At 63.6% G+C, this 115,343-nt stretch carries 93 protein-coding genes, 1 pseudogene and 1 riboswitch (2 of these 95 cut by a window edge); of the genes and pseudogenes, 50 read left to right on the top strand and 44 right to left on the bottom strand.

From position 1 onward, the window contains the following. From G522_RS25460 to G522_RS0103740, 5 genes are all read left to right on the top strand, one after another. Positions 1-656 carry the 3' portion of an RNA-binding protein gene (locus tag G522_RS25460; RefSeq protein ID WP_342663866.1) on the top strand. The gene continues 85 nt to the left of window position 1, outside the view, so 656 of the gene's 741 nt are visible here — the last part of the coding sequence; its start codon lies off the left edge, out of view; its stop codon occupies positions 654-656. Positions 657-729: 73 nt separating this feature from the next. Then, positions 730-3,393 carry a translation initiation factor IF-2 gene (infB, locus tag G522_RS0103755; RefSeq protein WP_026789891.1) on the top strand — a complete coding sequence of 888 codons (2,664 nt, stop codon included), beginning with the start codon at positions 730-732 and terminating at the stop codon, positions 3,391-3,393. A 53-nt stretch (positions 3,394-3,446) separates the two neighbouring features. Then, positions 3,447-3,989, top strand: coding sequence for a hypothetical protein (locus tag G522_RS0103750; RefSeq protein WP_026789890.1), 543 nt, complete (start codon positions 3,447-3,449; stop codon positions 3,987-3,989). 105 nt (positions 3,990-4,094) lie between these two features. After that, positions 4,095-4,517, top strand: a complete 423-nt coding sequence (gene rbfA / locus G522_RS0103745) for a 30S ribosome-binding factor RbfA (RefSeq protein WP_026789889.1) — start codon at positions 4,095-4,097, stop codon at positions 4,515-4,517. 95 nt (positions 4,518-4,612) lie between these two features. Then, positions 4,613-5,257 carry a glutathione S-transferase family protein gene (locus tag G522_RS0103740; RefSeq protein WP_026789888.1) on the top strand — a complete coding sequence of 215 codons (645 nt, stop codon included), beginning with the start codon at positions 4,613-4,615 and terminating at the stop codon, positions 5,255-5,257. A gap of 2 nt (positions 5,258-5,259) precedes the next feature. Here G522_RS0103740 and G522_RS0103735 read toward each other — a convergent pair whose 3' ends face one another. Further along, a complete protein-coding gene (locus G522_RS0103735; protein WP_026789887.1) occupies positions 5,260-6,096 on the bottom strand; it encodes an EamA family transporter in 837 nt (278 codons plus the stop codon). Between the two features lie 185 nt (positions 6,097-6,281). On the opposite strand from G522_RS0103735, the gene truB reads away from it, so the two are divergent. The 5 genes from truB to G522_RS0103710 all read left to right on the top strand — a co-directional run bounded on the left by truB (position 6,282) and on the right by G522_RS0103710 (position 11,156). Beyond that, a complete protein-coding gene (gene truB, locus G522_RS0103730) occupies positions 6,282-7,193 on the top strand; it encodes a tRNA pseudouridine(55) synthase TruB (protein WP_026789886.1) in 912 nt (303 codons plus the stop codon). Between the two features lie 147 nt (positions 7,194-7,340). Then, the gene (gene rpsO, locus G522_RS0103725; RefSeq protein ID WP_026789885.1) at positions 7,341-7,610 is read left to right on the top strand and encodes a 30S ribosomal protein S15; all 270 of its coding nucleotides are present in this window, start codon (positions 7,341-7,343) and stop codon (positions 7,608-7,610) included. Between the two features lie 284 nt (positions 7,611-7,894). After that, complete coding sequence (gene pnp, locus G522_RS0103720; protein WP_026789884.1) at positions 7,895-10,027, top strand: polyribonucleotide nucleotidyltransferase; 2,133 nt, start codon at positions 7,895-7,897, stop codon at positions 10,025-10,027. 256 nt (positions 10,028-10,283) lie between these two features. After that, positions 10,284-10,559, top strand: a complete 276-nt coding sequence (locus G522_RS0103715; RefSeq protein ID WP_026789883.1) for a hypothetical protein — start codon at positions 10,284-10,286, stop codon at positions 10,557-10,559. 306 nt (positions 10,560-10,865) lie between these two features. Beyond that, the gene (locus G522_RS0103710) at positions 10,866-11,156 is read left to right on the top strand and encodes a hypothetical protein (protein ID WP_156886811.1); all 291 of its coding nucleotides are present in this window, start codon (positions 10,866-10,868) and stop codon (positions 11,154-11,156) included. Positions 11,157-11,181: 25 nt separating this feature from the next. Here the strand turns inward: G522_RS0103710 and G522_RS25455 are convergent, their stop codons facing one another. Both G522_RS25455 and G522_RS0103700 read right to left on the bottom strand, forming a co-directional pair. Further along, a complete protein-coding gene (locus tag G522_RS25455) occupies positions 11,182-13,587 on the bottom strand; it encodes an MGH1-like glycoside hydrolase domain-containing protein (protein ID WP_051228263.1) in 2,406 nt (801 codons plus the stop codon). Between the two features lie 91 nt (positions 13,588-13,678). Further along, positions 13,679-14,710, bottom strand: a complete 1,032-nt coding sequence (locus G522_RS0103700) for a LacI family DNA-binding transcriptional regulator (protein ID WP_026789881.1) — start codon at positions 14,708-14,710, stop codon at positions 13,679-13,681. Positions 14,711-14,978: 268 nt separating this feature from the next. On the opposite strand from G522_RS0103700, the gene yicI reads away from it, so the two are divergent. Beyond that, the gene (gene yicI, locus G522_RS0103695; RefSeq protein WP_026789880.1) at positions 14,979-17,297 is read left to right on the top strand and encodes an alpha-xylosidase; all 2,319 of its coding nucleotides are present in this window, start codon (positions 14,979-14,981) and stop codon (positions 17,295-17,297) included. A 99-nt stretch (positions 17,298-17,396) separates the two neighbouring features. Here yicI and G522_RS0103690 read toward each other — a convergent pair whose 3' ends face one another. The 5 genes from G522_RS0103690 to G522_RS0103670 all read right to left on the bottom strand — a co-directional run bounded on the left by G522_RS0103690 (position 17,397) and on the right by G522_RS0103670 (position 22,570). After that, positions 17,397-18,464, bottom strand: coding sequence for an ABC transporter ATP-binding protein (locus tag G522_RS0103690; protein WP_026789879.1), 1,068 nt, complete (start codon positions 18,462-18,464; stop codon positions 17,397-17,399). Continuing rightward, complete coding sequence (locus G522_RS0103685) at positions 18,461-19,288, bottom strand: carbohydrate ABC transporter permease (protein ID WP_026789878.1); 828 nt, start codon at positions 19,286-19,288, stop codon at positions 18,461-18,463. Before G522_RS0103685 ends, G522_RS0103690 begins: the two co-directional genes overlap by 4 nt. Further along, the gene (locus G522_RS0103680; protein ID WP_026789877.1) at positions 19,285-20,187 is read right to left on the bottom strand and encodes a carbohydrate ABC transporter permease; all 903 of its coding nucleotides are present in this window, start codon (positions 20,185-20,187) and stop codon (positions 19,285-19,287) included. The genes G522_RS0103685 and G522_RS0103680 overlap by 4 nt, the downstream gene beginning before the upstream one ends. A gap of 121 nt (positions 20,188-20,308) precedes the next feature. Then, a complete protein-coding gene (locus G522_RS0103675) occupies positions 20,309-21,538 on the bottom strand; it encodes an ABC transporter substrate-binding protein (protein ID WP_026789876.1) in 1,230 nt (409 codons plus the stop codon). Positions 21,539-21,892: 354 nt separating this feature from the next. Next, the gene (locus G522_RS0103670; protein ID WP_026789875.1) at positions 21,893-22,570 is read right to left on the bottom strand and encodes an energy-coupling factor ABC transporter permease; all 678 of its coding nucleotides are present in this window, start codon (positions 22,568-22,570) and stop codon (positions 21,893-21,895) included. A gap of 32 nt (positions 22,571-22,602) precedes the next feature. Continuing rightward, positions 22,603-22,804: riboswitch (cobalamin riboswitch) on the bottom strand. A 285-nt stretch (positions 22,805-23,089) separates the two neighbouring features. On the opposite strand from G522_RS0103670, the gene G522_RS0103665 reads away from it, so the two are divergent. Continuing rightward, positions 23,090-24,385: a solute carrier family 23 protein gene (locus tag G522_RS0103665; RefSeq protein ID WP_026789874.1), complete on the top strand. Its 1,296-nt coding sequence runs from the start codon at positions 23,090-23,092 to the stop codon at positions 24,383-24,385. Here G522_RS0103665 and G522_RS25450 read toward each other — a convergent pair whose 3' ends face one another. Further along, the gene (locus tag G522_RS25450; protein ID WP_084632699.1) at positions 24,386-24,832 is read right to left on the bottom strand and encodes a winged helix-turn-helix transcriptional regulator; all 447 of its coding nucleotides are present in this window, start codon (positions 24,830-24,832) and stop codon (positions 24,386-24,388) included. It abuts the gene before it with no gap. Positions 24,833-24,932: 100 nt separating this feature from the next. Here G522_RS25450 and G522_RS0103655 point away from each other — a divergent pair, with 100 nt between their 5' ends. Both G522_RS0103655 and G522_RS29910 read left to right on the top strand, forming a co-directional pair. Continuing rightward, entirely contained in the window at positions 24,933-25,946 is a 1,014-nt protein-coding gene (locus tag G522_RS0103655; RefSeq protein ID WP_026789873.1) for a zinc-binding alcohol dehydrogenase family protein, read from the top strand. A gap of 157 nt (positions 25,947-26,103) precedes the next feature. Further along, positions 26,104-26,259 (top strand): hypothetical protein, encoded by a 156-nt coding sequence (locus tag G522_RS29910; RefSeq protein ID WP_156886810.1) that lies wholly within the window; start codon positions 26,104-26,106, stop codon positions 26,257-26,259. A 101-nt stretch (positions 26,260-26,360) separates the two neighbouring features. On the opposite strand, the gene G522_RS25445 is transcribed toward G522_RS29910, so the two are convergent. After that, a complete protein-coding gene (locus tag G522_RS25445; protein WP_084632698.1) occupies positions 26,361-27,440 on the bottom strand; it encodes a LacI family transcriptional regulator in 1,080 nt (359 codons plus the stop codon). Positions 27,441-27,884: 444 nt separating this feature from the next. Between G522_RS25445 and G522_RS0103640 the strand changes: the two genes are divergently transcribed. The 6 genes from G522_RS0103640 to G522_RS0103615 all read left to right on the top strand — a co-directional run bounded on the left by G522_RS0103640 (position 27,885) and on the right by G522_RS0103615 (position 34,917). Next, entirely contained in the window at positions 27,885-29,603 is a 1,719-nt protein-coding gene (locus G522_RS0103640) for an ABC transporter substrate-binding protein (protein WP_036838003.1), read from the top strand. Between the two features lie 144 nt (positions 29,604-29,747). Then, a complete protein-coding gene (locus tag G522_RS0103635; RefSeq protein WP_026789871.1) occupies positions 29,748-30,740 on the top strand; it encodes an ABC transporter permease in 993 nt (330 codons plus the stop codon). Beyond that, positions 30,737-31,627, top strand: a complete 891-nt coding sequence (locus G522_RS0103630; RefSeq protein WP_026789870.1) for an ABC transporter permease — start codon at positions 30,737-30,739, stop codon at positions 31,625-31,627. The genes G522_RS0103635 and G522_RS0103630 overlap by 4 nt, the downstream gene beginning before the upstream one ends. Before the next feature lies 1 nt (position 31,628). Then, positions 31,629-32,591: an ABC transporter ATP-binding protein gene (locus G522_RS0103625; RefSeq protein ID WP_026789869.1), complete on the top strand. Its 963-nt coding sequence runs from the start codon at positions 31,629-31,631 to the stop codon at positions 32,589-32,591. After that, on the top strand, positions 32,578-33,456 hold the full coding sequence (locus tag G522_RS0103620; RefSeq protein ID WP_026789868.1) for an ABC transporter ATP-binding protein: 879 nt from the start codon (positions 32,578-32,580) through the stop codon (positions 33,454-33,456). Before G522_RS0103625 ends, G522_RS0103620 begins: the two co-directional genes overlap by 14 nt. Positions 33,457-33,531: 75 nt before the next feature. Next, positions 33,532-34,917: an FAD-binding oxidoreductase gene (locus tag G522_RS0103615; protein WP_026789867.1), complete on the top strand. Its 1,386-nt coding sequence runs from the start codon at positions 33,532-33,534 to the stop codon at positions 34,915-34,917. Positions 34,918-34,978: 61 nt separating this feature from the next. Here G522_RS0103615 and G522_RS0103610 read toward each other — a convergent pair whose 3' ends face one another. The 5 genes from G522_RS0103610 to speB all read right to left on the bottom strand — a co-directional run bounded on the left by G522_RS0103610 (position 34,979) and on the right by speB (position 39,930). Beyond that, positions 34,979-35,776, bottom strand: a complete 798-nt coding sequence (locus G522_RS0103610) for an ABC transporter permease (RefSeq protein ID WP_026789866.1) — start codon at positions 35,774-35,776, stop codon at positions 34,979-34,981. A gap of 1 nt (position 35,777) precedes the next feature. Then, positions 35,778-36,629 (bottom strand): ABC transporter permease, encoded by an 852-nt coding sequence (locus tag G522_RS0103605; RefSeq protein WP_026789865.1) that lies wholly within the window; start codon positions 36,627-36,629, stop codon positions 35,778-35,780. Beyond that, positions 36,626-37,657, bottom strand: coding sequence for an ABC transporter ATP-binding protein (locus G522_RS0103600; RefSeq protein ID WP_026789864.1), 1,032 nt, complete (start codon positions 37,655-37,657; stop codon positions 36,626-36,628). Before G522_RS0103600 ends, G522_RS0103605 begins: the two co-directional genes overlap by 4 nt. Before the next feature lie 66 nt (positions 37,658-37,723). Then, positions 37,724-38,812: an ABC transporter substrate-binding protein gene (locus G522_RS0103595; protein WP_026789863.1), complete on the bottom strand. Its 1,089-nt coding sequence runs from the start codon at positions 38,810-38,812 to the stop codon at positions 37,724-37,726. A 65-nt stretch (positions 38,813-38,877) separates the two neighbouring features. Then, a complete protein-coding gene (gene speB, locus G522_RS0103590) occupies positions 38,878-39,930 on the bottom strand; it encodes an agmatinase (RefSeq protein ID WP_026789862.1) in 1,053 nt (350 codons plus the stop codon). Positions 39,931-40,150: 220 nt separating this feature from the next. On the opposite strand from speB, the gene G522_RS25440 reads away from it, so the two are divergent. Both G522_RS25440 and G522_RS0103580 read left to right on the top strand, forming a co-directional pair. Continuing rightward, positions 40,151-41,104: a LysR substrate-binding domain-containing protein gene (locus G522_RS25440; RefSeq protein WP_084632782.1), complete on the top strand. Its 954-nt coding sequence runs from the start codon at positions 40,151-40,153 to the stop codon at positions 41,102-41,104. A gap of 24 nt (positions 41,105-41,128) precedes the next feature. After that, complete coding sequence (locus tag G522_RS0103580) at positions 41,129-42,310, top strand: aminotransferase (RefSeq protein ID WP_026789861.1); 1,182 nt, start codon at positions 41,129-41,131, stop codon at positions 42,308-42,310. Positions 42,311-42,314: 4 nt separating this feature from the next. On the opposite strand, the gene G522_RS25435 is transcribed toward G522_RS0103580, so the two are convergent. The 14 genes from G522_RS25435 to G522_RS0103510 all read right to left on the bottom strand — a co-directional run bounded on the left by G522_RS25435 (position 42,315) and on the right by G522_RS0103510 (position 58,206). Continuing rightward, complete coding sequence (locus tag G522_RS25435; RefSeq protein WP_036838000.1) at positions 42,315-43,322, bottom strand: MBL fold metallo-hydrolase; 1,008 nt, start codon at positions 43,320-43,322, stop codon at positions 42,315-42,317. A 108-nt stretch (positions 43,323-43,430) separates the two neighbouring features. Further along, complete coding sequence (locus G522_RS25430) at positions 43,431-44,108, bottom strand: DUF2161 domain-containing phosphodiesterase (protein ID WP_036838120.1); 678 nt, start codon at positions 44,106-44,108, stop codon at positions 43,431-43,433. A gap of 125 nt (positions 44,109-44,233) precedes the next feature. Then, entirely contained in the window at positions 44,234-44,989 is a 756-nt protein-coding gene (locus G522_RS0103565) for an ABC transporter ATP-binding protein (protein ID WP_036838118.1), read from the bottom strand. Next, positions 44,986-45,819 (bottom strand): ABC transporter ATP-binding protein, encoded by an 834-nt coding sequence (locus tag G522_RS0103560; RefSeq protein WP_026789859.1) that lies wholly within the window; start codon positions 45,817-45,819, stop codon positions 44,986-44,988. Before G522_RS0103560 ends, G522_RS0103565 begins: the two co-directional genes overlap by 4 nt. Further along, complete coding sequence (locus G522_RS0103555) at positions 45,816-46,763, bottom strand: ABC transporter permease (RefSeq protein WP_051228259.1); 948 nt, start codon at positions 46,761-46,763, stop codon at positions 45,816-45,818. The genes G522_RS0103560 and G522_RS0103555 overlap by 4 nt, the downstream gene beginning before the upstream one ends. After that, entirely contained in the window at positions 46,760-47,821 is a 1,062-nt protein-coding gene (locus G522_RS0103550) for an ABC transporter permease (protein WP_026789857.1), read from the bottom strand. Before G522_RS0103550 ends, G522_RS0103555 begins: the two co-directional genes overlap by 4 nt. A gap of 6 nt (positions 47,822-47,827) precedes the next feature. Next, a complete protein-coding gene (locus G522_RS0103545) occupies positions 47,828-49,471 on the bottom strand; it encodes an ABC transporter substrate-binding protein (RefSeq protein WP_026789856.1) in 1,644 nt (547 codons plus the stop codon). Positions 49,472-49,556: 85 nt separating this feature from the next. After that, positions 49,557-51,191, bottom strand: a complete 1,635-nt coding sequence (locus tag G522_RS0103540) for an ABC transporter substrate-binding protein (RefSeq protein WP_425414044.1) — start codon at positions 51,189-51,191, stop codon at positions 49,557-49,559. 271 nt (positions 51,192-51,462) lie between these two features. Then, positions 51,463-52,281: a pyridoxal phosphatase gene (locus tag G522_RS0103535; RefSeq protein WP_026789854.1), complete on the bottom strand. Its 819-nt coding sequence runs from the start codon at positions 52,279-52,281 to the stop codon at positions 51,463-51,465. A gap of 233 nt (positions 52,282-52,514) precedes the next feature. After that, positions 52,515-53,462 carry a D-ribose ABC transporter substrate-binding protein gene (locus G522_RS0103530; RefSeq protein WP_036837997.1) on the bottom strand — a complete coding sequence of 316 codons (948 nt, stop codon included), beginning with the start codon at positions 53,460-53,462 and terminating at the stop codon, positions 52,515-52,517. Between the two features lie 124 nt (positions 53,463-53,586). Further along, complete coding sequence (locus G522_RS0103525; protein ID WP_026789852.1) at positions 53,587-54,639, bottom strand: ABC transporter permease; 1,053 nt, start codon at positions 54,637-54,639, stop codon at positions 53,587-53,589. A 2-nt stretch (positions 54,640-54,641) separates the two neighbouring features. Beyond that, positions 54,642-56,201: a sugar ABC transporter ATP-binding protein gene (locus tag G522_RS0103520; RefSeq protein WP_026789851.1), complete on the bottom strand. Its 1,560-nt coding sequence runs from the start codon at positions 56,199-56,201 to the stop codon at positions 54,642-54,644. Further along, the gene (locus G522_RS0103515) at positions 56,198-56,923 is read right to left on the bottom strand and encodes a DUF2291 family protein (protein ID WP_026789850.1); all 726 of its coding nucleotides are present in this window, start codon (positions 56,921-56,923) and stop codon (positions 56,198-56,200) included. Before G522_RS0103515 ends, G522_RS0103520 begins: the two co-directional genes overlap by 4 nt. A gap of 425 nt (positions 56,924-57,348) precedes the next feature. Beyond that, on the bottom strand, positions 57,349-58,206 hold the full coding sequence (locus G522_RS0103510) for a DeoR/GlpR family DNA-binding transcription regulator (RefSeq protein ID WP_208395989.1): 858 nt from the start codon (positions 58,204-58,206) through the stop codon (positions 57,349-57,351). Positions 58,207-58,440: 234 nt separating this feature from the next. On the opposite strand from G522_RS0103510, the gene G522_RS0103505 reads away from it, so the two are divergent. The 16 genes from G522_RS0103505 (at position 58,441) to G522_RS0103430 (ending at position 82,752) form a co-directional block, all read left to right on the top strand. Continuing rightward, positions 58,441-59,907: an L-fucose/L-arabinose isomerase family protein gene (locus G522_RS0103505; protein WP_026789848.1), complete on the top strand. Its 1,467-nt coding sequence runs from the start codon at positions 58,441-58,443 to the stop codon at positions 59,905-59,907. Positions 59,908-59,938: 31 nt separating this feature from the next. Next, positions 59,939-60,787 (top strand): transketolase, encoded by an 849-nt coding sequence (locus G522_RS0103500; protein WP_084632694.1) that lies wholly within the window; start codon positions 59,939-59,941, stop codon positions 60,785-60,787. Next, the gene (locus tag G522_RS0103495) at positions 60,787-61,743 is read left to right on the top strand and encodes a transketolase family protein (RefSeq protein WP_026789846.1); all 957 of its coding nucleotides are present in this window, start codon (positions 60,787-60,789) and stop codon (positions 61,741-61,743) included. Before G522_RS0103500 ends, G522_RS0103495 begins: the two co-directional genes overlap by 1 nt. Further along, positions 61,743-63,209: an FGGY family carbohydrate kinase gene (locus G522_RS0103490; protein ID WP_036837994.1), complete on the top strand. Its 1,467-nt coding sequence runs from the start codon at positions 61,743-61,745 to the stop codon at positions 63,207-63,209. Before G522_RS0103495 ends, G522_RS0103490 begins: the two co-directional genes overlap by 1 nt. Positions 63,210-63,586: 377 nt before the next feature. Then, positions 63,587-64,564, top strand: coding sequence for a LacI family DNA-binding transcriptional regulator (locus tag G522_RS0103485; RefSeq protein ID WP_026789844.1), 978 nt, complete (start codon positions 63,587-63,589; stop codon positions 64,562-64,564). 47 nt (positions 64,565-64,611) lie between these two features. Then, entirely contained in the window at positions 64,612-65,853 is a 1,242-nt protein-coding gene (locus G522_RS0103480) for an ABC transporter substrate-binding protein (protein ID WP_036837992.1), read from the top strand. Positions 65,854-66,008: 155 nt separating this feature from the next. Then, complete coding sequence (locus G522_RS0103475; protein ID WP_026789842.1) at positions 66,009-66,929, top strand: carbohydrate ABC transporter permease; 921 nt, start codon at positions 66,009-66,011, stop codon at positions 66,927-66,929. Next, positions 66,926-67,789, top strand: a complete 864-nt coding sequence (locus G522_RS0103470) for a carbohydrate ABC transporter permease (protein ID WP_026789841.1) — start codon at positions 66,926-66,928, stop codon at positions 67,787-67,789. The genes G522_RS0103475 and G522_RS0103470 overlap by 4 nt, the downstream gene beginning before the upstream one ends. Positions 67,790-67,814: 25 nt before the next feature. Continuing rightward, positions 67,815-69,749, top strand: a complete 1,935-nt coding sequence (locus G522_RS0103465) for a glycoside hydrolase family 127 protein (RefSeq protein ID WP_026789840.1) — start codon at positions 67,815-67,817, stop codon at positions 69,747-69,749. Positions 69,750-69,754: 5 nt separating this feature from the next. Next, positions 69,755-70,822, top strand: a complete 1,068-nt coding sequence (locus G522_RS0103460; protein WP_026789839.1) for an ABC transporter ATP-binding protein — start codon at positions 69,755-69,757, stop codon at positions 70,820-70,822. Positions 70,823-71,022: 200 nt separating this feature from the next. After that, complete coding sequence (locus G522_RS0103455; RefSeq protein WP_051228257.1) at positions 71,023-72,951, top strand: autotransporter assembly complex protein TamA; 1,929 nt, start codon at positions 71,023-71,025, stop codon at positions 72,949-72,951. Positions 72,952-72,963: 12 nt separating this feature from the next. Further along, entirely contained in the window at positions 72,964-76,887 is a 3,924-nt protein-coding gene (locus G522_RS0103450; protein WP_026789837.1) for a translocation/assembly module TamB domain-containing protein, read from the top strand. Positions 76,888-77,083: 196 nt separating this feature from the next. Next, positions 77,084-78,013, top strand: a complete 930-nt coding sequence (locus G522_RS0103445) for an aldo/keto reductase (protein WP_026789836.1) — start codon at positions 77,084-77,086, stop codon at positions 78,011-78,013. 66 nt (positions 78,014-78,079) lie between these two features. Next, the gene (locus G522_RS0103440; RefSeq protein ID WP_026789835.1) at positions 78,080-78,934 is read left to right on the top strand and encodes an aldo/keto reductase; all 855 of its coding nucleotides are present in this window, start codon (positions 78,080-78,082) and stop codon (positions 78,932-78,934) included. A 109-nt stretch (positions 78,935-79,043) separates the two neighbouring features. After that, complete coding sequence (locus G522_RS0103435) at positions 79,044-80,753, top strand: ABC transporter ATP-binding protein (RefSeq protein ID WP_026789834.1); 1,710 nt, start codon at positions 79,044-79,046, stop codon at positions 80,751-80,753. Positions 80,754-81,045: 292 nt separating this feature from the next. After that, on the top strand, positions 81,046-82,752 hold the full coding sequence (locus G522_RS0103430) for a tannase/feruloyl esterase family alpha/beta hydrolase (RefSeq protein WP_026789833.1): 1,707 nt from the start codon (positions 81,046-81,048) through the stop codon (positions 82,750-82,752). A gap of 141 nt (positions 82,753-82,893) precedes the next feature. Here G522_RS0103430 and G522_RS0103425 read toward each other — a convergent pair whose 3' ends face one another. The 3 genes from G522_RS0103425 to G522_RS0103415 form a co-directional block, all read right to left on the bottom strand. Further along, positions 82,894-83,949: a substrate-binding domain-containing protein gene (locus G522_RS0103425; RefSeq protein ID WP_026789832.1), complete on the bottom strand. Its 1,056-nt coding sequence runs from the start codon at positions 83,947-83,949 to the stop codon at positions 82,894-82,896. A 100-nt stretch (positions 83,950-84,049) separates the two neighbouring features. Further along, on the bottom strand, positions 84,050-85,102 hold the full coding sequence (locus G522_RS0103420; protein ID WP_026789831.1) for an ABC transporter permease: 1,053 nt from the start codon (positions 85,100-85,102) through the stop codon (positions 84,050-84,052). A 27-nt stretch (positions 85,103-85,129) separates the two neighbouring features. Then, positions 85,130-86,647 carry a sugar ABC transporter ATP-binding protein gene (locus G522_RS0103415; RefSeq protein ID WP_026789830.1) on the bottom strand — a complete coding sequence of 506 codons (1,518 nt, stop codon included), beginning with the start codon at positions 86,645-86,647 and terminating at the stop codon, positions 85,130-85,132. Positions 86,648-86,855: 208 nt separating this feature from the next. Here G522_RS0103415 and mtnK point away from each other — a divergent pair, with 208 nt between their 5' ends. Together mtnK and mtnA are read left to right on the top strand one after the other, a co-directional pair. Further along, a complete protein-coding gene (gene mtnK, locus G522_RS25425) occupies positions 86,856-88,145 on the top strand; it encodes an S-methyl-5-thioribose kinase (RefSeq protein WP_051228255.1) in 1,290 nt (429 codons plus the stop codon). 104 nt (positions 88,146-88,249) lie between these two features. Further along, positions 88,250-89,350 carry an S-methyl-5-thioribose-1-phosphate isomerase gene (gene mtnA, locus G522_RS0103405; protein WP_026789829.1) on the top strand — a complete coding sequence of 367 codons (1,101 nt, stop codon included), beginning with the start codon at positions 88,250-88,252 and terminating at the stop codon, positions 89,348-89,350. Between the two features lie 110 nt (positions 89,351-89,460). Here the strand turns inward: mtnA and G522_RS0103400 are convergent. Continuing rightward, positions 89,461-90,303, bottom strand: a pseudogene (locus G522_RS0103400) (sugar-binding transcriptional regulator); the annotation flags it as partial. Positions 90,304-90,620: 317 nt separating this feature from the next. On the opposite strand from G522_RS0103400, the gene G522_RS25420 reads away from it, so the two are divergent. Further along, positions 90,621-91,331, top strand: a complete 711-nt coding sequence (locus G522_RS25420; protein WP_051228253.1) for a class II aldolase/adducin family protein — start codon at positions 90,621-90,623, stop codon at positions 91,329-91,331. Positions 91,332-91,343: 12 nt separating this feature from the next. Here the strand turns inward: G522_RS25420 and G522_RS25415 are convergent, their stop codons facing one another. From G522_RS25415 to G522_RS0103350, 9 genes are all read right to left on the bottom strand, one after another. Beyond that, positions 91,344-92,309: an FAD:protein FMN transferase gene (locus tag G522_RS25415; protein ID WP_036837989.1), complete on the bottom strand. Its 966-nt coding sequence runs from the start codon at positions 92,307-92,309 to the stop codon at positions 91,344-91,346. Positions 92,310-92,317: 8 nt separating this feature from the next. Beyond that, positions 92,318-92,860, bottom strand: coding sequence for a nitrous oxide reductase accessory protein NosL (locus G522_RS25410; RefSeq protein WP_245586585.1), 543 nt, complete (start codon positions 92,858-92,860; stop codon positions 92,318-92,320). Next, the gene (locus G522_RS0103380; RefSeq protein ID WP_036837987.1) at positions 92,857-93,693 is read right to left on the bottom strand and encodes an ABC transporter permease; all 837 of its coding nucleotides are present in this window, start codon (positions 93,691-93,693) and stop codon (positions 92,857-92,859) included. Before G522_RS0103380 ends, G522_RS25410 begins: the two co-directional genes overlap by 4 nt. Then, positions 93,690-94,604, bottom strand: coding sequence for an ABC transporter ATP-binding protein (locus G522_RS0103375; protein WP_026789826.1), 915 nt, complete (start codon positions 94,602-94,604; stop codon positions 93,690-93,692). The genes G522_RS0103380 and G522_RS0103375 overlap by 4 nt, the downstream gene beginning before the upstream one ends. A gap of 1 nt (position 94,605) precedes the next feature. Continuing rightward, complete coding sequence (locus G522_RS25405) at positions 94,606-95,928, bottom strand: nitrous oxide reductase family maturation protein NosD (RefSeq protein WP_051228251.1); 1,323 nt, start codon at positions 95,926-95,928, stop codon at positions 94,606-94,608. Between the two features lie 2 nt (positions 95,929-95,930). Then, on the bottom strand, positions 95,931-97,838 hold the full coding sequence (gene nosZ, locus G522_RS0103365) for a TAT-dependent nitrous-oxide reductase (RefSeq protein ID WP_026789825.1): 1,908 nt from the start codon (positions 97,836-97,838) through the stop codon (positions 95,931-95,933). 23 nt (positions 97,839-97,861) lie between these two features. Next, entirely contained in the window at positions 97,862-100,105 is a 2,244-nt protein-coding gene (locus tag G522_RS25400; protein WP_210162882.1) for a NosR/NirI family protein, read from the bottom strand. A 99-nt stretch (positions 100,106-100,204) separates the two neighbouring features. Beyond that, entirely contained in the window at positions 100,205-101,383 is a 1,179-nt protein-coding gene (locus G522_RS0103355) for an NnrS family protein (protein WP_026789824.1), read from the bottom strand. Between the two features lies 1 nt (position 101,384). After that, positions 101,385-101,813, bottom strand: coding sequence for a pseudoazurin (locus tag G522_RS0103350; RefSeq protein WP_026789823.1), 429 nt, complete (start codon positions 101,811-101,813; stop codon positions 101,385-101,387). 337 nt (positions 101,814-102,150) lie between these two features. Here G522_RS0103350 and G522_RS25395 point away from each other — a divergent pair, with 337 nt between their 5' ends. Together G522_RS25395 and G522_RS0103340 are read left to right on the top strand one after the other, a co-directional pair. Then, positions 102,151-103,134 (top strand): helix-turn-helix transcriptional regulator, encoded by a 984-nt coding sequence (locus G522_RS25395; RefSeq protein ID WP_051228247.1) that lies wholly within the window; start codon positions 102,151-102,153, stop codon positions 103,132-103,134. An 88-nt stretch (positions 103,135-103,222) separates the two neighbouring features. Next, the gene (locus G522_RS0103340) at positions 103,223-105,355 is read left to right on the top strand and encodes a TonB-dependent siderophore receptor (RefSeq protein ID WP_036837985.1); all 2,133 of its coding nucleotides are present in this window, start codon (positions 103,223-103,225) and stop codon (positions 105,353-105,355) included. Positions 105,356-105,438: 83 nt separating this feature from the next. On the opposite strand, the gene G522_RS0103335 is transcribed toward G522_RS0103340, so the two are convergent. Both G522_RS0103335 and G522_RS0103330 read right to left on the bottom strand, forming a co-directional pair. Further along, positions 105,439-105,897 (bottom strand): YbaK/EbsC family protein, encoded by a 459-nt coding sequence (locus G522_RS0103335; RefSeq protein ID WP_026789821.1) that lies wholly within the window; start codon positions 105,895-105,897, stop codon positions 105,439-105,441. Between the two features lie 6 nt (positions 105,898-105,903). Then, on the bottom strand, positions 105,904-106,110 hold the full coding sequence (locus G522_RS0103330) for a DUF1737 domain-containing protein (RefSeq protein WP_026789820.1): 207 nt from the start codon (positions 106,108-106,110) through the stop codon (positions 105,904-105,906). 213 nt (positions 106,111-106,323) lie between these two features. Between G522_RS0103330 and G522_RS25390 the strand changes: the two genes are divergently transcribed. The 7 genes from G522_RS25390 to sdhA all read left to right on the top strand — a co-directional run. Then, complete coding sequence (locus G522_RS25390; protein ID WP_245586584.1) at positions 106,324-108,222, top strand: ABC transporter ATP-binding protein/permease; 1,899 nt, start codon at positions 106,324-106,326, stop codon at positions 108,220-108,222. Positions 108,223-108,257: 35 nt separating this feature from the next. After that, positions 108,258-110,543 carry a beta-glucosidase BglX gene (gene bglX, locus G522_RS25385; protein ID WP_036837982.1) on the top strand — a complete coding sequence of 762 codons (2,286 nt, stop codon included), beginning with the start codon at positions 108,258-108,260 and terminating at the stop codon, positions 110,541-110,543. Beyond that, positions 110,540-111,808 carry a glucoamylase family protein gene (locus G522_RS25380; RefSeq protein ID WP_036837980.1) on the top strand — a complete coding sequence of 423 codons (1,269 nt, stop codon included), beginning with the start codon at positions 110,540-110,542 and terminating at the stop codon, positions 111,806-111,808. The genes bglX and G522_RS25380 overlap by 4 nt, the downstream gene beginning before the upstream one ends. Next, positions 111,805-112,578, top strand: coding sequence for an alpha/beta hydrolase (locus tag G522_RS0103310; protein WP_026789819.1), 774 nt, complete (start codon positions 111,805-111,807; stop codon positions 112,576-112,578). Before G522_RS25380 ends, G522_RS0103310 begins: the two co-directional genes overlap by 4 nt. Positions 112,579-112,816: 238 nt before the next feature. Beyond that, positions 112,817-113,215, top strand: coding sequence for a succinate dehydrogenase, cytochrome b556 subunit (gene sdhC, locus G522_RS0103305; RefSeq protein ID WP_026789818.1), 399 nt, complete (start codon positions 112,817-112,819; stop codon positions 113,213-113,215). A gap of 8 nt (positions 113,216-113,223) precedes the next feature. After that, positions 113,224-113,616, top strand: coding sequence for a succinate dehydrogenase, hydrophobic membrane anchor protein (gene sdhD / locus G522_RS0103300; protein WP_036837978.1), 393 nt, complete (start codon positions 113,224-113,226; stop codon positions 113,614-113,616). Between the two features lie 2 nt (positions 113,617-113,618). Beyond that, on the top strand, positions 113,619-115,343 hold the 5' portion of the coding sequence (gene sdhA / locus G522_RS0103295) for a succinate dehydrogenase flavoprotein subunit (protein ID WP_026789816.1). It continues 117 nt past the right edge of the window; the window shows 1,725 of its 1,842 coding nt (coding positions 1-1,725); its start codon is at positions 113,619-113,621; its stop codon lies off the right edge, out of view.

Raw genomic sequence — 115,343 nt, 5'->3', positions numbered from 1 at the left:
CACGCGTCGCGCAGCCGCCCGAGGGCCTCATCCGCTTCGTTTGCGGACCTGACGGCACGGTGGTGCCGGACGTTCGCGGCAACCTGCCGGGTCGTGGCGTCTGGGTGACCTGTCGCCAGGACGTGGTTACCGAGGCAGTGCGTAAGCGAGCGTTTTCGCGCGGTCTCAAGGCGGAGGCCAAAGCCGGCGATGATCTGCCGGTTCAGGTCGAGGCGTTGCTTCTCAAGGCGGCATTGTCCGCCCTGTCGATGGCACGCAAAGCTGGCCTCGTGGTCACCGGCTTTGGTCAGGTGAGTGACGCGGTGAGCAAAGGTAATGTGGTCGCCGTCTTGCATGCTCGCGAGGCGGCCGACGACGGCCGACGTAAGGTCGGACAGGTGATAAGACGGCGTCTTCGCGCCATCGGGGTTGGCGGAGACGAAAACGAAATGCCCGGAAATGCGGCATTATGGCAACAACCAGCGCATTCCGGACCAAAGGTGATCGCCGGAATCTTCGCCTCGAGCGAAATGGATTTGGCATTGGGCGGCGCAAATGTGATACATGCTGCTCTGCTTGCCGGTGGGGCGAGCACCAGCTTCCTGAAATGCGCTGCAGCGCTGGCCCGTTACAGGGGTGAAGCGCCGGACACGGACTGGACAGCGGACCTTTCCTGAGGTTTGCGAATACGATTGGTCATTGCGCCGCCCTCCGAGGGTGCCGCGACGGCCCGCGAGGATAGAGCACGGTATGAGCGATACGAAGAACACCGACGACAAAAGCACGTCCATGGCGCCCAAGAAGACGCTGACCCTATCCCGGCGCACCGTTGAGCAGGGAACGGTCAAGCAGAGCTTCAGCCATGGCCGGACAAAAGCCGTCGTGGTGGAGACCAAGAAGTCGCGCAAGCACGGCGAAGGCGGCCCTCTCGAGGGCGCGCAAGCGACGCAGACTGTGCAGCTTCAGAAGTCGATCGCCGAGAGCCTGAAGCCTCGCCGCGACGCCGCCCCCGCCGCGCCGCGCGAGCAGCGCCGCCCGGCGCCGGGTGGCATGGTGCTGCGCACACTCAGCCAGGACGAGATCGGAGCCCGCCAGGCCGCCCTTGCGGAAGCCATCGCCCGCGAGGCTGAGGCACGCAAGCGTGCCGAAGAAGAGGCGAAGCGCCGCGCCGAGGAAGAGGCTCGTCGTAAGATCGAGGAAGAAGAGCGCGCCAAGCGTGAGGCCGAAGAGGCCGCCGCTCGCGCCATCGAGGAAGCTCGCCTCAAGGCAGAGGAAGAGGCCCGCATCAAGGCGAATCCCGCCGAAGCCGCACCGCCGAAGCCGGCTGAGCCGGCCGTTGCGAAAGCTCCCGTCGCTGAGAAGAAGCCGGCGCCAACCAGCGCGCCGCGTCCCGCTGTCGAGGCACCGCGCGGTAAGCTTGCGGGCGACGACGACGAAGAGAACCCGCGCGGCAAGCTGCTCGCTGCCAAGAAGGCACGCGTGCCGGCGCCGGCGCCTGTCAAGAAGGCAGGCGAGGATGATCGCCGCAAGGGCCGCCTGACCATTTCTGCTGCCCTCTCCGACGATGAGGGTGAACGCTCTCGCTCGCTCGCCGCGCTGAAGCGCAAGCGCGAGAAGGAGCGTCGCGGCCAGCAGACCGGCCCGCGCGAGAAGGTGCTTCGCGAGGTGGTCCTGCCCGAGGCGATCACCATCCAGGAACTGGCCAACCGCATGGCCGAGCGCGCCGTCGACGTCATCCGCCTGCTGATGAAGCAGGGCCAGATGCTGAAGATCAACGACGTGATCGACGCCGACACTGCCGAGCTGATTGCCACCGAAATGGGGCATACGGTGAAGCGCGTCTCCGAGTCCGACGTCGAGGAAGGCCTGTTTGACGCGCCCGACGACGCGGTGGATACGCAGCCGCGTCCGCCGGTGGTCACCATCATGGGCCACGTCGACCACGGCAAGACGTCGCTGCTCGACGCACTGCGTCATGCCAACGTGGTGGCTGGCGAAGCGGGTGGCATCACCCAGCACATCGGCGCCTATCAGGTCGAACAAAACGGCCAGAAGATCACCTTCATCGACACCCCGGGCCACGCTGCCTTCTCGGCGATGCGTGCTCGCGGCGCCAAGGTGACCGATATCGTCATTCTCGTTGTGGCAGCCGACGACGGCGTCATGCCCCAGACGATTGAAGCCATCAGCCATGCCAAGGCAGCTGGCGTGCCGATCATCGTCGCCATCAACAAGATCGACAAGCCCGACGCCAACCCTGAGCGTGTGCGCACTGAACTGCTGCGCCATGAAATTCAGGTGGAATCGATGGGCGGCGACACGCTCGAAGTGGAAGTGTCGGCCAAGGCCAAGACCAACCTCGACAAGCTGCTGGAGATCATCCTGCTGCAGTCGGAAGTGCTGGAACTCCGGGCCAACCCCGATCGTGCCGCCGAAGGCATCGTCATCGAAGCCAAGCTCGACAAGGGCCGTGGCCCGGTGGCCACCGTGCTGGTCGATCGCGGTACGCTCAAGGTGGGCGACATCGTCGTGGCCGGCTCCGAGTGGGGTCGCGTTCGCGCGCTGCTCGACGATCATGGCGCCAACGTCAACGCCGCCGGCCCGGCCATGCCGGTCGAGGTGCTCGGCTTCCAGGGTACGCCTGACGCCGGCGACCGCGTCGCCGTGGTCGAGAACGAGGCACGCGCTCGCGAGATCACCGAATACCGCGTCCGTCAGAAGCGCGAGAATGTTGCCAAGCGGGCCTCCGGTTCGCGCGGCTCGCTCGAGCAGATGATGAACAAGCTGCAGACTGCGGGCAAGAAAGAGTTCCCGCTGGTCGTCAAGACCGACGTGCAGGGTTCGCTCGAAGCCATCATTGCCTCGCTGGAGAAGCTCGGCAACGAAGAAGTGGCAGCGCGGATCATCCACGGCGGCGTCGGTGGCGTCACCGAATCCGACGTCACGCTAGCCTCGGCCTCCGACGCGGCGATCATCGGCTTCAACGTTCGCGCCAACAAACAGGCGCGTGACGCAGCCGACCGCGACGGGATCGAAATCCGCTACTACAACATCATCTACAACCTCGTGGATGACGTGAAGGCGGCCATGAGTGGCATGCTCACCCCCGAGCGGCGCGAAACCTTCCTCGGCAACGCCGAGATCCTGGAAGTGTTCAACATTTCCAAGGTTGGCAAGGTGGCGGGTTGCCGGGTTACCGAGGGCACAGTGGAACGCGGCGCTTCGGTGCGCCTCATCCGCGACAACGTGGTTATCCACGAGGGCAAGCTCGGCACGCTCAAGCGCTTCAAGGACGACGTCAAGGAAGTCCACGCCGGTCAGGAATGCGGCATGAACTTCGAGGCCTATCAGGATATGCGGGCCGGCGACGTCATCGAGTGCTTCCGCGTCGAAGAAATCGCCCGTACGCTGTAACGGTTCGTCCGGCATCCTGACGGGGTGCCGGACGTCCTTTTCGACGGTATGCCATGACCGACGCCGCCGAATCTGCCGCCATGCCATTGCGCCGCTTCGTCTTCACGACCAAGCAGGAAGATGCGTTGGCTCTCGAGGCAATTCTGAAACCTGCTGATCGCGGCTGGCGTTCGCTTCTGGGTTATGCCTTTGCCTTGCCGCCGCTCGTCGTTCTGTCCTGGCTGACGCGCAATGCGGAGTGGCCGGTATGGTTCGCCTCCTTCGGCCTGATCGGGCTTGCTGCCTGGCAGGGAGCGCGCTTCGTGCTCAGGACCGAACGAATCCGGGCGGCCCGCCACCATCCAGTCGGAGCCGCTGAGATCGAGTTTTCGGCCGACGGCTTCAAGGGTACGGTTGGCGGCATCGTCATCGACATTCCGGCGCTTATTGGCATTCGCATCGAAACGGATGACCGTCGTCTCTATGTCCTTGCGAGTGGCCGGCCGGCGCTCATCTTGCCGCTTTCCGCCTTTTCCGGCCGGGCCGACATGGTCGCATTCGCGGCGGCGTTCGAAGGCGCCGGCAGGCATTCCCGGAGTGGGGCCGGTGCGGACTGAAGCAGTCCACGCCATGACGCTCTCTCCACCACTTGAATTCGATGCATTTCCTTTTGGCTCAGATGGGTCCATCGTTCGGGAGATGCTGCAACTGAGGTTTTGATGATGGTCCAACACGGCCAAAGCCAGGGGCAGGCTCGTCCCCCCTCCCAGCGCCAGCTTCGTGTCGGCGAACTGATCCGCCATGCGCTTGCCGAAATTCTTTCGCGCGGCGAGCTGATGGACGATGAGGTGACGCGCATGATGATCACCGTGCCGGAGGTGCGCGTCAGCCCCGATCTCCGCAATGCAACGGTGTATATTACGCCGCTCGGCGGTGGGGAACCGAAGCAGGCCGAGAAAGCGATGGCCCGCAACGCGCGTTGGCTGCGCGGCCAAGTGGCCCATCGGATCGACTTGAAATTCGCGCCTGAACTCACCTTCCGCTACGACGATCGCTTTGACGAGACCGCCCATATCGACGCGCTGCTGCACTCACCCGACGTGGCGCGCGACCTCGACCAGCCCGCTAGCGACAAGAATGAGTGACAGATTCCGGCAGCAGTGAAGCTGCCAGATCCTGACACCCTTCGAGGTGAAGCTTCCTTCGAACCGCCACTGGCGCGGCCATCAGGAGGAAGCTCATGACCGACGATCGCATCACGTTTCACTATGCGCCGCAAACCCGCGCCTTCGGCACACGGTTCCTCCTGGAGGAGCTCGGCGTGCCCTATGATCTCAACGTGATGGATATGCGGACCGGTGATCAGTTGAAGCCGGACTACCTCTCCGTCAATCCGATGGGGAAGGTACCGGCCATCAGTCACCGGGGCGTTGTGGTGACGGAACAGGCGGCTGTCGCCCTCTATCTCGGCGACCTCTTCCCCGAGGTGGGGATGGCGCCGGCGATCGGTGATCCTCGTCGCGGTTCCTATCTGCGATGGATGGTGTTCTACGGTTCAAGTTTCGAGCCGGCGCTGGTCGATCACGCCATGAAGCGACCGCCGCTGCCGCGTTCCACGGCCCCCTATGCCGATTACGAAACCGTCGTGGCCGTCGTCAACGAGCAGGTGAAGCGCGCGACGCCCTTCTGGCTCGGCGAGCGCTTCTCGGTGGCCGACGCGCTGTGGGGCTCGGCCCTGTTCTGGGTGACCAACTTCGGCATCTTCGAGAAGACCCCCGAGGTTGCAGCCTATCTCGAGCGGATCACCAGCCGCCCCGCGTTCCAGAAGGCGCAGGCTGATGAGGCGGCATTGATTGCGGCGCGCGACACTGCCGCTGCGAGCTGACGTCAGAAAAGACGCAGGGCCGCCACTCCGGCCATGACGAGACAGGCGGCGGCAAAGCGCCGCCCGCCGACCTTCTCGCCAAACACCAGCTTTGACAATATCAGCGCGAAGACGATCGAAGTCTCGCGTAGCGCGGCGACCGGCGCCACCGGCGCCCGCGTCATCGCCCAAAGGGCAACGCCATAGGACGTCGTCGTTGCGGCGCCACCCACCAGGCCAAGGCCTAGCATTCGCCCATTGGGTCGTGGTCGAGCCCCTCCAGCAAGCGCCATGACCACGGTCACCACGCCCGTCAGCACGGCAAGCAGTAAGGAATAAGCGACGGGCGAACCGGAGAGGCGCACGCCGCTCGCATCGACCAGCGTGTAGGCAGCGATGACCATGGCATTGCCAAGGGCCGCGATCATGCCGGCGGTGGCCAGCGGCTGCTGTCGGAAGGCCCCGAGGGCAAGGGCGATGACGCCGACGGAAATCAGGCCGACCGCCAGCCACTGTCCGCCGCCAAGGACCTCGCCGAAGATGGCGGCTCCGCACAACGCCACGACGACCGGCGCCGCGCCACGCATCAGCGGATAGGCAAGGCTCATATCGGCGATGCGATAGGCACGGGCGATCAACAGGTAGTAGATGCTTTGAAGCAGCACCGAAACGCCGATAAACGGCCAGCTTTCCGCTGCCGGTAGCGGCAAGAATGGCAGAACCACCGCAGCAACCACTCCGGCGCCGATCGCCACCGATATGGTCATGGCGAGCTTGTCGGCGGCACCCTTGACGAGGACATTCCAGCCAGCGTGGACAAGGGCGGCCGCAAGCACCGCGGCAAAGACGCCAAAAGACATCTGAACTCCAGAAGATTCGCTGACAGTCTGCAAGCTACCTTTTCATGGTGGCGACAGTCCCGCAATCTTCCGGGCCTTGCCTTCCTTGCGGCCCCAGTGTAGGAGCGGCGCCTTCCGGACGCATTGTCCGCCGTTATTTCGTCACGCCGGGTTCCATCCCCGGCCGGCGTACGCAGGATTCAGGTATGGCACGCAAGAAAAAAGGCACGGTCCACGGCTGGGTGGTGCTCGACAAGCCCTATGGCATGACATCGACGCAGGCGGTGGGTGCCATGAAGCGTATCTTCGGCACTCCCAAGGCGGGACATGCCGGCACGCTGGACCCGCTGGCCTCGGGCATGCTGCCGATCGCCTTGGGCGAAGCGACCAAGACCGTGCCTTACGTGATGGACGGCGACAAGCTCTACCGCTTCACCGTGCGCTGGGGTGCGGAAACAACGACCGACGACGCCGAGGGTGAGGTGGTGCGCGCCTCCGATCGGCGGCCGACGGCCGAGGAGATCGACGCCGTGCTCGGCGAGTTCGAAGGCGAGATCATGCAGACCCCACCGGCCTTCTCGGCGATCAAGGTCGACGGGGAACGCGCCTATGATCTGGCCCGCGCCGGTGAGACCGTCGAGCTCGAAGCGCGGCCGGTCAACGTTCATCGTCTTGATCTGATCGACTGCCCGGATGCCGATACCGCCGTGTTTGAGGCCGAATGCGGCAAGGGAACCTATGTGCGGGCGATTGCCCGCGACATGGGGCGACGGCTCGGGACGGCCGGCCATGTCATCGAGCTTCGCCGGCTCATCGTCGGCCCGTTCGGCGAGGAAGATATGGTCACCCTCGACGCGCTGCAGGCGGCCCTCGAAGCGGACGGCGACGCGCTGTCGCTGTTGACGCCGATCGAAGCGGCGCTTGCCGAGCTGCGGCAGCTCGATGTCACCTCCGATCAGGCCGTCCGGCTCAGGAACGGTAATCCCGTGCTGTTGCGCGGTCGCGATGCACCGATCGAAGAGGAAGCGGTTGGGGTGTTCGAGCGTGGCCGGTTGATGGCCATCGCCAAAGTCGAGCACGGCGAACTGAAGCCGGTCCGGCTGATATTGCCGGACTGAGGTCCCTTTTCCGGCTCCGGATTGCCGCTGGCTTTCGCAAGCATTTTCCTGTAGAGAAACCGCAACCTGATGACACAGGTTGCACCGACCCGGCTGGACGACATCCCGGCCGGGCCATTTTTGTTACCCAACGACAAGGAGTCACCGATGTCGATCACTGCCGAGCGCAAGGCCGCTCTGATCAAGGAATATGCCACTCTCGAGGGCGATACCGGTTCGCCGGAAGTTCAGGTGGCAATCCTTTCGGAGCGCATCGCCAATCTCACCGAGCACTTCAAGAGCCACGTCAAGGATAACCATTCCCGCCGCGGCCTTCTGAAGCTGGTGAGCCAGCGTCGCCAGCTTCTCGACTACCTGAAGCGCAAGGACGCCGAGCGTTACACTGCGCTGATCGGCCGCCTCGGCCTGCGCCGCTGACGGACCTTTCCGGGGGACGGGCGGCTCGCTGCCCTCCCCTTTTCGCCGCTCCGGTCCGCCGGGGTGGCTCCAGTTTCCCGCCGCCCTGAGACGAGGGCGTTGGGTCCGCCCGCAGAAGCGGGCAAGAACGACAGGCGCTGTCGCCCCGCCGGGGTGAGCGCCGCTCCGGCGTGTTCCGCACCCTGGGGCAGGATTGCCAGACGCTCGCCCCAGAATTCGGGAGGAGCGTCTCGTCGTCTTGCCCGTGGGCCGCGCGCCGGATCAGACAAGAACGGAACAAACGCATGTTCGATATCCAGAAAGTCGAGATCGACTGGGCCGGCCAGAAGCTGACCCTCGAGACGGGCCGTGTCGCTCGCCAGGCCGATGGCGCGGTGCTCGCGACGCTCGGCGAAACGTCGGTCCTCGCCACGGTGGTCTCCGCCAAGCAGCCCAAGCCCGGCCAGGACTTCTTCCCGCTGACCGTCAACTACGAAGAAAAGGCCTTCGCGGCCGGCAAGATCCCCGGCGGCTATTTCAAGCGTGAAGGCCGTCCGGCCGAGCACGAAGTGCTGATCTCGCGCCTGATCGACCGCCCGATCCGCCCGCTGTTCCCTGATGGCTACAAGTGCGACACCCAGGTGATCGTCACCGTTCTCAGCCACGACATGGAGAACGCCCCCGACATTCTCGCTCTGGTCGCCGCTTCGGCTGCGCTGACCATCTCCGGCGTTCCTTTCATGGGCCCGGTCGGCGCTGCCCGCGTTGGCCTGATCGAAGGCGCCTATGTGCTCAATCCGCCGGTTGACAAGATGGTCGACAGCAAGCTCGACCTGGTGGTTGCCGGTACCGGCGATGCCGTGCTGATGGTCGAGTCCGAAGCTCAGGAGCTCGACGAAGACACCATGCTCGGCGCCGTGATGTTCGGTCATCGTGGCTTCCAGCCGGTGATCGACGCTATCATCCGTCTGGCCGAGCGCGCCGCCAAGGAGCCGCGCGAATTCGCTGCTCCGGACGTGTCGGAGATCGAGGCCGCCGTTCTCGCCATCGTTGAGGCCGACCTCCGCGCCGCCTACAAGATCACCGCCAAGCAGGAGCGCTACGCCGCCGTCGACGCTGCCCGCGCCAAGGTAATGGCCGAGCTGTTCCCCGAGGGCGCAGAGCCGAAGTTCGACAAGGAAAAGGTCGCCAACGTTTTCCACGATCTGCAGGCCAAGATCGTCCGCTGGAACGTGCTCGATACCGGTCTGCGCATCGATGGTCGCGATCTCAAGACGGTTCGTCCGATCGTGGCCGAGGTCGGCGTGCTGCCGCGTGCCCATGGCTCGGCGCTGTTCACCCGCGGCGAGACGCAGGCCCTCGTGGTTGCCACCCTCGGCACCGGCGAGGACGAGCAGTATATCGAAACGCTGGAAGGCACCCGCAAGGAACGCTTCCTGCTGCACTACAACTTCCCGCCCTTCTCGGTCGGCGAGACCGGCCGCATGGGCTCGCCCGGCCGCCGCGAAATCGGCCACGGCAAGCTTGCCTGGCGCGCCATCCATCCGGAGCTGCCGGCTCATCACGAGTTCCCCTACACCATCCGCGTGGTGTCGGAGATCACCGAGTCGAACGGCTCGTCGTCGATGGCTACCGTCTGCGGTTCGTCGCTGGCCCTGATGGACGCCGGCGTGCCGCTGAAGGCGCCGACCGCCGGCATCGCCATGGGCCTCATCAAGGAAGGCGAGCGCTTCGCGGTGCTCTCCGACATCCTGGGTGACGAGGATCATCTCGGCGACATGGATTTCAAGGTCGCCGGTACGGCGGCGGGCATCACCTCGCTGCAGATGGACATCAAGATCACTGGTATCACCGAGGAGATCATGAAGGTCGCCCTGGCCCAGGCCAAGGGTGGTCGCGAGCACATTCTCGGCGAGATGTCCAAGGCGCTGACCGGCGCCCGCTCTTCGATCGGCGAGCATGCCCCGCGTATCGAAGTGATGAAGATCAACCCCGACAAGATCCGCGAAGTGATCGGTTCGGGCGGCAAAGTCATCCGCGAGATCGTGGAGAAGACCGGCGCCAAGATCGACATCCAGGACGACGGCACCGTCAAGTTCGCTTCGTCCGACCTCAAGGCGATCCAGGCCGCCATGAACTGGGTGAAGGGTATCGCCGCCGAGCCGGAAATCGGTGCCATCTATGAGGGTACCGTTGTGAAGTGCGTCGACTTCGGCGCCTTCGTCAACTTCTTCGGCACCCGTGACGGCCTCGTCCATGTGTCCCAGCTCGCCCCGCAGCGCGTCCAGAACGTCAAGGACGTCGTCAAGGAAGGCGACAAGGTGTGGGTCAAGCTGATGGGCTTCGACGAGCGCGGCAAGGTCCGCCTGTCGATGAAGGTGGTCGACCAGGCTACCGGCCAGGAGATCAAGCAGGAAGCCGAGCCCAAGGCCGAGTGACCTCTTCTCCGTAAACACTTTAGCGGCCGGCGTGGGATATCCTGCGCCGGCCGTTTCTTTCGGCCTCAGTCGCCGGTCGGCCTCCGGCCCTTGGCTTTCGCGCTCCGCGCGAGCGCCGCTTGGCGCTGGAAGCCGCTTCGCGGCTTCGGACGATGTCCAGTTTGGGGCGGTCCGCACTTGACAGCAGGCCCCCTCTGGCTCTTGATGCGCGCCAACGAACGCGCTGCCGAGACGGCTGCATCCAGGATCAAATTACATGCTGGTCAAGACCGACGATTTGCCCCACGAGGTCCGCTACACCAAGACTGACGCCGTCATTTCGGCGGTTGGAGCAACGCTGCTCATCGTCTCGGAGATGCTCGGCGCCATCGTCGCCTTTGCCTGGGCGATCGGCAGCATGCTCGGCCTCGGCGAGACATCGATCCTGATCTTCGTTGGTGTGATGGCAATCCCTGGCCTGGCGCTGTCGGCGACGCTCACCCGTCGCATCCTGCGCGTGGAACACTCCCTGCGTGACAGCGGCAGCTTCTGATATCAGCGAGCCATCAATTTCGATTGGGGCGTGGCGATTGCCGCGCCCTTTTTCATTTGTCTATGTCGGTTTGCCCGGGCCTGCTCCGGTCAAGCCGAGGATCGATCCATAGGCTGGATAACGATCACTTTGGGAGTGGGAAGTTCCGCCTAGGTCGGCAACCTTTCGGTTACCGAAGGCGGCGCTTTGGTCGAATCGGCCAAATGTCCACGTTGTCATAACGCAAAGTCGTGATATTGGCAGGGATGTAAGGTGGCTTTGCGAAAGGGAAGATCGATGAAATTTCCGAGGGAACTCATCGCTCGAGTGGACGCGAGCCTCGTCAGGATTCAAAAAACCCAAGCTCCTGTCGATGGCCTCGATGAGATAGCCACCGTGGCGCTTGGCTTGGCCAAAGGCGATCGAGACGTGGCGCGGGGACTGATCCTCAACGACTTCGAGGATTGGCTTTCGCGGACGGGGCGTCTGAACACCAGCTACAGCTTTTCCAGCTATCCGCAGTTCCGGAAGGGTGGGCGCCGGACGAGCCTGTTCGAAGCCCTTGCCTGGACCTATCTGCTGCCCAGACACAGCCTGTCCATCCCTCAATATGCGTGAGTCCTAAGGCGCGCCACGGTGCGGGTCATCCGACACAGATGAGATCCAGGGCGCGGATATCGGCCTGGTTACGCGGACCGCTCATGCCACCAGGGCTGATGTAGGTTGCATTGGATGCCAGATAACTCATGTTGAAGAAGTCATCGACCTCGACGTGGTAACGCCCCGCCGGGAGGCGTAGCGGTAGCGCTGTCGAGCGGCGGAGCGGATTGACCGGCGTCATATGCGGCATCTGGACGACGCCGGAGGCGACCAGCAGCCCCTCGGCGTCGAGTACTTTTACCCGCTTCACCGCATTGGTCACGCCGGTTTGGATGTGGAAGCTGTGGTTCCGGTAAAGGAATGCCAGCCGATAGTCGCCGGCCTCTTGCACCACAACATCGGTGAAAACCAACCGATCGTCCTGCCGCGTTACGTCGGCGTCATTGATGCCGATGGTCAGCACGGCATCCGCTTCGATCGCCGCCTCCAGCGAGGGATGCGAAGCGTTGCCACTTTCGGCAAAGCGGGCGACGACGCGATAGGCGCGCCGTATGCCGGGACGAAGCGGGAGCGGATCGCGCCACTCCGTGGCGGGGATGTCAGTCGCGGCCGCTTCCCCATCGCGCAAAACAGTGAAGAGAAGAGCGTCGCCCCGGCCGGAGCGTGGCAATTGCCCCTCGAAATTGAGCCGTACCTGCCTGTCCTCGATGACGAGATCAGTGATCACCGGTTCGCGCGGCGAGAAGATACGCGGATCATCATGTGTGACGGCGTCGACGACGGGGACCACCGAAAGGCCTGCGTTGTCGGCAATCAGATCACCGAAGACGACCTCGACAAGGTTGTAGTCGAGAAGCTGTGCATCAGCGATGAGGCCAGTTACCGGCGCTCCATTGAGACGTACCTCGCGCAGAGCATAATGCCCCTGCCCGGCAGCACGGGCCGGCAGATGCAGGGCGATGGCGATCCGTTGGCCATGATGAGAGAGGTGGCGGAGCTCCGCCCGGTCAATGCCAAGCCGATCACGCACATGGGCGGTGAGGAAGGGCGCAATGCGGAAGCCGCCTGCCTCCGGTCGATAGCCGAAGATGGCCGTGGTCACCATGCTAAGATAGCCGCCCACCGACCAGAGCTGGCGCGCTGATGAAATACGCGGACCGTCATCGAACCAGGTACGGCCGGTCAGCCACTCCTGGTTCTCGACGTTGTCGAGATTGAGCGCAGCGGCACGGACCAGCGCATCGAAGGCGTGGTCAAAGGCGGCCACTGCTTCGACCTCGACCGCAGCCAGCAATTCATAGGCAGTCACAAACGGCCAGATGGCCCGGTTGTGGTAGCAGACAATGTCCGGCTGGGCCGGATAGTAGACCGGTACGCCGAAAGGCACATGCGGATAGGTTGAGAGAATTCGTCGTGCCCGGTCGCGACCGGCGACGCCCGTCAGGATTGCCAGCGAAAGACCCAGCATATCGAATTTCTCGATCGGCTGGGCGGGACTGTCGGGCGTGGTGATCGATGCGTAGAGCCCTTTTGTCTCCACCCAGAAACCGCGATCTATCGCCGTCCGGAGATCGGTGGCCCAAGCGGCATAGCGATCAGCGATCGCTCTATCGCCACGTTCGGCTGCAAGGCGAGAGGCGAGGCTGAGTGCCTTGAAGTGGCAGACGTTGGTGGAGAGTGCCTTGGACGTGGCGATGGCGGTGAGATCATCCGTGGCCCAGGGGGCATAGGTCTGGTCGCGCCAATCGAGGAAGGACTGCTCACCGCGATAGAGACCGTCGGCGGGATCGAAGGCAGCCAGACGATCGGCCTCGATGGTTCCTGAGAGAGCGCGGAAGGCAGCATCAGCAAAGGCGGCACGGGCCTCTCCGCGCAGGGTGTTGAGCAGGGCCTCGGCCCCGAAAGCCCAGGAGACGCGATCGGTGCTGACCGGCCAGCTGCCACCCGACCCAGTATCCTGAACGATCTGCAGGCTGCCGGCCGGCTGCCCCTCGGGCAGCGCAATGCCGTCGCGAAACGGACTTACCTTGTAGAGAAGTGTGGTTGCCGCCCGCTCGGGATCGAGCGTGGCAAGGCCGAGATGAGTGGCGTAGGACACATCGCGCGTCCAGACATAGGTCCACTTTTCGCCGGTTTGGAAGCAGTCGCAGGGAATGGGTTCGCCATGGCGATAGGCGCCGTCGCGGATCGAAGAGACGGCATTGAGCCGGGCGTCGTCGATTGCCTGGGCAAAGAGCGCATCGAACAGCGGTGAGCCCGTCATGATACGCGGGTCGGTGGGCCGTTCCTCGACCCGCCTGGACTGCGACGGGTTGTCGCGTCGAGCGGCCGTGGTGGTGAGCTCGAAAACCCGATTGCCATCGGACGCGCCAACCCTGACCTCGACCGTCTCGTCGCGGCCGTTCGGTTCGGTCGGATAGGGCGGGAAGGACAGGCTTTCCTCGCGCATGGTCGTCTCCGGAAAAAGGCGAATCGGCTGCCGACGCTCTTTGCCAAGATTTACGCTTATCCATGGTCATCCGGAATGGCACCTGCCAGCGTCAGCCGACGTGAAAGCCATCACTGTCGCGCCCCACCAGCTCCCAGGGCCAGATCTCCTGGATCAAGGCGTTGCCATAGCTTTCGGCAAAGCGCGGCATCGAGGCGAGCAAAGCCTGGGCAAGGCGACGGCCGAGGCCATAAAGGTCGAGCCGGAAGCAGGTGAGCGGTGGCGCCATGAACTGGGCGATGGCTGTGTCGGCCGAGCAACTGAGGATCGCCACGTCGCGACCGGGTTGGCGGCCGGTTTCGGAGAGGTAGGAATAGGCGCCGACCACAGCCCGGTAGTGAGGAAAGATCACCGCCGTCGGCGGTTCGGCCATGGCGAGGAAATCGGTCATCGCCTTGTAGCCGCCCTCTTCATGGGTGTCGGTCTTGATCATCAGGGCTTCGTCCAGGGGCATGCCATGCTCGGCGAGTTCGCGCCGGAAAGCATCCTGCAGCATGCTGTCCAGCCGGTAGCCGGGATCACCGGTGACCAGGGCGACGCGGCGATGGCCGAAGCCGGCGAGACGGTCGATGGCGGCGCGCATGGCGAAATCGAAGTCGAGGTCCATCCAGGGATGGGTGCCACCCGACCAGGACCGGCCCATGGTGGCGAAGGGAAAATTGCGACCGGCGAGATAGTCGAGGCGCGGATCGTTGTCGCGCGTTTCGGCAAGTATCAGTGCATCGGCCTGCCGGCGCTCGACGATGCGTTTGACGCGGTCGAGCATGTCGAGGTCCGGCTTGTTCAGATGAATGACGAGATCAAGCCCGTGCTCGGCGAACTGATCCTGAATGCCGCGCGACAGCTCCATGAAGAACATGGTGTCGGTCTTGGAGGTGAGGTCGGTGGAAAGGAGCAGCGCCACGACGTTGAGCGTGCCCTGGCGAAGGCTGCGCCCGGCCTGGTCCGGCGCGTAGCCGAGTTCCGCAGCGGCCTCCAGCACGCGCTTGCGCGTCTCGGCATTGACCTCGGGATGGCCGTTGAGCGCGCGCGATACGGTGCCGATGGAAATGTTGAGATGGCGCGCCAGCTCCTTGATGCCCAATGCCCCGTCCTCCCCGTTCTCAGCAAAAATCCGGCGAGCGATCAATAGACGGAACGCCCGGTTTCGTCGAGGAAATCCACCTGTTGACGGCCTGCGGCGGAGACATTCCTCCGATACAAAAGCCCTTTGACAGGAGACGCCTTCGCCGTTATCGTCGTAAACGTTTACGGAATAGAGGAAGGCCGTGGAATCGCAAGCCCCACGAAGGTCTTGGCGATGAACGGCAGGTGCATGCTCGCTTTGGCTAGAGCATTCCGGGAGGACGACGATGAAGTTCAGCGACGGCAACTGGATGCTGCCGGCAGGGATGAGTATCCTCAATCCGCACCACGTCCATACGGTGCGGACGGACGCTCGGAAGGCGGAGATTCTGGCGCTCGCCGTGCGTGGTCGTGGCCGTGCCGACCAGATCAATGCGCCAACCCTGACGCTGACCCTCAGCGCACCGATGGAAGGCGTCATCGGTGTGCGTATCGAGCATCACAAGGGGACTGCGAAGCGCGGCCCGGCTTTCGAGCTGTTTCCCGACGAGTCCTTCCAGCCGACCATCGTCGACAACGAGAGCACGCTGTCCTTCACCTCCGGCGGGCTGACGCTGACTATCTCCAAGGATGGCGATTGGCGAACCGAGGTGACACGCGGCGGCAAGCGGCTCACCGGCACCGGCTTCCGGGAGACCGGTCATGCCAGCGTCGAGGGCGAACCACCGCATGTGTTCGAGCGGCTCGACCTGGAGGTCGGCACGCTGGTCTATGGCCTTGGCGAGCGCTTCTCCTCCTTCGTCAAGAACGGCCAGAGCATCGACATCTGGAACCAGGACGGCGGTACCTCCACCACGCAGGCCTACAAGAACATCCCCTTTTTCCTGACCAATCGCGGCTGGGGCGTGCTGGTCAACGATCCCGGTCGCGTCGGTTTCGAGGTGGCCTCGGAAAAGGTGTCGAAGGTGCAGTTCGCCGTCGAGGGCGAGGCACTCGAATATTACCTGATCGACGGACCGACGCCCAAGGCGGTGCTGGAGCGCTACACGCGCCTCACCGGCAGGCCGTCGCTGCCGCCCGCCTGGTCGTTCGGCCTGTGGCTGACGACGTCGTTCACCACCGACTATGACGAGGAAACCGTCAATTCCTTCGTCGACGGCATGTTCCAGCGCGACATTCCGCTGCACGTCTTCCACTTCGACTGCTTCTGGATGCGCGGCGTCCACTGGTGCGACTTCGAGTGGGACCCGCAAGTGTTTCCCGACCCCCAGGGCATGCTGAACCGCCTCAGGGAAAAGGGGCTGAAGATCTGTCTCTGGATCAATCCCTACATCGCGCAGGCCTCGAAGCTGTTCGATGAGGCGGCCGACAAGGGCTATCTCCTGAAGCGGGCGGACGGCAGCGTCTGGCAGTGGGATCTCTGGCAGGCCGGTCAGGGCATCGTCGACTTCACCAATCCGGAAGCCGTCGCCTGGTATGCCGGGCATCTGAAGCGCCTCGCCGCTATGGGCGTCGATGCCTTCAAGACCGACTTTGGCGAGCGCATCCCGACCGACGTCGTCTGGCACGACGGTTCGGACCCGGTGAAGATGCACAACTACTACCCGTTCCTCTACAACAAGGTGGTGCACGACGCGCTGATCGAGGCCTGCGGCGAGAGCGTTCTGTTTGCCCGCTCGGCCACCGTCGGCGGCCAGCGTTTCCCGGTGCACTGGGGCGGCGACTGCTATTCCGACTATCCGGCCATGGCCGAGACGCTGCGCGGCGGCCTGTCGCTCGGGCTTTCAGGCTTCGGCTTCTGGAGCCATGACATCGGCGGTTTCGAGAATACCGCCGAGGCCGACGTCTACAAGCGCTGGTGCGCTTTCGGGCTGCTGTCCAGCCACAGCCGCCTGCATGGCTCGAAATCCTACCGGGTGCCGTGGCTGTTCGACCAGGAAGCCGAGGCGGTGCTGCGTGATTTCGCCCGGCTCAAGTGCTCGCTGATGCCCTACCTCTATGGCGCTGCCGTCGAGGCGGCGGTTACCGGCGTTCCGATGCTGCGGGCCATGCTGCTCGAGTTCCCCGACGATCCGGCCACTGAGACGCTCGACCGCCAGTTCATGCTGGGGTCATCGCTGCTCGTTGCGCCGGTGTTCGACAAGGACGGTGAAGTGGCGGTCTATCTGCCAGCCGGTCGCTGGACACAGCTGCTCACCGGCGAGGTGGTGGAGGGGCCGGCCTGGCGGCGCGAGACGCATGGCGTCATGAGCCTGCCGCTCTATGTGCGGCCGGGCAGCCTGATCGCCTTCGGCAGCAACAACCAACGGCCCGACTACGACTATACCGACGGCGTCACCTTCGCTCTCTATGAGCTTGCCGACGGCGCCAGCGCCACGGCACCGGTACCGGACTATCGCACCGGCGCGCCGGCCCTGTCGCTCACGGTGCGTCGCGATGGTGGCGTTCTCACCGTAACGCCCAACCGCGATCTTCCCTACGCCCTTCGCCTCATCGGCATCGGGCACGTTGCCACCGTTGATGGCAGCGACACCTTCGACCAGCGTTCCGGCAGCGTCACCCTCCGCGCCGCCGGCCCGCTTCGGATCACCCTCCCACCAGCCTGACGGCTGCGCCCTCTCCACGGCGACGATCCGAAGCAGAAACCCCGGAAGCTCGGCTTCCGGGGTTTTTCTCTGGGGTCGCGACGTGGATGAGATTGTTTTTCAGAGGCGCTGTTCCGTCTCCGCGTCGAAAACGTGCACGCTTGCATCGGAAAACGCTAGGCCGGCACGGTCGCCAGTGGCGACCAGCCGGCGCCCCGTTTCCACCACCATCAACTCCGGTGTCGTCGCCGTGGTGACGAAGGTGGTCGAGCCGGTCGACTCGGCGAAGGAAACGACGGCGTCAAAACGGCCCTCTCCCGAGGCGGTCAACGTCAGGTGCTCGGGCCGGATACCGATCAGCACCTTGGCGCCAACCGGCGCGGCAACTGGGATTGTCAGAGAGAATGGTCCATTGCCGAGGTCAACCGTGACGGAGCCGCCTTCAACGACGGTCGCCGGCAGGAAGTTCATGGCCGGCGAACCGATGAAGCCGGCGACGAATTTGTTCGCCGGCTTATCATAGAGATCGAGCGGTCGCCCCTGCTGCTCGATGACCCCTGCCCTGAGCACCACGACGTGGTCGGCCATGGTCATCGCTTCGATCTGGTCGTGCGTCACATAGACCGAGGTGGCACCAAGCCGGTCGTGAAGGGCGCGGATTTCCTTGCGCATGTGGACGCGCAGAGCGGCGTCGAGGTTGCTGAGCGGCTCGTCGAACAGGAAGGCCTTGGGGTTGCGGATGATGGCCCGGCTCATGGCGACGCGCTGACGCTGGCCACCCGAGAGCTCACGCGGATAGCGGTGGAGCAGGCCGGTGAGGCCGGTGGTGACGGCCACCTCGGCGGCCGCCTTCTTCCGCTCGGCCTTGGAAACGCCATGCACCCTCAGCGAATAGGTGAGGTTTTCCTCCACCGTCATATGCGGATAGAGGGCATAGGACTGGAAGACCATGGCGACGTCGCGCCTGCGCGGCGGCAGGGTGGTCACCACCTCGCCGGCAATGGAGATGTCGCCGCCGGTGATCTTCTCGAGGCCGGCCAGCGAGCGCAGCAGCGTCGACTTGCCGCAGCCGGATGGGCCAACCAGAGCAACGAAGCTGCCCTTGTCGATGGAGAGGTTGATATCCTTCAGGGCGTGGTAGGCACCGTAGTGTTTGTTGACGCCGGAAAATTCGATCTGCTTGGTCATTTCAGGGCTCCGGAGGTCAGGCCAGAGACGATGCGCCGCTGCAGCAGCACGAAGGTCGCCAGAATGGGGGTCACGTAGATCGAGGCAAAGGCCATGATCCGGTTCCATTCGTTGGTATTCGGGCCCATGAATGCGTTGAGGCCGACCGAGCTGGGTTGCAGCTCGATTTCCTGGATCAGCGACTTCGAATAGACGAACTCGCCGAAGGCCTGCATGAAGATCAGGATAGCGGCTACCAGGATGCCGTTGCGGGCGAGCGGCAGCACGATTGACCAGAAGGCGCCGGCGCGTGAGTTGCCATCAACCAGCGCCGCCTCCTCGAGCTCCATCGGCACGCTCATGAAGGTGGCGCGCACCAGCACGATGAAGAAGGGCATGCTCTTGGCCGCGATGGCCAGGATCACCGCCGTGCGCGGGAAGTCGAGAATGCCGGTCAGTGTGAACAGCACGAAGATCGGCGTGATCATCAGCGAGGCCGGCAGCACCTGCAGCATCAAAACCAGAAACAAGCCGACATCGATCCAGACATTGCGATAACGGGCCAGCACATAGGAGGCGCCGGTGCCGAGGACGGCGATCAGCGCCACCGAGCCGGAGGCGATCACCGTCGAGTTCCACAGGAACTGGTTCATGCCCTTCAGCTGGAAGACGAAGGGGAAGATCGACCACTGGGGTTCGTCCGGCCAGAAGGAGGGCGGTGTTCTGAACATCTCCGAGCCGGTCTTCAGGGCGGTGATGTACATCCAGTAAAGTGGGAAGAGGTAGACGGCGGCGAGCAGCAACGCGAAGACGAGCAGCAGCCGGTTCTTGGTGGTCTCGCTCATCCTCTCACCTCATGACGGGTCGACCGGACGTAGTAGACGGAGGCCAGCATGACCACGACGATCATGATCACCGAAATGGCGGCGCCCTTGGCGAAGTCGTACTGCTTGAAGGAGAGATCCCAGGCCCAGTATTGCGCGACGTTGGAGGAGTTGTTCGGCCCACCCGAGGTGATGGCGGCGAACAGGTCGAACTGTTGCAGCGTGAAGATCAGGCCGAGCGAGATCAGCGCGCCGATGCTCGAGCGCATCATCGGTAGGGTAATCGTCCAGAAGCGGGTGAGTGCGCCCGCGCCATCGAGTTCGGCCGCCTCGTAGAGATCGTCAGGGATCGACGACAGACCGACCGACAGCATGATCATGTTGAAGGACGTACCGAGCCAGATATTGGCGATGATCACGCTCCAAAGGGCGAATGCCGGATCGGAACGCCAGAAGACGTTACCGGAGATGATGTGCAGCTGGTGCAGCACGAAGTTGAAGACGCCGAAGTCGCCCGACAGCAGCCAGTTCCAGACGGCGCCAACCACCAGACCCGGCATGACCCAGGACACCAGGAACAGGCCGCGCAGCCAGGAGGCGCCGGGGAAATTGAGCCAGAAAAGCAGGGCGAGTGCGAAGCCGAACAGGAACTGGCCGGCAATCGAGGCGGCGAGAAAGGTCGCCGTATGGCCCATGATCGGCCAGAATTCCGGCTGGGAGATCAGCTGGCGATAGTTGTCAAAGCCGACCCAGGGGCGAATGAAGCTGCCGAGGCTGAACATGTCCACAGCCTGGAAGCTCATCACCACGTTGTAGACGAGCGGCACACCCGACAGCACGATGAGAAAGACAAGTGGGATGCCGATCAGGCAGAGGTCGAATCCTCGGCCATCGACGAGGCTGGAATAGAGGCGTCGCATCGGTCCTCCCCGCATCCGTGCCGGCGGTCGGCCACCGGTACGGAGCATCACCCTTGCCGGGCGGTGCGGTCAACAGAACGGTTGGCGCTCCCGCCGAAGCGAGAGCGCTTTTTCGAAGGGATCAGCCGAGAATGCCCTTGATGGTGGCGGCAGCCTGATCGAGTGCGTCCTTGGGCGTCGCCTGGCCGGTCAGCGCTGCCTGGATGGCATCCTGGATGGCCTTGGAAATCTTCATCCACTCGGGGTGCGGACCGCGCGGCTGGGCGTATTTCAGCTGTTCCATGAACACCTTGACAGCCGCGTCCTTCTTGGCGTCGCCGGTGGCCGGTATCTCGACGTTGGCGCGGGCAGCGAGCTGGCCCCAGACGGGGAAGACGCGCGGGTCCTGCGACACGAAATACTCAAGTGCCTTGAAAGCTTCGTCGGGATGCTTGGAGCTCTTGAAGATAGCCCAGTTGAAGTCGCCCATGGCCGACGAGCGCGGCGCGCCGACTTCCGGAACTGGCATCAGCGTCACACGCCAGTCGAACTTGGCTTCCTGCGACATGCGATTGAGCTCCCACGGTCCGGAGATGACCATGGCGGCGTTGCCGGAGTTGAAGGTGCCGGTGGAATCCCACTGGCCACGGGTCAGCGTGTCGGGGGAGGCGAGCTTGTCGTCGAGCAGCGTCTTCCAGATGGTCAGCGCGCGGACGGCCCCATCGGTGTTGATCTTGTCGTAGCCGCCGCCGGTCATCTGCGCCCAGGGCAGGAACTGGAAGGTACCTTCTTCCGAAGCCTTGGCCGAGAAGGCGATGCCATAGACGTTCTTGGCCGGGTCATTGAGCTTGCGGGCAGCATCGACCATCTCGTCCCAGGTCTGCGGCGGCTTGTCGGGATCGAGGCCCTTCGCCTTGAACATGTCGGCATTGTAGTAGAGGGCGATGGTGTTGGTGGCCTTCGGCACGCCATAGAGCTTACCGTCCCAGGTGACGGAAGCAAGCGGGCCGGGGAAATAGTCCTCCTTGTGAATGACAGCCGACTTGGCGATGCGGTCCGTCAGGTCAAGGAAGACGCCATGCGAGGCGAAGAGAGCGTGCTCGGGATTGTCGATGGCGATGATGTCGGGCGCCTGACCGGTCGAGTAGGCGCGCATCGCTTCCGATGTTACGTCGTCGAAATGGATCTGACGGTAGACGACCTTGATGTCGGGGTTCTTCTCGCCGAATTCCTTGGCGAGGTTGAGGCCCGGTTGCCGTTCATCATCCTGGCACCAGATGGTAATGGTGACGGGATCGGCAGCATGTGCCGCCATGCCGAGCGTCGCGGCGCCGGCATAGAGCACCGCTCCGAGGATTGCCGATGTCTTCATGCTCCCTACTCCTCCAGTTGGCCGACCGGTTCCGGCTCGATGGCGACCGGTGGGATCGGAAGCGATGGACGGCGGTCCGGCAGATTGCCCGGCCTCGAAGGGTATGACCCAGCGTTCGCCATCCCGGCCTGCCGGCAGGGCAATGACGTTCGAAGGTCTCCATTCGGACAGGATTTCCTCCCTGCCTGTTCGCTCCCGTAAACGTTTACGACGTTATGCGGAAAGGCTCGCAACTGTCAAGACCGCCTGAGGTCGAGCGGCGGCGGTGGCAACGACACCCCCGCTTGATCGCCAAATGCAAACCGCGCCGCTTCGGTCTCAGAAGCGACGCGGCAAGAGCAGCGTTATGCGATATCAGGCGGCTTCGTAGAGACGCCGCTCAACCAGGAAGCTTCCGCGCAGACCGTGGAGCAGCTTGGCGCCGGCAAGCACCGCCAGATCGACCAGCGGCTCGACGAGGATCACCAGCATATAGGCGCCACCGAACGAGCTGATGGCGGCGAAATTGCCGACCGTGAAGCCCTGACCATAGAAAGCCCAGAAGCCGACCCAGGCGACGATACCAGCCTGATAGGCGGTGGAGAGAGCCAGCGCCTGACCATATTTCAACTCAACATAAGGCGTGGCCGGCGCAATCACGCGGCGAGCGAGCGCGGTCAGCCCGAAGAGGGGCAGGAGCAGCGTCGTGACGTTCATGCCATATTGCGGCAGGTCGAAGGGAGCGAAGAACAGCCCCTGGATCAACAGGCCCAACGCGAGGCCGATGGCGGCCGGTGCCGCGCCGAACAACAGGAACAGCGTCGAGCCAAGGATGAGGTGCACCTCGGAGACGCCGACCGGATAGTGCGGCAGGATCTCGAAAAACGAGAAGACGAGCGCCGTGGTGGCAGCACTCCGGAGGCCAAGCGATAGGACACCGCTTTGGCGCGCCGTCTGCCAGGCGAGCTTCAGGCCATAACCGGCCGCGCCCGTCGCTGTCAGATAGCTGAGCCACAGCTTACCATCGGCCACCAGGCCGGGTTCGATATGCATGTTCATCTCCTTTTCCGTCTCACCCGACGGAATCCGATTGCCTGCGCAAGGCCGGTCTCCTGGCTCGTGGATCGCTGCCTGTCGCCCGCCTTCCCGGGAAATCCCAGTGGCGTTTTGGACGGAGGCTCACCACGCACAGTCGCGGGGGCGGCCGGGTTGCGGATCGTAATCCTTCCCGTTCCCGTTTCATCCCGGCAGCCGCATGCTGCCGGAACACCTTGCACGCCTTCACGTGCCGGCAAGCTAGCATCCCTGTCAAGACGATTCGGCTACGCCATCACCGTGGTCACGACGGTCTCGGAATGCATTTTTCTGTGGATTACCAATGGGTTGAATTCTGACCATATGGTCAAAATGTTCGATTTCATGTTCAAAAACAGCGTCTCATGCACCGAGCCATCGGCAGGACCGTAAAAGGCTGCTCTTTCGCCAGCTTAGGTCTTGGGGATAGTGACCATCTCGCCTTTCCCAAACGGTCGCCCACGGGGGGACGGACCAGGGACAACAGACGAGACAATCATGACGACAAGCCCAACCGAAGGCTGGTTTCCGCGCTGGAAGCTGACCACCGCCGATCGCGTCGCGCCCGAAGAGCGCCTGCCCTGGCCGCAGACCCTGATCGCCGGCTTCCAGCACGTGGTCGCCATGTTCGGCTCGACGGTGCTGGCGCCGATCATCATGGGCTTCGATCCCAACGTCGCCGTGCTGTTCTCTGGCATCGGCACACTGATCTTCTTCCTGATCGTCGGTGGGCGTGTGCCATCCTACCTCGGCTCGAGCTTCGCGTTCATCGCCGTGGTAATGGCCGCCTCCGGCTATGCGGGAACCGGGGCCAACGTCAATATTTCGGTAGCGCTGGGTGGCATCATCGCCGCCGGCGCCGTCTACGCGCTGATCGGTCTCATCGTCATCAAGATCGGCTACGGCTGGGTCGAGAAGCTGATGCCGCCGGTCGTCACCGGCGCCATCGTCGCCGCCATCGGCCTCAACTTGGCGCCGATTGCCGTGAAGGGCATTTCGGCGACCGGCTTCGACCGGACCGTCGGCCTCATCACCATCGTCGCCGTCGGTGCCGCAGCCGTCTACGCGCCGGGCATGCTGCGCCGCATTCCGGTGCTGATCGGCGGTCTCGTCGGCTATCTCGTCTACTGGCTGGGCGCTGCCTCGTTCGGTGATGCGCCGATCGACTTCTCCAAGCTCGATGCCGCGCCCTGGTTCGGCCTGCCGACCTTTACCGCCCCGACCTTCTCGACCAGCGCCATGGCGTTGATCGCGCCGGTGGCGATCATTCTGGTTGCCGAAAACCTGGGGCATATCAAGGCGATCGGCGCCATGACCGGTCGCAGCCTGGACGCCTATGTCGGCCGGGCCTTCCTCGGTGACGGCATCGCCACCATGCTGTCGGGCGCCTTTGGCGGCACCGGTGTCACCACCTATGCCGAGAACATGGGCGTGATGGCGGTCACCAGGATCTACTCGACGCTGATCTTCGTGGTGGCGGCGGTGATTGCCATCCTGCTCGGCTTCTCGCCGAAGTTCGGTGCGCTGATCGGCACCATCCCCGGCCCGGTGATCGGCGGCCTTTCCATCGTCATCTTCGGTCTAATCACCGCGACAGCCGGCCGGATCTGGGTGGAGAACAAGGTCGACTTCTCTGAGACCAAGAACCTGATCACCACGGCGGCTGCGGTGATTGCCGGTGCCGGCGACCTCACGCTCAACATCGGCGGCTTCACGCTGGGTGGCATCGGCACGGCAACCTTCGGCGCCATCCTTCTTTACGCGCTGCTCGATCGCGGCCCGAAGCGGGCCTGATCACTCGATCGGAACAGGATCGAACTTCGCCCACTGGTGCCCGCTGGCCGTCTGGCCGGCCGGCGCCAGTGGGTTTTGCTTTTCGCGCGGGTCGATGCCCTTCGGCTTGCCGAAGCGGCTGATATTGGCGTCGCCCCAAGCCTTCAATGCCATCAGCACCGGCTCCATCGAGCGGCCGAGCGGCGACAGCGAGTATTCCACCTTCGGCGGCACCTGCGGATAAACGGTGCGGACAAGAAGGCCATCCTCTTCGAGCTCACGGAGCTGGTTGGTCAGCATGCGCGGCGTGACCGAGGCGAGGATGCGGCTCAACTCGCCAAAGCGCAACGTGCGGTCCAGAAGGTGAAACAGGATCACCGATTTCCACTTCCCGTCGATGAGGCCGATGGCCGCCTCGACCGAGCAACCGGGCGTGCAGTCGAAGCGGGAATGCCGGACCTTGGCCATGACACTATCCTTTTTTACAGTACCTGTGCTCGTTGTGCGTATTGGCTAGATGCGATCATAGGCGCAACTATGGCCTATATCCATAGGAAAGGAAGTTTCCATGAAAGCCATTGCCTATCGCCAGGCTGGTCCCATTGACCGTCCGGATTCTCTCATCGACGTCGATTTGCCAACGCCAGTTGCCGCCGGCCGCAACCTGCTGGTCGAGGTTGCCGCCATCTCCGTCAATCCTGTCGACACCAAGGTGCGCGCCAGCTCCAACCCGCCATCCGGCGACCTGAAGGTGCTGGGCTGGGATGCCGTCGGCCGTGTCGTCTCCACCGGTGCCGATGTGACCGGGTTTCAGCCCAGTGACGAGGTCTGGTATGCTGGATCCATCGCCCGCGCCGGCGCCAACAGCCAGTTCCACCTCGTTGACGAGCGCCTTGTCGGCCGCAAGCCTGTGACGCTGACCAATGCCGAGGCAGCGGCTCTGCCGCTCACCGCCATCACCGCCTGGGAAATGCTGTTCGACCGTCTCGACGTGCGGCGGAACGTGCCGGGCGCCGCCAACGCCATTCTCATCATCGGCGGGGCTGGCGGCGTCGGCTCGATCGCCATCCAGCTCGCCCGAGCCCTCACCGATCTCACCGTCATTGCTACGGCGTCACGACCGGAAACGGCGGCCTGGGCGCGCGAGCTTGGCGCCCATCACGTCGTCAACCACGCGCGCCCGCTGGCCGAAGAGGTGGCGGCCCTCAAGATCGGCGTCCCCGCCTTCGTCTTCTCGACCACCCAGACGCACCAGCACCTCGGCGAGATCGCCAAGCTGATCGCGCCCCAGGGACGGTTCGGCCTGATCGACGATCCCGAGAGCCTCGACATCACCGGCTTCAAGCGCAAGGCAGTGTCGGTGCACTGGGAGTTGATGTTCACCCGTTCCCTGTTCGAGACACCGGATATGGAAGAGCAGGGCAAGCTCCTCAACGAAGTCGCCCATCTTCTCGATGCCGGCAAGCTGCGCACGACTGTCACCGAGGTGCTGCGGCCTATCAATGCCGACAATTTACGGCGAGCCCATTCAATCATCGAGAGCGGCAAGGCGCGCGGCAAGATCGTGCTGGAAGGTTTCTAAGGAACTCAGGAAAACTGAAGCATCCCCAAAGAAAATACGACTCGCAGTGGCGGCCTTGAGCCATTGGAGAGAGACGGCGACAGCGTTATATTCAGGGTGCAAAGAAGAGAACAAAATGGGTTCCGGGATCCGCCCGGAACGGAAAAGGAAGAAGATCATGTTCGGCACCCTGACGCACCTCACCAAGACCTTTCGTGCCCCCGCCGCTGCGAAGCGCGAGTTCATCTACATCGCTGCAACCAATCGCTACGATCTCGATGCTTGCCAACGCCAGGTCGCGCGCAGTCTCTGCCGCGAGCGGGCGTTCGGCTAAACGGCCCCGCCTTACCAGATTCAGGCCGCCCACCCCCGGCCGACGCCGAGCGCTCGATTTCCCTGACCGGATCGGGCGCTTTGCCGTATCTGGCGCAGCCGTCAATAGCCGTCGGCAGTCACCTTCTCCTCCGACTGTCTGAGAGGCGCCAGCCGGGGCACGTCGAGGAAATGGGCACCAACGCCGACAGTGCCCTCGACACGGCCGACGATCGTCTGGGCCAACCAGCGGCCGGCGGCGCGAAAATCCTCGTGCGCCGTCTCGATGGCCGGCCGAAACTTCCGGAAGAGGTTGGAGGACTCCTTGACCACCACGTCGAAGTCGCAGCCGAGCATGAGCCCCGCGGCCTCGGCGCCGGCGGTTACGGCCAAAGCCGCCACCGCACTGCCGCAGACAAAGCCATCGGGCCGTTCTCCCTGATTGATGAGACGCGACACCTCGGCCTGAATGAGCTCGTGAGGACTATCGGTGTTGATGGTACCCATAGGTATCTGGGCAAGACCCAAGGCTAGGACACCGCGATTGAAGCCTGCCGTCATGTGCCGGGCATAGGAAAGATGCAAAGGCGGCGCGACCAACGTCAGGCGACGGCGACCGAGACTGGCAAGCCGACGCACTGCGCTCTCCGCATAGGCGTCGTTGTCGAAGTCAAAATAGGGGTGCTCAATGCCCATGTTGGTACGGCCATGCGTCACAAATGGCACGCCGCGCTCGATCAAAAAGCGAACCCGTGCGTCGTCAGGTTCTATGCGAGCGAACAGAATACCGTCGGCGGCTCCGGCCTCGACGATATTGCGGACCGGCCCCAGCGGATCCCCCGCCGGGTCATGCAGCATGACCACCAGTTGATAGGACGAGGCCGATAGCACTTCGGAAATGCCGTAGATCAGCTGCGAGTTGATGCCCAGTTCTTCCGACTCGGTAGCGAGCACCAAGGCAATGACGTGACTGCGGCCGGTCCGAAGACGGACGCCGGCCCTGTTCGGCTGATAACCCAGACTCTCGGCCAAAAGACGGACGCGCGCCTTGGTCTCCTCGCCGATATCCGGCGCATCGTGCAAGGCACGTGATACCGTCGTCACACCGAGACCGGCAAGACGGGCAATGGTTTTCAGCGTCGGCCGGCCAACCGAACGTGGCTCGGCAGCCGGGCTTTCAGCGGTTGTCTCGTCGGGCCTCATGTTGCTTCCGCAGCGCGAATTTCCGGTCGTTGCCGGCGGCGCTGCGCCTCCCAATCGCTCACCCTACATCCTTTGGGTGAGAAACAGAACAGAGGCTTGCGTCGTGTTGCATGTTTAGGTAAGCCTACTGTAACGTTACAGGTATGAATGCCGCAGGCAACTGCGGAAGGCGCGTCGGCAGGCCGCCAACTGTGATTTCGCGCGTAACTGAGGAGATATCCGCGATATTTCAGCGACTTGCCGTTTGGGATGGAGCGAGAGGAACCAGCAGTCGCCGCTGTTCCGTCATCGGCCGTTCGGTCGGATCGTCTGGGTACTCCCCTTTTCCTGACTGTCATCGTCCATGACCCTCTCGCAAGCTGCGCAACCCACGGCTGAGGCCGTCTGGGGGCGTTTTTGGTCGCGGCGGGGAGGTTGTCGCCGCTCACGAAAGGGAGGAACGAGATGTCATTCGGTATCAATCGTCGCACCTTTACGGTCATATCGGCCGCCGCTCTGATGGCGACGGTCGCTGGCTCGGCATTTGCTCAATCGAGCGAGTATCCCCGCAACGAAACGCTCTACATGAGCGGCGCGCAGTGGGGCAACATCGTTGGCTTCAACCCCTATTTCGGCAATTTCGCCAATGGCCTGATCGGTCTCGTCAACGAGACGCTGTTCCGCTACGACCCGATCGCCGACAAATACATCGACTGGCTGGCCGAGAAGGGCGAATGGACAAGCCCGACCGTCTATAAGCTGACCATCCGCTCCGGCATCAAGTGGAGCGACGGCAGCGATTTTACGGCCGACGACGTGAAATGGAACATCGACCTCGGCAAGCTGCCGACCATCTGGTGGACCGACCTCTACAAGAGCATCAAGAGCGTCGAGGCCTCCGGCAACACGGTGACGGTGACCTTCGACGGCACGCCCAACTACCAGGCCTGGTCGAACGCCACCTGGAATATTCCGATGATGAAGCCTTCCCAGTGGAAGGATCACGCCAACGAAAAGGACATCACGTCCTGGACGCCGGATGAGCCGATCGGTACCGGCCCCTATGTGTTCGACAAGGCTGGCTATGATCCGACCACGCGCGTCGTCTGGAAGAAGACGCCGGACGGCTGGTGGGCCTCGAAGGCCGGCATCTCGCCCGATCCGAAGCCCAAGTACATCATCGATATCGTCAACTCGTCGAACAACGTTGCCCTCGGGCTGCTGCTCTCCGGCAAGCAGGACCTCAACAACAACTTCCTGCCGGGCGTGGCGACGCTGATCAGCGGCGGTTACGGCCTGCACACTTATTACGACAAGCCGCCCTACATGCTGCCGGCGGTCACCTCCTGGCTGCTGCCGAACACCAAAAAGGCGCCGCTTGACGACGCGGCCTTCCGGCGCGCCCTGGCCTTCTCCATCAACACCGACCAGATCGCCAAGGTCGACTACGGCAACGTCGTGCTGCCCGCCAGCCCGACGGGTCTGCTGCCGGCCTGGGACAAGTATATCGACAAGGAAGCGGTGAAGAAGCACGGCTTCAGCTACGATCCGAAGAAGGCGGCCGAGATCCTCAAAAAGGCCGGCTACAAGAAGGGCGCCGACGGCTTCTACCAGACGCCGAAGGGCGAGCCGATCGACCTCAAGATCGAGGTTCCCTCGGGCTGGTCGGACTGGATGCAGGCGGTGCAGATGATCTCGGCCGACGCCAAGGCGGTGGGCATCAAGATCACGCCGAAGTATCCGGACTTCAATACCTATCAGTCGGAGCGCAATACCGGCAATTTCGATCTGATGATCGAGAATTCCCAACCGCTCAGCGACACGCCCTACACCTACTATCGCTACCTCTACCAGCTACCGATCCTGTCGTCGCAGACCAACTACAACTTTGCGCGCTTCGAGGACAAGGAAGCCTGGGATCTCACCGTGCAGTTGGCCAAGACGCCGCGTACCGACATCGACAAGATGAAGGAAATCACCGGCAAGCTGCAGGTCACCTTCATGGAAGAGCTGCCGATGATCCCGCTCTGGTACAACGGTGCCTGGGCGCAGATGAGCACCACCACCTGGAAGAACTGGCCGGCCGACGGCACGGACCGCCAGTTCATCCCGATCTCCTGGCGCGGCTGGCTGCAGATGACCGGCCTCGACACGATCACCCATCTCGAGCCGGCCGGCCAGTAAGCTGCTGCTTCAGCGTCTCGGTGGCTCTCCACCGAGACGCTTTCATTTGACCGGACAAACGACACGCTTGCGAAGACCCGGACGACGCCCGTCGCCGTCCGGGGACCGCCAGGGATCTTTTGTTCCTATTCCGGAGCCTCGATCGTGCTGCGCTACCTCGCCCGGAAGCTATTCATCTATCTTCTGACCTTCATCGTCGCGGTGACCATCGACTGGGCCATTCCGCGCTTCATGCCGGGCAATCCGGTCGACGCGCTGGTGTCGCGCATCGCGCTGATGCCGGACGCCAATGCGGCGCTGACCTCCTATTTCATGGCGGCCTTCAATCTCGATCAGCCGCTTTGGCAGCAATATCTCAATTTCTGGTCGGCGCTGTTCCACGGCGATCTCGGCCGCTCGATCATGCTGTTCCCGACGCCGGTGACGACCCTGATCGGCCGCGCCCTGCCCTACACGCTGGGCCTGCTGCTGCCGTCGATCCTGTTGTCCTGGTACGTCGGCAATGTCGTCGGTGCGCTGGCGGCGCGACGCAAGCTGCTGGACAATTCGGTGCTGCCGCTCGGCTACCTGCTGACCGCCACGCCTTACATGTGGCTTGGTATCCTGCTCGCCTGGGTCCTGGGCTCGACGCTCGGCTGGTTCCCGCTGGCCTTCGGCTACGATCAGTCGCTCAAGGTCGAATGGTCCTGGCAGTTCCTCGGCAGCCTGCTCTACCACTGGGTTCTGCCATTTGCCTCGCTGTTCATGGTGGCGCTGGGCGGCTGGGCCATCGGCATGCGCAACATGATCATCTACGAGCTGGAGAGCGACTACGCCAACTACCTGATGGCGCTGGGCGCGCCGCAGCGGCTTGTCCGGAAGTATGCCTTCCGCAACGCCATGCTGCCGCAGATCACCGGTCTGGCCCTGCAGCTCGGCGCGGTGGTCGGCGGCGCACTGGTCACCGAAATCGTCTTCTCCTACCCCGGCCTCGGCTGGCTGGTGCTGTCGGGCATCCAGAACCAGGACTATTTCGTCATTCAGGGCGTGTTCCTGTTCATCATCGTCGGTGTGCTGCTCGCCAATCTGATTGTCGACATCGTCTACGTCATCGTCGATCCGCGTACCCGTGTCGGACTGCAAGGAGATGCGGCATGACCAGCACCACAGGTTCCGCTCCGACCTCTCCTGCCGCCAAGGCCGGACGCAACGAGGTCCTCTACTTTGCTCTTCGCAACACCAAGCTGCTGATTGGCGCCGTCGTCTTCACGATCTTCCTGCTTGGCGCCATTTTTGGCCCCATGCTGGCCACCCACGAGCCGATGACCTTCGATGCACCGCCCGGCATGCCGCCGTCGGCCGACTATTGGTTCGGCACGACGCTATTCGGCCAGGATGTTTTCTCGCAGTTCGTCAATGGCCTGCGCTCGAGCTTCATCGTCGGCACGCTCGCCGGCTTCACGGCCGCCATCATCGGCATGTTCATCGGCTTCTTCGCCGGCTATCGCGGCGGCTTCGTCGACGAGGTGCTGAACATGCTGACCAACGTGGTGCTGGTCATCCCCACCTTCGCGGTGCTCTTGGTCGTCGCCGCCTATCTGAGCGTGCGAGGTCTCGGCACGGAGGCCGCGTTCATCGGGCTGACCTCATGGCCATGGGCCGCGCGCGCCATCCGCGCCCAGACCTTCTCCCTGACCTCGCGCGATTTCGTCGGCATGGCCCGGCTCAATGGTGAAAGCACGCTCCGCATCATCTTCGGCGAGATCGCGCCGAACATGAGCTCCTATCTTGTGATGACCTTCATCCTGCTGTTCGGCGGCGCCATTCTCACCGCCGCGACGCTGGACTTCATCGGCCTCGGACCGACAGACTCCATCTCGCTTGGCCTGATGATGAACTACTCGGTGATGAACGCCGCGCTGCAACTCGGCATGTGGTGGTGGTTCGTGCCGCCGGGCCTTGCCATCACCGCCATCGTCGGCTCGCTCTACGTCATGAACGTCGGCCTCGACGAGGTGTTCAATCCCAAGCTGAGGGCGCTCTGAGATGCTGGCGGTATCCGACCTCAAGATCCACTACCGGACGCTGGCCGGCAGCGTCAAAGCCCTCGACGGCGTCAGCTTCTCGGTCGCCGATGGAGAAATCATGGGCCTCGCCGGTGAGTCCGGTTGCGGCAAGTCGACGCTCGGCAAGGCGCTGATCCGGCTCGAAGAGCGCATGCAGTATGTCGGCGGCGAGGTGACGCTCGACGGCACGACGCTGCCGATCGCCGACGACCGGGCGATGAACCCCTATCGCTTCCGCAAGGTGTCGATCGTTCCCCAATATGCCATGAGCGCGCTCAACCCGACGCGCCGCATCGGCCGGATGATCGACGAGCTTCTGGCATCCCGTGGCCTCAAGGGATCGACTCTTCGCCCCGAACTAGAGCGGCGCCTTGCTGTGCTGGGTCTTGGGCCCGAGGTACTTGGCATGTACCCGATCGAGCTGTCCGGCGGCATGAAGCAGCGCGTCGTCATGGTGCTGTCGACGCTGCTCGACCCGTCGCTGTTGATCGCCGACGAAGTGACCTCGGCGCTCGACGTCGCGTCGCAGAAGAAGGTGGCGGGCGCGCTGGTCGAGTTCCGCGATCGCGGCTACGTCAAGTCGATGATCGTCGTCACCCACGACCTCGCCATTCTCGCCCAGGTCGCCGACAGCATCCTGATCATGTACGCCGGCAAACTGGCCGAGAAGGCGCCGACGCGCACCATCGTCGAGGCGCCGGCGCATCCCTATACTCGCCTGTTGCTGGGTTCCCTCCCCGAAGTGGGCATTCGCTTCGAGGACAAGCGCCTGCCGGGCATCAAGGGCCGCCCGCCGTCCCTTCTGTCGCCACCGGTGGGCTGCCGCTTCCGCGACCGTTGTCCGCTGGCCTTCGGCAAGTGCGTTGAGGAACCACCATTCATCGAGATCGCTCCCGGCCATCAGGTCGCTTGCTGGAAGGCGGACGCCCATGCTCAAGGTTGAGAACGTCTCCAAGGTATTCCGCTCCGGCGCCTTCGGTGGCAAGAAGGCGAAGGTGATCCACGACATCGACTTCGAGGTGAAGCCCGGCGAGGTGGTGTCGCTGATCGGCGAGAGCGGCTCCGGCAAGACCACCGTCGGCCGGATGATCCTGCGCCTCACGTCAGTGAGCGAGGGCCGCATCACCTTCGACGGCGAAGACGTCTCGGCGCTGAAGGGACGCGCCCTGAAATCCTATTATCGCCGCGTGCAGGGCGTGTTCCAGGATCCCTTCAGCTCGTTCAATCCGATCTTCAAGGTTGGCCGCGTCTTCCGCACCATTCGCCGCGAGTTCCTGGCCGATCTCGACACTGCTACCTGGGAAACCCGGCTCACCGGCGCGCTCAATGCCGTCGGCCTCGAGTTCGCCGCCCTCGACAAGTTTCCGCATCAGATGAGTGGCGGACAGCTGCAGCGGCTGCTGATCGCGCGAGCGCTCGTTCTCGACATCCGCCTGCTGGTCGCCGACGAGATTATCTCGATGCTCGATGCTTCGACGCGCATCGACGTGCTCAACCTTCTCGGCGACCTCAAGCGGCAGGGCCTGTCGATCATCTTCGTCACCCACGATCTCGCTCTCGGCAACTATATCTCCGACCGGATCATCATCCTTCAGAAGGGATCCATCGTCGAAATGGGGGCCACCGATCGGGTGTTCGGCGATCCGCAACACGCCTACACCCGCTCGCTGCTCAATGCCGTGCCGCACCTGCATGAGCGCTGGAGCGACGCGGAGCTCAAGGATCTCGGCTTGGTAAAGGATACCGCTCGGTTCGGTGGTCGTCTGGTCGAGCATCAGCCGGACCACTTCGTGCGCGTTTATTCCTGAGCCAGTCCCAATCCGCCTGTCACTATGGTCGGCGTACATGGTATGCCGGCCCTCAGCAAACGACGGGGCGGCACCATGAGCGAACGGGCATTTTCGGAGCTGCGGGCAGTGCTCGGCCCGGCCGGTTTTCTTGTGGGCGCCGACATCCCCGCCCGCAACCACGCGGACTCATCGGTACAGCCACCGCAAAAGCCACTTGCCGTTCTGCGCCCGGCCTCGACGGAGGAGGTCTCGGAGGCGCTGGCCATCGCATCCCGTCATCATCTCACCATCACGACCCAAGGCGGCCTCACCGGCCTCTGCGGGGGCGCGACACCAGCGCCCGGCTCCCTGGCGCTGTCGCTCGAGCGCCTGACCGGCATCGAGGAGATCGACAGTCGCGCCATGACGCTGACGGCGCGCGCCGGCACGCCGCTTGAGACCATGCAGCGGGCGGCCGAGGCAGAAGGTTTGCTGTTTCCGGTGGATTTCGGCGCCCGTGGCACGGCAACGGCGGGCGGCATTGTCTCAACGAACGCCGGTGGTAATCGGGTGCTACGCTACGGCATGACGCGCGTTTCCGTGCTCGGCCTTGAGGCGGTGCTGGTCGACGGCACAGTGATCGGCTCGCTCAACAAGATGCTGAAGAACAATGCCGGTCCCGACCTCAAGCAATTGTTTGCCGGCTCGGAGGGCCTATTCGGCGTGGTGACGCGGGTGGTCTTCGCGCTTCAGCCGCTGCCGCGCTGGACCGGACTGGCGCTGGTCGCCGTTCGCGATTTCGAGGCAGCTGCCGATATTCTGGCCAGTGCCCACGCCGATCTCGGCCCCACGCTCTCGGCCTTCGAGGTGATGTGGCCGGATTACTGGACCATGGTGACCGAAAACGTCTCCGGTCGCCGCGATCCTTTCGCCGACAAGCATGGTCTCTATCTCCTAATCGAGGGTCACGGCCGGGAAGCGGCGCGCGACGGCGCGGCCTTCGAGGCCTTTCTCGAGGGCATCTTCGAAGCTGGTCTCGTCGAAGACGCCATGCTGGCGCAGTCGCTGGCCGACATGGAGGCCTTCTGGTCGATCCGCGACGCTTCCGCCGAGATCGAGCCGGTGCTGGGCGAGCATGAGAGTTTCGACGTCGGCCTGCCGCCCGGCGAGGTCGGCCGCTTTGTCGAGGCCTGTCGATCGGTCCTCGCACAGGAGCTGCCGACGAGCCGAGCCGTCTTCTTCGGTCATGCCGCCGACGGCAACATCCACGTCATGGCGTCGGTGCCCGAGCCCGGCCCGGCCGGCCACCACGCGGTGGAAAGCGTTGTTTATGGCGTGACGCGGAGCTTCTCGGGCTCGGTGTCGGCCGAGCATGGCATCGGTGCGCTGAAGCGAGGCTGGTTGGGCCATAGCCGTTCGAAGGCGGAAATCGCGCTGATGCAGCGCCTCAAGGCGGCGCTCGATCCGCATGGTCTGCTCAATCCCGGCAAGGTCATCTAGGGTCGGACTTCCTCGCGCATCCGCTAGATTCCAAAAGTCTGCAACTTTTGGGGCGGATGCGTCAGTCCTTGGTGGACATGGCGCCCATCAGGCGCGGCAGGTCGCCGAAGCGGGCGATCAGGCCGAACACAGCCGCCGTCACCGCCACGAACAGCACCGACACCGCCGCCATGGTCGGCGTATAGCCATAGCGCAGCGCGTTGAACACCTTGATCGGCAGCGTCTCGCGCACGAAGCCTATGGTCATGTAGGCGACGATGTATTCGTTGAGCGACAGCACGAAGGCGAAGGCATAGCCGGAGACGACATAGGGCAAGATTAGCGGCAGCACGACGGTGCGGAACACCGTGCGATCGTCGGCGCCCATGGTGGCGGCCGCCTCGGTCAGCGAGCGGTCGATCGACGAAAAGCCGAGCGTCAGCGTGACGAGCGGCAGCGTCACGAAGAAGATGGCGTGGGCAATCACCGCCGTCCACGGCTGACCGTAGAAGCCGGACGTGGCCCAGAAGGTAAGAAAGCCGAGCGCAGTAATCACCGGCGGCAGCGTGAAGGGCGCGACGCCGAGCAACTGGAACACCTGCGCCCAAGGCGCGATGCGCCGCCACAGGAACCAGGCGAGTGGCAGGGCTATGACGACCGCCAGCGCCGCCGACGTGACGGCGAGCAGCACCGAGGCGATCAGTGCCCTGAGCCACTCGGGATCGCTGAAGATCTGGGCGAACCAGTGCAGCGAAAAGCCCTGCGGCGGGAAAGCGAGGTTTTGCTTTTCGTTGAAGGAAACGCCGGTGACCACGACGATGGGCGCGGCGAGGAAGATGCCGACCAGCGCGAGATAGAGGCGGGACAGGAAGCGCTCCATCTCAAGCCTCCAGCTTCTTGCCGGCGAACATCGTCAGCGCCACGAGCGCCAGCGACACCAGCACCAGAAACACGGCCATGGCGGCCGCGAATGGCATGTTCGATTGGTAAAGCGCTTGGTCGGTGATCAGCACCGACAGCGTCCAGTGGCTCGGCCGTCCCAGGATCTGCGGCAGCAGGTAGGAGCCGAGCGCGAAGATGAAGGCCATGATCAACGTGGCGATCAGCGTCGTCCGGAGCGCCGGCAGGACCACAGTGAAGAACGCCTTGAGCGGCGATGCGCCCAGCGTGCGCGCCGCCTCGGTCAAGGTCGGGTCGAGGCGGACCATGGACGGATAGAGAACCAGCACGGCATAGGGCATCGCCTGATAGACCATGCCGGTGAGCACGGCCTCGAAGCTCGGCACCAGCGCCTGGGGTGCTCCCATCAAGCCCAGCCAGACAAGCAGGTTGGTAATGCCGGCGGTGCGCGACAGAAGCGTCGACCAGGCAAAGCCGATGATCACTTCCGACAGCGACAGAATGGAGAGAAGCGCCACCAACCAGATCACCTGCGTCTGCCGGCGCGAACGGGCGATCAGATAGGTGAAGGGCACGGCAATGACCAGCGACACCACGGCCACGGCAATGGCGAGATAGAGCGAAAAGACGAGGACGTTGCCGAAGAACGGCGTCAGGAAGCGGGCGTAGTTGGCCAGCACGAAGTCCGGCACATAAAAGCCGCCCTGCTGACGGCGGAAGAAGCTGACCGCCACCATGGTGCCGAAGGGCACGATGAAGAAGATCGTCAGCATCAGGCCGGGAAAGATCACCGGCAGATGCTGGACGAGCCCACGGGCCGGTTCGCGTCTCATCGGGTGAGCACCACGGAATGGGCGGGATCGAGGCGGAGGCCGACGCGGTCGCCGACCGTGACCTGAGGCCGGGCGCGAGGGCTAGTGACGGCAACCACCTGCGTGCCGCTAGCGTCGAGGAAGAACTCGATGGCGCCGCCGAGATCGCGCACGAAGGTGATCTTGGCCTCCGGCAAGTCGGGAGAGGGCGCCGCCAGTTCGATATCCTCCGGCCGCACCGACAACGTGGCTTTCGAAACACCATAGGGCAGCGCGACCGCAGAGGAGCGACCGAGCAGCACGGTGCGGTCGCCGTCGCGAATGATATCGATCAGGTTGGTCGAACCGATGAAATCGGCAACGAAGGTGTCGGCAGGCTTGCGGTAGATCTCGACAGGCGATGCCGCCTGACGGATCTCGCCGCCTTTCATGACGATGACCGTGTCGGCCATGGTCATCGCTTCGCGCTGATCGTGGGTGACGACGATGGTGGTGATGCCGAGCTGCTGTTGCAATTGGCGGAGCTCGACCTGCATTGCCTCACGCAGCTTGGCATCGAGCGCAGACAGCGGCTCGTCGAGCAGGAACAGGCGGGGACTGACGGCGAGTGCCCGGGCGATGGCGACGCGCTGACGCTGGCCGCCCGACAGCTTGGCGACGGCGCGGTCGGCATAGCCCGGCAGATGGACGAGGGCGAGCAGTTCCTCGACGCGGCGGGCCTGCTCTTCCTTGGAGAGACCACGGATCCGGAGGGCATAGGCGATGTTGCCACCGACGGTCAGGTGCGGAAACAGCGCCAGCGATTGGAACACCATGCCGAGGTTGCGCTGGTGGGTCGGCTGGTGGGTGATGTCTTCGCCGTCGATCGAGATGGTGCCGGTCGTTGGCGCATCGAGGCCGGCGATCATCCGGAGCAACGTCGTCTTGCCGCAGCCAGACGGCCCGAGCAGGCAGACGAAGCGGCCGTTGGGCACCTCGAGATCGACGTCCTTCACAGCCTTGACCGGACCGAAGTCCCGGCTGACGCCCTTGAGTACCAGTCCCGACATGAGGAGTTCCGTGACAAGAAAAAGGACGTCCCGCGCGAGGGCGGGACGCCGGATGTGATGGACCGATCAGCCGACGATCAGCTCGGTCCACTTCTCACTCAGCCAGTCGGCCTTCTGCACCTGCATGTCGTAGCGCGGGATGATCGGCTCGATCTCCGACGACGCCGCGGCGAATTCGGCATCCGTGAGGTCGGTGAGCGAGCGCTTGACGGTGGGCGCGGTGCCGACCTTGCGCGTCACCAGCGCCTGGATCGACGGCTGGCTCATGAAGTCGATGAAGAGATGCGCCTCCTCGACCTTCTTCGACGCCTTGGACAGCGCCCAGCAACCGGAATCGAGAATGCCGCCCTCTTTCGGGAAGGTGGAGCGGACATGGAAGCCGTCGGCAATCGCGAGGCCCGTCACGTCATGATAATATTGGCCCATCGGGATCTCGCCCGACTTCAGCGCCTGCTCGAACTGCGCCTCGTCGCGGTACCACAGACGGACGTTGCCCTTGAGTTCGGCCAGCTTGTCGAACGCCTTGAGGATTCCCTCCTCGGTATCGAGCGCCTTGGTGCCCCCGAAGAAGGTCTTGGCCGTCACTTCCAGAAGGAACGAATTGGAGACCAGCGCCATCAGACCGAGCTTGTCGGCGTTGGACTTGTCCCACAGGAAGGCCCAGGAGGTCGGGGCTTCCTTGTAGACGTCGGTGTTGGACACCAGCGTCACGTACCAGGCGACGGCACCGATACCGGCAATGCGGCCGTCGGGATACTTATTGATGAAGGTTGGGATCAAGGCGTCGATGTTCTTGATCTTGGCGGCGTCGAGCGGCGCCCAAAGCTCGGTCGCCTGGCCCTTGAGCATCGACGTCTGCGAGATCATCGACACGTCGGCCGGCGCCTCGCCGGCATTGGCCGCCTGCTGAAGCTGGACGAGCCAAGCTTCGCCGGTCGGCTCGGCCACCGATTCCACGGCGATGCCGGTGGCCTTTGTGAACTCGGGGAAGACGTTCTTGTCGAACGAATCCTTGAAGTAGCCGCCATAGGCGCCGACCTTGAGCGTGCGGTCCTGGGCGCGCAGCACATTGGGCATGGCGAGCACGGCGGCTCCCGTGGCGCCGGCAGCGAGCAAAGCGCGGCGGCTGACGGATATGTCGGTGAGCTTGGTCATCTCTTGGTCCCCTTTTGTCTGGCCGTTGCCGTTCGGCATCAGCGGCCGGTTCCCCTGTTTAGGTTTTATTTACTCTTTTTCAGCACCGGGCTGAACACCATCAGGCTCAGGATCTCGAACAACATTTGCGCGCCGATCTGGGCGGTATTGGTCGTCGCGTCATATTGCGGGGCGACCTCGACGACATCGCCACCGACGAGATTGAGCCCCTTGAGCCCACGGACGAGTGCCAGTGCCTCGCGGCTGGTGAGGCCGCCGACCTCCGGTGTACCTGTTCCTGGCGCGAAAGCCGGGTCGAGACTATCGATGTCGAAGGACAGGTAGGTCGGACCATCCCCCACGACCTGCCGCGCTTTGTCGATGATGGCAGGGATGCTGAGGGCAGAAATCTCCCTGGCGTCGATCACCGTCATGCCGCTATCGCGCGAGAATTCCCAGAGGTATTCCGACGAGCCGCGAATGCCGATCTGGATGGTGCGGGTGGGGTCGAGCACACCATCGAGCACCGCATTGCGGAATGGACCGCCGTGATGGAACTTGGTGTCGTCGAAGGGGGCGCCGGTGTCGGAATGGGCGTCGATGTGGATGAGGCCGACCGGCGCCTTGGCGCCGATGGCACGCAGGATCGGATGGGTGATTGAATGATCGCCGCCAACCGACAGCGGCAGAACGCCGGCGGCCACGATGGCGGCTATCGCCCGTTCGATATCTTCATGGCTCTGCTCGAGGCGAAACCGGCCTCGGAATGGCACGTCGCCAATATCGGCGACGGAGATGTCGTGGATCGGCGCGGTGTCGAGGACTTCGTTATAGGGCCCGATGCGCTCGATCGCCCTGAGCGCCCTCGGCCCGAAACGCGAACCGGGGCGGTTGGTGACGCCGAGATCCATCGGCATGCCGAGAAGGGCGACGTCGAGACCTGAGAAATCTGGCGCGTTCCAATCGACGACACGAGCCGTAGCCGACAGTAAAGTGGGCATGCCCGCGAATGGAGCAGCACGGGTGCCGCCTTTGAAAATACGAGCGGCGACGCGCGCATAGCGAGGATCGTAGGTCTCGCCCGGCTTGCCCGTGTACCTCTTGCGCAGGGCATCCAAACGCTCGGCATCCCAAACCATAGGCGTTCAATCTCCAGCCCGCCACACCGCCATTTCTGGCGTTGCGAACGGTTGATATCGTGGCGGCGGAGGTCTGCCAGCCAATGTGACCTGTTCCCCGGAGCTATGCCTGCTCCTTGTTTGCCCAATCAAAGGGCAAATCCATTTGAAATGCAATTCACATTGATTTATCCAAACAGGTGAATTTTTCTCACAGATGGATTCGATGGGCGAACAGGGAATTCCCAGCCGGCTGCCGCCGCTCAACTCGCTGCGCGCCTTCGAAGCGACCGCCCGTCGCGGTTCGGTGTCGGCAGCAGCGCGCGAGCTCGGCGTGACCCACGGTGCCGTCAGCCATCAGATTCGCATGCTGGAGGCAACCCTCGGCTCCTCGCTGTTCGAGCGCGGCAGTCGGCGAATGAAACTGACGGCCCAGGGCGCCCTGCTGCTGCCGGCCGTCGCTCAGGCCTTTGGCGATATCGCGGCGGCAACGGCACGGCTACAACGGCCGGAGGCGAGCGGTACGCTCACCGTGATGTGCGTTGCCGGCCTGTTATCGTTCTGGCTGCTGCCGCGCCTTCACGGATTCACCGACGCTTATCCAGGCATTACGCTCGATCTTTCGGCCGGCAATGACCCAGCGCGGGTGGGCGACCCCGAGGTCGACCTCGTCGTCCTCTATGGAAGCGGCAGCGTCAGCGGGTGCTGGAGCCGTCTCTGGAGTCCGCTTCGCCTGTTTCCGGTGGTGTCCCCCAGCCTGATCGCCAGCCGGCCACTCCGCACGGTGCGCGATCTGCGTCACCACACGCTGCTGCACGGGGATAGGGGTAACGAGTGGACGACATGGTTGAGTGCTGCCGATGCCGCTGACCTGCCGCGCGGCCGCCAGCATTTTCTCGGCGATGCCCGCCTTTCCACTGAAGCGGCGGTGCACGGACAGGGCGTTGCCGTAGGTGACACGATCACCGCAGCCCGGCTGATCGCCGATGGCGATCTCGTCGTGCCCTTCGACCTCTCGGTGACGGCCAATGACAGTTTCTTCGTCGCGTGTCGCAACGAGATGCGTTCGGCTCCAATCGTCAAAGCCTTCGTTGATTGGCTGTTTGCAACCCTTGATGCCGACGCACTGCCCGAACCGAGGCTGTCGCCGCGCTCATCGCCACGCCCGCCCGTTGATTCTTCGCCCGACCCTTGAACCGCGCCGCCCTAGGATACCGATATGCCGCGCCTTAACCCGCTCGTTGCCGATCTCGCCCCGCCGCCCATTCCGTCCGTCCAGGCCTGGGCGCGTGCCTATAATGGCAGCTTCGGCCCGACAGTCGATTTGTCGCAGGCGGTACCGGGTTATCCGCCGCATCCCGACCTGATCGCTCTCTTGATGGCAGCGGCGGCCGATCCATCAACCGCCGCCTATGGTCCGATCGAGGGCGATCGCGCCCTGCGCGAGGCGCTTGCCGCCGATGAAAGCGCGCTCTACGGCGCGGCCATCGCCGCCGACAACATCCACATCACCGCCGGATGCAATCAGGCCTTCATCTGCGCCGCGCTGGCTGTCGCCGAACCGGGCAGCCGGGTGTTGCTGTCCAATCCGTTCTATTTCAATCACGAGACGTCGCTGCGCATGTTCGGCGTCGGCATCGGTCTTGTCGACTGCCCAGCGGACAGCGGCTTTCTACCGAGCCTTGAGTCACTCGAAGCTGCGATCACACCCGACGTACGGGCCTTTGCCATCGTGTCTCCCAACAACCCGACCGGCGCCGTCTATCCGCCCGACCTGTTGGCCGATCTGCTCGAACTCTGCCGCCGGCGTGGCATCTGGCTGATCCTTGACGAGACCTATCGCGACTTTCTGCCCTCCGAGGCGAAGCGGCCGCATGATCTCTTCCTCCGGTCCGGCTGGGGCGACGGGCTGATCTCGCTTTATTCCTTCTCGAAGAGTTTTTGCGTGCCCGGCTACAGGCTGGGCGCCGTGACGGCGAGCCCGGCCGTGATCACGGAAATCGCCAAGATCATGGACAATCTGCAGATCTGCGCGCCGCGTGTCGGCCAGATTGCCGTCGCGGAGGCGCTGCCAAAGCTCGCCGCATGGCGCGAGGCGAACAGGGCCGAGATCGCCCTCCGCGCCGAGGCTCTCAAGGCGGCCATTGCCGAGGTCGAGGGCTGGGAGATCGGCGCTGTCGGCGCTTACTTCGCCTTCGTCCGCCACCCCTTTGCCGGCGTAGCATCGGCTCGCGTCGCCGAGGAACTGGCGAGACGAGCCGGCGTCGTCACTGTGCCGGGCAGCTATTTCGGGCCGGGGCAGGACGATTATCTGCGCTTTGCCTTCGCCAACGCCACAGCGGCGACCATAGGCCTTTTGCCAGCGCGTCTCAGCCAACTCGGAACGGATCTCGACGCCTAGTCGGTTAGGCTGACGGCCGCCACAAGGAGCCGCCGACCGGCAGGGCAACAAAGTCGTTGTCGGCGAGACCGGCGGCGGTGCGCGCCTCAGCCAGCCGAATTGGTGGCTCGTCAAGCGCTTCGTCGGTCAGCTGGAAACAGCCCCAATGGATGGCGATGCTCCGCCGCGCTCCGATTTCGCGATGGGCGACCACCGCTTCTTCGGGATTCATATGATGGTCCTGCATGATGCGTCGTGGATCGTAGGCACCGATCGGCATTAGTGCCAGGTCGAACAAGGCACCAGTGCGTTCGCGCGGTTTCAGGCGATGCCGCGTCTCGCGATAGTGCGACCCATAACCACTGTCGCCGGCAAAATAACAGGAAAACCCTTCGGCAAAGATGCCGAAGGCGCCCCAGAGCATGCGATTGCGGTCGTTGAAGCTGCGGGCCGACCAATGGCGGGCCGGCGTCAACGTCAAATCGAGCCCGTGATAGGTGTGGCTCTGCCACCAGTCGAGTTCGACGATGTTGGAAATGCCCCAGCGCCGCAGCAATGCGCCGACGCCGAGCGGGGCAACGAACAAGGTTCGATGGCCGAACCGGCGATGAAGGCAGCGCACCGAGGCTCGGTCGAGATGATCGTAGTGGCCGTGCGAGATCAGCACCACGTCGACCTCAGGCAACTGATCCAATGCGATGCCGGGTGGCACGACGCGGCGTGGGCCCAGGAAGCTGAAGGGCGAGGCACGCTCGCTGAAGATGGGATCGGTGAGCACCGTGAGGCCGCCGATACGAAGCAGCACCGTTGAGTGACCGATGAAGGTGGCCGACGTTTCTACACCGGCGATGCGGTCGAGATCGGGGGCCACCCTCGGCGTCGGACTTCCCGGCGGGTGCGGCTTGCCCTCGCGTCGCGCCTCCCGCTTCCAGGCCCAGATGTCGCGGAGGGTGGTACGAGCGGCTTCCACTTCCGGATCGCGAAAGCCGTCCGGTGTGTGGTGGGCTTTGGCGGGGTCATAATAAGGATTCATGCCGGCAATTCATTCCGATGCACTGACGGGCGGATCAAAGCAATATGGCGTGGTTGCCGGAAATTGCCAGACGCAACGGGGGCTTGACGCCACACGAAGCCGTGAGTTTCAGGCGGCGGCCGGCTCATCGGCGGGTAGGTAGGCGGCCCAGGAGACAAGCGCCGTCCGGCCGGCGTCGGTCAGACGATAGACACCGCGTTCCACACGCTCGAACCAACCGTAGACATCGGCCTGAAGGATTTTGGCGGCATCGGGAGCGACGGCCTTGAGATCGCGCGGCCGCGATGGCTCGTCGCGCAGCGCATGGGCAACGACCAGCGCCTGCTGGCGGTAAGCCGTCATCTGCGGCAGCCGGGTCGAGCCACCGAGTATTGGGTCGCCCCGGCGACGGCGAAACTCATCGACGATGCGCGAGCGGCGGCGGCCATCGCGGCGCGGCTTCCAAGGCGCCGGCTCGACAATCACCTCGATCAAGCCGGTCGGCGTGACGGCGATCAAGCCAAAGCCCAGGAAGCGGCAAAGCTTTTTGACGCGTGGATCACCCTCGCGACCACGGCCACGCTTCGAGGCGCCAACGGCGAGCCATACTTCGTCGGCAGCGGCCGTCCGATCGACGGCCTGCAGTACCAGCTCCAACGTGAAGGCGCGCTTGAGCTCACCGATCACCACGAGTTCAGGCTCGCCATCCGACAGGCCGACCAGATCGCACCCCTTCACCTCGCCCTTGACGGTCAGGCCGAGGCTTTCGAGATGGCGTTTGACGGGCAGATAGAGGTCGGTTTCCAAGGCGAGATGTTCCGATCGGGCGACGCTGATCCTGGTTGTCGCATCGGATTTACCGAAAACCGGCAACCACTTTTCGGTCCGATGCTCGATGGTAAAGTGTCGCCCGCGATCGGTAAAGCTGGCGTTCAGCCTGGAACAGCCTCACGCGTGAAACCTTTGCTCGCCACCATCAGCCGCCGCGTATAATCGGAGACCACCCGGCTGCCAGCAAGATCGGCGGCAGAGAGCGTCTCCACAACCTCGCCACCCTTCATCACGGTAAGGCGACTGCACATGTGGGTGACCACGCCGAGGTCGTGGCTGACCATGATGTAGGTAAGCCCGTGGCGGCCGCGCACTTCCTCCAGGAGGTTCAAGACCTCGGCCTGAACCGAGGCATCAAGGGCCGACGTCGGTTCGTCAAGCAGCAGGATTTCCGGCTCGACGATCAGGGCACGGGCGATGGCGACGCGCTGCCGCTGGCCGCCGGACAGCTGGTGCGGATAGCGGAAGCGGAAGGACGAGCCAAGACCGACCTCGTCGAGCGCCTTGAGAATGCGCCGCTCGCCGTCGCCGATGCCGTGAATGGCCAGCGGTTCCAGAAGCTGCCGGTCGACGGTCTGGCGCGGATGCAGCGAGGCGTAGGGATCCTGGAACACCATCTGGACGGCGCGGCGGAAGGCGCGGCTACGCCGGCTGCCAGACAGCGTCTCGCCGTTCACCTCGATGGTTCCGCCACTGACCGGAGCCAGACCGGCGATGGCGCGGAGCAGCGTCGACTTGCCCGAGCCACTCTCGCCGACGAGACCAAAGGACTCACCTTTTTCGACGACGATGCGGACCGACTTCAGCGCATGGAAGCCGTCAAAACTCACCGACAGGTTTTCGAGGCGGATGGTCACGCGGCCCACTCCTTCTGCCGTTCGAGGACCGGCAGCGGGTGCCGGCTCTCACCGATCTTCGGCGTGCAGTCGAGAAGCCCCTGCGTGTAAGGGTGCGTCGCCTTGCTGAGGTCGGCGGACGCCAACTCCTCGACGATGCGTCCGGCATACATCACCAGGACCCGGTCGCAGAAGGAGGAGACGAGGCGAAGATCGTGGCTGATGAAGATCAGGCCCATGCCGTTATCCCGCACCAGCCGATCGAGAATGCCGAGCACTTCGAGCTGAACGGTGACGTCGAGAGCCGAGGTCGGCTCGTCGGCGATGAGCAGTTCGGGGCCACAGACCAGCATCATGGCGATCATCGCCCGCTGGCCCATGCCGCCCGACACCTCATGCGGATAGAGGCCGAAGACCCGCTCCGGGTCGGTGATCTGCACCGCCTCCAGCATGGCGAGCGCCCGCCGCCGTGCCTCGCGCTTGGAAACATTCTCATGGTGGCGCAAGGTCTCGGTGATCTGGCGACCGATGGTCATCACCGGGTTGAGCGAGAACTTGGGATCCTGCAGGATCATCGCCATGCGGCTTCCACGCATGTCGCGCCACGTGGACGGACCGGCCTTCAAGAGATCGACGCCGGAAAAGGACAGCGCGTCGGCTTGAACGACGCCAGGCGATGGCGTCAGCCCCATGATGGCGCGGCCGGTCTGCGACTTGCCCGAGCCACTCTCACCGACGATGCCCAGTCGTTCGCGACCGAGCTGGAAAGAGATGCCACGCACCGCTTCGACGATGCCGGTACGGGTTGGATAGGTGACCGAGAGGTTGCTGACGGTAAGGAGAGATGTCATCGGCCGGCCTCCCGTGGGTCGAGCGCATCGCGCAGGCCGTCGCCCAGGAGATTGAAGCCGAGGCTGACGATCAGGATGGCTATGCCGGGCATGGTGGCGACCCACCACTGATCGAGGATGAAGCGCCGACCGGAGGCGATCATCGTTCCCCATTCAGGCATTGGCGGCTGGGCACCCAGGCCGAGAAAGCCGAGGCCGGCCGCCGTCAGGATGATGCCGGCCATGTCGAGCGTGACACGAACGATCAGCGAGGAAAGGCACATCGGCATGATGTGGCGGATAACGATGCGAGCCGGCGAGGCGCCCATCAGGCGAACGGCTGAGATGTAGTCGGAGTTGCGCACGCCAAGCGTCTCAGCACGGGCCAAGCGGGCGTAAGGCGGCCAGGAGGTGAGCGCGATGGCGATCACCGCATTCTCGATGCCCGGTCCCAGCGCGGCGACGAAGGCCAGCGCCAGGATCAGCTTCGGGAAGGCAAGGAAAATGTCGGTAATGCGCATCAACACAGCGTCGACATAGCCGCCGGCAAAGCCAGAGACGGTGCCGATCAACAGGCCAACCGGCGCGGCGATGATAGCCACCAGCGCCACCACGGCGAGCGTGATGCGCGAGCCGATGAGCAGGCGGGACAGGATGTCGCGCCCCTGATCGTCGGTGCCGAGCAGGAAGCCGGGCGAGCCAGGCGGCAGCAGGCGGGCGCCGGCCAGGTTACCAATGGTCGCCGAGTGGGGCGCTAGTAGGTCGGCGAAGGCGGCAATCAGCACCAACGCGACGATGATCAGCAGACCGGTAACGGCTAGCCGGTTTTCGGAAAAGCGCCGCCAGGTGACGTAGGCGCGGCCGAGCCGGGCTTGATGGCGAGAGTGCGGCTCGGCGGTGAGCAGCCAATCGCGCCAGCTCTCGTTCGATGCCATGGGGGGAACCGGGGACGAGGGATCGGTCATTTTGCGCGCGTCCTCGGATCGAGCAGCCGGTAGAGGAAGTCGGAGAAGAGATTGATGGCGATGAACACCGAACCGATGACGATGGTGCCGCCAAGCACGGCGTTCATGTCGGCGTTCTGCAGAGAGTTGGTGATGTAAAGGCCGATGCCCGGCCAGGAGAACACCGTCTCGGTGAGCACCGATCCTTCAAGCAGGCCGGCGTAGGAGAGCGCGATGACGGTGACGAGTGGCACCGAGGCATTGCGGAGCGCGTGAAACCAGACGATGCGGCGCTCGCTGAGCCCCTTGGCGCGGGCGGCAACGATATATTCCTGGCCAAGCTCGTTGAGCATGAAGGAGCGCGTCATGCGGCTGATATAGGCGAGCGAGAAGTAGCCGAGCAGCGAGCCCGGAAGAATGATGTGGCGGAATGCGTCCCACAGCACATCCCATTGCCGCGTCCAGGCGGCATCGAAGAGATAAAGGCCGGTGATGGGGGTGAAGGTGTACTCGTAGGCGACGTCGAGGCGCCCGGGATAGGCCACCCACTTCAAGCGCGCATAGAACAGCAACAGCGACAGCAATCCCAGCCAGAAAATCGGCACCGAATAGCCGATGAGGCCGACGATGCGGACGATCTGGTCGGCAATCGAGCCGCGCCGGACGGCGGCGACAACGCCCAGCGGCACGCCAAGGCCGGCGCCGATCAGCGTGCCGACCGTGGCAAGTTCCAGTGTCGCCGGAAAGACGTTGCGAATGTCCTCCAACACCGGATTGGTCGTCAAAACCGAGATACCGAAGTCGCCGGCCAGCGCCTGCTTGAGATAGATGAAGAACTGTTCCCAGAGCGGCAGGTTGAAGCCCATCTGCTCGCGGACGCGCTCGACGACCGACGCCGGCGCGCGATCGCCGACGATCGCCAGGACCGGATCAATCGGCACCACGCGCCCGATGAAGAAGGTTACGGCGAGGAGGCCGAGAAAGGTGGTCGCCAACATGATGGCAAACCGCCCGAAATTAACCGCCAGACCACGGACGCGCCGTCGTCGGGCCGGTTTCGAAGCTTCGATCGCCGCCATCGTCCGTCAGTCCTTCGCGATGGGGTAGACATAGTTGGTGTCGAAGCTGGGACCGAGCTTGAGGCCCTTCACCTTCGTCGCGTAACCGGCAACCTCGATCTGCTGGTAGATGAAGGCATAGGGGCCGGTCTCGATAACCTTGCGCTCCAGATCCTGATACATGGCGGCGCGCTTGGCGGTGTCCTTCTCAAGCAGCGCGGCGTGCGTCACATCGTTCAGTTCGCCCGGATCCCACGAATTGCGCCAGGCAAGGGTCTTGTTCTTGCTGGTATCCGAGTTGTCCGCGTTGACGGTGAAGGTCTCGGCATTGGAGTTGGGATCGAAATAGTCCGAACCCCAATTGCTGAAACACATGTCGTGCTGGCGTGCCCGGCACTTGGTCAGTACCTGCTTGCCATCTCCGGCGATCAGTTCCAGCTTGATGCCGGCCTGGGCAAAGGTCTGCTGCAGGCTCTCGGCAATGCCTGAGACCGGCTGCGTGTTGCGCACGTCGAGTGTCACGGAAAAGCCGTCGGGCAAGCCGGCTTGAGCGAGCAGGGCCTTGGCCCTGGCGACATCCAATGAGAATGGCTTGTCTTCGAGCGCGCCGAGCTGCCCAGACGGCAGGAAGGTCTGATGCACCTGGCCGATCCCCTTGATGAGGGTCGAGGCAATGGCATCATAGTCGATCAGGTACTTGATCGCCTGCCTCACCTCGGGCTTGGCGAGATACTGGTTTTTCTGGTTGAGGCCGAGCAGATAAAGCGTGCCTTTGGGCGCCGATGTGATGGCAAAGCCCTCTTTGGCGGTGATGGCGTCGGCGTCGCCGGGCTCGAGATTGCGGGCGATATCGATGTCGCCGTTCTCGAGAGCCAGACGCTGGCCGGCGCTCTCCTTCATGTGGCGATAGATCACCCGCTTCAGCTTGGCCTGGTGCACGGCGGCGTTATCGTTGCGCTCCAGAACCAACGCTTCGTTGGCCTTCCAGACGACCAGTTTGAACGGACCGGAACCGGCATAGGCCGACTTCAGCCAGTCGTTGCCAAAGTCGTTGTCGTACTTGAACTCGTCGCTTGGCGTCACCGGCTTGACGTGCTGCAGGACCAGATCCTTGTCGACCACCGAGGCAGTCATCGAGGTCAGGACGTTGAGCACGAAGCTTGGCGCGTAGGCCTTGTCGACGGTGAGCTGGAAAGTCAGAGGATCGATCGCCTTGGCCTTTTCGGCGACGTTGTCGCCAGTAATGCCAAACTGAGTGATCAGGAAGCCAGGAGACTTGTCGAGCTTGACTACCCGTTCGAAGGAATAGGCGACATCGGCCGCGGTGATCGGGTTACCGGAGGCGAATTTCAGGCCCGGCTTGAGCTTGAACGTGTAGGTCAGGCTATCGTCGGACACCGTCCAGCTATCCGCCAGTTCGCCGACGATCTTCGAGGTATCCTGCGGATCGAGATTGACCAGCTTGTTGTAGCTGTTGGCGATGAACTCGGCGGCCGTGAACTCGAAGGCTTCCGCGGGATCGAGAGTGATCAGGTCGTCAATGGCAAAGCCCTCTACCAGCGTGTCGGCAGGCGTTGCGGCATAAGTCGGAGCGCCGAAGGTCATGAGTACGGCCAGTGCGACACCGGCGGAGAATTCACGAAAGGCTTTCGCCCCAAACGGCGCTTTCATTTCCAGATACTCTTCTTTTGTCGTTTCAAAAAACTGCTCGCGCCGCCCACCGTCAAGATGGGCGGCGTCAAGCGACATCGGATTGTTACTTCGAGATCGGGGCGACCAGGTTGGTGTCGTAGGACGGACCGAGCTTGAAGCCCTGGAGCTTGGCCGAATAAGCGGCGACCTCGATCTGCTGATAGATCACCACGAACGGGCCGCTATCCAACACCTTCCGCTGCAGGTCCTCGTACATGGCGGCGCGCTTGGCCGCATCTTTTTCAAGCAGCGCCGCCTTGGTTTCGGCGTCGAGCTCCTTGGGATCCCAGGCGTTACGCCAGGCTAGCGTCTTGGTCTTGCCCTCGTCGGAGTTGTCGGGATTGGAGGTGAAGGTGTCGGCGTTGGAGTTGGGGTCGAAATAATCGGAACCCCACTGGCCAATATACATGTCGTGCTGACGCGCGCGGTATTTGGTCAGCGTCTGCTTGCCATCGCCAGGGATGATTTCGAGTTTGACACCCGCCTGCCCCAGCGTCTGCTGGAAGCTCTGGGCGATGCCGGTCACCGGCTCGGTGTTACGGGTATCCATGGTGACGGTGAAGCCGTCGCCGAGACCAGCCTTGGCGAGCAGGTCCTTGGCTTTCGCCACGTCGAACTTATAGGGGTTGTCGTTGATGGCGCCCAACTGGCCCTTCGGCAGGAAGGACTGGTGGATCTCGCCGATGCCCTTGATCAGGGTGGCGCCGATCGCATCGTAGTCGACCAGATATTTGAACGCCTTGATCACCTCGGGCTTGGCGAGGTTGGGGTTCTTCTGGTTGAGCGAAATATAGTAGACGGTGCCCTTGGGTGCCGAAACCGTGGCGAGCGCCTTGTTCGCAGCCGCCGCGTCGAGATCGCCGGGTTCAAGGTTGCGGGCAATGTCGATATCGCCGTTCTCGAGCGCCAGACGTTGGCCAGAGCTTTCCTTCATGTGGCGATAGATCACCCGCTTCAGCTTGGCCGGCTCGCCGAAATAATTGTCGTTGCGCTCAAGAACGACCGCCTCATTGGCCTTCCAGGTCACCACCTTGAAAGGACCCGAGCCAGCCGAAGTGGTCTTCAGCCAGTCATTGCCGAAATCGGTGTCCCACTTGTACTCGGCCGACGGCGTTACCGCCTTGGCGTGCTCCATGACCAGCTTCTTGTCGAGCACAGAGCCGGCGGTCGACGACAGGACGTTCAGTACGAAGGACGTCGCATAGGGCTTGTCGACGGTGAACGAGACGGTGAGCGGATCGACCGCCTTGACCTTCTCGGTCACATTGTCGCCGGTCAGGCCGAACTGCCCGAACAGGAAGGCCGGGCTCTTGTCCATCTTGATGAGACGCTCGGCCGAAAAGGCGACATCGTCAGCGGTGACCGGATTGCCGGACGCGAACTTCAAGCCCGGCTTCAGCTTGAAGGTATAGGTGAGACCGTCGTCGGAAACGGTCCAGCTGTCGGCCAGATCGCCCTTTACCTTCGTCGTATCATCGAGATCGAGGCGAACAAGTAGCGAATAGCTATTGGCAGTAACCTCTGCCGTTGACAGCTCAAAGGCCTCGCCAGGATCGAGCGTGATGATATCGTCGATGGAGAAACCCTCGACCAACGTGTCGGCGGGCGTGGCCGCGAAGGATGGGCCGGCGCAGGTCACAAAGGCCGCCATTGCGGCACCGGCCGATAGGTATCTCAGATGCTTTACCAGGACTGGCATGGTCATGTTCGGTTCCCCTTTTCATACCCGGCGGTTTCTCCGCCGTTTGGTCGCTCGGCACCTCTCGCAACAAGCGATGGAGCCTTACGCCTCTTCACCATATCCCCGACGGTTCGCGAGCGCGAGTAGCCGCGCGGATCATCCCGTGACGGCGTTTCCGTCAGTCCCGGATGGCTGGGCGCCTTGTTTCTGAAGGGAAAGTCGTAATGGGTCGTCGAACAGTGGTCAATAGGCAGGCACGCCCATTACGCGAGCATGTACGCAAGACTGATTAGGCAATCAGCCGCTCGATGCGATCGGCGAGAGCGTCGGTGTCGTTGCTGCCAATCACCTCTGGCACCTGCGCTTTGACCGCGTCGGGCGCATTGCCCATAGCGATACCAAGGCCAACGCCCGTCAACATGGCGAGGTCGTTGAAGTTATCGCCGAAGGCAACGATGTCGGCCACATCAACGCCCCGCTCGGCTGCCCAGGCGATCAGGCGGCTGCCCTTGCTGCGTCCGGCCGGCATGACGTCGATGCGATCGTGCCAGGAATATTCGACGCCATAGGCCGGCATGGTCTCGGCTTCGGCGTACCACGCCGCGAGGCGTCCGGCGTCGGAATGGGTGACCACGAACTTCCAGACATTGGGAGCGGCGTCGAGCACCGCCTCCATGGAGGCCACCCGTCGCAGTTCCGGCTTCGGCCGGGTAGACAGACTATCGATCCAAGCACCCAGCTTTTGCAGATGCGGCGTCGGCACTTCGTAGAGCATGGCGTCGTCGAGGTACATCAGCATGTCGACGCCGTGCTGACGGCAGGAAGCGATGATGTGGCGCGCTTCGTCGCGGCCGAACGGCTCGCCGCTGACAATCCGTCCAGTCGCGAAGTCGTAGACATAGGTGCCGTTGCAACAGATGGCCGGCCCGGTCAAACCAAGCTCTTCAAAATAAGGCCGCGTCACCGAATGGTGCCGTCCGGTGACCAGAACGACTTCCAGACCGCGTGCCTTGGCAGCCTTGAGCGCGTCGATGCTGCGCCGGCGAATGCGCCCTTCAGGATCGAGAAGCGTACCGTCGAGGTCGAGGGCGATCATCCGAAAGGGCATCTCATACTTTCCGTTACGGGCGGCATCCGGCGGATCAGGACCACGCCTGTTGACATGCAATCCAGCCGGTTCGCTTGCCGAGACTTCGCACAAACCTTTGAATAGTGTGGATTTATCGGCCAAGCAGCTATGGGATGCAAGGCCGAATATAAAACAGGCGGACGCCGGAGCGCCCGCCTGCTGCTTGGTGATCACGGTTCAGGTCGTGGAGGTCTGAACCTTGGGAGGAGAGATCAATCCTTGAGCGCGAAGTTGTCGAGCTTGGCGGCGTTGTCCTTGGTGATCAGCACGCAGTCCATGGAGATCTTTTCCGGCTGGCCGGTCTTGCCTTCCTTCAGGAACTTGTCGGCCAATTCGACAGCATACTGGGCCTGACGGAAGGCCGGCTGCAGGCCGGTGGCGTGGATCTTGCCGGCGATGATGGCGTCGCGCACGTCGTTGGAGCCGTCGAAGCCGGCGACCAGAACATCCTTGCGGCCGGCGGCTTCGAGGGCAGCCATGGCGCCCATGGCCATGGTGTCGTTACCGGAGATCACGCCCTTGATGTCCGGATTGGCCTGGAGGATCGATTCCATCTTCGAGAAGGCTTCGGTCTGGCTCCAGTTGGCGCTCTGCTGGGCAACCATCTTCATGTCGGGATACTGATCGATCACGTCATGGAAGCCCTTGGAACGCACGCCGGCGTTGGTGTCGGATTCCTTGCCGACCAGCTCGACGAAGTTGCCCTTCTCGCCCATGGCGTCGACGAAGCTTTCGGCGACCAAGGTGGCGCCCTGGTAGTTGTTGGAGACGATCTGCGTGACGGCGATGCCGGTGGCGTTGATCTCGCGGTCGATCAGGAAGGACGGAACGCCAGCGTCCTTGGCCTTCTGCACGGCGGCGACGGTGGCATCGGCGCCAGCGTTGTCAAGAATGATCGCGGCGGCCTTCTGGGCGATGGCCGAGTCGATCAGGTCGTTCTGCTTGTTGGCGTCGTCGTCATGGCTGTAGATCGCCGCCTCGTAGCCGAGCTCCTTGGCCTTGGCCTGGGCGCCCACCGCTTCCTGCTTGAAGAAGGGGTTGTCATGGCTCGGGGTGATGATGACGATCAGCTTGCCATCGGCGGCAAGAGCCGAGGCGGTCAGCGCGATGCCGGCCAGAAGACCGAGGGAAACCGTCCTCAGAGTATTGCGAAGCGACATGTCTTTCTCCTCCACTAAAGTCCGCTGCACACCTCTCAGCGGGGCGCGGTTCACGTCGGGTGTCGACGGCCGCAGTCGTTGACGCCGACCGGGGTCGGCCGGCGCCGAAATCTCAGCCCAGATCTCAGCCAAGCCGGGCGTTGCGGGCGATGCGGCGCTGCATCTGGTCGAGGATGACGGCACCGACGATGACGACACCCTTGATGACCATCTGCCAGAACTCGGAGACGCCCATCATGACCAGGCCGTCCGAGAGCACGCCGATGACGAAGGCGCCGACAATGGTGCCGCCGATGGTGCCCCGGCCGCCCGACAGCGACGTGCCGCCAAGCACGGCCGCCGCGATGGCGTTCATCTCGAAGGTTTCACCAGACGCCGGATGCGAGGCGACCAACTGAGAGGCGACGACCAGACCGGCGATGGCGGCGCAAAAGCCGGAGACCATGTAGACGGTGAGCTTGACGCGGTTGACATTGACGCCACTCAGCGTGGCGGCGCGCTCGTTGCCACCGACGGCATAGATCTGCCGGCCGAACGGCGTCTTGGTGGCGACGTAGGCGGCGATGCCGGCGACGACCAGCAGCAGCCAGATCGACAGGGGAATGCCGAGGATGGTGCCGGAGCCGAGCACCGGGAAGCCCTGATTGCCAAACTCCGGCTTGCCAATCAGGTTCGGAAAGGTCGAGCCTCCCGACATCAGAAGCGCCGTGCCACGGGCGACATAGAGCATGCCCAGCGTGGCGATGAATGGCGCCACCTGCATGCGGGTAATCAGCAGGCCGTTGACGAGACCGACGAAGGTGCCAACCAAGAGGGCAATGCCGATCACCTCCCAGACGTTGGGATAGATCACCACACCAAGCATTTCGAGCGGAATGCCGTAGAGCACCAGGGCGCCGGCCACCATGCCGACCAGACCGACGATGGCACCCACCGATAGGTCGATGCCGCCGGTCAGGATGACAAAGGTCATGCCGATGGCGAGGAAGGCGTTGATCGCCACGTGCTTGGAGACGATCACCACGTTGGCGACGGTGACGAAGTTCGGCGCCATCAGGCTGAAGAAGACGACGACGGCGATCAGCGCGATGAAGGTCCTGAGCTTCAGGAGCAGGAGGAGCAGCGTCGACTGTCCTTTGGGCGCTTCGGCCGCCGGGGTTGCAACTGTGTTGGTCATGGTCACTGATCCTGAGCCGGGTGGTCGTGAACGGGGGCGGCGTGTCCCTTGGTGGAGGCGCGGACGATGACTTCATCGGTCGCCTCATGATCGGGCAGATCGGCGGTGATCCGCCCCTGCGACATCACCAGCACGCGGTCGGACACGGCGTGCACCTCCTTGAGATCGGAGGTGGCGAACACCACGGCGAGGCCTTGATCGGCCAGCTCGCGCATGGTGCGGAACACCTCTTCCTTGGCGCCGATATCGATGCCGCGGGTGGGTTCGTCGAGCAGCAGCACTTTGGGTTCGGTCATCAGGCTCTTGCCGATGACTACCTTCTGCTGGTTGCCGCCCGACAGCGAGGTGATGGGTGTCTCGGGCGATGGCGCCTTGATGCGCAGCGAGCGGAACAGCTTGTCGATCGCCTTGTTTTCCGCAGCGTTCTGGACGGTGAAGAGTTTCGTGACCTTGGCAAGGCTGGCAAGCGACAGGTTCTTGCCGACCGTCAGGTTCTGCACGAGACCGTCGCGCTGTCGGTCTTCCGGCACAAGGAACAGACCAGCCGCGATGCGTTTGGCTACCGGAAGCTGATCGATGGACTTGCTGCCGATGGCAACTTCGCCGCGCGCGTCGGCCCTGAGGCCAAACAGACTCTCAAACAGTTCGGAACGGCCGGCACCCAACAGACCGTAGATGCCGACGATCTCGCCGGCCCGGAAATCGACGCTGACATCATCGACGAGATAGCCGCCGCCGACGCGCGGCAGCTTCAGGTTTCGCACCGACAGTACGGGCTCGCCGACCTTCACGTCACGCTGTTGGCGCTTGGCGAATTCCGAGGTGCCGAGCATCTGGCGGATGATCCAGGGGATGGTGGCCTCACCCTTGGGGGCGCTCGCCTGGAAATGGCCGTCGCGCAGCACGGTGAAATAGTCGCCGATGCGGACGAGCTCTTCGAGGCGGTGCGAGATGTAGATGATGGCGACGCCGGACTTCTTCAGTTCGGCGATGACGCGGAACAGCACCTCGACCTCGGAGGACGACAGCGCCGAGGTCGGCTCGTCCATGATCAGCACCTTGGCATCGTCGGCCAACGCCTTGGCGATCTCGACAATCTGCTGCTCGCCGATCCTGAGATCGTCGACCAGCGTATCCGGGTCGATGTCATGCTCCAGGCGGGCGAGCAATTCCTTGGCCCGCTCACGCTGGCGCGGCATGTCGATGTGAACGCCGCCCTTGGTCATGTCGCGACCGAGGAAGATATTCTCGGTGACGGAGAGGTTGGGGCAGAGATTGAGTTCCTGGAAGACGATGCCGATGCCCTTTTGCGCGGCATCCAGCACCGAAGAGAACCGCACTTCTTCGCCGCCCATCAGGATGCGACCGGAGGTCGCCTGATCGACGCCGGCGAGGATGCGCATCAGCGTCGACTTGCCGGCCCCGTTCTCGCCGATCAGCACGTTGACCGAGTGCTCGTAAACGTCGAAGTCGACGTTTTCCAAGGCGATGGTGCCCGGAAAGACGCGCGTCATCTTCTCGGCGCGAAGAACCACCGCCGGAGCCTGCTCCAGGGCGCTCATTGGGCGCCTCCCGCCGGGCCGATCAGGACGGGCGTCAGCAAGATCTTGTCGGTGGGTGAATTGAGCGAGAAGGTGCCGGAATAGGCGATCGTCTGGCCGGGCGCCAACGCATCGACGGCTGCCTTGATCTCGGTGACGACGCGTCCGTTGAAAGCGCGACCGACCTCGGCGAATTCCAACTGGTTGGTGAAGTTCTGGAAGTTGATGAAGGGCATGGCGTCCCGCAACGAGTTGCCCTTGATGACAGGCCCGATCTGAATGGTCACGGGAACGGGCCCCTTCGGCGTCGCCACATCGATCAACACGGTGCCGGCGCGCGAGGCGGTGTTCTTTTCCTTGATGACCGCCGTGCCCTTGACGATGAAACTCCAGGGACTGCCTTCCTCGGCCGGACGATGACCGAACTCAGGGCCGGCCTTGTCGAGGCCACCCTCAATGGCGGCAATCACCGTCTCGATCGGGAAAGCCTTGTCTCGAACTACCGGGACGACTTGAGCATCCCAGAGCTTGGCCAGGTAGTCGGTACCGTTAAACTTCTGCTGAGCCGCGTCACTCTCGCTTTGGATCGGCAGGATCTTGCAGCCGGCCAGAGCCACAGCCAGCAGGCCAGCGACGACGAGACGCCTTGAAAGTTCTGCACCATTCCGGCGGCCAGCGGCAGTGAACGGCTGATTATCGGTCGCGCTGGCCAAAGACCGGCGTGACTCAGCATGATCCGGCATGCTCGTCCTCCCTAGGGTCGTCGGGTTCCTCGCCCGGACCTCATGTTTCGATTATTTTCGTTTTCTATCGTTTGTCAACGGATCATTCGCGCTCATTGGCATCCAATCGCCCGAAGCCATACGTGCTGACGGCATTTTAGGCACTTTTGGACGAATTTTCTGTCGAAAATGATCATTCTCGGGTGAGCGCGTTCTTTGCAGACCCAATCTAACGCCTGATTTTGGATAGTTAGACAAAAGTCGATAGCAATCGAAAGGTAGCATCGACCTCGCGACCTCGCCGATCGCGAGAGGTGGCGCGGATGGAAGCGCATAGGATGCGAAATGGGACCAGGATGCGGCGGCGCTTGGCACCACGCAAGAGCGCGCAGCCGCCCGCTGAAGGGCGACTCGCCATCAAGGCTTGGCTTTTCAGAGAAGCCAGATCAGCTGGCGACGATCAATTCGATGCCGCGGCGCTCGAATTCCTTGGCATCACTGTCGGCTATGCCGTCGTCGGTGACAAAGGAATGGATAACGTCGAGATTGCCGAGCCGGGTGAAGGAGGTTCGGTTGATCTTGGAGGAATCGGCCACGAGATAGACGTGCGCGGCCGCCTTGATCATCGCTTCCTTGAGCTGCAGGTCGGCAAAGCTCGGGTAGGTCAGACCGGCATCGATCGACACGCCGGCGGTCGCAAGAAACAGCTTGGAGGCGAAAATATTGCGGAAATATTCCACCGACTTATCGCCGGACAGCGACAATGTCGGGGCCTTGAACTGACCGCCGGGCATGTGCACGGCATAACCCGGAACGGCGCCGAGAATGATGGCGATGTTGAGCGCGTTGGTGATAACCGTCAGGTTTTCACGGGTCGTCAGCCGCTGGGCGATCTCGGTGGTGGTGGATCCGGCGTCAAGAATAATGGTTTCGTTGTTCTTCACCAGCGATGCCGCCTTGGCGCCGATCTTGCGCTTGCGATCCATGTTCTCGATGTGTTGCAGCGACATGGTGCCGACCTGCTGCTGCACCGTCTTGAGATAGGCGCCACCATGCTCACGCAGGATGTGGCCCTCCTGCTCGAGCCGTTCGAGATCCTGGCGGATGGTGGCTTCCGATACCTTGAATGCCTGCGACAGTTCACGGACGCGGGCGCTGCCCTCTTCCTGCAGCCATTCGAGAATCTTCATGCGCCGAGGCTCGGCGAGCAGGCCGGTAAAAGCGGGGGCTTCCGCCGCCGCAGCACCGCGCTTGCTGCTGGAGCCGGCGTCCGTTCCGCTACCATTCGATGATTCTATCGCCATGGGGACCTTCGCTTTCTTGCGATCCTTATAGCTCCGATTTTCCGCGATCGGCCATGTCTTTTTGCCTCTTGAGGCCAATCGAAGCCGCACCAGCCCTCGAGTCTCCGGCCAGACAAGGCAAAAACCCTATTGACAAAACGCCCCCCAAAAAACATCATCAAACGAAAGAAAGCGATAAAAATCGAAAACTGAATTCATGTCGGCGGAGAATTCTCGCCGATGGGAGGATGGAATATGACGGACAAGTTCAAGCGCGAAGTGACCCTGGGCCTGGTGGTGGGCAGCCGGCAGTTCTTCAACGGCGCTCCTTGCATCAAGGCGCGCAACGACCTTGAAGCGCAGGCGGCGCGTCTCGGCATTCGCACGCTAATGCCTCCTGTGGATGCGACGGTGAATGGCGCGGTGCAGTCCCGCGACGACGCCAAGCTCTACGGCCGGTTCTTTGCCGCCCACAAGGAAGAGATCGATGGTCTCGTCATCTCGCTCGCCAACTTCGGCGACGAGATCGCCATCGTCGAGATGGTGATGGCCGCCAGCCTCGGCGTGCCGATCCTCTTGCAGGCCTGCAACGACGAATTCGACAAGGTCGACGTCAAGAGTCGCCGCGACGCCTTCTGCGGCAAGATCTCGGTCGCCAACAATTTCTATAACTACGGCATCCCGTTCACCGAGACGACCAGTCACACCTCCGACCTCGACGGTAAGGAATTCGGCGGCGATCTCGACACCTTTGCCCGCGTCTGCCGCACGGTGCGCGGCCTCCGCCATGCCCGGATCGGCGCCATCGGCGCCCGTACCGCGCCGTTCCAGACCATGCGCTACTCGGAGAAGCTGCTGCAGGCGATGGGCGTCACCGTGGTGCCGGTTGATCTTTCAGAGATCATTGGTCGCGCCAAGGCGATCGACGACAGCGCGGCCAGCGTCAAGGACAAGCTTGCGGCCATTGGCGGCTACGGCAAGATCGACGCCCACATCCGGCCGGAGCAGGTGCTGAAGCAGGCCAAGTGGGGCATCGCCATCGACGAGTGGATGAGCGAAAACGACTGCGACGCTTCGGCCATCCAGTGCTGGCGGTCGCTGCAGGACAATTATGGCTGCGCTACCTGCCTCTCCATGAGCATGATGGGCGAGAAGCTGATGCCGAGCGCCTGCGAGGTGGACGTGCTCGGCACGCTCTCGATGTATGCACTGACACTGGCCGCCGGCCAGCCGGCCGCCATCCTCGATTGGAACAACAACTACGGCTACGAACCCGACAAGTGCGTCGGCACCCACTGCGGCAACTATCCGAAGAGCTTCTTCGGCGACACGCCCAACATCGGTGAGCTCGATGTGCTCGGCGAGACCATCGGCCGCGACAAGTGCTTCGGCGCCGTCAAGGGCAAGGTGAAGGCAGGGCCGATGAGCTTCCTGCGCTTTTCCTCCGACGATCTCAACGCCACCATCAAGGCCTATGTCGGTGATGGCGCATTCACCGACGATCCCTATGGCATGGATGGCGGCATCGCCGTGATCCAGGTCGAAAAGCTCCGGCAGCTCCTGAAGGTGGTGACGCAGAACGGCTTCGAGCATCACGTCGCCATGGTGCGCGGCCAAGTGGCCGGCATCGTCGAGGAAGCGGTCAGCCGCTACCTGAAGCTGCCCATCTACCATCACAACGGCGAGGCCGCGCCGACGCTCGGTCTCAAGGCCTTCTGTTGACGGCTGTCCGGCCGCACTCGGAGAACGCAACATGTCTCTTTCAACCGCCCCGGCGCCGGCTTCCGGCGCCGACAGGATCGCCATGGTCCGCGCCCAGGCGCTCGCCATCCGTCGCAGTGCCTTCACGATGGTCCATGATGCCGGGCTCGGTCATCCCGGCGGCGACTTCTCGGCGGCCGACATCCTGGCGAGTCTCTACTTTGGCATCATGCGCTATGATGCCAAGGAACCGCGTCACCCAGATCGCGACCGTTTCATCATGAGCAAGGGGCATTGTACGGGGGCCTTCTATTCGGTGCTGGCCCAGGCCGGCTTTTTTCCGGAGGCAGACCTCAAGACCTACATGCAGCCGCTCTCCAAGCTGAACGGCCACCCCAACCGCAATTACCTGCCGGGCATCGAGACCAACACCGGGCCGCTCGGCCACGGCCTGCCGGTTGCCGTCGGCATCGCCATCGCCGGCACGCTTTCGGCCAAGGATTATCGCACCTTCGTGCTGACCGGCGACGGTGAGCTGCAGGAAGGCTCCAATTGGGAAGCCGCGATGGCCGCCGGCCATCGCAAGCTCAACCGCCTCACCGTCATTGTCGACCGCAATCGCCTGCAGCAGGGCGACCGCACCGAGGCCACCAACGGTCTCGACCCGCTTGACGACAAGTGGCGTGCCTTCGGCTTCCACGTCGAGATGATCGACGGCCACGACCATGGCACCCTGCTCGAGGTGCTCGGCGCCGATCCCAAGGGCCGCGACAAGCCGCTTTGCGTGATCGCCAACACCATCAAGGGCAAGGGCGTTTCCTTCATGGAGGACAACGTCTCCTGGCATCACGGCGTCCCCAATGCCGAACAGTTCGCCCAGGCGATGAAGGAGCTCATCTGATGTCGGCCGCCCCCAAGACAAACGAAGGCCTTTACGACTGCCGCGACGCCTTTTCCAAGACGCTCGAGGCGCTGGCCGAGGCCGACGACCGGGTGGTCGCCGTCGTCAACGACAGCGTCGGCTCGTCCAAGCTCGGCGGCTTCAAGAAGCGCTGGCCGGAGCGCCTCGTCAACGTCGGCATCGCCGAGCAGAACATGGTCGGCGTTGGCGCCGGCCTTGCCAATGGCGGCCGCATCCCCTTCGTTTCCTGCGCCTCCTGCTTCCTGACCGGACGGGCGCTGGAACAGGTGAAGGCCGACGTCGCCTACTCCAACACCAACGTCAAGCTCTGCGGCCAGTCGCCCGGCATCGGCTATGGCGAGCTTGGGCCGACACATCATTCGATCGAGGACCTTGCCTGGCTGAGGCCGCTGGCCAATCTCCTCACCATCGTGCCGTCTGACCCCTGGGAGACCGAGCAAGCCATTCGCTTTGCCGCCGCCTATGAGGGGCCGGTGTTCATCCGCGTCAGCCGCTATCCGGTGCCGGCGCTTCAACACAAGCTCGACCGCATCGAGCCCGGTAAGGCCGAGGTGATGCGTGACGGCGACGACGTCGCCATTCTTGCCAACGGCGTCATGCTGCACAAGGCGCTGCAGGCGGCCGATGTTCTGGCCGAACAGGGTGTATCGGCGCGTGTCGTCAACATGGCCTGGATGAACCCACTCGACGTCGAGGCAATCATCGATGCAGCGAGCACCGGTGCCATCGTCACCGTCGAGGAAGCCAGCGTGCGCGGCGGCCTTGGTGGCGCGGTGGCCGAAACGCTGGCGCTCCATCGGCCCGTACCGATGGAAATGCTGGGCTTCCCCGGCTTCGCCCCCACCGGAACCGTCGACTTCCTGTTCGACCATTTCGGGCTGAGTGCTGCCGGCATATCCTCCGCCGCGTTGAAAGCGATCAGCCGCAAGGGGTGATGATGGACAAGGCGCTCGTCCTGGCCATCGACCAGGGAACAACCAACACCAAGGCGCTGCTCGTCGACCGATCGGGGGCGGTGATTGCCTCCGCCTCCCGGCCGATGACCGTCGATTACCCTGAACCCGGCTGGGCCGAGCAATCGGCCGAGGCCATCTGGGCGGCAGTCAAGGCGGTCGTCGATGAGCTGTCGGCCCATCCCCGGGCAGCGGATGTGGCGGCCCTCGCTGTCTCCAACCAGCGCGAATCCATCGTCGTCTGGGATGCCGCCACGGGCAAGCCGCTGGCGCCCTGCATCATCTGGCAGTGTCGCCGGACGGCTTCGACCTGCGAGGCACTGATTGCCGCCGGCCATGGCGAGTTCGTCGAGGCGCGAACCGGTCTTGGCATCAACCCGCTGTTCCCGGCGAGCAAAATCGCCTGGATTCTCGACCGCATTCCTGATGGGAAGTCGCGGGCGGCGGCCGGCACCATTCGGGCCGGCACCATCGACAGCTGGCTGCTGTGGAACTTCACCGGCGGCAAGACACATGCCACCGATCATTCGAACGCCAGCCGCACGCAGCTTTTCGACACCGAGACGCTGGTCTGGAATGACGATCTCTGCGCCCTGTTCGGCGTGCCCAAGGCGATGCTGGCCGAGGTCAAGTCTTCCGACAGTCGGTTTGGCGAAACGGTCGCCGGCGCGACGGCCTTGCCGGCCGGCATTCCCATCCACGGCATGATGGGCGACTCGCACGCTGCGCTGTTCGGTCATGGCGTGCGCGAGGCGGGCACCGTCAAGGCGACCTATGGTACCGGCACATCATTGATGTCGCTGGTGCCGCAACGGGTTCGATCGCGTCATGGGCTTTCGGGCACCATCGCCTGGAGCCTCGGGGGGCGTGTTTGGCATGCTCTTGAGGGCAATATTTCGGTCTCCGGCCAGACCGTCGCCTTCATGGCCTCGCTGCTCGGATTGAAGGATGCCGGCGCTCTCGCCGATCTCGCGATGACCGTGCCGTCCAGCAATGGCGTTGCTTTCGTGCCGGCCCTGGTCGGTCTCGGCGCGCCGCACTGGCGCAACGATGTGCGCGGCGAAATATCCGGTCTCTCGCTCGGCACGCAGCCGGCGCATCTGGCGCGCGCTGCCGTCGAGGCGGTGGCCTTCCAGGTGGCCGACGTATTCGCCGCCATGGAGGCTGATATCGGTACGGCGCTATCCGGTTTGTCGGTCGACGGCGGTGCCTCGCGTAACGACTTCCTGATGCAGTTCCAGGCCGACATTCTCGGCCGACCACTTCGCCGGGGCAAATTCCCTGAAGTAAGCGCCCTCGGTGCAGCCTCGGTGGCCTTCCATGGCCTTGGCCTTGCCATGACCGGCAGCGGTGAAGGACAGACGCTGTTCACACCGGCCATGCCGGACCAAGCGCGTGATGCGCATCTTGCCGGTTGGCGCAAGGCGGTCGGCCATCTTCTGGGCTGACGGGCCAAGACTTTCAGGCTGGACAAGATGAGAGCGGCGGAGCGACCCAGTGGGTCTCTCCGCCGTCTTTTTGTTGCCGACTTGAGGCCATCCGGCACTGATTGAGGCGAATCCAGCTGTCAGCTTTTAGTCTAGTCGTCGACAGGCTTCGGCTGCGCGATCTGTTCACCCAGCCGCACTCAAGCCACCGAAATCCAATGCCGTCAAAGACATGGCCGGACGCCGGCTTACCAGAGCAGCGGTTCGGCACGCCGACTTGAGAAAATGTTTTCTCACGTTGACTTCGTCCTAGAGAAAAGGTTTTCTCACCCTCAAGAAGCGGGGAGGGAAAACTGAGCACCATCGGCGGCAAGCGTGGGCGCCTCACCATCCACACCGTGGCAGCGCTGGCGGGCGTGTCGATCTCGACCGCTTCGAAGGCGCTCAACGGCAGCGGCCGGATGAGCGAGGAAACGCGGGAGCGGGTGAAGAAGGTGGCGCTGGAGGTCGGCTTCCGGCCAAACGCGCTGGCACGGGGCTTGATCACCAAGCGCAGCTTCACCATCGGCCTGTTGACCAACGATACCTACGGCCGTTTCACCCTGCCGGTGATGGCCGGCATATCCGAGGAATTGGTAGGACACGGCGTCTCCGTCTTCCTGTGTGCCATCGAGGACGATCCAGAACGGGCGCGGGTCCACGTCGACGCCATGCTCGACAAGAGCGTCGACGGCATCATCGCCTCCGGCAAGCGCCTTGATCGGCAGCTGCCGGTCGATCTCTCCGGCCTTGCCGTGCCGGTGGTCTACGCTTTCACCAAGGGGCCCGTCGATGGAGTGACGCTCCGCTCCGACGACGAACAGGGCGCCAGACTGGCGGTCCGCTGCCTGATCGACGCCGGCTGCCGGCGGATCGTTCACATCAGTGGACCCAAGACATTTCAATCGGTGCGCGAGCGCGCCGATGCCTACCGCGCCACCAACGATGGGCCGCCGGAGGTGTTGCACGGCGTCTGGTCGGAAGCCTGGGGGCACGAGGCGGTGGCGCAGCTCTGGGACCGCGGCGGCGACAAGCCCGACGGCATTTTCTGCGGCAACGACCAGATCGCCCGTGGCGTCGTCGACGGCCTGCGTGAGCGCGGCGTCCGGGTGCCGGAAGATGTGGCTGTCGTCGGCTTCGACAATTGGGAAATCGTGGCGGCACAAACCCGTCCGCCACTGACCACAGTGGACATGAATCTCAGAACGCTCGGCCGGGAGGCCGGTCGACTGATCCTGGCGATGTCGGAGGGCCGCGAAGTGCAGTCCGGTATTCGCAAGCTGCCGTGCTCGCTGGTGGTCCGCCAGTCTTGCCGGGGGCTCGAGCCCCCGGTCTGAAGCCATGGATTTTGCGGGAAGAGGAACCCGCTTTGGAGGAGAGAGCAATGAAAATCAGCAAGCTGCTGGCCGCGGCCAGCCTCGTCACGTTTTGCTTTGCCGCCGGCGCGGCTGAGGCCGATACACTGCAGATGTGGGTGCGCAGCGGCATCGGCGCCTCGTTCACCAAGCTGGTCGAGGCCTATAACGCCAGCCACGACGACAAGATCCAGATGACGGAGGTTCCCTTCTCCGAGCTGGTGCAGAAATATGCGACGGCCATCGCCGGCGGTCAGGCGCCGGACGCGCTGTCGCTCGACCTGATCTATAACCCCGCCTTCGCGGCGGCCGGTCAGCTCGAAGATCTGACCGACTGGGCCAAGGCCCTGCCCTACTTCTCCTCGCTGTCACCGAGTCACGTCAAGCTCGGCACCTATGAGGACAAGATCTATGGCTTGCCGCTGTCGGTCGAGACCTCGGTGTTCGCCTGGAACAAGGATCTTTACAAGAAGGCCGGCCTCGATCCCGACAAGGCGCCGACGACCTGGGAAGAAATCTCCGAAAATGCCAAGAAGATTCGCGCGCTTGGCGATGACACCTACGGCTTCTATTTCTCGGGCGGCGGCTGCGGCGGCTGCATGATCTTCACCTTCACCCCGCTCACCTGGGGCGCCGGCGCCGACATCCTGTCGGAGGACGGCAAGAAGGCGACGCTCGACACACCGCAAATGCGCAAGGCGGTCGGCTATTATCGCGATATGGTCAAGGCGGGCGTCGTACCGCCGGGCGCCGCCTCGGATACCGGCACCAACTTCCTGTCGATCACCAACGGCAAGATCGGCCAGCAGAACCTCGGTGCCTTCGCCATCGGCACGCTGGTCACCGAGCACCCGGACATCCATTTCGGCGTATCGCTGATCCCGAGCGTCGACGGCAAGACCTCCTCGTTCGCCGGTGGCGATAACTTCGTCATCACCAAGGGCTCGCCGCGCGCCGCCCTTGCCAAGAACTTCCTCGAATATGCCTATTCGCTGGAAGGACAGAAGGTGATGGCGAAATACGGCAGCCTGCCGACCCGTGCGGATCTGGCCAAGGAAGTGCTGAAGGATCTCGACCCGCGCATGCAGGTCGGCGTCGATGCCATCGCCGTCGCCAAGACGCCCTACACGCTGCAGTTCAACGACCTGATCAACAGCGCCAACGGTCCGTGGGCCTCGTTCACCAACGCCGCCATCTTCGGCGATGACGTCGATGGTGCCTTCGCCAAGGCCCAGGAAGAGATGCAGAGCATCATCGACAACGCCCAGTAAGACCCCACGCGATCGACCGGCCGGAAGCTCCGTCTTTCGGCCGGCATCCCTCGGACGGCAGCGGTCCGCGTGATCCGTCCCCTCGTCCGCCCCTTGGTTTTTCGCATCCGGTAGAGGCACAGCCTTCGAACGGGTGATTGAGAAGAACGCCAGCGATGACCCTCGCCGACAGCCTATCCCGCCCCCCACGCCGACCGCGGCCCAGACACCGGTCGCAATGGAAGGGGCTTCTCTACATCGCACCCGCCATGGCGCTGGTGATCGTTTTCTTCATTCTGCCGGTGCTGTTCACCTTCTGGATGAGCCTGCACAAGTGGCCGCTGCTCGGCGCGCCCAAGTTCATCGGCCTCGGCAACTACATTCGGATGCTGTCCGACACCCGCTTCTATTCGGCGCTCGGCTTCACCGCCTACTACACGGTGATCATCACCATCGCCATCTTCGCCCTGGCCTTCCCGCTTGCCATCTTCGTCGAGCGGCAGCGGCGGATGGTCGGTGTCTACCGGACGGCGATCTTCATGCCGGTGGTGGTCGGCCTTGCCTCAGCGTCGCTGCTCTGGGTGTGGTTTGCCAACGTCGACGTCGGCTTTCTCAACCCGCTGCTCGCCTGGCTCGGCATCGTCGATCTCAAGACCAACTTCTTTGCCAGCTTCGACAGCGCCTTCTTCATCATCTGTCTGATGGTGGTGTGGAAGGTGGCCGGCTTCACCATGATCATCCTGCTCACCGGACTGCAGGCAATCCCGACCGAGCTCGGCGAAGCGGCGCGCATCGACGGCGCCAACCGCTGGAAGCGCTTCATCTACGTCACGCTGCCGCTGATGCGGAAGACGATGGCGCTGTCGCTGATCCTGTCGGTGACCGGCTCGATCCTCGCCTTCGACCAGTTCTACATCATGACGGCCGGTGGGCCGCAGAACAAGATGATCTCGGTGGTCTACTACATCTTCAACCAGTCCTTCGTGTCGTTCAACCTCGGCTACGGCGCGGCCATGTCGCTGGGCCTGCTGGTGATTTTGGTGCTGATCAGCATCTTCCAGCTCTGGCTGTTGCGTGTTGGGGAGGAGCGGCCATGACCGGCAAGAAAGAGGCTCGTGCCCGCCGTGCACTACTCGGCGCCGGTGGCTATCACGGCACCGGTATCCTGCTCGCCATCTTCTTCCTGGCACCGTTCGCCATCACCATCCTCTCGTCCTTCCGGCATGGCACGGAAGCGCGACTGCCGCCGGTCCCACCGTGGCCGACCACCGGCTTCAGCCTCGATGCCTACCGCAGCCTCGACAGCTTCGGCGCCGGCGTCTGGCAGCACACGCTAAACTCGGCGGCGGTGGCGATCGGAACGGCGCTGCTCACGGTGGTGGTGAGTCTGCTCGCCGGATACGGCTTCTCTCGCTACCGCTTCATGTTCAAGAACGCGCTGTTCGTGCTGATCATCGCCACGCTGATGATCCCGTTCCAGTCGATCCTGACGCCGCTGTTCATCATCCTCGCCAGACTGGGGCTGAACAACTCGCTGATTGGCCTGACGCTGGTCTACGTGACGCTGCAGTTGCCCTTCTCGGTGTTCATGATGCGCAACGCCTTCGACGCCGTGCCAAAGGAGATCGAGGAGGCCGCCCGCATCGACGGCGCTCGCGACCTCAGGCTGCTCGTCCGCGTGCTGCTGCCGCTGGTGCTGCCCGGCATTGTCACGGTGGCGATCTTCGCCTTCCTCAACTCCTGGAACGAGTTCCTGGCCGCCCTGGTGCTGCTGTCGGACAATTCCAAGTTCACGCTGCCGATCCTGATTTCGGCGGTGCGTGCCGGCCGGCTCGGCGCCATCGACTGGGGCGCCGTCCAGGCGGGCGTCACCGTGATGAGCGTGCCTTGCCTGTTCGTCTTCCTGCTTCTGCAACGCTACTACATGCGCGGCCTGATGGCCGGCGCCGTGAAGTGACATCATCCCTCACTGGAAACCCATCATGACCAAGACCAAGAGAGACCGTCAGTTCCGTCCCGTCCCCGTGCCGTCCGTCGTGCTCGGTGGCCTGTTCGGCGCCCGCCAGGATGCCGTCTGCAACGCCACCGCCGAAACGCTGCTCGACCGCTGTGTCGACGCGGGCATGGTGAAGGCGATCGACGTCAGCCAGCCGAGCCCCGGCATCGTGCTCCCCCTCCAGCCCTGGGGCGGCTCGACACAGATGTTCTGGGACAGCGATCTCGGCAAGTCGATCGAGACGGTGGCCTTTTCTCTCTATCGCAAGCCAAACCCGGCGCTGGAGGCACGTGTCGACAAGATCATCGATCTCTATGAGAAGATGCAGGACTCGGACGGCTACCTGAATGCCTGGTTCCAGCGCGTCCAGCCGGGTCGCCGGTGGACCAACCTGCGCGACTTTCACGAACTCTACTGCGCCGGCCATCTGATGGAAGGCGCCGTCGCCTATTATCAGGCCACGGGCAAGCGCAAGCTGCTCGACATCATGAGCCGCTACGCCGACTACATGATCACGGTCTTCGGCCATGGCCCCGGCAAGATCGCCGGCTATTGCGGCCACGAAGAGGTTGAGCTGGCGCTCGTCAAACTCTCCCGCGTCACCGGACAGAAGAAGTATCTCGATCTCGCCAAATACTTCATCGACGAGCGCGGCACCGAGCCCCACTATTTCACCGAGGAAGCGATCCGCGATAGTCGCGACCCCGCGGACTTCATCCAGAAGAGCTACGAATACAACCAGGCTCACCAGCCGGTGCGCGAGCAGAAGAAGGTTGTGGGACACGCGGTGCGCGCCATGTACCTCTATTCGGGCATGGCCGACATCGCCACCGAATATAACGACGACACGCTGACATCAGCGCTCGATACGCTGTGGGACGACCTCATCACCAAGCAGATGTACATCACCGGCGGCATCGGACCGGCAGCCTCCAATGAAGGCTTCACCGACTATTACGACCTGCCGAACGAGAGCGCCTATGCCGAAACCTGCGCCTCGGTCGGTCTGGTGTTCTGGGCCAACCGCATGCTCGGCCGCGGCCCCAATCGCCGTTTCGCCGACATCATGGAGATCGCACTCTACAACGGCTCGCTCAGTGGCCTGTCGCTCGACGGCAAGACTTTCTTCTACGAGAACCCGCTGGAAAGTGCCGGCAAGCACCATCGCTGGATCTGGCATCGTTGCCCCTGCTGCCCGCCCAACATCGCCCGTCTCGTTGCGTCGGTCGGCTCCTACATGTACGCCGTCGCCGACGATGAAATCGCCGTGCATCTCTATGGCGAAAGCTCTGTGAAGGCCGAAGTCGCCGGCACCAAGATCGAGCTCAGCCAGGCTACCCGCTACCCCTGGCATGGCGCGGTACGGCTGACGCTGAAGGTGGAGAGGCCCACTCGCTTCGCCATTTCGCTGCGCATCCCAGGTTGGGCGAAAGGCGCCAAGCTGTCGATCGATGGCGGGGCGGTGGATCTTGCCTCGGTGATGGTAGATGGTTACGCCCGCATCGAACATGAGTGGACCGGTAAAGAGGTCATCGACCTTGAGCTGCCGCTCATTCCGCGCGCCCTCTGGGCCGATCCGCGCGTCCGCCAGGACACTGGTCGCTTCGCGCTGATGCGCGGACCGCTGGTCTACTGCGCCGAGGGCGTCGACAATGGCGATGGGCTCAACGCGCTCACAGTCACAGGCGATCCGGCCCGTGCTGGCGAAACTGTGGTGGAAGCGCTCGGCGGTGCCGTCGCGCTCGAACTCGAGGCGACGCGCGATGTCAGCGCTGGCTTCGAAGGCTCTCTCTATCGCGAAGCGCCACCGGCGACGGAGCCTGCCAAGGCGCGCTTCGTGCCCTATCACCTCTGGGACAACCGCGCGCCCGGCGAGATGCTCGTCTGGATGCGCGGTGGTCCGAAGAAGAATGGAGCGTGACGGTCATGTCCGATAGTGGCGTTCAGCTCACCGAGGTGCGCAAGAGCTACGGCTCGATGGAGGTCATCCACGGCGTCAACCTGTCGATCCCCGACGGTGCCTTCGTGGTGTTCGTCGGGCCTTCGGGCTGCGGCAAGTCGACCCTGTTGCGTATGATCGCCGGCCTCGAAGAGGTGACCGACGGCGAAATTGCCATCAAGGGTCGCGAGGTGACCGACGTCGACCCGTCGCAGCGCGGCATCGCCATGGTGTTCCAGAGCTACGCGCTCTATCCGCACATGACGGTGCGCGACAATCTGGCCTTCGGGCTGAAGATGCAGCGTACCGACAAAGCGGTGATCGACGAGCGGGTGGCGGCGGCCGCCGCCATTCTGAAGATCGAGCAGCTTCTCGATCGTCGTCCGGGCCAGCTCTCAGGCGGCCAGCGGCAACGGGTCGCCATCGGCCGGGCCATCGTGCGCCAGCCGGAGGTGTTCCTGTTCGACGAGCCGCTCAGCAACCTCGATGCCGAACTGCGCGTCTCCATGCGTGTCGAGATCGCCCGGCTGCATCGCGAACTCGGCAACACCATGGTCTACGTGACGCATGATCAGACCGAGGCAATGACGCTCGCCGACGTGATCGTCGTGCTGCGCGACGGCCGGATCGAGCAGTCGGGCTCGCCACGCACCGTCTACGAGGACCCCGACAACGCCTTCGTGGCCGGCTTCATCGGTTCGCCGCGCATGAATCTGCTCGACGCGGTCTGGCGGGGTGACGGCAAGGTGGAGCTCGCCGGACGGATGGAAGCCGCACCGATCGCCGGCGCCGGCCTCGTCCCGGGCGACAAGGTGACCTTCGGCCTCCGGCCCGAGCATCTCATCGTCGGGGCGGCCGGCGGCATCGAGGCACGTGTCGACGTGCTCGAGTACCTTGGCGGCACGCGCTATCTCTACTGCCAGCTCACCGACGGCCAGCCGCTGATCGTCGAATACCGGGATGGGCCGGACGTCCGCTCCGGTGACAGCATCACGCTCGGCTGCCCACCCGACAGGCGCTATATTTTTAACGAAGGCGGACTGCGCATCCGCTGACCTCTCCTCCGAAAACCAAGAGGCACCTCGGCCCGCGTTTCTCCCACGCGGGCCTTTTCTCATTGTCGCCCCACACAGGACGAATTGCGGTGATTGTCATCTTTTCTCTTTCGTAACCTCAATTTATTCTAATCTTCAGGATAGGGAGCGCTGAGTACCAAACCGGCATCGTCTGTTGCGTGAGTGGGAGAGGGCATTTCATGCAGGTCAAAGGGAAGAGACGACCCCCGACGACCGCCCGCTTCGTCGCCGTAGCGGCGTCACTGCTACCCATCTCACTTCTTCCCCAGAAAGCCGCCGCCTTCGAACTTTTCGGCCATCGCTTCTTTGAGGCCGCCCCCGATCCCGACATTTCCCCCGATGCGCAGCGCTACACCGTAGCCATCGACACCGTGGGGGCCGACGACGAGTTGCACGCGGCGGTGCTCGCCGCTTCGGCGCTCTGGACCGGCCGCGACGATACGCCACCGCCGTCGACCGCCGCCTTCCTGTCCCGCGTCAACGCCGAATATGGCCGCATCACTGCCGCTCTCTATCGGTTGGGCCGTTATGGCGGTACCGTCGAAATCACCGTCGACGGGCGGGACCCCGATGCCATCGCGCCGGATGCCGTTCTGCCCCAGCTAGCGAAAGTGGCGATGCGCGTCACACCCGGCCCGCTCTTCCGCTTCGGCAAGGTGGAGATAACCGGGGCGCCACCGCTGGGGCCGGAAGATGCTGACTTCAAGAAATCGACGCCGGCCGAAATCGGTCTCGCTACGGGAGAACCAGCGCGGGCGGGTGCCGTCACAGAATCGGAAAAGCTGTTGATCGATGCCTGGCGGCGGCGCGGCCATCCGCTCGCCAGCGTCGTCAAGCGCGACACCATTGCCCAGCACGACAGCTCGACGCTCGATGTGGCAATCACCGTCGATCCCGGTCCGGCCGCGACCTTCGGACCGGTGGCGGTGACCGGAACCCAACGCATGGACGCCGGATACACCGCCTGGATGACGGGTATCGAACCTGGCACGCCTTACAGCCCCGCCGCCATCGAGCGTGGGCAGAAGAATCTCAGGCGGCTGCAGGTATTCTCCAGTCAGCGCATCGAAGAAGCCAAGACGCTCGGCCCCAACGGTCAGTTGCCGCTCACCCTGAACGTCGCCGAACGACCGCTCCACGTGTTCGGTGGCGGTGTCAGCTACGCCACGGAAGATGGTGCCGGCCTCGAAGCCTACTGGCAGCACCGCAACCTCTTCGGCCACGCCGAGTCGCTCAAGCTGTCCGGCGCGGTGAATGGCATCGCCGGTGTCAACCCCAAGGACTTCAACTATGATCTTGGAGCGACCTTCACTCGTCCAGGCATCATCACACCGTTCACCGACCTCACCGCATCTCTTGAGGCAAAACGGGAAACACCCGACACCTATACCGAGACGGCGATCACGGCGAAGGTCGGGCTCAGCCACGCCATCACCGAGCAACTTGCCGTCTCTCTCGGCCTCGGCGTGACCGCCTCGCGCGACAAGGATGCTCAGGGGACCGACAAGTTCCTGCTCGCGGGCCTGCCGCTCGGCCTCACCTACGACAGTCGGGACGACAAGACCGATCCGCACGACGGCTTCAACATCAAGGCCGGTCTCGAGCCTTTCTACGAAGCGAACTTCGGCAATACCGGCGTGATTGCCGACGCTTCCATTGCCTCCTACTTACCTCTCGATCACGACGGCCGCTTTGTGCTCGCCGGCCGGCTTGCCGCCGGCTCCATCCTGGGCGCTCCCATCGACGAGATGCCCAACGGCCGGCTCTACTATGCCGGGGGCGGCTCTTCGGTGCGCGGCTACGCCTATCGCAGCCTCGGCCCCAAGGAAAATGGCGTGGTGGTCGGCGGCCTGTCGCATCTTGAGGGGTCGGTCGAACTGCGTGCCAAGGTGACCAACAGTTTCGGTGTGGTCGGCTTTGTCGATGCGGGCAACGCCTTCGCCTCAAGCTACCCGGATTTCTCGGAAAGCCTGCGTTTCGCCGCCGGTGCCGGCATCCGCTACTACACCGGCCTCGGACCGGTACGGCTCGACGTGGCGTTGCCGCTCGATAGCAAACAGAGCGGCTCCACCGTTGGCGTCTACATCGGCCTCGGCCAAAGTTTCTGAGGAGGCGACCCCATGAAAATCAAAGCCGCCCTCCTCGTCCTCACCGTTCTCACCGCTGCGCCGGTGGCGCTGACGCTGGCCGGCGCCCAGGAGGACGACAGCGCCGAAAAAGGCGCGTTCGTCCGCTTCGTTGAAGAGAAGATTTCGACGCCGGATCGCAAGATCGAGATCGGGGCGATCAATGGAGCGCTGTCTTCAGACGTTCGTCTCGCCTCGATCACCGTGTCCGACCGCGAGGGCGCGTGGCTGAAGATCGAAGGCGTGCATCTGGTCTGGAGCCGTCTGGCTCTGCTGCGCGGCAAGCTCGACGTCGACAGCCTGGACGCCGACAAGATCGAGGTGATCCGCAAGCCACTGCCGGCCGAAACCGTCGATCCGGCAGCAAGCGAGGGCTTCAGCCTGCCGGAACTGCCGGTGGCGGTGAAAGTCGGCCGGCTGGCTGCCCCCAACGTCATTCTCGATACCCGGGTGTTGGGTGAGGAAGCGTACCTGGCGGTCACCGCTTCGGCCAGCCTTGCCGATGGGTCGCTTGATGCCGATTTGGCGGTGCGCCGCACCGACAGCAAGCCGGGCGAGTTGACCCTCAAAGCCGCCTATGCCGCCGACACCAAGGCGCTCGATCTCGACTTCAAGGCCGACGAACCGGCTGGCGGCGTCATGGCCAGCCTTCTCAATCTACCCGGCCGCCCGTCGGTCAGCCTGACGCTGAAAGGCGCCGGCCCGCTGACCGAGTTTGCCGCCGACCTCACGCTTGCCACCGATGGCGTCAACCGGCTGACCGGCCGCACCACTATCGCTCGTGACGGTGCCGGCTATCGCTTCGGTTCGGCGCTTGTCGGCGATCTCGCGGCGCTGGCCCAGCCCGACTATGCGCTCTATCTCGCAGGTCGTTCGACACTTGATCTTTCGGGCCGTATCGATGACGCCGGCCCTGTTACCATCGAAAAGCTGGCGCTCGCCGCCCCAGTGTTGACGCTTCAGGGTTCGGCGGCGTTTGCCGCCGACCACTTCCCGACGGCCATCGACATCGACGGGCGCATCGCCGGCAAGGACGGCGCGCTGCCGCTCGGCGGTGCCGGGGCGACCACGCGGCTCGGCGAAGGCCGGCTGCGATTTTCCTTTGGCCACGGTGGCGCCTGGAGCCTCGATCTCGCGGCTGAGGGCCTGTCGACGCCGAGCGTCAGTGCCGGTGCGCTGGAGATCAGCGGCCATGGCGCAACCACCGATCTCAGCGACGCCGCGAAGCGCCGGATCGACTTTACGCTGAGCGGCGGCTCGCGTGGTCTCAGCTTTACAGACGCCGCGGTTGGCAAGGCCGTGGGCGGCGAACTCTCCTTCTCGGGTTCCGGACGCTGGGCGGCCGGTACACCGCTGGCGATCGACGCCTTGAAACTTGCAACCCCCACTGCCGAGGCCTCCTTCGCCGGCCAGGTGACGGACGGTCGTATCGAAGGGCAGCAAAAGCTGAAAGCAGCCTCGCTGGCGCCTTTCTCGGCGCTCGCCGGCCAGTCCCTTCAAGGCAGCGTCGAGCTTGCGGCCAATGGATCGTTGGTCCCGACGACCGGTGCCTTCGATCTGACGCTCGATGGACAAGCCAACGCACTTTCGGCTGGCATCGCCCAACTCGACAACTTGCTATCGGGCGAGACGAAGCTGACCGGCCGCATCGCGCGGGATACGTCGGGGCTGAAGCTTCAGAATTTCAAGATCGCCAATCCGGCGCTCACCCTGACTGCCGACGGTAGTCGTGCCCTTGAAAACACCGACCTCACCGCCACGCTGACGCTACCCGATGTCGGCCGGATCGAACCGAAGGCGAAGGGGGCGGCCGGCGTCATGCTGTCTCTCAAAGGGGGCAACGGGCCGCTCGATCTGACGGCCCGCCTGTCCTCCGACCGCCTGACGCTGTCCGGCAACGCCCTGGAAGCGCTGGGGATCGACCTTTCCGGCAAACTCGACGGTGCGGCTTTCAATGGCAACGTCAAGGGAACGGGCCGGGTGAAGGGCAAGCCGTTGACGCTCGCGGCCGGTTTGGCAAGCGCCGCAGACGGCACCCGCCGGCTCGACGGCCTTGCTCTATCGGTCGCCGACACTCGAGTAACTGGTGACGTTGCACTCGGAAGCCAGGGGCTGATGAATGGGCGGCTCGTCGTCAACTCGCCCGACCTCTCGGCGATTGCACCGCTCGTTCTCATGGACGTCACCGGCCGGCTTTCCGCCGACGTGAGTCTGGCGCCCGACGGCGCACAGCAGTCGGCCAAGGCCAATATCAAGGCGGCGAACCTCGCACTTGCCGGCAATCGCGTCGCCTCGGCCGATATCGACGCCGCCATTGCGGACCTTTTGGGAGCGCCGAAAATCGATGGCCGCTTTGCGGCGAAGGGCCTTGCAACACCAGCTGCCAGCGTTGCCAGCCTCGACGGTACCGCCAGGAGCGACGGCAAGGCGACCGCCTTTACCGTCAAGGCCGACGGCATCGCCGCGCCGCAGTTGACCGCCGCCGGTCTCACGGGCTTTGGCGCGACCGCGTCCGGACGGCTGGAAGGGAGCAGGATAAGCCTCGCCTCGGCCAAACTCACCGGCCCCAACGGGTTTGGCGCCGAAGCAAAAGGCACCATTCCGCTGTCGGGCGGCGGCCTTGCGGTCGATGCCACCGCCAATCTGCCTCTGGCGCTCGCTCAGTCCTATGTCGCGACGCGCGGCACCCGCATAAACGGTACGGCCAAGGCGGCCTTAAAGGCGACCGGAAGCCTGGCATCGCCCGAGCTTTCGGGGCGGGTGACGGTGAGCGGCGCCTCGGTGGTCGATCCGCTGACCACCATGCGGCTCGACGCCATCGAGCTGGCGCTTCAGCTCTCCGGCGACAGCGTCCGCATCGAAAGGGCAAGCGCCACGGTTCGCGGCGGCGGGCGTCTGTCGGCCAATGGCAGTATTGGTCTCACCAGCGGCCTGCCGGTAGACGTCAAGGTCACCGCGACCAAAACGCGCGTAACCGACGGTCGGATTGTCACGGCCGATCTCGGTGCCGCCCTCTCGGTCACCGGCTCGGTGACCAATGGGCTGAACATTGCCGGCAATGTCGATATCGCGCGCGCCGAAATCACCGTGCCGGAAGGCGGCGGCGGTGCGCCGGTTCTGATCGACGTCAAGCACAAGAACACGCCTGATGACGTCAACGCGACACTGAAGCGGATCAACAAGGCGGCGGGCGGCGGGCGAACCAAATCGAGCGGCAGCCTTTCGGTTGGGCTCAATATCGCCGTCAATGCGCCACGCCAGCTTTTCGTGCGCGGTCGCGGCATCGACGCCGAACTCGGCGGCCACCTCACGGTGCGCGGCACGCTTGCCGACGTGCAGCCGGTGGGAAGCTTCTCCCTGATCCGTGGCCGCTTTCTGGTCATCGGGCAGCGCATCACCCTCACCGAAGGCACGGTGACGCTTCAAGGCGATCTCAATCCCTATCTGTCGTTGTCGGCGACCAGCACGTCGGATTCGGTGGCCGTTACGGCCACCGTCGAGGGTTATGCCGACAATCCGAACATCGTGCTCTCGTCGACGCCAGAGCTGCCGCAGGACGAAATCCTCGCCCGCTTCCTGTTCAAGCGTTCGGTCTCCGATCTGTCGGCCATACAGATTGCCCAGCTGGCCGAGGCGGTGACCCAGTTGGCCGGCGGCGGCAATGGCAATGGCGTTCTCGATCGCCTGCGTGCCGGGGTCGGCCTCGACGATCTCGACGTCAATACCGATGCTCAGGGCAATTCGGCAGTGACGGCTGGCCGCTATATCAGCAAACGGGTCTATCTCGGCGTGACCGCCGGTGAAGGCGGACGGACCGGCGTATCGGTGAACCTCGACATCACCGATAACGTCAAAGCCAGAGCCGAAGCCACCCAGGAGCAGTCGAAAGCCGGCGTCTATTTCGAGAAAGAGTATTGATCCCAGGCTATATGGCTGGGCGAAAGGCGGGTGTGTTTCGCCCAACGCCTGCCATTCTTTGTATCGATTAATTGCATCTCTGCAATCTGTTGGACGGATGGCAGGAGACCGCGCATCGTCCGTCGCGTTCCTTTCCGTTGCCGGCTCGGTCGTTTCGACCGGCCCCGTGGGCAACGCATCATAACGAAGGCAAAGCATGCAAACTTATCAGATTCCCAAGAGCGACCTTTCGGTCTCCTCGGTCATTCTCGGCCTGATGCGCATTCCCAAGATGAGTGACGCCGATATTCGGGCGCTGGTCAACACGGCTATCGACGCCGGCATCAACATGTTCGACCACGCCGACATCTATGGCGGCGAGCTGCACCTCTGCGAGAAGCGTTTCGGCGAGGCGATGAACCTGACGCCGGCCCAGCGCGAGAAGATGGTCATCCAGAGCAAGGCCGGCATCCGCAAGGGCTTCTTCGATTTCTCAGAGGCGCACCTTCTCGAAGCGGTCGACGGCTCGCTGAAGGCGCTCAAGACCGACTATCTCGACGTCTTGCTGCTGCATCGCCCGGATGCGCTGGTCGAACCGGAGGAGGTCGCGTCGGCCTTCGACAAGCTGCAATCGTCGGGCAAGGTGCGCAACTTCGGTGTCTCCAACCAGACGCCGGGCCAGATCGAGCTTCTGAAGACCGCGGTGAAGCAGCCGCTGATCGTCAATCAGGTACAGCTCTCCATCACCCACGCGCCGCTGATCGCCCAGGGCGTCGCCATCAACATGGCCGGCCTGGAACAGTCGGTCGATCGCAACCTCGGCCTGCTCGACTATTCGCGCAAGGAAGGCATGACGCTGCAGGCCTGGTCGCCGTTCCAGCGGGGCTTCTTCGACGGCCCGTTCATCGGCGACCGCGAAAACTGCGCCGCTCTCAACGACGCCCTTGACGAGATCGCCGCCGCCCACGGCGTGACGCCGACCGGCATCGCCGTCGCCTGGATCACCCGCCATCCGGCGAAGATGCAGGTGGTGCTGGGTACGACGCGCACCGACCGTGTCAAGGAATGTGTGGCCGGCGCCGGTGTCACGCTGTCGCGCGAGGAGTGGTACCGGCTGTTCACCGCTGCCGGCTATATCGTTCCCTGACCGCTTTGGCAGGCGACGGAAAGCACTTCCGCCGCCTGCATCCTCCCATCGCGAAAGGACAAGAAGATGAGCACGATCGATGCCGGCCTGTCCGGCCATTTCAAAATCGGCGACCTCACGGTCAATCGCCTCGGCTTCGGCGCCATGCGCATCACTGGGAAGGGCATCTGGGGTCCGCCTGCCAATCGGACGACGGCGCTTGCCACGCTCAAGCGGCTGCCGGAGATCGGCGTCAATTTCATCGATACCGCCGATAGCTACGGCCCCGACGTTTCCGAGGAACTGATCCGCGAGGCGCTCTATCCCTACAAGGGCTTACTGATCGCCACCAAGGGCGGACTCACTCGTGGTGGCCCCGACCAATGGACGCCGAATGGCCGCCCCGACTATCTGATCGGCCAAGCCAAGAAGAGCCTCGCCAAGCTCGACGTCGAGCGCATCGATCTCTGGCAGCTGCATCGCATCGACCCGAAGGTGCCGCGCGACGAGCAGTTCGGCGCGGTGCGTCAGCTTCTTGACCAGGGCATCATCGCCCATGCCGGTCTGTCGGAAGTGTCGGTCGCCGAGATCGAGGCGGCGCGAAAGGTGTTTCCGGTCGCCACCGTGCAGAACCGCTACAACCTCACCGATCGCGGCAGCGAAAAAGTTCTTGCCTATTGCGAGACCAATGGTATCGGCTTCATTCCCTGGTTCCCGCTGGCGGCCGGCAAGCTCGCCGAGACGGGCGGCTTGGTCGATCGCATTGCCAAGGCGCATGGCGCCACGGCGGGACAGGTCACGCTTGCCTGGCTCCTGGCACGCAGCCCGGTGATGCTGCCGATCCCCGGCACGTCGAGCATCGCCCACCTCGAGGAGAATGTGGCCGCCGCGGGCCTTGAGCTGACCTCATCGGAGATTGCCGAGCTCGACGCCGCGAAATAGCTGGTTCAGGCTTTCTCACCGATGCGGCGGCGACACGGATCGCCGCCGTCAGCGTGGCGAGGGCAGCCGGGCCTTTCGCATCAGCATGGGATGGGGCATTGTCCCTCCCATGCTCAAAACCTTCTTTTCCTACTACCGCCCTTACCGCGCGCTTTTCCTGCTCGACTTCGGATGTGCCGTCGTCGCCGGCTTGCTCGAACTCGGCTTTCCTTTCGCGGTCAAGGTCTACATTGACCGTCTGCTGCCATCATCGGACTGGACGCTGATCGTCGTCGCGGCGCTGGCGCTCCTCGTCATCTATCTCCTGAGCGCCGGCCTCAACGCCATCGTCGTCTATTTCGGGCACATGCTCGGCATCAATATCGAAACCGAGTTGAGGCGGCGCAGTTTCGATCATCTGCAGAAGCTGTCATTCCGCTATTTCGACAATCAGAAGTCCGGCCATCTGGTCGCCCGGTTGACCAAGGACCTCGAGGAAATCGGCGAGATTGCCCACCACGGGCCGGAAGACCTGTTCATCGCCGTCATGACCTTCCTCGGCGCCTTCCTGCTGATGCTGTCGGTCAACGTCGAGCTGGCGCTGATCACCGCCGCCATCGTGCCGGCGGTCGCTTTCATCACCGCCCGCTACGGCGGCCGCATGACCGAGAACTGGCATCAGCTCTACGGGCGCGTCGCCGGCTTCAACGTGCGCATCGAGGAGAACGTTGGCGGCATGCGCGTCGTGCAAGCCTTCGCCAACGAGGACTACGAACGGCGGCTGTTCGCCGTCGACAATTCCGCCTATCGCACCACCAAGCTCGCCGCCTACAGGCTGATGGCCGCCACCAACGCGTTATCCTTCCTGTCGATGCGCCTCGTGCAGCTCGTCGTGCTGATTTTCGGCAGCCGGCTGGTGTTGATGGGCGAGCTGACGGCCGGCGGCTTCGTCGGCTTCCTGCTGCTGGTCGGCGTATTCTTCCGGCCGGTCGAGAAGATCAATGCGGTGATCGAGACCTATCCGAAGGGCATCGCCGGCTTCCGCCGCTATCTCGAGTTTCTGGCCACCGAGCCGGATATCGCGGACCGGCCGGGCGCCGTTTCCGCACCCGCCTTCAAGGGCGATGTATGCTTCTCGGATGTGGGCTTCAGCTATGGCGGCGACCGTTCACTGTTCTCCGGCATCAATCTCAACATCTCGGCTGGCGAGACGATTGCCTTCGTCGGTCCGTCGGGGGTCGGCAAGACGACCCTCTGTTCGCTGTTGCCGCGCTTTTACGAGGTGACGGAAGGCGCCATCTCCATCGATGGCATCGACATTCGCGATATGACCGTCGCCTCGTTGAGACGGCAGATCGGCATCGTACAGCAGGATGTCTTTCTGTTCGGCGGCACCATTCGCGAGAACATCGCCTACGGCAAGCTCGACGCATCGGAGGCAGACATCGCCGCCGCGGCCGCGCGGGCGCAACTCGGCGATTTCCTGGCTGAACTGCCCGACGGGCTCGATACCATCGTCGGCGAGCGCGGCGTCAAGCTCAGCGGCGGACAGAAGCAGCGCATTGCCATTGCCCGCATGTTCCTGAAGGACCCGCCGATCCTGATCCTCGATGAGGCGACGTCGGCGCTCGACACGGCGACGGAGCGGGAAATTCAGGCGTCGCTCGCCGAACTTGCCAAGGGACGCACGTCGCTGGTCATCGCCCACCGGCTCAGCACCATCCGCAATGCCGACCGCATCGTCGTGGTCGACGCCGAGGGCATTGCCGAACAGGGTAGCCACGACGACCTTCTCAAGCGGGGCGGCGGCTACGCCCGCCTCTATGCGGCGGGCGGCTGAGCCGTCCTCGCCTCCACCGTCGGGGGGACGATATCCTGAACCGGCCGACGTCGAGCGCAACACCCAAGCTGATCTTTGCGCTATTATCCATCAACGGCATTTACGTGGACGACAGATAGAAACCGGAGACCAAGCGTCCGCCACGCGTCTGCCGCTGGAACAAAAGAAGCATTACGCCGTTTCGCTAGCCTCGAGGGGCGGCGCCATCGACGGATGGTTGGCATCCGCTCACCATTGGGGCATTGCCGGCCCAGGTCGCTTGTTGCAGCCTGACAGGGAAAGGGAGCCGCTCATGACGCCCAACCCACTGATCCGGCGCCGGATGGTGGCGCTTGTCGCAGCGGTCCCTCTCGGCTGGCTTGCCGGCACGGTCTCGTCCGTGGAGGCTTCCGACCTTCCAGCCGTCAACGCCAGCAAGCCCTGCGCCGATCTCCTGTCGATCGATCTGTCGGATATTGCCGGCACCGGCAGCAGGGTCGAGTCCACCAAACAGTTCGACGCAAAAGGCAAAACCTTTTGTCTCGTCGAAGGCATTCTCGCGCCGTCGATCGGCTTTCGCGTCGAGCTTCCCGAAACCGGTTGGACCCAACGCTATCTGCAGGTCGGCTGCGGTGGTCTCTGCGGCGCGTTCTGGCAGAGGTTCGATGCCGCCGATGGCTGCGTGCCAGTCACGGAAGGCCGCCTCGTCATCGCCACCACCGACATGGGCCATCAAGGCACCGATCCAAGCTTTGGCCGCGATCCCCAGAAGCGGGCAGACTTCGCCTATCGCGGCGTCCATCTGACGTCGCGGACGGCCAAGAAGCTGATCGCCGCCTTTTACGGGCGGTCGGAGAAGCACTCCTACTTCATCGGCTGTTCGGACGGCGGCCGGGAAGCGATGATGGAGGCGCTGCGCTACCCGGATGATTTTGATGGTATTGTTGCCGGCGCGCCCGTGCTGCTGTTTCAGTTCCAGAACAGTCTGCACCATGCCTGGTTGGCACTCACCAATACCGGCGTCGACGGCAAGCCGATTTTCACCAAGCCGCGCCTCCCCATCCTGCATCAAGCGGTGGTCGCGGCCTGCGATGAATTGGACGGCCTGGCGGACGGCCTGATCTCCGATCCGCGCCTCTGTCGTTTCGATCCCCGGACGATCCAATGCATGACCGATGTCGAGGACTCCTCGACCTGCCTGACGGCCGACGAGGTGATGGCGGCAAAGAAATTCTACGAGGGTCCTATGGATCCGAAGACTGGTGAGCACCTTACGGTCGGTGAAGAGCAATATGGCTCGGAACTCGCCTGGGCCGGCGTTTTCGTACCCGAAGCAATCGATCGGCCGACCTATTCCGGCATGGCCGCCCTCAACGCGCTCAACAACCTGATCTTCGAGAAGGATCCGCCGTCGGGCTATGCGTTGTCCGACCTCAAGTTCGACAAGGCCACCATAGAGCTTCTCAGGGCCAGACATCCCCTTTTCGATCCATCCAGCCCCGATCTGCGCCCATTCGCCGCCAGCGGCGGCAAGCTGATCCTCTGGCACGGGTGGGCCGATCCGAACATTTCACCGCTCATCACCATCGCCTTCCATGAAGCGCTGGAACGGGAGATGGGACCTACGGCAGTCGCCGCATTCGAACGTCTCTACCTCCTTCCCGGCGTCTACCATTGCGGCCGGGGCGAGGGCATGCCCACGGTCGATTTCCTGACACCGCTGATGAACTGGGTTGAGAATGGCACGGCGCCGGATGCCGTCATCACCCGTGGCGTGACAGATGGCGACAAGTCGGTCAGTTTGCCGACCATACCGGCAAAACTATCGGTCGGCACTTCTCTGGCCGAACCGTCGGTCGAGCGCAGCCGGCCCGTCTATCCATATCCTGCGCTTGCCACATACGCGGGCGGGGACCCGAACGCGGCCGCCAGTTTCATCAAGGGGGAACCGCTCTACACTGCACCGGCTAGGCCCTGGGCGGGCGCGAACTTCTTCCGGCCTTATAAGCCGATGGAATGATCGAAGGGGTGCACCTATCGAGGCCGTTCAAATGAGAAAGCCGGCGCCCATGGGGGTGCCGGCTTCTTCCTGTATTGACCGACCCGGTTTCGGGTCGGCCATCGGCGGAGGAGCGGTCTGTCGCTTTATACCGAGGGTCGATCAGCGCTTCGGTTCGGGGATCCAGGAGGCCATCGACACGTCAGCCTTGGAGAACTGCGGCAGTTTGGCCGCGAGGTCATCCATGTTCTTGATGCCCTTCTCAAGGAGCATCTTCTGGGTGATCAGCGTCGGCGGCACCACCACCTGCTTGCCGGTATCGACGCCGGCGAGCTGCAAGGCCAGCGTGCGCACGCAGACCTCGCCAACGACGGCCGACGAGGTGGCCGCCGAGGCCGCCCAGGCGCTCTTGTCTTCCACCATCGCCGAGATGTCCGGCGTCGAGATGTCGGCCGAGTAGATCTTGATCTTCTCGTTGAGGCCGGCCTCGTCGACGGCGGTCTTGGCACCCTTGGCGAACTCGTCATAGGGGGCGAAGATGACGGTGATGTCGGGGTTGGCGCGCAGCACGGCTGCCGTCTGGTCGGCCACCGAGTTGGCGATGGGGTTGTTCATGGTGCCCCAATGCGCCGCTTCCTTAATGCCGGGGTATTTCTTCTTGAAGGCCTGCCAGGTCTCGTCGCGGCGATCGAGCGGCGCGATGCCCGGCACGTAGACGTAACCGGCCGTGAAGCTCTCGCCATTGTCGGCAATTGCCTGCTCAAGGGCGAGGCGGGCGAGTTCGCGGTCGTTCTGCTCGATCTGCGGGATGGCCTCGTTCTCGCAGTTGACGTCGAAGGCGACAACCTTGAAGCCATCGGCCACGGCCTGGGCGGCCGGTTCTTTCAGCGTTTCGGTCAGGCCGTGCTGCAGAATGATGCCGTCGACGCCGAGGTTCATCGCCTGCTGCAGCATTTCCGCCTGCAGCGCCGCGTCCTGGCGGGAGTCGAGCACGTGCAGATCGAAGCCGAGCGCCTCGGCCTGGCGCGTCACGCCGGCAAGGTAGAACTGGAAGAAGTCGCCGGTGGAGAGATAACGCACCAGCGCGATCTTCATCTTGCGCTCGCCAACGATGCCGGGGGCGCCGGCAGTGCCTTCGGCGAAGGCGCGGAACGGCAGGGCACCGGCAACCGAAGCGGTAGCAAGGCCGGCAAGAAATGTCCTTCTGTCGATAGTCATTTTCTCACTCCTCAAATGACGTTTCCATTGTCCTTGTCCGGGCGCGCCTCCTCCGCGCGCCGCGGCTTACCTCGCGTTTTTCAGTGGGGCCGGAGCCGGCTCAGCGACGCTGCGAGGACGCGAAGCCGAAGGTGAACAGCAGGGCGAAGACAAGGACGAGACCCTTGACGAAGTCCTGTGCGTAATAGGGGGCGTTGAGCATGGTGAGGCCGTTCAGCAACGTGCCGACGAACAGCGCGCCGATGGCCGTACCGAAGACGTTGGGCTTCTTGGCGCCCAACACCGCATAGCCGATCAGCGCAGCGGCGACCGAGTCGAGCAGCAGCGAAGAGCCGGAGGTGACGTCGCCACGGCCGACACGGGCAGCGAGCAGAATGCCGCCGATCGAGGCGAACAGGCCGGAGATCATATAGGCGGCGATCTTGTAGCGCTCGACCGGTGCGCCGGCGAGGCGGGTGGCCTTCTCGTTGCCGCCGATGGCATAGAGCACGCGGCCATAGCGCGAGCGTTCCATGAACACCCAGAGAATGATGGCAGCCACCAGCATGATGATCACCGGCAGCGGGATCAGGTCGAACAGGCGGTAGCGGCCGAGCGCCAGGAAGGCGTCGGTGAAGGTGCCGGTGGCCGCCGAGCCATCAGACAGCGTCATGCCCTTGGCGATCGAACGGCCACCGGTCGGGATGAGCTGCAAGCCGAGCAGCAGGAACATCATGCCGAGCGTCGCCAGAAGGTCAGGGATGCGGCCCTTGACGATCAGGACGCCATTGAGGAAGCCGATGAAGACGCCGAGCAGCAGGCAGACGACAACGGCGAGGAAGGTACCTTGGTTGAGGATCACCATCACGTAGCTCGAGGCCATCAGCGACATGGCGGCCGTCGAGCCGATGGACAGATCGAAACCGGCGATGGCCAGCGTCACGGTGACGCCAAGCGCCAGAAGCGCCGTCACCGACACCGCCTGCAGGATGGAGAACATGTTGCGGGCGTTGGCAAAAGCCGGCTCCAGGCGCCAGAAGACGATGATCATCACAGCCAGAATGATCAGCAGGCCGAACTTGATGACAAAGTCCTTGAACGAGAAGGCAGATTTGGTTGCGCCAGCTGGCGCGGCGGCCGCCGGCGTGGCCGGATTGGGGGACTGGGTGCTCATGATGGAAGCCTTTTGTCTTTCGAAGCGTCAGGCGAAAGTTGCGTGAGTGCCGGTGCCGCTGATCTCGGCGACCAGGGCATCGAGCGACAGCCCGTCGACCGAATGGCCACCCACCACCGAGAAATCGCGCATCACGATGATGCGGTCGGCGATTTCAGTCGCCTCTTCGAGGTCGGCACAGATGACCAGTGTCGCTCGGCCAGCCGCCGTCTCGCGCAACCGGCGACCGATGTCCTGCCGGGCACCGATGTCGACGCCCTGGAACGGCTCGTCGAGAATGAGCAGACGGCATGGCTGGATCAGCCAGCGGCCAAGCACGACTTTCTGCTGGTTGCCGCCCGACAGCGAACCGATCGGCACGTCAATGGAAGGGCACTTGATGGCGAGGTCGGACACTTGGCCGGTGGCGGCCCGCCGCTCCTGGTCGGGGACGACCAACGAGAGCTTTGAGAAATGCCTCAGGAATGGCAGCGTCATGTTGTGCAGCACGGAGAATTCAGAGACCAGCGACGAGTTGCCACGGTCCTCGTGCGCCATGAACACGCCCCCGGCGATCGCCTCCTGCGGCGAGGCAGGACGGAGCGGCTTGCCATCAATCGTCACCGAGCCGGCGTAAGGCGTGGCTGTGCCGAACAGGCAGTCGGCAAACTCGGTCTTGCCGGCACCGATCAAGCCGGTCAGCACCACCACTTCACCCTCGCAAAGATCGAGATCGAAGGGCGCGGACGTCGGCGTGAGAGCGAAATCGCGAATCTCGACCACCGTCCGGCCACCGGCGACGGCGCTGTGGGCGCCTTCACGGACACGATGGCCGACCATGGCATGGACGATGCCGTCGAAATCGAGCGGGCGCGCAAATTCGGCACGGGTACGGCCATCGCGCATGACGACGGCGCGGTCGGCCAGGCGACGGATGTCGGACATGCGATGGCTGATGTAGATAATGGCGACACCGCGCGCCCTCAGATCCTCAATCAACGCAAACAGGCGGGCGGCTTCCGCTTCCGATAGCGAGGAGGTTGGCTCGTCGAGGATCAGCACCTTGGGATCGTGCGACAGGGCGCGAGCAATGGCGACGAGCTGACGTTCGGCCTGGCCGAGTTCGCTCATTGCCTTGCCTAGGGGGAGATCGAGACCAAGAATGGCCTGGATTTCGCGAGCCCGCGCCGTAATGACGGTGCGGCTGAGAAGCATCGGCCCCTCGGGCCGGCAGATCTCGTCGAGCGCCAGATTCTCGGCCACGGTGAGCTGCTGGACGACGCCATCGTTGATGATCTGGTGAACGGTGTGAATGCCAGCGGCGCAAGCCTCGAGGGGTGACCGAAACGCCATCGGCTCGCCATCGATTTCCATGGTTCCGGAATCAGCCGGGTGCACGCCGCAGAGAATCTTGATGAGTGTCGACTTGCCGGCGCCATTGGCGCCCATCAATGCCAGCACCTCGCCGCGTCGAATGTCGAGATCGACGTCGATGACCGCATGCGTGCTGCCGAAACGCTTGTTCAGGCCGCGAATGCGGATCACCTCCCTCCCTGGTTCTGTCATGCCTAAAACCGCCTCCACGGATGCTTGGCAGGGGGCCTCCTCCAGACCCGATGGCGGTCAACCTAGCCACACAAACGTCAATTGTCAATCGATCTTGACAAATGACGAAAACCGGAACAACTTCCACTCCCAGCGACCTCTGCCGGCATCGAGGAGCGACGTATTCGTCGTGGTGGAGGCGGGATAAGCGAGGGATGGAGAAGACCCCATGACAGACGTTCGGAGCGCCCGCACCGGCGGCGCGAACTATCGGCCGCTGACCGAGAACACGCTGGCGCCCTATCTTGCCGGCTTTTCGGAAATCGCCGCCATCCTTGGCGGTGCTTCGCAGGATTGGAAAGTCAGCGAAGTCGGTGACGGCAACCTCAACCTGGTTTTCATCGTGCGCGGCCCCACGGGATCGCTGATCGTCAAGCAGGCTCTGCCCTACGTACGCCTTGTCGGCGACTCCTGGCCGTTGCCGCTCGACCGCTCCTTCTTCGAAACCCAGGCGCTGATCACCCAAGACGCTGCCGCGCCGGGGTTGGTGCCGAAGGTGGTGCTGTTCGACGCCATGCAGGCGCTGGTGGTCATGGAATTCCTCACGCCACACATCATCATGCGCAAGGGATTGATCGATGGCGTCGAGTTCCCTCGCTTCGCCGCGACCCTGTCGGAATTCATGGCGCAGTCGCTGTTCAAAACCTCCGACCTCTATCTGCCGGCGGCCGAGAAGAAGAAGCAGATGGCGGTGTTCTGCGCCAATACCGAGCTCTGCCGGATCACCGAGGATCTGGTGTTCACCGACCCCTACCGAGCCGCCAAGCTCAATCACTGGACATCGCCGCAGCTCGACGACATCGCTCTCGAGTTCCGCGCCGACGGCCCGCTCAAGGCGGCAGCTCAGGCGATGAAGCTCAAGTTCCTCAGCCACGCCGAGGCGCTGGTGCACGGCGACCTGCACTCGGGCTCGATCATGGCGACCAGCACCGACGTCCGCGTGATCGACCCGGAATTCGCCTTCTTCGGCCCAATGGGCTTTGACGTCGGCGCCCTGATCGGCAACTTGATCCTCGCCTACCTCAGCCAGATCGGCCACGAGGATGAAAAGGGCGGCCGCGACGCCTACCGTGCCTGGATCCTGAAGCAGATCACCGACGTCTGGACGCTGTTTTCGGCCCGCTTCGTCGAGCTATGGTCGACCGAAGGTAAGGGCGACGCCTTCACCGCCGAGCTGTTCACCGATGCGGCGAGCCGGGCGGCTCTGGCCGAGGAACAGGGCCGCTACATGCGGGCACTGTTCGAGGACACACTGGGCTTTGCCGGCTGCAAGATGATCCGCCGCATCCTCGGTCTCGCCCATGTTGCCGATTTCGAGAGCATCGCCGACAAGGACCTGCGTTCGAAGGGCGAGCGGCGAGCGTTGCGGCTCGGCCGCGAGCTTGTGGTCAACCGCACGCGCTTTGCCAATATAGAGGCTGTGGCAGCCGCCGTGGTGGCTGCCGACGCCACCCGCTGACGGCCACTCGGCCGCATTCGACTGACCCCGAGGGCGGCCCGATCCGCCCGCCATCAATGGACCGCCCGTTGCGCCTTCGGCGCGGCGGCGACCGGAGGCCTTTCATGAAAATCTACGGCAAATCCATGCGGACGATCTGGGTTGCGGACGACAGCTGGGGCGTCGAGATCATCGACCAGACCAAGCTGCCGTTCGAGGTCAAGACCCGGACGCTGCGCTCCTGGCAGGAGGCAGCAACCGCCATCCGCGACATGGTGGTGCGCGGCGCGCCGCTGATCGGCGCCACCGGCGCCTATGGCCTGGCGCTGGCCATGCGCGAGGACTCGTCCAATGAGAACCTCGAGCGGGCCTACACCGCCTTGCTCGCCACCCGGCCGACCGCCGTCAATCTCCGCTGGGGCCTCGACGACCTGAAGGGGCGCCTCCTCAAGGTCGCTCCGTCCGAGCGCATGGGCCTTGCCTATCGCCGCGCCGCCGAGATCTGCGACGAGGACGTCGAGACCTGCAAGGCGATCGGCCGGCATGGCCTTTCCATCATTCGCGACCTCTGGGAGAAGAAGGGCAAGCCGGCGCGCTTCAACGTCCTCACCCACTGCAATGCCGGCTGGCTCGCCTGCATCGACTGGGGCACGGCGCTGGCCCCCATCTACATGGCCTTCGAGGCCGGCATTCCCATCCATGTCTGGGTCGACGAGACGCGTCCGCGCAACCAGGGCGCCAGCCTCACCGCCTTCGAGCTCGGCCAGCACGGCGTCGACCACACAGTGATCGCCGACAACCAGGGCGGCCACCTGATGCAGCATGGACTCGTCGACATGGCGATCGTCGGTACCGACCGCACCACGGCGACCGGCGATGTCTGCAACAAGATCGGCACCTACCTGAAGGCGCTCGCTGCCCACGACAACGGCGTGCCCTTCTACGTCGGCCTGCCGTTCACCACCATCGACTGGACGCTGGAAGACGGCGTCCGTGAGATCCCGATCGAAGAGCGCGATGCCCGCGAACTCAGCCACATCACCGGCCGCACCGCCGATGGCCGGCTGGAGACGGTGGACATCCTTCCCAAGGGGAGTTCAGCGCTCAACTACGGCTTCGACGTGACACCGGCTCGCCTCGTCACCGGCCTCATCACCGAACGCGGCGTCGCCGCCGCCAGCCGAGAGGGACTGCTCAAGCTCTATCCGGAGCAAAAGGCCAAATGACAACCCGCCCCTGCCCAGCATCGGATATCCGGTCCGGCGCAGGGGCACGCGCCGGCTCCCCCCGGCCGGCGCCTTTCTCCTTCACGCTTCTGGTCGGCCTAGAGCCGCCCGAGAATGTTGCGGGCGGTCGGTTCGTCGGTGATCAACGCAGTGACGTAGCCGCCGCGCAAGGCACCGAGAATGGCGTCGGTCTTGTCGGGACCGCCGGCGGCGGCGATGCGGGTCGGCACGCTACGAACATCGTCCAGCGTGATGCCGATCATCCGGTCGTCCATGGAGCCACGCAGCCAGTTGCCCTCGATGTCGTAGAAGCGGCCGGCGATAACGCCAACGGCGCCGTTGGCAATATAATACTTGCTCTCGTCGACGGAGATCAGACCGGAAGCGAACACCAGACTGTTGGCCTTTACCGTACAGACGCCGAACAACAGCTTGTTGCAGGATCGGATACGGGCAAACTGCTCCTGGATCGTCGGCTCGCGCATCAGCGCGTCGCGCAGCGCCGCATTGGACAAGGCGGCCGGCGCATGCAGGCTGATCGAGCGGGCGTGCAAGCGGCGGGCGATGAAGGCGACGCACTCCTCGGCCGTAAAGCCATCATAGGCAGAGCGCTGGCTGCCGATCACCTGTACGACGCAGCTGTCCGGCATGGCCTTTTCCGGCAGGTTCTCAGCCAGCGACAGCACCGTGCGGCCCCAGGCAACGCCCAGCACGTCGCCGTTCGTCAGGATCTGATCAAGATATTGGGCGCCGGCCCGGCCGATGCGTTCGCTCGGCGGCCGCATGCCACCGTCAAAGGGAATGACCATGCATTCGGTCAGGCCGAAAGCCTGCTTGAGCTGCTGGGCAAGATCGATGGAATTCAGCAGCTCCGGCCGCACCACCACCTTGACGTAGTGCAGGTCGCGCGCCTGCTGCAGGTAGTTGACCACCGTCGCCCGCGATACACCCATCAGGTCGGCGATCTGGCTCTGCGTCAGCTCGTCGTGATGGTAGAGCCAGGACGCCCACAGGAGCGGATCGGTGAGGTATTCCCCCGGCCGCGGCAGCGGCATCCGGCTGTCCCCATCGGCGGCCGACGATCTGTCAGCCTTGTCCTTCGTCCTTGAGCGTGGCGCCATGATCTTTCCAATCCCATCGTCCGAAGCGCATCACCCCGGATCGACAATTGACAATCTGAGTTAACATAAGCACCCATTCGCGCCAAGTGCCATTGCTCGTCCCGCGTGTCGAACACGCCCCTGCCCGCCCCCTCATCGAGGACCCCACAATGTCTGCCAGCCTTTCCGCCCTCTCCCATCTCGCTCTGCGGACCGAGATCATCGCCACCTGCCGCGAAATGAATGCCTCTGGCGTCAATCAGGGTACATCGGGCAATGTCAGCGTCCGCATTGGCGAGGGGCGTTTCCTGGTAACGCCCACAGGCATTCCCTATGCTGGCATGACCGAGGATCAGATCGTCGAGATGACCTTCGACGGCACCTATTATGGTCCCTGTCGGCCAACCAGCGAATGGCGCTTCCATCGCGACATTCTACTGCGTCGGCCGGATATCGACACGGTGATCCACACCCACTCGATGTTTTCGACGGTGATTTCCTGCCTGCGCCGCGAAATACCGGCCGTTCACTACATGGTGGCTGCCGCCGGCGGCGAAAACATCCGCTGCGCCGAGTATGCCACCTTCGGCTCGCAGGCCCTTTCCGACCATGCGCTGAAGGCGCTGGAAGGCCGTCTCGCCTGTCTGCTCGCCAACCACGGGCTGATCGTTCTCGGTGCCAACCTCAAGAAGGCCTATTCGCTGCTGGTCGAGGTGGAGACGATTGCTGCTCAGTATTGGCGGACGCTCGCCATCGGCACGCCGGTGATCCTCGACAGCGCTGAGATGCAGAACGTCTTCGCCATGTTCAAGGTTTATGGACGGCAGGACGTGGCCGATTCCGACCTGCGCTGTGGCGGCCTGGCTGCGCCAGCCGCCTGACATCTTGCCGTATCAGACCGGCGTCGCGTGTACCTCGACGCCGGTTCGATTGAAGCGGGACAGGTCGCTCGGCGTCATCAACACGGCCGCCGTCGACAGGGCGTCGGCGAGTGCCGCTTCCGGCGCCACGACACTGACGGCCGAGAAGGCAGAGAGGACGGCGCCCTTGCGGGGGTGCAGGATATGACCGACACGGCCGGCGGTATCGAGTACCGTTCCGTCCATCATCGAGGTGGCAACCGCCCGGTCCTTGAGGCGAAGCGTCGCCGAGAGCGCGTCGCTGTTCGGGCCGGCCGCGAGGCCGACTTTCCAGCCGCCGCCATCGCGCCCGCCACCGAGGGCCTGGATCTCGCCGATGTCGAGCAGCACGTTGTCGAAGCCGCGGGCCCTGAGCAGATCGGCGACGCGATCGGTGATGTAGCCCTGGGCAACGCCGTTCAGCGTCATCGCCATGCCCGGCTGCGAGAAGCGCACGGAATCCTCATCGAACACGACCTGATCGAAACCGACCAGCTCCAGGCGATCAGCAAGCTCCGCCAAAGGCAATGTATCGGTCCGGCCGCTGGCAAAATGGGCGGCGTAAGCGGCGAACAGCGGCTGCACCGTGGGATCGAACAGGCCGCCCGTCTCCGCATGCACGCCGCGCACCAGTGCCAGGAGGCGCAGGACATCGGCCTCCGGCGCATCGAGGCGACCGCTGGCGTTCAGACGAGAGAGCGCGCTGTCGGTGCGGTAGAGGCTGAAGAGCGCTTCAAGACGGGCAATCTCCTGCTCCACCGCGGCAAAGGTGGCGGTGGCGAGAGCGGCATCGGCGCCGACAAGCTCGATCGAGGCATGAGCGCCGAGGGCGTTGCCGGACCAGCGACGGATGGGCGCCGCGGCGAGGGTGGCGGCGGGCATGAAGGCCACGGCGACAAGCGCCGCGCTGATGCGGATGAAACGGCGCCGAACGATCGGTCGAGCGAGGAAATCTGCCATAGTCGGCCTCACATCTGCACGTCGGAATGACTGTTGGGCTCGGCGTTGGAGGGACCCAGATACTGATCAGGAATACCGGCGAGCTTGACGATCGCGCCGCCCTCGCGCGCCACAAAATCGTCGGCGGCCTTCTGGCTGCCGAAGGGAATGGCCTCGGGCATGCCCATGGCACCGGTCTGGCGGCTGCCGATCACAAAAACAGCCGCATCGGCGTCGATCCAGTTGTCGCGGCCGGGTTCTGCCCAGCTTGGCGCCTTTTCCATGTCGGAAACGTAGACGGCGGTGACATCGCCACGCTTTTCGCCACCACGCAGATAAGTGACGGCGTCGCTCACCTGCGAGAACCACAGGGGATGGTCCTGGCCCTTCTCGTGGATCTGCGCTTTGGGGCCGCCATGATCGACGAGATACATCTGGCAATAATAGCCAAGCGCTTCATCGGTCATCGTCACGGCCACCGGCTTGACCGCCGCTTCCTCCTTGCAGGCGGCAAGCGGCAGAGCCAGCGCGGCAGAAATCATCAAGGCGGAGAAGATGCGGTTGATCATCATGGGCGGATTCTCCGGGTGAGGGTCCAGGCAACCGTCAGGCTGGCGACAAGCCAGAGGACGAGTACGACGAGCGCACTGGAAACCGGGAAAGGAAGGGTATGGGCCAAGCCGTCGAGGCCGGCGATCGGCGCGTTGGATTCGATCAGCGCCAGATTGTAGAGGCGAAAGGCGTCGCCGGGATTGGCGAGAACGAGCGCTGGAAACACCGTCTTGGTGAAGACGCCGCCCTGGTCGACGATGACAGCACCCAAGAGCGCCAGATCGTAAAGCACGATCAATATCAGCCACGCGCCGATGGCCATTGCGGCGGCCGTACCGGTCTGGCGCGGCAGGCTGGACAAAGCCATGCCCAAGGCAATGAAGACGGCGCCGAGCAGAACGGCCGTGGCGAGGAGCCGCCCCCAGGCGATGAGCCCGGCGTTATCAGCACCGTGCACGCCGGCGATCACCGCACCGGCAATGCCGTAACCAATGGCAATGGCCATCGCCAGCACGGCAAGATGACCGAGGAACTTCGCCACGACCAGTTCGCCGCGCTTCAGCGGCGTTGCCAGCACCAGCGCCAGCGTGCCGCGTTCGATCTCGCCGGCGATGCTGTCATAGGAGACAAGCAGCGCCATCAGCGGCACGAGATAGACGGTGAGCGTCGACAGGCTGGCGGCTGTCAGGGTCAGGGCATCGGCCTTGAGTGCGCCGCTCGGCCCGGAGCCCAGAAAGGCGAGCGCCAAGGCGAATAGCGTGAACGCCAGCGTCGACAGCAGAACCCAACGGTTGCGGAAGGCGAGACGGAATTCGGTTGCGGCCACCGCCGCCATGCGATCCATGCCGTTCATCGAGCGGCTCCTTCCACGGTAGGCACGGAGTAGTGGCGATAGACGTCGTCTAGGTCCGGCAGGGCGATGTCGATGTCGGTGACGTCGGAGCCAAGCGCGGCAAGGCTGGCCAGCGCGCTCACCTTGTCCTCGGCGCGGCAGGTGAGAACCACCGACCGGCCGTTGACTCGCTCGCCGCCGAGGCGGGCGTGCACGGCATCGGCCCGGCCTTCCGCCGCTTCGACATGAATGCGAATCGGCAGGCCGGCCCGGCGCGACAGATCGGCCAGCGAGCCTTCGGCGCGCAATTTTCCCTTCGCCAGGATGGCGATACGATCGATGCGGTTTTCTATTTCCGACAGCGAATGCGAGGACAGAAGCACCGCTGTGCCCGCCCGCGCAGAAGCCTCCAGCACATCATAGAACTCGCGCCGTGAGACCGGATCGAGACCGGACGTCGGTTCGTCGAGCAGCAACAGGCGCGGCGTGCCGATCAGTGCCTGTGCAAGGCCGAGACGCTGGCGCATACCCTTGGAATAGGTGCCGACGGCTCGACCGGCGGCGTCGGCAATGCCGACCGTTTCGAGAAGCGGCAGCGCTGCCTTCGGCGCTACGCCCTTGAGGCGAGCAAAATGGGTCAGTACCTCGGCGCCGGTCAGGGCCTTTGGAAACACCACCTGCTCCGGCAGATAGCTGACCGCGCGGCGCGCCGCGTCCGACCCCGGAGCAACACCGGCAATGACAAGATGTCCGCCAGCCGGCTTGAGGAAGCCGAGAACCGTCTTGAACAGCGTCGACTTGCCTGCGCCGTTGTGGCCAAGCAACGCCACCCGCTCGCCGGGCGCCACCGACAGGCTGACGCCATCGACCGCCGTCACGGAGCCGAAACGGACGGTCAGCCCATCAACGGAAAGAACGGCGGCATCCGTCATGTCAATTCTCCCCGGCCGGGACGAAGCCGACCGTCATGGGGGTGGCGAGCGGGCGGGGGCCGGTGCCCTCGGGTGACATCAGGGGGTGGCTGTCAATGACACCGCCGGGCAGCAGGCCCGGGAAGCGCGACTGCGCCCAGCGGATCAGCTGCACCGCCGGCGCACCCAGCAGCAGCCGCGTCATCGGCTGGCTCCAGGTCAGCACATCCACCGTGTCGTTGGGGCGATAGGGGCTGTCGGCAATGCCGTCGCCATCGATGTCGAAGGCGACGTGATCGGACCAGAAATTACCAAGCGGCGTTTTGGTCTTGTCAGCTCCTTCGGGAATACCGCTCCATTCCAGCCAGCGCGTGCCGACGTATTTGACCTGGGTGCGGTTGCCGATGACGGCATTGCCTGTCAGCACGTTCTCGGCCGAGCCACCAGTCAAATGAATGCCAATGCCACAGCCTTCGAGGCGGTTGCCCTCGATGCGATTGCGGGTGGCGCTGTAGACGAACAGGCATTTCTCGCCACCGTGGCGAACCTCGTTGTGGATCAGGCTCGAATTGTTGACCGAGTTGAGAAACAGACCGTGGGTCAAGTCGCTGTCGGACAGATTGTCCGTGGCCGTCACGTTGCGGGAGAACATGAAGGCAAAGCCGAGCATGTTGCCGCGCGAGACGTTGTGTTCCAGCACGATGTCGTTGGCATTCATCGAATGGAAGGCGAAGCGCAACTCCTGCATCCGATTGAATCGGTAGCGCGCTTTCATCGACGTCGTCACGAAGATGCCGTCACGACCGCGACGGATATCGTTGTGCTCGACGAGGAGACCCGGCGCGTTCCAGACGTAGATGCCGGAGCCCATTTCGGCCCGATGAAGATCGGTACGACCAACGATGGTGTTGCCGCTCAGCGTGGCATCGATCGCGCCTTGTACATCGACGCCGATCAGATTCATGACGATGCGGTTGCCCTCGATACGAGCGCGGTGCGTACCCTTGGCGAGCGCAATGCCGCTATCGAGCCGGTCGAGCCGACGACCGGAGCCGGTGATAAAAAGCCCTTTCAGCGTCACATCGTCGGCCTGAACGCCAACGACGGTGCCTTCGCCTTTGCCGACGATCTGGCTGTCGCGATCGCCGATCAGCGTCAAAGGCCGATCGATGACGATCGGGCCGTCATAGCGGGCGTTGCCGAGCCGGAGGGTATCCCCCGGCGCGGCGGTCTCAATGGCCTTGCGAAGTGCGTCCGCCCCGTTGCCGACAACGATCTCAGCAGCACCGGCAGAACCGGTGCAACAAAGAAGGATCGCGACAAGGAGGCGGAGCGCGCTCGTCATCCTCAGATGGCCTTCGGCTTTACGAACATCCGGCCGCGCATCTCCATGTGGAGGGCATGGCAGAACCATTGGCAGTAGTACCAGTGCACGCCGGGCCGGTCGGCAGTGAAGGTCACCGACGCCGTCGCTTGCGGGGCGACCTCCATGGCGATGCCATGCTTGCCGAGCGTGAAGCCGTGGGTCAGGTCGTCAACGTCATCGAGGTTGGTGATGTAGATGGTGACCTCATCGCCCTGGTTGACCTCGAAACTCTCCAGACCGAAAGCCGGAGCCACCGACGTCATGTAGACGCGCACCTTGTTGCCATCGCGGATGACCTTGCTGTCACCCTCGATGTCGACGCCGTCCGCCTTGGCCTGCTTGACGGCATCGGCGAAGAACGGGTCGTCGCGCTTCCACACCGACAACGGATTGACCTTGTCGGCGCGGACGATGATGCAGTCATGCGGCTCGGCAAAGGCCGGACCATCGTGCATCAGCGTCATGTCGTCGTCACCGATGTAGATCAGTTGGTCGTTCTCCGGCTTCAGCGGACCGACGTTGAGGAAGCGGTCCTTGGAGAACTTGTTGAGCGACACCAGCCACTGACCATCGGTTTCCAGCGTTTCGCCCATCGAAGAGTGATTGTGGCCAGGCTGATAGGCGACATCGAGCTTCTTGATGATCGGGTCGACCTTCTCGCCCTTGTAGGCGCGCTTGGCCTTGTCGATGTTCCACTTCACCATCTGGCTGTCGAGGAACAACGTGGTGTAAGCGTTGCCACGACCGTCGAAGGCAGTGTGAAGCGGGCCAAGACCGAGTTCCGGCTCGGCGACGACACAGGAACGCGGCGCGGCGCCCTTGTCGAAGACGGCATCGATCAGATCGACGTCGATCACGGTGACCGTCGGCGACAGCTTGCCATTGATGCAGAGATGCTGGCGATCGGGCGCCATGTTGCAGCCATGCGGGTTGTTGGCAATCGGCACATAGGCGGTGTAGGGCGAGCCGTGGCGGCCATCAAGAACCGGCACGCCGCCGATCATCTTGGCCTTGCCAGCCTTCACCGCTTCCTCGATGCGGGCGATGTTGAAAATCACTACCCAATCCTGCTCAGCAGCAGTCATCTCCGCCAGATTCACGCCTTCTTCGGAGTTGTAGCAGGTCGAGAAGGCATACTTTCCCTTGTAGTCGGCATCGCAGTTGTCGAGGTTGCCGTCGACGATCACCTGCCAGGCGACCTTCATCTCGTCGCCGTCGATGGCGGTGAAGATGGCGGAATACTTCTTCGGCTCGTCGAGGATCTTGCCGTCGTTTGGAATCGGAACCCGATGCTCGCCGTTGGCGAAGATGTAGCCGGTGCGGGGCCACTTCTGTGGGCGCATGCCGTGGATATCGGAGGCGTTGGGAATCTCGATAACCTTGTCGCACTTCATGACATCGCAGCGGATGCGGGCGACGCGGGTATTGGCCTTGTCGTTCACGAAGATGTAGCGGCCGTCGTACTTGCCCTCGGTGAAGGACATGTGCGGATGGTGCAGGTCACCGTTCTGGTAGTTCACCCAGCCGCGCTTTTTCAGGAATTCCTTGGTATCGGGCAGGAGGTTCTCGGTGAGAATCTTGAGACTCTCGTTGGTGAGGCCCCAGCCGGTGGCCGAGCAGCGGTTGAATACCGGAATGCGCATCAGTTCGCGCATCGACGGCATGCCGATGATGCGGACTTCGCCACTCTGGCCTGAGGACCAGAAACCGTAATAGGTGTCGAGTTCGCCCGGCTTCACCTCAGCCTTGCCAGCGGACTCCGCCGCCTTACTGCCATTGGCCGTCACCAGGCCGCCCACAGTGGCTGCCGTAACGCCGGCGAGTACCGCCGTCTTGGCCGTGCCGCCCAAGAGCGATCGGCGTGACAGATTATGCGTCTCTTCAGTCATGGTGCTCTCCTCGTTTGTCTTCTTCACGCTTGCGCCGAACCGTCCACTTCGCTCCGGAGGGTGTCTTTGCCTCCGGATGCCGCTGCCCCCGTCTGGACGAGACCGTTCTGGCGTTCGAAACGCTCCCGCTTACGCAGCTTGCCGATGACCACCGGGCAGCGAGCCGTGCTCTGGTAAAGCACCTGGCAATGCAGGCAGGAGACGCATTCGTTGGGGTTGATCTCACCCGATGGGTGGATCGCCTGCACCGGACATTCGTGGGCGCAGGTCTGGCAGGGATTGCCGCATTCGCGGTAGCGCTTCAGCCAGCGGAACATATGCAGCCGGGCAGGGATGGCGAGACCGCCACCGAGCGGGCAGACATAGCGGCAGTAGAAGCGCTCGATGAACAGGCCCGGCGTCAGCGCGGCGAGCGCGATCAGTATATAGGGCCAGGGGCGGTCGAACTTCAGGATGATCGCCGTCTTGAACGGCTCGATCTCAGCGTAATGCTCCGCCATGTCGAGCGAATAGAAGGACATGCCGAGGAGACCAAGGAAGATCATGTACTTGATCGGCCAGAGGCGCTCATGCAGGCCCCAAGGCAGGCGGATCTGTGGCACCCTGAGCCAGCGAGCGATCTGGTTCGACCACTCCTGGAGGGCGCCGAACGGGCACAGCCAGCCGCAATAGGCGCCACGCGCCCAGAACAACAGGGCTGCCGCCACCGCAAACCACAGGATGAAGATCAGCGGATCCATCAGGAAGGTTTCCCAGCGGAAATCGCTGACCAGTGCCGACAGCACGGCGAGCAAGTTGACCACCGACAGCTGGGCGTTGGCGTACCAGCCAATGAACACCAGCGTGAAGGCGAGGTAGCTAAGGCGGATGATGCGGAACACCCGCTCGTTCTTCGTCGCGAAAGTCTGGAAGAAGAAGATGCCGGTCAGCGCAACCAGCCCTGCAATGAGAATGGCGACTTCGGTTCGCTTGGCCTCCCAGATGCGCAGCCACAAGCGATCGCGGGCGGGCGCTTCATCGGCCGACATCGCCTCTTGAGTGGTCGGCGCAGGCGCGGCGGCAACAGGGGCCGGCTTCGGTGCGGCGGAGAGATACACAGGCGGCAGGGTGTAGTCGACGTCGTAGGTCAGGAACAGCTTATCGATGGCGCCGACAGCGCGAGACACCAGGAGCTGCAACCGCCAGGGCGCCGCCGCGTCAAAATTGGACGCCTTCGGGATGACGAAGAGGTCCATCTCGTTGAAGCTCGGCGAGTCGGCGGTCGCCATGCGCACGACACGCAGATGATCCTTGTCACGGAAGCGAATGGTGGACTCGCCCTGCAGCACCGTGATGCGATCGAAGATGCCGCCACGCACATAACCCGAGCCCTTGAAGGACCAATGGCCAGTGCTGGCGACGAAGATCGCCTCGTCACCGTCGCTGAGCCGGCTTTTCAGGTTGGCATAGGCGGCGTCGCCCAGGAGGGTGCGACCGATCGAAGGCTGGCTGGCCAAACCGACGTAAACGTCGATGTAGGGATCGGTGTCGGCACCGGCTTCACGATGAGCGGCAGCGCGCGGGTCACCCTGCTTTTCGAAGGCGGCATTGATCTCGGCCACCGACAAGGTGAACCGGCGGATCGAACCGTCGCCGGTCAGCTTTGTCCAATCGGCCACCGCGTCCTTGCTGCGATCCACCACCTTAACGTCGGCGGCCGGGCCGGAGCCTGCGGCAAAACCTTCCAGCCCGAGGGTGCGTGCCGCCTTGATGCCGGACCGACGAATTGAATCGTCGATCACCATGATGGTGACGGTGGCACCCGAGACGATATCGAGATCGTGGGCAGCGCCGGCCGCCTCGCGCTTCAGATCGAGACCTGTGTATTTCTCGATCACCGCCTTGATCTTTGCCTCGGGAATGCCGACCAGGACGATGGGTTCGGAATGCTTGACGAGTCGGGCGCCGGTGATCACCGCCTTGTCGTCGACGCCGATCACGATGTTGATCGGCTTGCCGGAGTAACCGGTGGCCGGCACGAAATCGGTGTTGAGGAATACCCAACCGATGCGGTTCCCAGATTTGAGCGCCGGAGCTGCGGGCATATCGGTGCGGATAGGGCCGAAGGCATCGGCCCCGGGGACCAGATCGGACGGCGCCACCTTGCCAAGGAAGTCAACGAGGGTCGCCGCCTTCGAGGGCGCCGCAACGAGGACCAAGGCAAACGCCAGACAAAAGGCCGCCATCATCCTGGCAAGGCAAAACGCCGCGTTTTCTGCCTGTCTCATCCTGCCCCCCAGAATCAATTCAACTTGAATTATGTCGTCATGTTTTCACAAGGCGACCCGGACCTTCGTTGCGCTGGCACAAATTCGGATTGATATAGGTCACACTCGTCCGTCGGCTCGCGGCCCGGCGAGAATGCCGGCGTAGCCGATGGCGAAGGTGAGAAAGGCGGCGGCCCAAAGGATGCCAGCGCAGGCGAGCACGTGGATGTAGGCGTCGCCTGTGTAGGGGGCCGCCATGCGAAGGAGCGCCCCGAACGACACCAAGGCATAGATGGCGAGTTCGAGCCGACCGGCCGTAAGAGGGCGGCCGGTATGCCCGCGGCTCACCCGGGTCATGACGCCGAGCACGGTAAGACCGACGCTGCCGGCGGTCCAAAGATGCAGCGCCGCCATTGGATCGATGACTTCAGGCCAGAGGATGGCGAGAGCTTCAATGACGAAGCCGACGGCAATTGTCGCCATGGCGACGTGTAGGACGAGAAGGAGCGGCTCGCTTCGGGTAGCAAGGCCGCGCCAACGGGTGAGACGCGCCGCCGTCAGCACGCCGGCAAGCGCCAGAACCACGGCCGTGCCGGTCCAGGTGGGTGCCACGGTCCACGAGATGAAAGCGAGCCCGGAGATTGCCATTGCCACCGCATCGAAGCGATCGAAGGGCGCCGGCAACCGGCTCTCGCGCCGCATTTTCAGCCAGTTGCGGGTGAAGGCCGGCGTGATACGCCCTCCCATCAGCAGGATGAGCGTCAATACGGCCGACAGAGCCGCCCGAATGGAAACGTCGGCAAGACCGCGCTCGGTCGCTTCGACATGGAAGGCGGCGTCGGCCAGCGCCAGGAGGAGAAGGAGACCGACAACCCGCATATTGCGCCAGTTGCCAGACAGCGCCACTTCACGGCCGAGTGTGGCGGCGAGCGCAAGCGGAAACGCCAGATCGATGGCGGCCGCCGCAATCGGCCCGATCAGGGCCGACACGGAAACGGCAACCCGGCCGGCGAGCCAGATCAGTACCAGGATGGCAAGCGGCCGGCCTGCGATGGTGGGTCGGCCGGTCCAGCTGGAAACGGCGGTCAGCGTGAAACCGGCGATAATCGCCGGCACGCCGCCGAACAGCATGGCATGAACGTGCCAATCGCGCGGAGCAAAGGCGGTGGGCAGCGCGGCGTGCCCCATGTAAAAGGGCACCCAGACGAGAATCGAACCGGCCATCCAGACTGCAGCCAGCAGGAAGAACGGCCGGAAGGCGCCGGAAAACAAGCGCTTCCACTCCGCGGTGCCCGTCATGTCACAGACCGCCGAGAAGTTCGGTGAACACCTTACCGGCCTTGCCGGGATTCTTCGCAGCCTTGGCAGCTTCAAGGTTGGTCTTGGGGTCACCGACCACAACGACACCGACCATGCCCATGACGTAGTGCGGCTTGCACTTGACGCCATAAACACCCGGCTGAGTGAAGGTCACTTTGAGATCCTTGCCGATCTGGCCTTCGAAGGGCTGAGCACCGTCGGGCAGCATGCCCGGCACGCTCATGACGTCATGGCCGGCATCAGTCGCCACGAAGGTGACTGTGTCGCCGGGCTGGACCTTAACGAGATCCGGCTCGAACACCATCATGCCCTTGGCGCCCTTGTTGAGCATCTTGACCTGAAAGTCGGCAGCGGTGGCGGGGAGAATGGCAACCGCGAGAGCAGCGGCGGCGAGGAGGATGGTCTTCATTTTCAGCCTCGTTTTGTGGACTCTGGCGCTCAATATAAGTAATCCAGCGCATCGAACGTTGCGGAAACGCAAACTTCTGTTGCGTGTCCCGTTTTCCGAACAGGGCATGTCTGGGAGTGGCGGTGTCGCTTGCTCAACGGTTCAATCTTGAGCCACCGGATTCTGGTGCGCCCGTTGATCTGCCTCAAAGACAACCTTGCGTGCCTCTGTTTATTGCAATCGCCTCTCAATGTCAGAAACATTCTGCATATTAGGTAGTCAAACTTATAAACTTGATTTATCTACTCAAGTTTTTTAGCGTCGTTCGGCAGACACCGCTCGCATGGGAAAAGAGGCGATGGCGACCGACTTTCGACCACAGATGATCAGCCGCATTTCAGGCATAACGGTGCGCGATGATCTTCGCTGGCGGGCTTGGAACGGTTGCGTCGCCGATCTCTGGGGTGTCAGCTGTGAGGCTGGGGCATCAGGTGCCTATGTATCGCAGGCCCCGCGTCTGTTCGTTCTGCTCGGCGATACCGGCGAAGGCGGCATCGACATCCGGGATGCCGCAGGCCGACAACATCGGCTCGACGCCGATCGGCCCCTCTGCTTCGTGCCGGCAGGATACCCGATCGAGAGCTTCGTCGATCGCCTCGACGAGCTCAGGCATCTCGATCTGCATTTCGACGTTGCGACACTTGCCGCCCAATCCAGCGGACGCATTCATCCCTGCCAGTTTCTTTCTCCCCGGCTTGGCTTTGCGGCGCCGGGGCTTTCGGCGCTCGCGGCATTGATCGCCGACGATTGCGCCGAAGGTCTGCGTGACAATCTCTATGGCGAGAGCCTCGTCATGGCCCTGCTGGTCGCAATGCTTGACCTTCGCCAAGCCGCCGGACCGCAGTCCGATGCCAGCCTCACGCGCCGACAGATAAATTGCGTCGTCGACTACGTGCGGGCCAATATTGCGCGCAACCTGTCGCTGGCCGAGTTGGCGGCACTGGTGGGACTGTCGCCGGACCATTTCGGTGTGGCGTTCCGGACGGCAGTCGGCAAGACACCGCACCAATTCCTGCTCCACTGCCGCGTTGAGGTGGCCAAAGACATGCTGCTTCGGGACGAAGCCAGCCTATCGGTGGTTGCCCTCGACACCGGATTTTCCGACCAGGCGCATTTCACGCGGGTGTTCCGCCGGCTGACCGGCCAGACGCCGGCGCTCTGGCGACGAGAGCAACGCATCGAGCATTCACTTGCCCACGCCGTGCCGGTGGGAAGAGCCGAACTTCATACCGCTTTCATTCCAAACGCCCCGGCTTCGTTCAATCGGCACATCGCGACTTGACCTATCGGTCGGTTCACAAACGACCGCGGCGCTTTTTTGCCGGACCATTGCGGGATGCCCGCGGTCGACGTCACCGGAGAACCGATCGATGCCGTCCGACTGCAACACGCTCACCCGCGCCCTGGCGCTGACGCTCGCCACCCTGCCGCTTGCCAGTACGGCTTACGCACAATCGGCGACACCGACCGTCGAGCTCGATGAGATTGTTGTTCAAGGTGAAGGTGGCTCCGGAACCGCGCCAGTGAAAGGCTATGTCGCCAAGGTCACCACGGCTGGCGCCAAGACCGATCTGCCGATCGAGAAAGTTCCGCAGTCGGTGTCGGTCATGGGTCGTGAGGAGATCGATGCCCACGCCGCAGACAAGGTGGACGAGGCGCTGCGCTACACGCCGGGCGTCTTCACGCAGCCGTTCGGTGCGGACAACGATACCGACTGGCTGTTCATTCGCGGCTTTCAGGCCACGCAGAGCGGCATCTATCTCGATGGATTGCAGAACTACAGCTATGCCTTCGGCGGCTTCCTGACCGACAGCCACGATCTTGAGCGCATCGAAACGCTGCGTGGCGCCTCGTCGGTGCTCTACGGCGGCAGCAACCCCGGCGGCCTGATCAACATGGTCTCCAAGCGGCCGACTGGCGAGCGTATTCGCAAGATCGAGACCGGCGTCGACAGCAACGGCACCGCCTCGTTCGGTTTCGACATCGGCGACCAGCTCAACGAGACCGTCGCGGCCCGTGTCAGCGGGCGTATCGCCGGCGGCAACGGCTATACCGATTTCGAGGAGAATTTCCGCGGCACGGTATCGCCGTCGCTGAAGATCGACCTCAGCGACACCACCGAACTGACGCTGCTCGCCAACTATACCCACCTCGATGGCGTACACAACGGCGGCGCCTTCCTGCCCTATGTCGGAACGGTGGTCGCCGCTCCCTTCGGCAAGATCGACCGCGATGCCAACTTTACCGAGCCAGGCATCGACGATTACGACCGCGAACAAGGTGCGCTCGGCTACGAGCTGAAGCATAATTTCGGCGATGGCTGGAAGGCGACGCAGGCCGCGCGCATTGCCTATAGCGATGTCGAGGAATCCTCGCTCTATCCTTACGGCTATTCTGGCTTCCTCATGTCGCCGGCGGCCGGCACCGATACGCTCGCGCGCATCAATTTCGCCCACCGTAGCAAGACCCTCGCACTGAACACCGACAATCGCGTCGAGGGCGTGCTGGATACCGGCCCTCTGAACCACAAACTGCTGTTTGGCCTCGACTATCGCCTGTTCGATCTCGATCAGGTCCAGGCGTCGTCTTCCGGAACGGACATCTCGGCGATCAACCCCGTTTACGGGGCGCCTCAAGCGACCCCGGTTCCCTATATCGATCAGACGCTCCGTCAGCAGCAGCTCGGCGTCTACGCCCAGGATCAGATCGCCATCGGCGGCTGGCTCGCCACGCTGAACGGCCGCTACGATCACGTCTGGACCGATGCCGTCGGCACACCCGCCTATTCCGGCGACGAGGGCGAATGGAGCGGTCGCGCCGGCCTTGCCTATCAGTTCGACAATGGCCTCACACCCTATGCCAGCGTTTCGACCTTCTTCGCCCCGGTCCTTGGCGCCAACGGCAGCGGCGTGTTCCGGCCGGAAAGCGGCCAGCAATACGAGGTTGGCGTCAAATATCGACCCGACTGGATCGATGGTCTTTTCACCGTCTCCCTGTTCGATCTGACCAAGCAGAACGTGCTGACCGGCCCCTGGAATGCCCAGTCGCAGATCGGCGAGGTCAACTCCAAGGGTGTCGAGTTCGAAGGCAAATTCAATCTCAGCGAAAACTGGAAGCTCACTGCTTCGGCCACCTTCATGGAGGTCGACATCACCAAGGATGCCGACACCGCCATCATCGGCAAGACGCCCTATGTCGTGCCCGAGACGATGGCCTCCGCCTGGCTCGATTATGTGTTCTCAACCGGCCCCCTCGAGGGATTCACCGTGGGCGGAGGCGTGCGTTACGTCGGCTCGTCCTGGGCTGATAACGAGAACACGCTGAAGGTTCCCAACGTACTGCTGGCCGATGCCAGGATCGGCTACAGCCGTGACAGCTGGGGTGTCGATCTCAATGTCAGCAATGTCTTCGACACCGAGTACGTCGCCTCCTGCCAGACCGCCTATTCCTGCGGCTATGGCGAAGGACGGGTCGTCAAGCTGACCGGTCATTTCAGCTGGTGAAGGAAGGTTACTGAGTTCCGCCTAACCGCGGCCCAGCGCGTCGGCCTGATGCCGACCGCCGAGCCGCGAAGAGCGCATAGTCCTTACTGGCAGACGTCGACCCAAGTGGCACCGACAAGCTCGGCAAGGCGCTCGGTACCGATGCGGACCGCCGCATTGGTGGCCCCTGCGGCCGGAAATACCTCGGGAAAGCGCCGAAGAGACAGATCACAATAGACTGGCAGCGGCGATTTCAGGCCGAACGGACAGACACCGCCGATCGGATGGCCGGTCAGTTCGACCACCTCGTCGAGACCGAGCATGCGCGCCTTGCCGCCAAACGCCTCGCGAGCCTTGCGGTTGTCGAGCCGCGTCGTGCCACCGGCCATCAGCAGCATGGCTTGTTCGCCAACCCTGAGACAGATGGTCTTGGCAATTTGCGCCGGGTCGACGCCATGGGCAGCGGCAGCCTCGACAACGGTGGCCGACGAAGCCTCCGTTTCGATCACCGTGATGTCGGGCGCCTTTTCTGCAAAAAACGCCTTGACGCTGTCGAGGCTCATCTTACCTCACCATTCGCCGAGCTTGATGTCGGGCGTGTAATCCACCCCCTCAACCTCCTTGACCATCGGCTGGCCGCAAATGACGCGCCCCTGCACCGGATCGAAGGTCAGCGCCGGCGAGCCGGCCAGTTCCCAGCCCTTGTTGAGCGCCTGGGTGACGCGATGACAAAAAGTTGCGTCGTCGGGGCCGGTCAAGAAACGGTAAAGCTTCATTGAATGTCATCCTTGCGAAAGAGAGATCGCAGGAAATAGGTCTGTCCACCGTAAGCTTGTCAAGGCAGTGTGACGGCATGGGAGTACGCCCTGCTTATCATTCCTTTTGGTAAATAAACTGACCGACAGGCTTAATGGAGCGTTAAAGTTTGCGAGGCAGGCTTTGATCATCGGAATGTCCGGTCCGCCTTGGCGGCCGACGCGGGAGTGAATGTGCTGGCTACCCCTGTTTCCTCCATGCGTAGCTTCTGGGGGCTGCTCAAGGCCTATTGGGTCTCGGACAAGTGGCGCGAGGCCTGGGCACTGACGATTGCCGTGGCGCTCCTATCGGCCGCCGCCAGCAAAAGCGGCGTTTGGCTGGCACAGGCCTCCGGGTCCTTCATCGCGACAATCGCTTCCTTCCACGAACTCGGCACATCGGCCATCGGCGACGTGCTGACGGCGGCCAGCGTATTGGTCGGCCTTGCCCTTTTGAAAAGTGCGGTGTTTCTCGGCTTTCGCCACTATTTCTCGACCACGCTGCATCGCAGATGGCGCCAATGGCTGGATAGCCGCTTCAACGCGGCGCTGCTCTCCGATCGTCGGCCCTATTACCATCTCCTGGTGATGGGCTCTTCAGATGAGGGGTCCAACGTTCCCGACAATATCGATCAGCGTATCCAGGAATCGATCAAGGCGATGACCGGCAACGCGCTCGGCATGGCCATGGGTCTCATTTCGGTGGTGACGTCGGTCTATTTCGTCGGTGAGATGCTGATCTCAACATCAGTTGCCATTCACGGCCTCGATTTCCTGGGTTCCTACGCCAGCGCCGTGCTGGTGTTCGTCCTCGCCGTCACCTACGTGCCGGTGTCGACAGCGATTGCCCTCAGGATCGGCCGTGCCATCGAGGCCCTCAACATGGCCATGCTGCGCTATGAGGGCAGCTACCGCGCCGAGCTGTCGACGTTGGTGCGCCGCGTGTTGCCGATCGCCGCCGCGCGCGGGGAGAACGTGCAGGCCTCAATTCATCGCCGGCAGTATCAGGCGATCGACCGAACCTGGGGCCTTCAGAACAAGATCTCGGCCATCTTCCTCGCCTTCAACGGCAGCTATACTTACATTACCCAGAAGGTCGTGGCCTATCTGCCGAACATGCCGGCCTACATGCAGGGCGGCATCTCCTTCCGCACCTATGTCACCGGCTCGGAACTGGTCAGTGAGCTGATCAGCGATTGCTCCTGGGTGATTCAGGTCATGCCCGACATCGCCAACCTCCGCGCCAACGTCAACCGGGTGGTTGAACTGGCCGACGCCATCGAGCGTGTGCAGGATGCACAGGCTTTCTACCGCGAGACGGGTATTTCCGAGTTCCGCTACGACCAGCAACCGGCGGAGCGGGGACTGTCCGTTCAGGGTCTCGAACTGATGTTTGCCGGCAAGGAAGCACAACCCTTCCTGCGTGTGGCGCGCCTGTCGATCAAGCCCGGCCAGTGGATCTTCGTGCGCGGTCCCTCCGGTTCAGGAAAATCCTGCCTCATCAAGGCGCTCAATGGTCTTTGGCCTTACGGGCGCGGCCGGGTGATCATGCCCGAGGGCATGAAGGCGCTCTATGCCTGCCAGGATACGCGGCTGCCGCAGGCGAGCCTCAAGCAGCTGATCGCCATGCCCGAGGATGAACACGAGCATCGTGACCTCGAAGTGGCCGCCATCATGAGCGCGGTCGGGCTCGCCGACTTCATTCCCTCGATGGGCAATCCCTATTATCGTGGCCGGCGCTGGGACGACGTGCTATCGGGCGGCCAGAAGCAGAAGGTGGTGCTCGCCCGCATCCTGCTGCATACGCCGGACGTGCTGTTCCTCGACGAAGCGACCGCCGCCCTCGATCCGGAGGCGAAGACTGAGTTCCATCGCCTGGTCCGCCAGTATTGCCCCAAGGCAACCGTGCTTTCGGTGATGCACGAGCAGACGCCGCCCACCGATAGTTTCGGCCGCCCCTTCTACCATGCCATCCTCAACATCGAGAACGGACGCGCCGGCCTTGAGCCGGTGGTGATACCTGCGCCGCCGCCGCCCCGCGACATGCGCGGCGGACTACGCTCGATGCTGTCGGTGATGCGCCATCTGCCATGACCCCGGAGAAACGGGGACCAAACGGACATCCGGTTATGAAAAAGGATAAGGACTTCATCGACGGCCTCATCGGCCGGATGACCCTTTCGGAGAAGATCGGCCAGCTCAACCTCGTCACCCCCGGGGGGGAGACGCTGACCGGCACTGTCGTCAACACGGACGTGGCCGACAAGATCAGAACGGGGCGGATCGGCGGCATCTTCGGCGTGAAATCGGCCGAGGCGGTGCGGGTCTTCCAGGATCTGGCGCAGAAAACGCGCCTGAAAATCCCGCTGATGTTCGCCGAGGATGTCATCCACGGCCAGAAGACCATTTTCCCCTTGCCGTTGGCACTCGCCGCCAGCTGGAACATGGATCTCGTTCGCGCCACCGCCCGCGTCGCCGCCCAGGAGGCGGCATCGATCGGCATCGACCAGGTCTACTCGCCCATGGTCGACGTCTGCCGCGATCCGCGCTGGGGACGGATTGCCGAAAGCCCCGGCGAGGATCCGTTCCTTGCCAGCCGCTTTGCCGAAGCCATGGTCGAAGGCTATCAGGGCACCGACCTTTCGCGGCCCGATGCGGTCATGGCTTGCCTCAAGCATTTCTGCGGCTATGGCGGCGGCATGGGTGGCCGCGATTACGACGCGGTCGATCTGTCCCCGACCACGCTGCACGACGTGATACTGCCGCCTTTCGTCGCCGGCATGCGGGCCGGCGCCGGGTCGATCATGGCCTCCTTTAATACGTTGAACGGCGTGCCCATGCATGCCAACCGCACCGTCATCACCGAGCTGTTCCGGAAAAGGCTCGGCTATGACGGGCTCGTCGTCGCCGACTACACCGGCATTCTCGAACTGATCGCCCACGGCATCGCGTCCGACCGAGCCGATGCCGCCAGGCTGGGGCTTTCCGCCGGCGTCGACATGGACATGGTATCGGAGACCTATCTCGAAACGCTGGAGGACAGCGTCAAGACTGGCCTGATCGGCGAGGACGAGATCACCGCCGCCTGTCGTCGCGTGCTGGACGCCAAGCTGAAGCTCGGCCTGTTCGACGATCCCTACCACCGGCTCGACTGGGGCCGCGCCGCACAACCCATCCTGACGGCCGGCAACCGGCAGCTGGCCCGCGAGGCGGTGGCTGCGGCCACGGTGGTGCTCAAAAACGAAGGCAATCTTCTGCCGCTGCCGGCGCCGGACAGCGGCAGGATCGGCGGCATCGCTCTTGTCGGCCCCTTCGCCCTCGACCGCGTCAACATGAACGGCACCTGGGCTGTCGCCGGTTCGCCCTCCACCGTCGTTCCCATCGCCGACGGGCTGCGCGAGGCGGTCGGCAACGCGGTAAGCGTCACGACGGCCAAGGGCGCCAATATCGTCGATGAGACCTGGCTCGCCACCCGCCTCAATGTCCATGATTGGAAGGATCTTTCCGTGGTCATCGACGTGCGATCGCCGGAAGCGATGATCGCAGAGGCGGTTGCCGCTGCTACGGCCGCCGACGTCACGGTAGCGGTGGTTGGCGAGGCGCGGGAATATTCCGGTGAATCGTCCTCGCGGACCGACCTCTCCATCCCCGAGCCACAGAAGAAACTGCTGCGGGCCCTCAAGGCCACAGGCAAGCCGCTCGTCGTCGTCGTCCTGACCGGCCGGCCGCTGGCGCTGGCCGAAGAGACGCTTCTCGCCGATGCGCTGCTCATTGCCTGGTTCGGCGGCACCGAAATCGGTCATGGTCTTGCCGACGTCCTGTTCGGCAAGGCCGAGCCGTCGGGCCGGCTGCCGGCAACCTTCCCCTATTGTGTCGGCCAAGTGCCGGTCACTTATGCGCACCGGCCGACAGGCCGGCCGACACCCGGCCGTTTCCAGAAGTTCACCTCGGGCTATGTCGATCTGCCCGATGAGGTGGCACAGAACGACGGCCTCTATCCATTCGGCTTCGGTCTCGGCTACGGCAACGTGGCCTACGGACCGCCGCGTGCCAACCGGACGAAACTCACCGGCGACGACCGGCTCGAAGTGACTCTCACGGTCACCAACCTTGGGGATCGCCCCACCAGCGAGACGGTGCAGCTCTATATCGGCGACCCCGTGGCGAGCGTCAGCCGGCCGGTGAAGGAACTGAAGGCCTTTCGCAAGGTGGCGCTCGCAGCCCGCGCCACTGAGGCGGTCAACTTCGTCATCACCGCCGACGATCTCGATTTCTCGGTGGCCGAGACGGTTGCCGATCTGCGCCGGCGCTCGGAAAGCGGTGCCTTCGACATTCACATCGGCCCCAACTCCCGCGATACCCAGGCGGTGCGCGTGACCTGGGACGAACCACAGTCTAGAGGAAAACAGTCATGACCTATTCGCCCGCCACCGTCGCGGCGATGGGCGACGACGCGCTCCTGGATCTCGTGCAGCAGGCAACGCTGAGCTACTTCTGGGACTACGGCCATCCGGTGAGCGGCATGGCGCGCGAGCGCGACAACGACGCCTTCGGCTATTCTCCGGACAATACCGTCACCATCGGCGGCACCGGTTTCGGCATCATGGCGCTGATTGCCGGCACCGAGCGTGGCTTTCTCGTCCGGGAAGAAGTGATCGAGCGCATTGGCCGGATCACCAACTTCCTTGAGACGGCCGATCGCTTCCACGGCGTCTTCCCCCATTTCATGAACGGGGAAACCGGCAAGGTCATTCCGTTCGGCGAGAAGGACGATGGCGGCGATCTGGTCGAAACGTCCTTCCTGATGGCCGGTCTTCTGACGGCGCGCCAGTGGCTGATCCCGACGCGGCCTGACCTGGCGGCCCGCATCGACCGGCTGTGGCGCGGCGTGGAATGGAGCCACCATGTGAGGGCCGACGGCGCCCTGCTCTGGCATTGGAGCCCGGTTCACGGCTTTGCCATGAACCATGCCATTACCGGCTGGAACGAATGCCTGATCACCCATGTTCTGGCTGCCGCCTCGCCCACCCATCCGGTGCCGGTCTCAACCTACCATCAGTCCTGGGCCAAGGGACGCGACTTCCTGAACGGCCGCAACTACGGCGGCGTGACGCTGCCACTGGGGCCTGATTACGGTGGGCCGCTGTTCTTCGCCCATTACTCCTTCCTGGGCCTCGACCCGCGCGGCTTGGCGGACGCCTATGCCGACTATTTCGTGCAGAACACGGCACATGCGCTCGTCAATCGCGCCCACTGCCTCACCAATCCCGGCGGCTTCGAGGGCTACGGCCCGGACTGCTGGGGACTGACGGCATCGGACACTTTCGACGGCTACAATGCCCACTCACCGACCAACGACACCGGCGTCATCACGCCAACGGCGGCACTCGCCTCGTTCCCCTACCTGCCCAAGGAAGCGATGGAGGCGCTGCGTGGTCTCTTGACCTCCATGGACGGGCGGCTGTTCGGTCCGCGCGGCTTTGCCGATGCCTTCTCGCCGGCACGGAACTGGGTCGCCTCGAGCCATCTTGCCATCGACCAGGGACCGATCGTGGTGATGATCGAGAACCACCGGTCGGCGCTTCTTTGGACGCTGTTCATGTCGGCATCGGAAGTGCTGGCCGGCCTGACGAAACTCGGCTTCTCCAGCCCGCATCTCGACAAGGCCGCCGTTGCATGACGCCTGAGGCCATTCCTCTCGGCTCATCGGACTTTCCCGACGCAGCCGCGCGCATGAGCGTCGAGCTGTGGCGGACCGAGGCGCCCTCTCCACGCCTGGCCATCACCGCTCATGGCCGCAACGGCGCGGCGCGGGCGCCGCACATGCAAAAGCTGATCGACGCCTATCGCGCGCGGAATTACGTCGTGCTGTCTCCCGATTGCTGCGCCTCGGCTTGGAACGACAGCGCCGGCAGCGAAGCCGACTTCCTTCTGGAAAACCATGTGCGCGACGTGCGCCGCACCATCGAGTGGGCGATCGCCAACGCGGCCACCTTGGGCTGGAGCGGCTCGCATCTCGCCCTCTGTGGCCACTCGATGGGTGCCTATGCCGTCGCCCGCCTTGCCGCGAGCGAGTATCTCGGGCGGGTCGCGCACCTTCTGCTGGTCTCGCCCTTCACCTCCGGCGCGCGTCAGATCGAGGCGCGCGAGAAATATCATCCGGACGGCATCGCCAACCTCAAGCGCGAGGTACCGCGCGCCCTCGACGAGTGGCCGCGCCACGACATATTCAAGGTGATCGACCGGCTGGCGCTTCCGGTCGCCGTGTTCGCCGGTGCCAAGGATATTGTGGCGCCGCCGGAAAATGTTCGAGAATTCGTGGAGCGATTGCCATCCCCACCGCTCTACCGGCTGCTGCCGGAGGCGTCGCACTGTCTGGAAGGCGGTGACTATCAGACGGACCTCATTGAGGCCATCGACCGGCTCGATGCGGCGGCCTTATCAGCCTAATCCCTTCTTCGGTCTGAGGAAGTTTTGAGGGCGGCTGCGTCACTCCCTCATCCTATAGTCGTATTTTCCCCTAGACTTTATCGTTTCGCATTGCCGCTTGCGTGTTTTGCCTTTGACGGCCCACCTCCGAGAAGGTACTTACGACTCAGGCTTTTCCTGCATACTGACGTTAACGTCAACGTTAACATATCGGGACAAGGGAGCACCTGCCTCCCACCTCATGAGGGAACATCATCCGATGGCCGACGCACGCTTGGCGGCTTCCCGCCCGCTCTCGCCGCATCTTCAGGTTTTCCGCTTCATCCTGACCATGGCGATGTCGATCGTTCACCGCATCACCGGTGGTTTCCTCTACGTCGGTACGGTGTTCGTCGCCGTCTGGCTGGTGGCGGCAGCGAGCGGCCCTGAATGGTTCGCCCGCGTCGACGGCCTTTACCAGACCTGGATCGGACGCCTGATCCTCCTCGGCCTGGTCTGGTCGCTGATCCATCACGCCATCGGCGGCATTCGCCATTTTGCCTGGGACCTCGGCTACGGCTTCGATCCCAAGACGGCCAACCTGTTCGCCCTGTTCAACCTCGTGGCGGGCCTCGTGCTGACGGGCATCGTTGCCGTCGCCGCCTTCATTTTCGCCTGAGGTCCGCCATGGATAAGTCCTTCCGCTTTCAGACGTCCTTGAAGCACGCCCGTGGTTTCGGCTCGGGCAAATCCGGTACCACGCATTTCTGGCAACAGCGGGTGACCGGCGTCGCCGCGCTTCTGCTGTCGCTGGTCTACGTCGTGCTGCTGATCAAGCTGCAGGGCGACGATTACCCCGCCGTCGTCGCCACGCTCGGCAATCCCTTCGTCGCCGTGCTGATGCTCGCCTTCCTGGGCGTCAGCGTCTGGCACATGAAGATCGGCATGCAGGTTATCATCGAGGACTATGTCAATCAGCCGCTGCTCCGAGTGCTGGCGTTGATGGTCAATTCCTTCTTCTCGGCGCTGGTCGGCATTGCCTCGGCCGTGGCGCTTATCAAGATCACCTTCGGAGCCTGACCATGGCCGTTGCCTCAGAGACCACCGGCGGCAAGCAGACCGCCTTCAACGTCGGCGGCCGCGCCTATCAGTTCATCGACCACACCTTCGACGTGGTGGTGGTGGGTGCCGGCGGCGCCGGCCTCCGGGCCGTCGTCGGCGCCTCGGAAGCCGGCCTTTCCACCGCCTGCATCACCAAGGTGTTTCCCACCCGCTCGCACACCGTCGCCGCCCAGGGCGGCGTCGCCGCCTCGCTCGGCAACATGGGGCCGGACGACTGGCGCTGGCACATGTACGACACCGTCAAGGGCTCCGACTGGCTCGGCGACCAGGACGCCATCGAATATCTGGTGCGCAACGCGCCGGCCGCGGTCTATGAGCTCGAGCACTGGGGCGTGCCCTTCTCCCGCACCGAGGAAGGCAAGATCTATCAGCGGCCGTTCGGTGGCATGACCACCAATTTCGGCGAGGGCATCGCCCAGCGCACCTGCGCCGCCGCCGACCGCACCGGCCACGCCATGCTGCACACCATGTATGGCCAGGCACTCCGGCATTCGGCGGAATTCTTCATCGAGTATTTCGCCATCGACCTGATCATGGAAAATGGCGCCTGTCGTGGCGTGGTCGCCTTGGACATGGAGACCGGTACGATCCACCGCTTCCGCGCCCACAAGACGGTGCTGGCGACCGGCGGCTATGGCCGCGCCTATTTTTCCTGCACTTCGGCCCATACCTGCACCGGCGACGGCAATGCTATGGTGCTGCGCGCCGGCCTTGCGCTGCAGGACATGGAGTTCGTGCAGTTCCATCCCACCGGCATCTACGGCGCCGGCTGCCTGATCACCGAGGGCTCGCGCGGCGAAGGTGGCTATCTCACCAACTCCGAGGGCGAGCGCTTCATGGAGCGCTACGCGCCGTCGGCCAAGGATCTTGCCAGCCGCGACGTCGTCTCCCGCTCGATGACCATGGAGATCCGCGAGGGCCGCGGCGTCGGCAAGCTCAAGGACCATATCTACCTGCACCTTGATCATCTCGACCCGGCGATCCTGGCCGAGCGCCTGCCGGGCATCTCGGAAAGTGCCAAGATCTTCGCCGGCGTCGACGTGACGCGCGAGCCGATCCCGGTGCTACCGACCGTCCATTACAACATGGGCGGCATCCCGACGAATTATCACGGCGAGGTACTGGCCAAGATCGACGGCGATCCCGACCGGATCGTGCCGGGCCTGATGGCGGTCGGCGAGGCGGCCTGCGTATCGGTGCATGGCGCCAACCGCCTCGGCTCCAACTCGCTGATCGACCTTGTGGTGTTCGGCCGCGCCGTCGGCCATCGCTGCGCCGAGACCATCGACAAGGGCAGCCGTATCGCCGAGCTGCCCAAGGACGCCGGCCTCAACGCCCTGGAGCGGCTCGACCGCGTGCGCCACGCCTCCGGTTCGACGCCGACCGCCGAGCTCCGGCTGTCGATGCAGAAGACCATGCAGGCGAACTGCGCCGTCTTCCGCACCGGCGAGGTGCTCGAGGAGGGCGTCAAGCTGATCCACGATTGCTGGGCGGCCGGCGACAATCTCAAGACCACCGACCGCTCGCTGATCTGGAACACCGACCTTACCGAGGCGCTCGAATACGAGAACCTGATCTTACAGGCGGTGGTGACCATGGAAGGCGCGGCCAACCGCAAGGAAAGCCGAGGGGCACATGCCCGCGAGGACTATCCCAACCGCGACGATGGCGAGTGGATGAAGCAC

The sequence above is a fragment of the Pleomorphomonas oryzae DSM 16300 genome (assembly GCF_000422965.1).
Classification (GTDB): domain Bacteria; phylum Pseudomonadota; class Alphaproteobacteria; order Rhizobiales; family Pleomorphomonadaceae; genus Pleomorphomonas; species Pleomorphomonas oryzae.
Note: the sequence above shows the minus strand (reverse complement) of the source record. Positions and strands in the feature narration are given on the sequence as shown.

What these genes read in the sequence shown, in the direction of transcription:
- infB (WP_026789891.1), top strand. Translation starts at nt 730, where the DNA reads ATGAGCGATACGAAGAACACCGACGACAAAAGCACGTCCATGGCGCCC.
- G522_RS0103750 (WP_026789890.1), top strand. Translation starts at nt 3,447, where the DNA reads ATGACCGACGCCGCCGAATCTGCCGCCATGCCATTGCGCCGCTTCGTC.
- rbfA (WP_026789889.1), top strand. Translation starts at nt 4,095, where the DNA reads ATGGTCCAACACGGCCAAAGCCAGGGGCAGGCTCGTCCCCCCTCCCAG.
- G522_RS0103740 (WP_026789888.1), top strand. Translation starts at nt 4,613, where the DNA reads ATGACCGACGATCGCATCACGTTTCACTATGCGCCGCAAACCCGCGCC.
- G522_RS0103735 (WP_026789887.1), bottom strand. Translation starts at nt 6,096, where the DNA reads ATGTCTTTTGGCGTCTTTGCCGCGGTGCTTGCGGCCGCCCTTGTCCAC.
- truB (WP_026789886.1), top strand. Translation starts at nt 6,282, where the DNA reads ATGGCACGCAAGAAAAAAGGCACGGTCCACGGCTGGGTGGTGCTCGAC.
- rpsO (WP_026789885.1), top strand. Translation starts at nt 7,341, where the DNA reads ATGTCGATCACTGCCGAGCGCAAGGCCGCTCTGATCAAGGAATATGCC.
- pnp (WP_026789884.1), top strand. Translation starts at nt 7,895, where the DNA reads ATGTTCGATATCCAGAAAGTCGAGATCGACTGGGCCGGCCAGAAGCTG.
- G522_RS0103715 (WP_026789883.1), top strand. Translation starts at nt 10,284, where the DNA reads ATGCTGGTCAAGACCGACGATTTGCCCCACGAGGTCCGCTACACCAAG.
- G522_RS25455 (WP_051228263.1), bottom strand. Translation starts at nt 13,587, where the DNA reads ATGCGCGAGGAAAGCCTGTCCTTCCCGCCCTATCCGACCGAACCGAAC.
- yicI (WP_026789880.1), top strand. Translation starts at nt 14,979, where the DNA reads ATGAAGTTCAGCGACGGCAACTGGATGCTGCCGGCAGGGATGAGTATC.
- G522_RS0103690 (WP_026789879.1), bottom strand. Translation starts at nt 18,464, where the DNA reads ATGACCAAGCAGATCGAATTTTCCGGCGTCAACAAACACTACGGTGCC.
- G522_RS0103685 (WP_026789878.1), bottom strand. Translation starts at nt 19,288, where the DNA reads ATGAGCGAGACCACCAAGAACCGGCTGCTGCTCGTCTTCGCGTTGCTG.
- G522_RS0103680 (WP_026789877.1), bottom strand. Translation starts at nt 20,187, where the DNA reads ATGCGACGCCTCTATTCCAGCCTCGTCGATGGCCGAGGATTCGACCTC.
- G522_RS0103675 (WP_026789876.1), bottom strand. Translation starts at nt 21,538, where the DNA reads ATGAAGACATCGGCAATCCTCGGAGCGGTGCTCTATGCCGGCGCCGCG.
- G522_RS0103670 (WP_026789875.1), bottom strand. Translation starts at nt 22,570, where the DNA reads ATGCATATCGAACCCGGCCTGGTGGCCGATGGTAAGCTGTGGCTCAGC.
- G522_RS0103665 (WP_026789874.1), top strand. Translation starts at nt 23,090, where the DNA reads ATGACGACAAGCCCAACCGAAGGCTGGTTTCCGCGCTGGAAGCTGACC.
- G522_RS25450 (WP_084632699.1), bottom strand. Translation starts at nt 24,832, where the DNA reads ATGGCCAAGGTCCGGCATTCCCGCTTCGACTGCACGCCCGGTTGCTCG.
- G522_RS0103655 (WP_026789873.1), top strand. Translation starts at nt 24,933, where the DNA reads ATGAAAGCCATTGCCTATCGCCAGGCTGGTCCCATTGACCGTCCGGAT.
- G522_RS29910 (WP_156886810.1), top strand. Translation starts at nt 26,104, where the DNA reads ATGTTCGGCACCCTGACGCACCTCACCAAGACCTTTCGTGCCCCCGCC.
- G522_RS25445 (WP_084632698.1), bottom strand. Translation starts at nt 27,440, where the DNA reads ATGAGGCCCGACGAGACAACCGCTGAAAGCCCGGCTGCCGAGCCACGT.
- G522_RS0103640 (WP_036838003.1), top strand. Translation starts at nt 27,885, where the DNA reads ATGTCATTCGGTATCAATCGTCGCACCTTTACGGTCATATCGGCCGCC.
- G522_RS0103630 (WP_026789870.1), top strand. Translation starts at nt 30,737, where the DNA reads ATGACCAGCACCACAGGTTCCGCTCCGACCTCTCCTGCCGCCAAGGCC.
- G522_RS0103625 (WP_026789869.1), top strand. Translation starts at nt 31,629, where the DNA reads ATGCTGGCGGTATCCGACCTCAAGATCCACTACCGGACGCTGGCCGGC.
- G522_RS0103620 (WP_026789868.1), top strand. Translation starts at nt 32,578, where the DNA reads ATGCTCAAGGTTGAGAACGTCTCCAAGGTATTCCGCTCCGGCGCCTTC.
- G522_RS0103615 (WP_026789867.1), top strand. Translation starts at nt 33,532, where the DNA reads ATGAGCGAACGGGCATTTTCGGAGCTGCGGGCAGTGCTCGGCCCGGCC.
- G522_RS0103610 (WP_026789866.1), bottom strand. Translation starts at nt 35,776, where the DNA reads ATGGAGCGCTTCCTGTCCCGCCTCTATCTCGCGCTGGTCGGCATCTTC.
- G522_RS0103605 (WP_026789865.1), bottom strand. Translation starts at nt 36,629, where the DNA reads ATGAGACGCGAACCGGCCCGTGGGCTCGTCCAGCATCTGCCGGTGATC.
- G522_RS0103600 (WP_026789864.1), bottom strand. Translation starts at nt 37,657, where the DNA reads ATGTCGGGACTGGTACTCAAGGGCGTCAGCCGGGACTTCGGTCCGGTC.
- G522_RS0103595 (WP_026789863.1), bottom strand. Translation starts at nt 38,812, where the DNA reads ATGACCAAGCTCACCGACATATCCGTCAGCCGCCGCGCTTTGCTCGCT.
- speB (WP_026789862.1), bottom strand. Translation starts at nt 39,930, where the DNA reads ATGGTTTGGGATGCCGAGCGTTTGGATGCCCTGCGCAAGAGGTACACG.
- G522_RS0103580 (WP_026789861.1), top strand. Translation starts at nt 41,129, where the DNA reads ATGCCGCGCCTTAACCCGCTCGTTGCCGATCTCGCCCCGCCGCCCATT.
- G522_RS25435 (WP_036838000.1), bottom strand. Translation starts at nt 43,322, where the DNA reads ATGAATCCTTATTATGACCCCGCCAAAGCCCACCACACACCGGACGGC.
- G522_RS0103560 (WP_026789859.1), bottom strand. Translation starts at nt 45,819, where the DNA reads ATGACATCTCTCCTTACCGTCAGCAACCTCTCGGTCACCTATCCAACC.
- G522_RS0103555 (WP_051228259.1), bottom strand. Translation starts at nt 46,763, where the DNA reads ATGACCGATCCCTCGTCCCCGGTTCCCCCCATGGCATCGAACGAGAGC.
- G522_RS0103550 (WP_026789857.1), bottom strand. Translation starts at nt 47,821, where the DNA reads ATGGCGGCGATCGAAGCTTCGAAACCGGCCCGACGACGGCGCGTCCGT.
- G522_RS0103545 (WP_026789856.1), bottom strand. Translation starts at nt 49,471, where the DNA reads ATGAAAGCGCCGTTTGGGGCGAAAGCCTTTCGTGAATTCTCCGCCGGT.
- G522_RS0103540 (WP_425414044.1), bottom strand. Translation starts at nt 51,191, where the DNA reads ATGCCAGTCCTGGTAAAGCATCTGAGATACCTATCGGCCGGTGCCGCA.
- G522_RS0103535 (WP_026789854.1), bottom strand. Translation starts at nt 52,281, where the DNA reads ATGCCCTTTCGGATGATCGCCCTCGACCTCGACGGTACGCTTCTCGAT.
- G522_RS0103530 (WP_036837997.1), bottom strand. Translation starts at nt 53,462, where the DNA reads ATGTCGCTTCGCAATACTCTGAGGACGGTTTCCCTCGGTCTTCTGGCC.
- G522_RS0103525 (WP_026789852.1), bottom strand. Translation starts at nt 54,639, where the DNA reads ATGACCAACACAGTTGCAACCCCGGCGGCCGAAGCGCCCAAAGGACAG.
- G522_RS0103520 (WP_026789851.1), bottom strand. Translation starts at nt 56,201, where the DNA reads ATGAGCGCCCTGGAGCAGGCTCCGGCGGTGGTTCTTCGCGCCGAGAAG.
- G522_RS0103515 (WP_026789850.1), bottom strand. Translation starts at nt 56,923, where the DNA reads ATGCCGGATCATGCTGAGTCACGCCGGTCTTTGGCCAGCGCGACCGAT.
- G522_RS0103510 (WP_208395989.1), bottom strand. Translation starts at nt 58,206, where the DNA reads ATGGCGATAGAATCATCGAATGGTAGCGGAACGGACGCCGGCTCCAGC.
- G522_RS0103505 (WP_026789848.1), top strand. Translation starts at nt 58,441, where the DNA reads ATGACGGACAAGTTCAAGCGCGAAGTGACCCTGGGCCTGGTGGTGGGC.
- G522_RS0103500 (WP_084632694.1), top strand. Translation starts at nt 59,939, where the DNA reads ATGTCTCTTTCAACCGCCCCGGCGCCGGCTTCCGGCGCCGACAGGATC.
- G522_RS0103495 (WP_026789846.1), top strand. Translation starts at nt 60,787, where the DNA reads ATGTCGGCCGCCCCCAAGACAAACGAAGGCCTTTACGACTGCCGCGAC.
- G522_RS0103490 (WP_036837994.1), top strand. Translation starts at nt 61,743, where the DNA reads ATGATGGACAAGGCGCTCGTCCTGGCCATCGACCAGGGAACAACCAAC.
- G522_RS0103480 (WP_036837992.1), top strand. Translation starts at nt 64,612, where the DNA reads ATGAAAATCAGCAAGCTGCTGGCCGCGGCCAGCCTCGTCACGTTTTGC.
- G522_RS0103475 (WP_026789842.1), top strand. Translation starts at nt 66,009, where the DNA reads ATGACCCTCGCCGACAGCCTATCCCGCCCCCCACGCCGACCGCGGCCC.
- G522_RS0103470 (WP_026789841.1), top strand. Translation starts at nt 66,926, where the DNA reads ATGACCGGCAAGAAAGAGGCTCGTGCCCGCCGTGCACTACTCGGCGCC.
- G522_RS0103465 (WP_026789840.1), top strand. Translation starts at nt 67,815, where the DNA reads ATGACCAAGACCAAGAGAGACCGTCAGTTCCGTCCCGTCCCCGTGCCG.
- G522_RS0103460 (WP_026789839.1), top strand. Translation starts at nt 69,755, where the DNA reads ATGTCCGATAGTGGCGTTCAGCTCACCGAGGTGCGCAAGAGCTACGGC.
- G522_RS0103455 (WP_051228257.1), top strand. Translation starts at nt 71,023, where the DNA reads ATGCAGGTCAAAGGGAAGAGACGACCCCCGACGACCGCCCGCTTCGTC.
- G522_RS0103450 (WP_026789837.1), top strand. Translation starts at nt 72,964, where the DNA reads ATGAAAATCAAAGCCGCCCTCCTCGTCCTCACCGTTCTCACCGCTGCG.
- G522_RS0103445 (WP_026789836.1), top strand. Translation starts at nt 77,084, where the DNA reads ATGCAAACTTATCAGATTCCCAAGAGCGACCTTTCGGTCTCCTCGGTC.
- G522_RS0103440 (WP_026789835.1), top strand. Translation starts at nt 78,080, where the DNA reads ATGAGCACGATCGATGCCGGCCTGTCCGGCCATTTCAAAATCGGCGAC.
- G522_RS0103435 (WP_026789834.1), top strand. Translation starts at nt 79,044, where the DNA reads ATGCTCAAAACCTTCTTTTCCTACTACCGCCCTTACCGCGCGCTTTTC.
- G522_RS0103430 (WP_026789833.1), top strand. Translation starts at nt 81,046, where the DNA reads ATGACGCCCAACCCACTGATCCGGCGCCGGATGGTGGCGCTTGTCGCA.
- G522_RS0103425 (WP_026789832.1), bottom strand. Translation starts at nt 83,949, where the DNA reads ATGACTATCGACAGAAGGACATTTCTTGCCGGCCTTGCTACCGCTTCG.
- G522_RS0103420 (WP_026789831.1), bottom strand. Translation starts at nt 85,102, where the DNA reads ATGAGCACCCAGTCCCCCAATCCGGCCACGCCGGCGGCCGCCGCGCCA.
- G522_RS0103415 (WP_026789830.1), bottom strand. Translation starts at nt 86,647, where the DNA reads ATGACAGAACCAGGGAGGGAGGTGATCCGCATTCGCGGCCTGAACAAG.
- mtnK (WP_051228255.1), top strand. Translation starts at nt 86,856, where the DNA reads ATGACAGACGTTCGGAGCGCCCGCACCGGCGGCGCGAACTATCGGCCG.
- mtnA (WP_026789829.1), top strand. Translation starts at nt 88,250, where the DNA reads ATGAAAATCTACGGCAAATCCATGCGGACGATCTGGGTTGCGGACGAC.
- G522_RS25420 (WP_051228253.1), top strand. Translation starts at nt 90,621, where the DNA reads ATGTCTGCCAGCCTTTCCGCCCTCTCCCATCTCGCTCTGCGGACCGAG.
- G522_RS25415 (WP_036837989.1), bottom strand. Translation starts at nt 92,309, where the DNA reads ATGGCAGATTTCCTCGCTCGACCGATCGTTCGGCGCCGTTTCATCCGC.
- G522_RS25410 (WP_245586585.1), bottom strand. Translation starts at nt 92,860, where the DNA reads ATGATGATCAACCGCATCTTCTCCGCCTTGATGATTTCTGCCGCGCTG.
- G522_RS0103380 (WP_036837987.1), bottom strand. Translation starts at nt 93,693, where the DNA reads ATGAACGGCATGGATCGCATGGCGGCGGTGGCCGCAACCGAATTCCGT.
- G522_RS0103375 (WP_026789826.1), bottom strand. Translation starts at nt 94,604, where the DNA reads ATGACGGATGCCGCCGTTCTTTCCGTTGATGGGCTGACCGTCCGTTTC.
- G522_RS25405 (WP_051228251.1), bottom strand. Translation starts at nt 95,928, where the DNA reads ATGACGAGCGCGCTCCGCCTCCTTGTCGCGATCCTTCTTTGTTGCACC.
- nosZ (WP_026789825.1), bottom strand. Translation starts at nt 97,838, where the DNA reads ATGACTGAAGAGACGCATAATCTGTCACGCCGATCGCTCTTGGGCGGC.
- G522_RS25400 (WP_210162882.1), bottom strand. Translation starts at nt 100,105, where the DNA reads ATGAGACAGGCAGAAAACGCGGCGTTTTGCCTTGCCAGGATGATGGCG.
- G522_RS0103355 (WP_026789824.1), bottom strand. Translation starts at nt 101,383, where the DNA reads ATGACGGGCACCGCGGAGTGGAAGCGCTTGTTTTCCGGCGCCTTCCGG.
- G522_RS0103350 (WP_026789823.1), bottom strand. Translation starts at nt 101,813, where the DNA reads ATGAAGACCATCCTCCTCGCCGCCGCTGCTCTCGCGGTTGCCATTCTC.
- G522_RS25395 (WP_051228247.1), top strand. Translation starts at nt 102,151, where the DNA reads ATGGCGACCGACTTTCGACCACAGATGATCAGCCGCATTTCAGGCATA.
- G522_RS0103340 (WP_036837985.1), top strand. Translation starts at nt 103,223, where the DNA reads ATGCCGTCCGACTGCAACACGCTCACCCGCGCCCTGGCGCTGACGCTC.
- G522_RS0103335 (WP_026789821.1), bottom strand. Translation starts at nt 105,897, where the DNA reads ATGAGCCTCGACAGCGTCAAGGCGTTTTTTGCAGAAAAGGCGCCCGAC.
- G522_RS0103330 (WP_026789820.1), bottom strand. Translation starts at nt 106,110, where the DNA reads ATGAAGCTTTACCGTTTCTTGACCGGCCCCGACGACGCAACTTTTTGT.
- bglX (WP_036837982.1), top strand. Translation starts at nt 108,258, where the DNA reads ATGAAAAAGGATAAGGACTTCATCGACGGCCTCATCGGCCGGATGACC.
- G522_RS25380 (WP_036837980.1), top strand. Translation starts at nt 110,540, where the DNA reads ATGACCTATTCGCCCGCCACCGTCGCGGCGATGGGCGACGACGCGCTC.
- G522_RS0103310 (WP_026789819.1), top strand. Translation starts at nt 111,805, where the DNA reads ATGACGCCTGAGGCCATTCCTCTCGGCTCATCGGACTTTCCCGACGCA.
- sdhC (WP_026789818.1), top strand. Translation starts at nt 112,817, where the DNA reads ATGGCCGACGCACGCTTGGCGGCTTCCCGCCCGCTCTCGCCGCATCTT.
- sdhD (WP_036837978.1), top strand. Translation starts at nt 113,224, where the DNA reads ATGGATAAGTCCTTCCGCTTTCAGACGTCCTTGAAGCACGCCCGTGGT.